At 37.8% G+C, this 115343-nt stretch carries 103 protein-coding genes, 1 tRNA gene and 1 pseudogene (1 of these 105 running past the window's edge); 18 read left to right on the plus strand and 87 right to left on the minus strand.

Annotated features, from left to right (window positions below; translation table 11 throughout):
- The 10 genes from HCB38_RS09400 to abc-f all read right to left on the minus strand — a co-directional run.
- A partial coding sequence (locus tag HCB38_RS09400) for a DUF6531 domain-containing protein (protein WP_260484270.1) occupies window positions 1–6226 on the minus strand: 6226 nt, incomplete at its 3' end.
- The gene (locus HCB38_RS15090) at window positions 6184–7872 is read right to left on the minus strand and encodes a DNRLRE domain-containing protein (RefSeq protein ID WP_260484271.1); all 1689 of its coding nucleotides are present in this window, start codon (window positions 7870–7872) and stop codon (window positions 6184–6186) included. The genes HCB38_RS15090 and HCB38_RS09400, both read right to left, overlap by 43 nt.
- Window positions 7873–7892: 20 nt before the next feature.
- Complete coding sequence (locus HCB38_RS09410) at window positions 7893–8339, minus strand: hypothetical protein (protein ID WP_185638334.1); 447 nt, start codon at window positions 8337–8339, stop codon at window positions 7893–7895.
- A gap of 378 nt (window positions 8340–8717) precedes the next feature.
- Window positions 8718–10055 carry a D-alanyl-D-alanine carboxypeptidase PBPD1 gene (gene pbpD1, locus HCB38_RS09415; RefSeq protein WP_185638336.1) on the minus strand — a complete coding sequence of 446 codons (1338 nt, stop codon included), beginning with the start codon at window positions 10053–10055 and terminating at the stop codon, window positions 8718–8720.
- A gap of 176 nt (window positions 10056–10231) precedes the next feature.
- Window positions 10232–11899 carry a CocE/NonD family hydrolase gene (locus HCB38_RS09420; protein WP_185319692.1) on the minus strand — a complete coding sequence of 556 codons (1668 nt, stop codon included), beginning with the start codon at window positions 11897–11899 and terminating at the stop codon, window positions 10232–10234.
- Between the two features lie 108 nt (window positions 11900–12007).
- On the minus strand, window positions 12008–14161 hold the full coding sequence (locus tag HCB38_RS09425) for a DNA topoisomerase III (RefSeq protein WP_185638338.1): 2154 nt from the start codon (window positions 14159–14161) through the stop codon (window positions 12008–12010).
- A 23-nt stretch (window positions 14162–14184) separates the two neighbouring features.
- Entirely contained in the window at window positions 14185–15957 is a 1773-nt protein-coding gene (recQ, locus tag HCB38_RS09430; RefSeq protein ID WP_185620313.1) for a DNA helicase RecQ, read from the minus strand.
- A gap of 159 nt (window positions 15958–16116) precedes the next feature.
- Entirely contained in the window at window positions 16117–17583 is a 1467-nt protein-coding gene (gene guaB, locus HCB38_RS09435; RefSeq protein ID WP_185620312.1) for an IMP dehydrogenase, read from the minus strand.
- 287 nt (window positions 17584–17870) lie between these two features.
- Complete coding sequence (locus HCB38_RS09440; RefSeq protein WP_185319689.1) at window positions 17871–18401, minus strand: ADP-ribose-binding protein; 531 nt, start codon at window positions 18399–18401, stop codon at window positions 17871–17873.
- Window positions 18402–18458: 57 nt separating this feature from the next.
- A complete protein-coding gene (abc-f, locus tag HCB38_RS09445) occupies window positions 18459–20069 on the minus strand; it encodes a ribosomal protection-like ABC-F family protein (protein WP_185638340.1) in 1611 nt (536 codons plus the stop codon).
- Window positions 20070–20249: 180 nt separating this feature from the next.
- On the opposite strand from abc-f, the gene HCB38_RS09450 reads away from it, so the two are divergent.
- The 6 genes from HCB38_RS09450 to HCB38_RS09475 are packed head-to-tail and all read left to right on the plus strand — an operon-like array spanning window position 20250 to window position 24971.
- On the plus strand, window positions 20250–20558 hold the full coding sequence (locus tag HCB38_RS09450) for a hypothetical protein (protein ID WP_185607938.1): 309 nt from the start codon (window positions 20250–20252) through the stop codon (window positions 20556–20558).
- A 27-nt stretch (window positions 20559–20585) separates the two neighbouring features.
- Window positions 20586–22040: a glycoside hydrolase family 1 protein gene (locus HCB38_RS09455; RefSeq protein WP_185638342.1), complete on the plus strand. Its 1455-nt coding sequence runs from the start codon at window positions 20586–20588 to the stop codon at window positions 22038–22040.
- A gap of 45 nt (window positions 22041–22085) precedes the next feature.
- Entirely contained in the window at window positions 22086–22388 is a 303-nt protein-coding gene (locus HCB38_RS09460; protein WP_003725315.1) for a PTS sugar transporter subunit IIB, read from the plus strand.
- Between the two features lie 33 nt (window positions 22389–22421).
- The gene (locus tag HCB38_RS09465; protein WP_003725316.1) at window positions 22422–23774 is read left to right on the plus strand and encodes a PTS sugar transporter subunit IIC; all 1353 of its coding nucleotides are present in this window, start codon (window positions 22422–22424) and stop codon (window positions 23772–23774) included.
- Window positions 23775–23785: 11 nt separating this feature from the next.
- Window positions 23786–24670, plus strand: a complete 885-nt coding sequence (gene bglK, locus HCB38_RS09470; protein WP_185319684.1) for a beta-glucoside kinase — start codon at window positions 23786–23788, stop codon at window positions 24668–24670.
- On the plus strand, window positions 24663–24971 hold the full coding sequence (locus tag HCB38_RS09475) for a PTS sugar transporter subunit IIA (protein ID WP_185319683.1): 309 nt from the start codon (window positions 24663–24665) through the stop codon (window positions 24969–24971). The genes bglK and HCB38_RS09475 overlap by 8 nt, the downstream gene beginning before the upstream one ends.
- A gap of 39 nt (window positions 24972–25010) precedes the next feature.
- Here HCB38_RS09475 and HCB38_RS09480 read toward each other — a convergent pair whose 3' ends face one another.
- From HCB38_RS09480 to HCB38_RS09495, 4 genes are all read right to left on the minus strand, one after another.
- Complete coding sequence (locus HCB38_RS09480) at window positions 25011–25745, minus strand: MurR/RpiR family transcriptional regulator (protein WP_185319682.1); 735 nt, start codon at window positions 25743–25745, stop codon at window positions 25011–25013.
- 99 nt (window positions 25746–25844) lie between these two features.
- Window positions 25845–26489, minus strand: a complete 645-nt coding sequence (locus HCB38_RS09485; RefSeq protein WP_185319816.1) for a DUF1129 domain-containing protein — start codon at window positions 26487–26489, stop codon at window positions 25845–25847.
- Window positions 26490–26571: 82 nt separating this feature from the next.
- Window positions 26572–27702: a permease gene (locus HCB38_RS09490; protein ID WP_185638344.1), complete on the minus strand. Its 1131-nt coding sequence runs from the start codon at window positions 27700–27702 to the stop codon at window positions 26572–26574.
- A 28-nt stretch (window positions 27703–27730) separates the two neighbouring features.
- Window positions 27731–28618 carry an ATP-binding cassette domain-containing protein gene (locus HCB38_RS09495; protein ID WP_185638346.1) on the minus strand — a complete coding sequence of 296 codons (888 nt, stop codon included), beginning with the start codon at window positions 28616–28618 and terminating at the stop codon, window positions 27731–27733.
- A 163-nt stretch (window positions 28619–28781) separates the two neighbouring features.
- On the opposite strand from HCB38_RS09495, the gene gshAB reads away from it, so the two are divergent.
- The gene (gene gshAB / locus HCB38_RS09500) at window positions 28782–31112 is read left to right on the plus strand and encodes a bifunctional glutamate--cysteine ligase GshA/glutathione synthetase GshB (RefSeq protein ID WP_185638348.1); all 2331 of its coding nucleotides are present in this window, start codon (window positions 28782–28784) and stop codon (window positions 31110–31112) included.
- Between the two features lie 9 nt (window positions 31113–31121).
- On the opposite strand, the gene HCB38_RS09505 is transcribed toward gshAB, so the two are convergent.
- The 4 genes from HCB38_RS09505 to HCB38_RS09520 form a co-directional block, all read right to left on the minus strand.
- Window positions 31122–31742, minus strand: coding sequence for a hypothetical protein (locus HCB38_RS09505; protein WP_221630446.1), 621 nt, complete (start codon window positions 31740–31742; stop codon window positions 31122–31124).
- Between the two features lie 153 nt (window positions 31743–31895).
- The gene (locus HCB38_RS09510; RefSeq protein ID WP_185560804.1) at window positions 31896–32081 is read right to left on the minus strand and encodes a bacteriocin-like WGxF protein; all 186 of its coding nucleotides are present in this window, start codon (window positions 32079–32081) and stop codon (window positions 31896–31898) included.
- On the minus strand, window positions 32078–32701 hold the full coding sequence (locus tag HCB38_RS09515; protein ID WP_185560805.1) for an ATP-binding cassette domain-containing protein: 624 nt from the start codon (window positions 32699–32701) through the stop codon (window positions 32078–32080). The genes HCB38_RS09510 and HCB38_RS09515 overlap by 4 nt, the downstream gene beginning before the upstream one ends.
- Entirely contained in the window at window positions 32694–34862 is a 2169-nt protein-coding gene (locus HCB38_RS09520; RefSeq protein ID WP_185638350.1) for a DUF1430 domain-containing protein, read from the minus strand. The genes HCB38_RS09515 and HCB38_RS09520 overlap by 8 nt, the downstream gene beginning before the upstream one ends.
- A 516-nt stretch (window positions 34863–35378) precedes the next feature.
- Here HCB38_RS09520 and HCB38_RS09525 point away from each other — a divergent pair.
- Window positions 35379–36569 carry a multidrug effflux MFS transporter gene (locus HCB38_RS09525; RefSeq protein ID WP_185560808.1) on the plus strand — a complete coding sequence of 397 codons (1191 nt, stop codon included), beginning with the start codon at window positions 35379–35381 and terminating at the stop codon, window positions 36567–36569.
- A gap of 61 nt (window positions 36570–36630) precedes the next feature.
- Here the strand turns inward: HCB38_RS09525 and HCB38_RS09530 are convergent, their stop codons facing one another.
- From HCB38_RS09530 to mnmE, 31 genes and pseudogenes are all read right to left on the minus strand, one after another.
- Window positions 36631–37062: a hypothetical protein gene (locus HCB38_RS09530; protein WP_185314743.1), complete on the minus strand. Its 432-nt coding sequence runs from the start codon at window positions 37060–37062 to the stop codon at window positions 36631–36633.
- Between the two features lie 91 nt (window positions 37063–37153).
- Window positions 37154–37663 (minus strand): hypothetical protein, encoded by a 510-nt coding sequence (locus HCB38_RS09535; protein ID WP_185314742.1) that lies wholly within the window; start codon window positions 37661–37663, stop codon window positions 37154–37156.
- 293 nt (window positions 37664–37956) lie between these two features.
- A complete protein-coding gene (gene ychF, locus HCB38_RS09540) occupies window positions 37957–39057 on the minus strand; it encodes a redox-regulated ATPase YchF (protein WP_003722138.1) in 1101 nt (366 codons plus the stop codon).
- A gap of 149 nt (window positions 39058–39206) precedes the next feature.
- On the minus strand, window positions 39207–39515 hold the full coding sequence (locus HCB38_RS09545) for a PTS sugar transporter subunit IIA (RefSeq protein ID WP_185319676.1): 309 nt from the start codon (window positions 39513–39515) through the stop codon (window positions 39207–39209).
- A gap of 6 nt (window positions 39516–39521) precedes the next feature.
- A complete protein-coding gene (locus tag HCB38_RS09550; RefSeq protein WP_185638352.1) occupies window positions 39522–41792 on the minus strand; it encodes a glycoside hydrolase family 3 N-terminal domain-containing protein in 2271 nt (756 codons plus the stop codon).
- Between the two features lie 32 nt (window positions 41793–41824).
- The gene (locus HCB38_RS09555) at window positions 41825–42124 is read right to left on the minus strand and encodes a PTS sugar transporter subunit IIB (RefSeq protein ID WP_185319674.1); all 300 of its coding nucleotides are present in this window, start codon (window positions 42122–42124) and stop codon (window positions 41825–41827) included.
- A gap of 14 nt (window positions 42125–42138) precedes the next feature.
- Window positions 42139–43434 carry a PTS sugar transporter subunit IIC gene (locus HCB38_RS09560; RefSeq protein ID WP_003768711.1) on the minus strand — a complete coding sequence of 432 codons (1296 nt, stop codon included), beginning with the start codon at window positions 43432–43434 and terminating at the stop codon, window positions 42139–42141.
- A 146-nt stretch (window positions 43435–43580) separates the two neighbouring features.
- Window positions 43581–45497 carry a BglG family transcription antiterminator gene (locus tag HCB38_RS09565; protein ID WP_185619175.1) on the minus strand — a complete coding sequence of 639 codons (1917 nt, stop codon included), beginning with the start codon at window positions 45495–45497 and terminating at the stop codon, window positions 43581–43583.
- A gap of 178 nt (window positions 45498–45675) precedes the next feature.
- On the minus strand, window positions 45676–47142 hold the full coding sequence (locus HCB38_RS09570) for a catalase (RefSeq protein ID WP_185607941.1): 1467 nt from the start codon (window positions 47140–47142) through the stop codon (window positions 45676–45678).
- A gap of 147 nt (window positions 47143–47289) precedes the next feature.
- On the minus strand, window positions 47290–47493 hold the full coding sequence (locus tag HCB38_RS09575) for a DUF951 domain-containing protein (RefSeq protein ID WP_077904843.1): 204 nt from the start codon (window positions 47491–47493) through the stop codon (window positions 47290–47292).
- Window positions 47494–47499: 6 nt separating this feature from the next.
- The gene (locus HCB38_RS09580) at window positions 47500–48351 is read right to left on the minus strand and encodes a ParB/RepB/Spo0J family partition protein (RefSeq protein ID WP_185319671.1); all 852 of its coding nucleotides are present in this window, start codon (window positions 48349–48351) and stop codon (window positions 47500–47502) included.
- Window positions 48344–49105 carry a ParA family protein gene (locus tag HCB38_RS09585; protein WP_003722150.1) on the minus strand — a complete coding sequence of 254 codons (762 nt, stop codon included), beginning with the start codon at window positions 49103–49105 and terminating at the stop codon, window positions 48344–48346. Before HCB38_RS09585 ends, HCB38_RS09580 begins: the two co-directional genes overlap by 8 nt.
- Before the next feature lie 224 nt (window positions 49106–49329).
- The gene (locus HCB38_RS09590; protein ID WP_185638354.1) at window positions 49330–50088 is read right to left on the minus strand and encodes a helix-turn-helix domain-containing protein; all 759 of its coding nucleotides are present in this window, start codon (window positions 50086–50088) and stop codon (window positions 49330–49332) included.
- A 165-nt stretch (window positions 50089–50253) separates the two neighbouring features.
- Window positions 50254–50553 carry a hypothetical protein gene (locus HCB38_RS09595; RefSeq protein WP_003725338.1) on the minus strand — a complete coding sequence of 100 codons (300 nt, stop codon included), beginning with the start codon at window positions 50551–50553 and terminating at the stop codon, window positions 50254–50256.
- A gap of 11 nt (window positions 50554–50564) precedes the next feature.
- Entirely contained in the window at window positions 50565–51419 is an 855-nt protein-coding gene (noc, locus tag HCB38_RS09600) for a nucleoid occlusion protein (RefSeq protein WP_185319669.1), read from the minus strand.
- 180 nt (window positions 51420–51599) lie between these two features.
- Complete coding sequence (locus tag HCB38_RS09605) at window positions 51600–52406, minus strand: MurR/RpiR family transcriptional regulator (RefSeq protein ID WP_003772775.1); 807 nt, start codon at window positions 52404–52406, stop codon at window positions 51600–51602.
- Window positions 52390–53295: an ROK family protein gene (locus HCB38_RS09610; RefSeq protein WP_185313084.1), complete on the minus strand. Its 906-nt coding sequence runs from the start codon at window positions 53293–53295 to the stop codon at window positions 52390–52392. The genes HCB38_RS09605 and HCB38_RS09610 overlap by 17 nt, the downstream gene beginning before the upstream one ends.
- A 24-nt stretch (window positions 53296–53319) precedes the next feature.
- Window positions 53320–53766 carry a PTS sugar transporter subunit IIA gene (locus HCB38_RS09615; RefSeq protein WP_185638356.1) on the minus strand — a complete coding sequence of 149 codons (447 nt, stop codon included), beginning with the start codon at window positions 53764–53766 and terminating at the stop codon, window positions 53320–53322.
- 12 nt (window positions 53767–53778) lie between these two features.
- Window positions 53779–54435: an HAD family hydrolase gene (locus HCB38_RS09620; RefSeq protein ID WP_185638358.1), complete on the minus strand. Its 657-nt coding sequence runs from the start codon at window positions 54433–54435 to the stop codon at window positions 53779–53781.
- Window positions 54436–54498: 63 nt separating this feature from the next.
- Entirely contained in the window at window positions 54499–55905 is a 1407-nt protein-coding gene (locus HCB38_RS09625; protein ID WP_010991455.1) for a PTS mannitol transporter subunit IIBC, read from the minus strand.
- Window positions 55906–55938: 33 nt separating this feature from the next.
- Window positions 55939–56940, minus strand: coding sequence for a Gfo/Idh/MocA family protein (locus HCB38_RS09630; RefSeq protein WP_185638361.1), 1002 nt, complete (start codon window positions 56938–56940; stop codon window positions 55939–55941).
- A 19-nt stretch (window positions 56941–56959) separates the two neighbouring features.
- A complete protein-coding gene (locus HCB38_RS09635) occupies window positions 56960–57655 on the minus strand; it encodes an N-acetylmannosamine-6-phosphate 2-epimerase (protein WP_070024037.1) in 696 nt (231 codons plus the stop codon).
- A gap of 201 nt (window positions 57656–57856) precedes the next feature.
- Window positions 57857–58573 carry a 16S rRNA (guanine(527)-N(7))-methyltransferase RsmG gene (gene rsmG, locus HCB38_RS09640; protein WP_185638363.1) on the minus strand — a complete coding sequence of 239 codons (717 nt, stop codon included), beginning with the start codon at window positions 58571–58573 and terminating at the stop codon, window positions 57857–57859.
- 152 nt (window positions 58574–58725) lie between these two features.
- Window positions 58726–58992 carry a hypothetical protein gene (locus HCB38_RS09645; protein ID WP_003764445.1) on the minus strand — a complete coding sequence of 89 codons (267 nt, stop codon included), beginning with the start codon at window positions 58990–58992 and terminating at the stop codon, window positions 58726–58728.
- A gap of 1 nt (window position 58993) precedes the next feature.
- Window positions 58994–59359: a hypothetical protein gene (locus tag HCB38_RS09650; protein WP_185638365.1), complete on the minus strand. Its 366-nt coding sequence runs from the start codon at window positions 59357–59359 to the stop codon at window positions 58994–58996.
- Complete coding sequence (locus HCB38_RS09655; protein WP_185638367.1) at window positions 59352–60635, minus strand: Mbeg1-like protein; 1284 nt, start codon at window positions 60633–60635, stop codon at window positions 59352–59354. Before HCB38_RS09655 ends, HCB38_RS09650 begins: the two co-directional genes overlap by 8 nt.
- Complete coding sequence (locus HCB38_RS09660) at window positions 60632–61024, minus strand: DUF1310 family protein (protein WP_185319662.1); 393 nt, start codon at window positions 61022–61024, stop codon at window positions 60632–60634. The genes HCB38_RS09655 and HCB38_RS09660 overlap by 4 nt, the downstream gene beginning before the upstream one ends.
- Before the next feature lie 128 nt (window positions 61025–61152).
- Complete coding sequence (locus HCB38_RS09665) at window positions 61153–61542, minus strand: DUF1310 domain-containing protein (RefSeq protein WP_185319661.1); 390 nt, start codon at window positions 61540–61542, stop codon at window positions 61153–61155.
- Window positions 61543–61566: 24 nt separating this feature from the next.
- Window positions 61567–61946 (minus strand): annotated as a pseudogene (locus tag HCB38_RS09670) (DUF1310 domain-containing protein).
- Window positions 61947–62104: 158 nt separating this feature from the next.
- Complete coding sequence (gene mnmG, locus HCB38_RS09675) at window positions 62105–63994, minus strand: tRNA uridine-5-carboxymethylaminomethyl(34) synthesis enzyme MnmG (protein ID WP_185607943.1); 1890 nt, start codon at window positions 63992–63994, stop codon at window positions 62105–62107.
- 24 nt (window positions 63995–64018) lie between these two features.
- Entirely contained in the window at window positions 64019–65392 is a 1374-nt protein-coding gene (gene mnmE / locus HCB38_RS09680; protein ID WP_185319659.1) for a tRNA uridine-5-carboxymethylaminomethyl(34) synthesis GTPase MnmE, read from the minus strand.
- A 357-nt stretch (window positions 65393–65749) separates the two neighbouring features.
- Here mnmE and HCB38_RS09685 point away from each other — a divergent pair, with 357 nt between their 5' ends.
- Window positions 65750–66568: a D-alanyl-D-alanine carboxypeptidase PBPD2 gene (locus HCB38_RS09685; RefSeq protein WP_185638369.1), complete on the plus strand. Its 819-nt coding sequence runs from the start codon at window positions 65750–65752 to the stop codon at window positions 66566–66568.
- A gap of 55 nt (window positions 66569–66623) precedes the next feature.
- On the opposite strand, the gene HCB38_RS09690 is transcribed toward HCB38_RS09685, so the two are convergent.
- Both HCB38_RS09690 and HCB38_RS09695 read right to left on the minus strand, forming a co-directional pair.
- A complete protein-coding gene (locus HCB38_RS09690; RefSeq protein ID WP_185638371.1) occupies window positions 66624–67331 on the minus strand; it encodes an SMUG2 DNA glycosylase family protein in 708 nt (235 codons plus the stop codon).
- Window positions 67332–67350: 19 nt separating this feature from the next.
- Window positions 67351–67878, minus strand: coding sequence for a TetR/AcrR family transcriptional regulator (locus HCB38_RS09695; protein WP_185638373.1), 528 nt, complete (start codon window positions 67876–67878; stop codon window positions 67351–67353).
- Window positions 67879–68030: 152 nt separating this feature from the next.
- On the opposite strand from HCB38_RS09695, the gene HCB38_RS09700 reads away from it, so the two are divergent.
- Window positions 68031–68762, plus strand: a complete 732-nt coding sequence (locus HCB38_RS09700; RefSeq protein WP_185638375.1) for a 3-oxoacyl-ACP reductase family protein — start codon at window positions 68031–68033, stop codon at window positions 68760–68762.
- A gap of 46 nt (window positions 68763–68808) precedes the next feature.
- Here the strand turns inward: HCB38_RS09700 and HCB38_RS09705 are convergent, their stop codons facing one another.
- The 12 genes from HCB38_RS09705 to HCB38_RS09760 all read right to left on the minus strand — a co-directional run bounded on the left by HCB38_RS09705 (window position 68809) and on the right by HCB38_RS09760 (window position 82970).
- Entirely contained in the window at window positions 68809–70014 is a 1206-nt protein-coding gene (locus tag HCB38_RS09705; RefSeq protein WP_185319654.1) for an MFS transporter, read from the minus strand.
- Between the two features lie 88 nt (window positions 70015–70102).
- Complete coding sequence (locus HCB38_RS09710) at window positions 70103–71293, minus strand: M20 family metallopeptidase (RefSeq protein WP_185638377.1); 1191 nt, start codon at window positions 71291–71293, stop codon at window positions 70103–70105.
- Window positions 71294–71308: 15 nt separating this feature from the next.
- Window positions 71309–72709 carry an MFS transporter gene (locus HCB38_RS09715; protein WP_185638379.1) on the minus strand — a complete coding sequence of 467 codons (1401 nt, stop codon included), beginning with the start codon at window positions 72707–72709 and terminating at the stop codon, window positions 71309–71311.
- Complete coding sequence (locus HCB38_RS09720; RefSeq protein WP_185319651.1) at window positions 72709–73911, minus strand: M20 family metallopeptidase; 1203 nt, start codon at window positions 73909–73911, stop codon at window positions 72709–72711. Before HCB38_RS09720 ends, HCB38_RS09715 begins: the two co-directional genes overlap by 1 nt.
- A 194-nt stretch (window positions 73912–74105) precedes the next feature.
- Window positions 74106–76448, minus strand: a complete 2343-nt coding sequence (locus tag HCB38_RS09725; RefSeq protein ID WP_185638381.1) for a helix-turn-helix domain-containing protein — start codon at window positions 76446–76448, stop codon at window positions 74106–74108.
- 178 nt (window positions 76449–76626) lie between these two features.
- Window positions 76627–76950 carry a hypothetical protein gene (locus HCB38_RS09730; RefSeq protein WP_185638383.1) on the minus strand — a complete coding sequence of 108 codons (324 nt, stop codon included), beginning with the start codon at window positions 76948–76950 and terminating at the stop codon, window positions 76627–76629.
- 7 nt (window positions 76951–76957) lie between these two features.
- On the minus strand, window positions 76958–78199 hold the full coding sequence (locus tag HCB38_RS09735) for a DUF1015 domain-containing protein (RefSeq protein WP_185638386.1): 1242 nt from the start codon (window positions 78197–78199) through the stop codon (window positions 76958–76960).
- Window positions 78200–78287: 88 nt separating this feature from the next.
- Window positions 78288–79475 carry a phosphoglycerate dehydrogenase gene (locus tag HCB38_RS09740; RefSeq protein ID WP_185319647.1) on the minus strand — a complete coding sequence of 396 codons (1188 nt, stop codon included), beginning with the start codon at window positions 79473–79475 and terminating at the stop codon, window positions 78288–78290.
- Window positions 79468–80559: a 3-phosphoserine/phosphohydroxythreonine transaminase gene (gene serC / locus HCB38_RS09745; protein WP_185638389.1), complete on the minus strand. Its 1092-nt coding sequence runs from the start codon at window positions 80557–80559 to the stop codon at window positions 79468–79470. Before serC ends, HCB38_RS09740 begins: the two co-directional genes overlap by 8 nt.
- A gap of 371 nt (window positions 80560–80930) precedes the next feature.
- Window positions 80931–82079, minus strand: a complete 1149-nt coding sequence (locus tag HCB38_RS09750) for a lmo2826 family MFS transporter (RefSeq protein WP_185638391.1) — start codon at window positions 82077–82079, stop codon at window positions 80931–80933.
- 13 nt (window positions 82080–82092) lie between these two features.
- A complete protein-coding gene (locus HCB38_RS09755; protein WP_185638393.1) occupies window positions 82093–82515 on the minus strand; it encodes a MarR family winged helix-turn-helix transcriptional regulator in 423 nt (140 codons plus the stop codon).
- A gap of 101 nt (window positions 82516–82616) precedes the next feature.
- Entirely contained in the window at window positions 82617–82970 is a 354-nt protein-coding gene (locus tag HCB38_RS09760; protein WP_185319643.1) for a hypothetical protein, read from the minus strand.
- A gap of 193 nt (window positions 82971–83163) precedes the next feature.
- On the opposite strand from HCB38_RS09760, the gene HCB38_RS09765 reads away from it, so the two are divergent.
- A complete protein-coding gene (locus HCB38_RS09765; protein WP_185607949.1) occupies window positions 83164–83763 on the plus strand; it encodes a nitroreductase family protein in 600 nt (199 codons plus the stop codon).
- Between the two features lie 57 nt (window positions 83764–83820).
- Here the strand turns inward: HCB38_RS09765 and HCB38_RS09770 are convergent, their stop codons facing one another.
- The 11 genes from HCB38_RS09770 to HCB38_RS09820 form a co-directional block, all read right to left on the minus strand.
- On the minus strand, window positions 83821–84141 hold the full coding sequence (locus HCB38_RS09770; RefSeq protein WP_003727589.1) for a thioredoxin family protein: 321 nt from the start codon (window positions 84139–84141) through the stop codon (window positions 83821–83823).
- A 122-nt stretch (window positions 84142–84263) separates the two neighbouring features.
- A complete protein-coding gene (gene pgmB, locus HCB38_RS09775) occupies window positions 84264–84926 on the minus strand; it encodes a beta-phosphoglucomutase (protein ID WP_185319641.1) in 663 nt (220 codons plus the stop codon).
- Window positions 84923–86044, minus strand: coding sequence for a glycerate kinase (locus HCB38_RS09780; protein ID WP_185619200.1), 1122 nt, complete (start codon window positions 86042–86044; stop codon window positions 84923–84925). The genes pgmB and HCB38_RS09780 overlap by 4 nt, the downstream gene beginning before the upstream one ends.
- Window positions 86041–88218, minus strand: a complete 2178-nt coding sequence (locus HCB38_RS09785) for a glycoside hydrolase family 65 protein (RefSeq protein WP_185619202.1) — start codon at window positions 88216–88218, stop codon at window positions 86041–86043. The genes HCB38_RS09780 and HCB38_RS09785 overlap by 4 nt, the downstream gene beginning before the upstream one ends.
- On the minus strand, window positions 88215–89246 hold the full coding sequence (locus HCB38_RS09790; RefSeq protein WP_185319638.1) for a Gfo/Idh/MocA family protein: 1032 nt from the start codon (window positions 89244–89246) through the stop codon (window positions 88215–88217). Before HCB38_RS09790 ends, HCB38_RS09785 begins: the two co-directional genes overlap by 4 nt.
- A 56-nt stretch (window positions 89247–89302) precedes the next feature.
- Entirely contained in the window at window positions 89303–90097 is a 795-nt protein-coding gene (locus HCB38_RS09795) for a sugar phosphate isomerase/epimerase family protein (RefSeq protein ID WP_185319637.1), read from the minus strand.
- A gap of 12 nt (window positions 90098–90109) precedes the next feature.
- On the minus strand, window positions 90110–91162 hold the full coding sequence (locus HCB38_RS09800; RefSeq protein ID WP_185319636.1) for a zinc-dependent alcohol dehydrogenase: 1053 nt from the start codon (window positions 91160–91162) through the stop codon (window positions 90110–90112).
- 18 nt (window positions 91163–91180) lie between these two features.
- Complete coding sequence (locus HCB38_RS09805) at window positions 91181–92032, minus strand: carbohydrate ABC transporter permease (RefSeq protein WP_185309442.1); 852 nt, start codon at window positions 92030–92032, stop codon at window positions 91181–91183.
- The gene (locus HCB38_RS09810; protein WP_185319635.1) at window positions 92019–92900 is read right to left on the minus strand and encodes a carbohydrate ABC transporter permease; all 882 of its coding nucleotides are present in this window, start codon (window positions 92898–92900) and stop codon (window positions 92019–92021) included. Before HCB38_RS09810 ends, HCB38_RS09805 begins: the two co-directional genes overlap by 14 nt.
- A gap of 77 nt (window positions 92901–92977) precedes the next feature.
- Complete coding sequence (locus HCB38_RS09815) at window positions 92978–94270, minus strand: ABC transporter substrate-binding protein (protein ID WP_185319634.1); 1293 nt, start codon at window positions 94268–94270, stop codon at window positions 92978–92980.
- Window positions 94267–95967, minus strand: a complete 1701-nt coding sequence (locus tag HCB38_RS09820; protein ID WP_185607950.1) for a sugar phosphorylase — start codon at window positions 95965–95967, stop codon at window positions 94267–94269. Before HCB38_RS09820 ends, HCB38_RS09815 begins: the two co-directional genes overlap by 4 nt.
- Window positions 95968–96189: 222 nt before the next feature.
- Between HCB38_RS09820 and HCB38_RS09825 the strand changes: the two genes are divergently transcribed.
- Together HCB38_RS09825 and HCB38_RS09830 are read left to right on the plus strand one after the other, a co-directional pair.
- Window positions 96190–97215 carry a LacI family DNA-binding transcriptional regulator gene (locus HCB38_RS09825; RefSeq protein WP_185638395.1) on the plus strand — a complete coding sequence of 342 codons (1026 nt, stop codon included), beginning with the start codon at window positions 96190–96192 and terminating at the stop codon, window positions 97213–97215.
- Between the two features lie 21 nt (window positions 97216–97236).
- Window positions 97237–97309 (plus strand) — tRNA-Val (locus HCB38_RS09830).
- A 48-nt stretch (window positions 97310–97357) separates the two neighbouring features.
- On the opposite strand, the gene HCB38_RS09835 is transcribed toward HCB38_RS09830, so the two are convergent.
- Window positions 97358–99352, minus strand: coding sequence for a DUF3857 domain-containing protein (locus HCB38_RS09835; protein WP_185619206.1), 1995 nt, complete (start codon window positions 99350–99352; stop codon window positions 97358–97360).
- A gap of 135 nt (window positions 99353–99487) precedes the next feature.
- Complete coding sequence (locus tag HCB38_RS09840) at window positions 99488–100027, minus strand: GNAT family N-acetyltransferase (protein WP_185619208.1); 540 nt, start codon at window positions 100025–100027, stop codon at window positions 99488–99490.
- Window positions 100028–100181: 154 nt separating this feature from the next.
- On the opposite strand from HCB38_RS09840, the gene HCB38_RS09845 reads away from it, so the two are divergent.
- Window positions 100182–101594, plus strand: coding sequence for an MFS transporter (locus tag HCB38_RS09845; RefSeq protein ID WP_185319630.1), 1413 nt, complete (start codon window positions 100182–100184; stop codon window positions 101592–101594).
- Window positions 101595–101633: 39 nt separating this feature from the next.
- Here the strand turns inward: HCB38_RS09845 and rhaM are convergent, their stop codons facing one another.
- From rhaM to HCB38_RS09870, 5 genes are read right to left on the minus strand one after another with little or no spacing between them, the layout of a single operon-like run.
- Window positions 101634–101948, minus strand: coding sequence for an L-rhamnose mutarotase (gene rhaM / locus HCB38_RS09850; RefSeq protein WP_185619210.1), 315 nt, complete (start codon window positions 101946–101948; stop codon window positions 101634–101636).
- 12 nt (window positions 101949–101960) lie between these two features.
- Entirely contained in the window at window positions 101961–102782 is an 822-nt protein-coding gene (gene rhaD / locus HCB38_RS09855; protein ID WP_185319628.1) for a rhamnulose-1-phosphate aldolase, read from the minus strand.
- Window positions 102783–102794: 12 nt separating this feature from the next.
- Window positions 102795–104057, minus strand: coding sequence for an L-rhamnose isomerase (gene rhaA, locus HCB38_RS09860; RefSeq protein ID WP_185619214.1), 1263 nt, complete (start codon window positions 104055–104057; stop codon window positions 102795–102797).
- A gap of 12 nt (window positions 104058–104069) precedes the next feature.
- Window positions 104070–105521 carry a rhamnulokinase gene (rhaB, locus tag HCB38_RS09865; RefSeq protein ID WP_185619216.1) on the minus strand — a complete coding sequence of 484 codons (1452 nt, stop codon included), beginning with the start codon at window positions 105519–105521 and terminating at the stop codon, window positions 104070–104072.
- Window positions 105522–105539: 18 nt separating this feature from the next.
- Window positions 105540–106808: an MFS transporter gene (locus HCB38_RS09870; protein ID WP_185638397.1), complete on the minus strand. Its 1269-nt coding sequence runs from the start codon at window positions 106806–106808 to the stop codon at window positions 105540–105542.
- 122 nt (window positions 106809–106930) lie between these two features.
- On the opposite strand from HCB38_RS09870, the gene HCB38_RS09875 reads away from it, so the two are divergent.
- Entirely contained in the window at window positions 106931–107911 is a 981-nt protein-coding gene (locus tag HCB38_RS09875) for a helix-turn-helix domain-containing protein (protein ID WP_185638399.1), read from the plus strand.
- A 50-nt stretch (window positions 107912–107961) separates the two neighbouring features.
- On the opposite strand, the gene HCB38_RS09880 is transcribed toward HCB38_RS09875, so the two are convergent.
- The 6 genes from HCB38_RS09880 to HCB38_RS09905 all read right to left on the minus strand — a co-directional run bounded on the left by HCB38_RS09880 (window position 107962) and on the right by HCB38_RS09905 (window position 111220).
- Window positions 107962–108423, minus strand: coding sequence for an ASCH domain-containing protein (locus HCB38_RS09880; RefSeq protein WP_185607957.1), 462 nt, complete (start codon window positions 108421–108423; stop codon window positions 107962–107964).
- 54 nt (window positions 108424–108477) lie between these two features.
- On the minus strand, window positions 108478–109098 hold the full coding sequence (gene jag / locus HCB38_RS09885; protein ID WP_185319622.1) for an RNA-binding cell elongation regulator Jag/EloR: 621 nt from the start codon (window positions 109096–109098) through the stop codon (window positions 108478–108480).
- Window positions 109095–109958 carry a membrane protein insertase YidC gene (gene yidC, locus HCB38_RS09890; RefSeq protein ID WP_185319621.1) on the minus strand — a complete coding sequence of 288 codons (864 nt, stop codon included), beginning with the start codon at window positions 109956–109958 and terminating at the stop codon, window positions 109095–109097. The genes jag and yidC overlap by 4 nt, the downstream gene beginning before the upstream one ends.
- A 40-nt stretch (window positions 109959–109998) precedes the next feature.
- Complete coding sequence (gene rnpA / locus HCB38_RS09895; RefSeq protein WP_185607958.1) at window positions 109999–110358, minus strand: ribonuclease P protein component; 360 nt, start codon at window positions 110356–110358, stop codon at window positions 109999–110001.
- An 89-nt stretch (window positions 110359–110447) separates the two neighbouring features.
- Window positions 110448–110582: a 50S ribosomal protein L34 gene (rpmH, locus tag HCB38_RS09900; RefSeq protein WP_003718062.1), complete on the minus strand. Its 135-nt coding sequence runs from the start codon at window positions 110580–110582 to the stop codon at window positions 110448–110450.
- Window positions 110583–110749: 167 nt separating this feature from the next.
- Window positions 110750–111220, minus strand: a complete 471-nt coding sequence (locus HCB38_RS09905; RefSeq protein ID WP_185319619.1) for a hypothetical protein — start codon at window positions 111218–111220, stop codon at window positions 110750–110752.
- A gap of 504 nt (window positions 111221–111724) precedes the next feature.
- On the opposite strand from HCB38_RS09905, the gene dnaA reads away from it, so the two are divergent.
- The 3 genes from dnaA to HCB38_RS09920 all read left to right on the plus strand — a co-directional run.
- Window positions 111725–113080, plus strand: coding sequence for a chromosomal replication initiator protein DnaA (gene dnaA / locus HCB38_RS09910; protein WP_003759425.1), 1356 nt, complete (start codon window positions 111725–111727; stop codon window positions 113078–113080).
- A 193-nt stretch (window positions 113081–113273) separates the two neighbouring features.
- Window positions 113274–114419, plus strand: coding sequence for a DNA polymerase III subunit beta (gene dnaN, locus HCB38_RS09915; RefSeq protein WP_185638401.1), 1146 nt, complete (start codon window positions 113274–113276; stop codon window positions 114417–114419).
- Window positions 114420–114526: 107 nt separating this feature from the next.
- A protein-coding gene (locus HCB38_RS09920; protein ID WP_185319617.1) for an MATE family efflux transporter crosses the window boundary here: on the plus strand, window positions 114527–115343 show its 5' portion. Its footprint extends 527 nt past the window's final position; only the first 817 of its 1344 coding nucleotides appear in the window; it begins with the start codon at window positions 114527–114529; the stop codon falls past the right edge of the window.

Here is a 115343-nt window from a genome sequence, read left to right on the forward strand (position 1 = left end):
AGTCTGTGTAATCATAGTCGGTACTTGTTTCGCCGTCAGTTGTTGTTGTGATGTCGGTTAGGCCGTTTTCGTGATAGCTTTCTTCTTCGGTGCCGATTATTTGATTGTCGTCACCAAAACGGAAAGCGGTCTTGGTAGTGCTTGTTTCGCCGTCGTCTTCTGTCGTCTCGTTAAGCTGAGCGACTTGGGTGTACTCTTGCGTTAAATCGTTGACATAGCGAATGGTATTTACCGTTTGATAGCCAACTGTTTGGGTCATTTTTGTGGTGCGCTGACTGGTTTTGCTTCCGCTGCTATCGCTTGCTTTAAGCTCGGTTTTCCCTCGCATGCCATCTTTAGTCACTTTTTGCGTACTTGCTTCTGCATACGCTGAGCAACCTTTAGACGCATCATTGGCGCGAGTTTCTAATTGTGCCGCTAGAGTTTCTGTTTTGCCTTTTTGACTATCTTTGTCGTATTCTGTAATCCATTCACTTAGCGACCCTTTGAAGGACTTGGTTTTGTCTGTGATGGTTTGTTTGCCTATGCGATTACCAAATGCGTCATATGTGTATGTCGTCTGATTGCCTTCGTTGTCGGCGGATTGAATCAGTTGGTTTTCGCCATTGTACGTGTATGTTTCTACTTTACCACTTCGTAAGGCTTTTTTGGTAATGTTACCGTTTTTGTCGTATGTGTAGGTTGTGTCTTTATCACCATCTGCTTTAATCATCGTGAGCGCGTTGTCATCGTCGTAATGATAGTTTTCCGTGGTTTTCTTACCATTTTTATTACGTAAAAGTTTACTTCGGTTGCCGTTAGCATCATAGATATACGTGATTTTTTCGGTGGTGTTGCCTTTGGTTATTGTTGTTTCCATCAGTTGATCATCAGCATCATAGGTGTGGCTCTTGGTTTGTTTTTCGCCACTTTGATTGATGGTTTCTTTGGCTACGTTACCGTTTTCGTCGTAGTTGTAGTCAAATGAGGCGATGGTTTCTCCGGCTTTATTTTTAGTGATGACTTGCTCGGTTTCGCCAGTTGCTGTGTATTTATAGCTAGTCGTCGTGCCATTGCTGTAATGAATGCTCAGTGGCAGGCCATTCGCATCGTAAGTGTAGCTGGTTTTTTTACCGTCTGATTCGATGACATCGGTTAGCAGATTGGCGTCATTGTAGCGATAAGTTACGCGCGTGTTATCTGGATAAATGAGCGCGGTTTTGCGGCCAATTGTATCATATTCGTATTTCAACGTTTCGCCGTTTGCATCTTTGACTGATAGTACGTCACCGAATTTATTGTAGGTAAACTTGGATGTTCCGTCTTTTGATGTGGCGGTTTTTACGTCGTCATTACTGTCATAAGTGTATTTGTAGCTGCCACCATCAAATTGTTGCTCAACTAAATTGTTTAATTCATCGTATTTGAAAGTTGTTTTTTCACCATCTGGCTTCGTTTTAGACTTTAAAGAACCATCTAATTGGTATTCGTATTTTTCGTTTTTGCCTTCTGGTGTTACTTCTTTGACGAGGTCACTGCGATCGTTGTAGCTATATTTTGTGACAAAACCTTTGGCGTCTTTGATTGCTGTAACGTTATCTACTTTGTCGTAAGTGTAAGTTGATTTTTGTCCTAATCGGTTTTGTGCTGCTGTCATGCGATCTAGTGCGTCGTATTCGAAGCGTTCTTTGTTGCCTTTTGCGTCTGTTGTTTCGCTAAGATTCTCGTTACCATCGTAGGCCATTTTTGTTGTGTGACCTTTGGCATCTGTAATAGAACTTAGCAGGTTACGCGCATCATATTGGTATTTAGTTATTGCGTTTGTTGGGTCTTTGATGCTGATAACTTGGTCGTTTTTATTGTAACGATACTCTGTGCTTGCTGCGAGTGGGTCGATTTCTTTGGTCATGTTGCCTTTTTTGTCGTAGGTGTATTTGTAGACTTGGTTACCTGGATCAATCATGGAGGTAACGTTGCCGACTTTGTCATACTGAATTTTAGTATCATTGCCCCGAACATCTCGCATTGTAGTAACACGGTCTAGTTTATCGTACGTATAGCCAACCGCAAGTTTATTTGGATACGTAATTTGCGTCATGCGCTGGGTATCATCATATGTGTAGCGCGTGATTCGACCTTGAATATCTTTTTTCGACGTTTGCTGACCTAATTTGTCATACGTATAGCTGGCAATCGCCTTTTTCTGCTGATTATCACTTTCTTCGATAAGGTCGCCGTATTTGTTATATTTGTAGCTTTGTTTATAGCCAATCGGGTCCGTTTCAGATAAAAGTTGATCGTCTTTATCGTAGCTATAAGTGGTCGCATTACCATTTGCATCTATTTCTTTGGTCACATTGCCACGTAGGTCGTATTTAAATTTCGATGTGGTACCATAAGGCTCTTTGACTGTCAAAATGTTATCTGCGTTGTCATACGTGTATTTCGTTGTGTTTCCACGCTTATCTGTTTCGGCGATAAGGCGTCCCGCTGCGTCATAGCTGTTCAGGAGTTTGAATCCTGCTGCATCTATTTCGGTTGTTAGGCGCCCTAATTGGTCATAGCCGAATTGTGTTTTATTTCCTTCTGCATCTGTCTGGCTTGTGACTAAACCTGTTGCGTCAAAAGTTTGTTTTGTTATGCCGCCATTTTCATCGGTAACTGCTGTGACATTGCCATTTGCATCGTAAGTTACGCTAGATTTAGCGCCGGCTGGATTCGTTGTCGTAATCAGCTCGTCGTTGCCGTTGTATTGATAGCTTGTTGTTTCGCCTAGCGGGTTTGTTTCTGACAACAAGTTACCTTCTGCATCGTAATTATAAGTATATTTCCCAGTATTTGGTAAAACTTCCGAGGTAATATCGCCACGTTTGTTGTAGGCGATGCTTTGCGCCTTGCCTGTCGGGTTTTGTTGCTTCACTAGGCGGTTCGCTGCATCATATTCGTAGCTTGTTTTATTGCCTCGCATGTCGGTTTTACTGCTGACATTGCCGAATGTGTCATAGGTGTAGGATTCAGTGCGACCTTTACGATCGGCAATACGGGTCACGTCGCCAGTTGCGTTGTATGTGTAGCTCTCTTTTTGACCTGTATTGTCTTGTTGTTCTAGCAGTCTGTCCATTTTGTCATAAGTATACGTTGCTTTTGTGCCATCTGGATTTTTTTGTTCGATGACGCGGTCCGCCTTATCATAACTGTAGGTTGTTTTTCGACCGAGTGGATCAGTACTTGTTGTCAAATTGCCACGCTTATCGTAGTCATATGTTGTTTCGTTACCTAGGGCATCAATGATTTTAGACACTTCGCCTGTTTTTGTGTAACGATAGCTTGTTTCATTACCGTATGGATCTATTTCTTTGATTAAATCACCGTTTTTGTTATAGCGATATTGAGTGATATCGTTTGTTGGTGAAATTTCCGTTTCGACTAAATGGAGCGCATTATAGGTATATTTTGTGGTATTACCTTCTGCGTCCGTTTGGCGAATCACATTACCAGCGTTATCATACGCCATTGTTATAGTATGACCATTGCCGTCCGTAATTTTCGTGACATTGCCGTCTGCGTCGTACACATAGTGGGTTTTCTCACCAAGCTCGTCGGTTTCGATTTCTACTTGATCAACTTTATCAAAACTATAGCGCTTTACGCCGCCAGCTGCATCTTGTTCTGAGGTCACACTACCATTTTCATCGTAGCTATATGTCGAAACACGGCCGGATTCTTTTAATTTTGTTGTGTTTCCGTTCGCATCAAATTCATACGTCTGAACGTTACCAGCTTGATCGACAAAACGTGTAATATTGTCCATTGCATCATAGCTAAATTCTTCTGTTGTCCCGTCTGGATAGGTGATTTTCGTGACATTTCCGTCTGCATCATAGGCATAGCTTGTCTTGTTGCCAAGTGGGTCTGTTTCTTGTGTCTTATAGCCTGATTTTGTATCATATAGATAGCTTGTTTTTTGACCATCTTCGGTTTCCTCGGATAATTTTTGACCAAGTGCATCGTAACGATACGTAATGACCGAGCCATCTGCCGCAATCGCTTCTATCATCCGATTTTGCGAGTCATACTTAAATTCCTCCGTGTTGCCGAGTGGGTCTGTTTCGCTAATTTTATTGCCATTTCCGTCATATTTATACTTTGTAACGCCGCCAAGTGGATTCGTTTCCTCACTCAAACGACCAAAGGCATCATATTCAAAAGTAGTGCTATTCCCGTTCTCATCGGTTTCGCTTGTCTTATTACCATTTGAATCATAGGAATATTTTGTCGCTGCTCCATTTGCATTCCATTCGCGCACTAGTTCACCGCGTGCGTTTCGTTCATATTTTTCCGACTTACCGTTTGCATCTGTAATACTACTCAACATCGACAAATTATCATAGGCGTAGGTTGTCTCATTACCGCGGCCGTCCGTTACTTTTGTCGGATTTCCGTTCGCATCATAAGCGGACTTTGTTACCGCGCCATTTGCATCAGTCTCTGTAACCACCTGACCATCGGCATTATGCGTAAATCTCTTCACACCACCGTTTGGCTCCGTTATTTGTACGACATTCCCATTAGAATCATAAGTATAGCTCGTTACGCCTCCACGGCTATCCGTCACGCGTATCAATTGGTTCTTCGCGTCAAATTCGTTCGTTTCTATTGTCCCATCTGGATATACGGTTTTTGTCAGATTTCCGTTTGCATCATTTTCAAAAGTTGTCGTATTTCCCAATTGGTCTATGGAAGCGACTAATTGATGTTTATCGTCATATTTATTTTCAGTCGTTGTATCGTCGGCATACTCAGTCTTCGTGGTTTGGAAGCGCTCATTAAAATAAACCACCTTCTTATTACCGTTGAAGTCTGTTGTCGTTGTTTTACCTTTCCCATATTTCAGTGTGGCAGTATTGCCTTCTCCGTCCGTTTGTTCCGTCACACGACCTTCTGCATCAAATGTATTTTTAATCAATAATTTTCCGTTATGGTCTTTATACGATGTCATATGGTGTTCCGAATCATACTGATATGTAATTACTTTTCCAGTTTGATCCACCAGTTTTATCAGGTTTCCATCGTCATCATATGAATAAGCCAATTTCCCGCCATCAGGCAACACAATTTCTTTCAAGTGCCCATCTGCATCCCACGTATACTGCAACACCTTCCCGGAGCCAGTGACCATTTTCACCAATTCACCATCAGTATTGTACGTATAGTTCGTTACATTTCCATCCTTACTTGTCACTTTTAAAAGCAGGCCGTTTGCAGCGAAAAGAGAGATTTTGCCTGTTTTTGAATCCACAATCTCAAATTCACGCGCGCCGTTTTTATTCACTTTTTTTGTAAGTGCTAGTGGCTCATCTTCTTCTATTTCAAAAGTTCCATCCGGCTGCTTCTCAAAAAACACACTCCCGCCATCTGAGCGCGTCAACATCACGGTGCCGTCTTCTAAGAAACCTAGCTGATCAGCTAAATTAAAGGTCCAATTTCGTCCGATAGGGCTATCTTTGCCTTGTGCCATCGAATTATAAGTCCGCGTAATCGTCTGTTCCTCATCGAAGTCAAACCATTTCGCATCCTCCATGTTATAAAGCAAGTTCCCACTATCAAAATTAATTGGTTCATATCCGAATGTACAATGCTTGCCACGCCCTATAGCAAGCGCATCAAGCCGCATTTTCTCCGCTGTATCGTAATTTCCCGATTGGTAGGCTTTACCAGCATTTTTTTGTGGATTCCGAATGAACACGACGTTTCCTTGAACGAGCAATTCATCCTTCATATTATTATCTAGCATAAACTGCAACCGTTTATTTGCAATCCCGTAGAATTTCAAAAGGCGAGGCAACGAGTCTAGACCTGTCACCTTATAAATCTGAAACGTATCGTATTTCTTACTTACAGATTCGTTTCCATCTTTAATCTCCGTTTCTACTTGATATAAATGATTTTCTTTCAAAGCACCTTTTAAAAGTAGCGTGTTTGTCTGCCAGTTACTCATTAACTCCCGGTATTCCTGTGTTTCACTACTTAGCTTCGGATAATTCGGGAATAAATAATCTCGACCAATTGAAGGATCCGTTCCGCTAAATGCTACCTTGTTTTTATCCGATGTATCGATAATTTTATAATTAATTTTCGCATCCGGGCGACCAACGCCGTCCATTCCAAGCGCTGTAAAATCCAATTTCCCATCATTATTCGCACTTACAAACGGACGCAAATAAAGCTTTGTGTCTTTAAGCGGCATGTCCGCATCAATCGGCGGGCGCTCACGGTGTTTAAATACACATACGGCGACTCGCTCGTCACCCCAGACTTAGGCGCAGCAAATACATCAGCTTGCGAATATGGTAGTTCAAACCCATTCACTTTTGCTGTTTTCACAATTACACCGTTGTTTTTACCGCCATTCACCCAGTCCTTCGCAACATTTGTAATATCAAAAGAAACTCGGCGATTCGCATCATCAATTTTTCCAATATACGTTTCTTTTCCATCTACATTTGCAGGCGGACCATACGGGAAACCAAGATTTTTAAATTTACCATATGTTAAATCGGCAATATTACCAACGTCTTTCGTAATTCCATGCACTTCAAATAAACGTTTCACAACGCTTCCTTTACTATCTTTTGCCCGGTCTCCCCAAAAGCCTTCCGTGCCACTTCTAAAAAGAGACAACTCTGCCGATTCAATTTCACGGTTTGTACCAATTTTTTTAATCTCGCTATCTGGCACTTTCACAACACCATAGGTAATAAAATGAGCGGCTCCGAGTGTCCCTGAATTATTCCCATCATCGTAACCAATATACATGTATGGTTGGAAAGAATACGCCACATCATCCCGATATTGACGTAAACTTGTAGCTTGAATTCCATTTGTAATTTTTGTGCTCACAAAAGAAACAGCCACCTTGGCCAAATTACCTTTAAGGTTTGTCGTATTAAACTTCGCGACCTGCAACTGATACCCGGTTTCCGTCTTCACCGTTTTCGCAGTTAACGTATCCATAACTGAGCCCGTCTCATCTTCTAAAACAGGGCTTGGAATCGCGCCAATCAAATCTTCACCACGATAAATTAATGTTGCCGCGCGCTTTGCATCGTCTTTCAAAGTCACGTCACTTGGAACCGTCAAATCAAATGTAACCTGTTGTTCCGTATCGTCTCCCGTCTTCACATACTGCCCTAGCTCCATACCAAAGCTATCGGCTTGCAACGTGAGCGGCTCCGTTTTATCATCTTCACTCGCATACATGATTCGGTTATCTTTCGCTACAACCTGAGCCAAATCAGCCTCACCACTAGGACGAACAGCCACATTCGCGCCGTCTAAGCTAAGCGTTGGCATCGTCTCATCCGTCACCACTTTTGGCGTCGTGATCTCTTTCGCTGTCTCACTTGCAGTCCAATTCTTCTCGCCATCTTTCACTAGCGTTGTATCAAAGTCCGTCCACTTGCCCGCTTCATCCTTAAAATGCACTGGCTCTGTAAAATAATACGTCTCTCCCTCGCCCGTATTTTCATTTACAAAAGTTTTCGTGTTTTCCGTACGCTCCGCAACAACCTCCGTCATTCCAGCAGCTGATGCATCTTCCGCTAAAATATCTGTCACATTCGGTGTCTCTTCCTCAAACAAACGAACAGCATCCGAATTCTTATCGCTTAAATCCTCATCAAGCGTTGTATCTTTCGGTGTACTCTTATCCTTTAATTGCTCCTGTGCATCCTCATTTAAGTCCGCCACAGTCACTTTATCTTGCGTAGAAAGTTGCTTTCCATAATAATTTCCAAACTCATTCTCAACATTTACCGCTCCTTGCACAAATTGCCACGGTAGCAGTGGAAATAAAAGTAACGTCACCAGTAAAATTTTTATGCCCTTTTTCATATGTAATCCCCGTCTCCCTTTTATATCTCAGTTTCTTTCTTTACACCTTTCTCTATCTCTAAAATCTTTTTCAGAACTTGCTTGGCTTGATTAAAATCCTCTGCTTCAATCGCATCATTCATAACTTTTAGCTCTGAAGCCACATCGCCATATGCAGTGTAAATGGTCTGATCTTTTTTAGATAAGTCATCCCATATTTTCGGTTTTTTAGCCTCTACATAAATTGTTCCGAAACTCTTTTCCATCTCCCGTAACTCCGCTAAATACAGTGGATTACAAATGTCCCCATTCAACTTTAAATCCGACCATTTTGCGTAATTTCGTTTGAAGTCTAGTTCTACTTTTAACGGTCCTGTTCCTTTTTCATCATGTGCACAATCTTGAAGCACGAATACAAGTATCGCAATCAACACTAAAAGCATTGCCAAGACTATCCATAGCTTCTTCTTTTTCGATAAATTTCTCATCCCATATCCTCCCGTTTTTCACAATCTCAGCAAGTATATCATAAAAACAAGTTGATTTTGTGTGCTTGAAGCAACGTTCGATTTTCTGTCACATTTGCGTTTTATACCGTACATAGCTCCCTCAAAAAAAGCTCGTCAATCTACCAGTTGAAGCAAAGTAAATATGCCTCAAAACCCTTGGCTGGCAGTCTTTTTCAGCACGCACAAAAAAGGTAGCACTCCGTAGAATGCTACCTTTCTCATCCATATCATCATAAAAAATATGGAAACATTTCTATTAGTAAAGCTATTTAAAATCATAAAAAATCATTTCATCACTAGAATTATGTCATTTTGCTTAGCCTTATAATTCACAAAATTACTGCTATCTATAAATTCTCAATTAAACCAGCCTTGCACACCATTAGAAACGTAGCTTCCAATGCCTTTAAAGAAAGAACCTACTGCTTGAGCGGAAAGCATGAACCAGTTCGCTTTTTCGACGTCGCTAGCAGTTAGTACGTCAATTGTTTCTGTTTGTTTTCCATCCAGATAGCCTAACTTGTCGCCATCTTTTAGAGATACTTCCATTTTGCCGACTTCCGTACCTTTTTTAACTGGTGCTTCTATTGTTTTTTCTTTTAGTGTTACATCGGTATTTAACTTAGGAGCGTTTCCGTTCTTCGGTACTACTAGTTTTACTGCGTCTTTTGTAACGAGTCCAACTGTGTCTTCTTTTCCTTTATCTACAGCGATACTAGCTGGCTTTTTCACTTTCGAGCCTGCTTTTTGAACTTCTTTTACTTTGAAATTGTTAAATGCATAATCTAGCATTTTATTTGTTTCGTCAAAACGAGCACTCGTATGTTCACCTTTACCACCGCCGTTAGCATGAAGTACCACGGTAACAACTCGCATGCCGTCTTGTACCGCTGTTGCAGTCAAACACATTCCAGCGTAATCAGTAGTTCCAGTTTTCAAGCCATCAACACCTTGACGACCGTAAATTAATCCTGGTAGTAACCAGTTCCAGTTTGACATGTCAATTTGGTCAGGTGTGCCTTTACGGAATTCTTTTTTCGTTGTACTAGCTGTTTTAAGAACATCAGGGTAATCATCAATTAAGTGTTTTGCAAGCTTTGCCATCCCGCGAGCTGTCATCTTGTTCTCATCTGTTGGACCGCCCACTTGCTGGCCGCCTTTTAAATCTTCATTGTTAAGCCCAGTCGAGTTAACAAATTGGTGTTCGCCTAGTTTTAGTTCTTCTGCTTTTTTATTCATTAAATCAACAAATTCTTTTTCAGAACCCGCTATTTTTTCAGAAATGGCAATTGCAGCCCCATTCGCGGAATAAATTGCCATCGCTTCATATAATTCTTGAACACTATACTCTTCACCTAACCTAAGTGGAACATTCGATAAGGAAGTGTCTTGAGAAACTTTGTAGGCATATTCAGAAATAGTTACTTTATCGTCCCATTTCAATTGTCCTTTATCAATAGCTTCAAGTAATAAGTATTCATCCATCATTTTCGTCATGGATGCGATTCCCATTAGCTTATCAGCATCTTTTGAATATAAAATTTTACCAGTACTCTCTTCAATCGCGATTGCTGCATTTGCATTGACGTTTGGTGCTTCCGCGGCTTGTGCTGCTTTCGGACTTACTAAAAAGCCACTTACTGCAAGGGATGCTGCCATGATTAAGATCCCTGTTTTTTTAATTATATTTTTCACTGCAACTTCTCCTTCATTTTGAGCAAACAGTTAGCTCAGTTTATCTATATTTTAATCAAGAAACCTATTTTAAAATTCCCTTTTTGAATAAGTTTCATTTTTTGACGGATACTTTCATATTTTACCATGATTTAATAGTGTCGTATATAAAACTTTTCGCCCAAAAAGCCAAACTTCTAGCGAATAATTGGTAGAAGAATATGGGACGGGTATTCTGGGCTATGATAAATCGTTTGGCTCGCAATTTGACTTTCGGTTGAATGAATAAAACTACTGCCCGTATTTGGGTTAGGATCAAATCTCGGAAAGTTACTAGAAGATATTTCGACGCGGATTCGATGGCCTTTTTGAAATAAATTACTTGTTGCCCATAAATCAATTGTATATTCATTAATATTATTTTGCACATTATCGCTATGTTGTTTGTTCGCCCGGATGATACCATCTGCTAAGTTAAAAGCAGTTCCATCTGGAAATACATCTACTAATTTCGCTGTAAAATCTGTATTAGGGGCGTTTGTTTTTGCCCAAAGTTTTACTTGAATTGATCCAGTAACTTCGATTGCTTCTTCTAGTGGGTCTGTCGAGTAACAAAGAACGTCTTCGCGAAGTTCGATTGTTTGTTGATCACGAGGTCCATCTGCATGCAGTGCTTTATGTAAGGTGCCACCACCATTTGATGGTACTGGTTTTTCTGGATTATAATTGAATTTTGCTTCAGAAGAGGTAGTCGGCGGTGTGAATTCTGCACTTACTTTTTCCTTTTTAAAATATAGTGGTGTCATATTTGCATTTTGTGGCGGCCAGTTTTCAGCTGTTTTCCAGTCGTTCAAACCCATCACAAAATAATTAACCGGCGCCGATGCTGGTAATGGCTCTTTTTTCAACCAATGATTGAACCATTCTATATGTCTTGCGTGCATATTCGCCTCGCCCCATTTAGTGGCCGCCATTCCAAAATCACGGTCACCAATCATCTGTGTAAAATTAGCATGCGTCCATGGTCCAATGATGAGCTTATCTCCAAGACCGCGCAAGTGACCATTTTGAAAATTAGCGATTGTTTTATCTAAAAAGCAGTCATACCAACCAGCAACATGAAGTCCTGGCACATTAATTTTATTATAATTGCTTTTCGCGTCGATTTTTTGCCAGTGATTATGTTCCGGTTCATAATTTAGCAACTCAGAGAAATAAGGCATTTCATTTTGCCCGATTGCTGGCCAGTCTTTATAAGGTTTAAATTGATAAAGTACATCTAAATGGTCGAGGTTTTTCATTAATGCCTTTGTTGCTGCCTCTAATTCATCCCTTGTTTTATACGTACGCGCTAGCATGTTTGGAAGCATAGACTCTAGATTCCACGTTTCCCACATCCCTAGCTCTAACGCACCGTCATGGTCGTTAAATACATCTGTCATACTATTTTGCGCCATGATTGGTGCGATTACTTTCAAATGTTTATTACCGCTTATCGCAGCTAATATTTGTGTATAACCGTAATACGACAACCCGAACATGCCGACATCCCCATTAGAATAAGGCAAATTAGCTGCCCATTCAATTGTGTCATATCCATCATCTACTTCTGCTATGTAAGGTACAAATTCGCCTTCTGAAGTGTATCTACCGCGAACATCTTGAACTATCACAATATAACCTTGCTCTGCCAAAATATTAGGACGGATAAAATGGAGACCGTATGATTTACTATAAGGTAATCTTGTAAGCAAAACTGGATATTTCCCTTCACCGGCCGGACGATATATATCTGCATAGAGTGTCACTCCATCGCGCATTTTAGCTGGGATATCTGTTTCAATAATTAATTGATTATGTTTCACGTGAAACATCTCCTTTTCAGTGTGGATTGCTCTTTTATTGTTTCGTATACGACAGACTATGTCAAACAAAGTGACCCACTCAATATGAGTGGGTCACTTTGTTCCATCTTATTTATCCAGCTTCAATTTAGCAAGCGCTTCAGCCATTGGATTGTTAAATGGCTCATCTTCTTGCTTGTTTTGTTTTTTCATAAATTTAGCTACATCTGTTTTGGATACATTTTTATTTTTCTCCTTATCGCGACGCTGTTGGAACGCAGATAATTTCTCCCGGTGTCCGCAAACACATATAAAAATTTGCTTATCACCTTCGCCCCGCATTTCCATACGTTTGTGGCAATTAGGACAACGTGCATTAGTCGTTCTCGAAACTGATTCACGATGACCACATTCACGGTCCTGACAAACCAGCATTGTTCCGCGTTTACCTTTGACTTTTAGCATCGGCTTACCACAGTCTGGGCATTTTTGTGAGGTAATATTATCGTGACGGAATTTTTTATCGTTTTGTTTTATTTCAGTTACTGCTTTTTTGGCGTAATCACGCATTTCTGCAGTGAATTTCCGGTAATCTAGCTCACCTTTTGCGATTTTCGATAATTTTTGTTCCCAACGAGCCGTTAGTTCTGGAGATTTTAAATCTTCCGGAACTAATTCTAATAACTGGCGCCCTTTAGAAGTAATTAGAATGTCCTTACCTTGCTTTTCTAAAGAGAAACTATTGAACAATTTTTCAATAATATCAGCGCGTGTTGCCACTGTTCCAAGTCCTCCTGTGTCACCAAGAGTTTTGGCTAAAGCTTTGCTCGTTGATTCCATATATTTAGACGGGTTTTCCATAGCTGAAAGTAAGGTTGCTTCATTAAATCTCGCTGGCGGCTTTGTTTTTCCAGTCTCTAAATTGATTCGTTTAACTGGAATTGTATCGCCTTTTTTCATTTTAGTTAACTGATCTGGTTCGCGCGACTCTCCATAAATACTTTTCCAACCAAGTGATTTAACAACTTTACCTTTTAAAGCGAATTCTTCTTGACCTATTTTGGCTTTAACAGAGGTTTCTTCGTAAATATATGGCTCTGAAAGCACTGCTAAAAAGCGTTTGACAACAAGGTCATAAATTTTCCGTTCTTTATCGCTTAAATCTCCAAGTGATACAGGCTGCTCAGTTGGAATAATTGCGTGATGGTCACTTACTTTGCTATTATCTACAAACGATTTGTTCGCTTTGATCGGTTTTCCGCTGATTTGGCGGGCTGCTTTTGCATTTTCACCCACACCACATGCCACTAAACGTTCTTTAAGTGTTGGAACGATATCTGTCGAAATAAAGCGTGAGTCTGTTCGTGGGTATGTTAGTACTTTGTGTCGCTCGTATAAAGTTTGCATAATATTAAGCGTTTCTTTCGCTGAAAAATCATATCTATTATTAGCATCGCGTTGTAATTCGGTTAAATCATATAAACCTGGTGAGAAAGTTTTCTTTTCTTTCATAGTGACTTCTGTAATTATCGCATTTTCGCCTTGTAAAGATTTTACTAGTTTTTCCGCTAAAGCTTTATCAAAAGTTTGGCCATTGTTCCACGTGAAACTTTCTCGTTCAGTTAACGCGGTAATTCCATAGTATTCACGTGGTTTAAAGTTGCGAATCTCTTCCTCACGATGTTGAATCATTGCAAGGGTTGGCGTTTGCACTCGACCACATGAAAGTTGAGCGTTGTATTTTGTTGTTAACGCACGTGTGGCATTGATCCCTACCACCCAGTCAGCTTCAGAACGAGCGACAGCAGAGTGATACAGATTTTCATAAGCTTTCCCTGGTTTTAAGTGTTCAAATCCTTCACGTATCGCTTTATCCGTTACAGAGGAGATCCATAGTCTTTTTAGAGGCTTCTTGATTTTCGCATAGTCAATAATCCAGCGAGCTACAAGTTCTCCCTCTCTGCCTGCATCTGTTGCAATGACAATGGTTGTTATATCTGGACGATTCATTAATTTCTTAACCGTTTCGTATTGTTTTCTCGTTTGTTTGATTGGTTCTAATTTCATTTTTTCTGGAAGCATTGGTAAGTCTTCCATATTCCAGCTTTTGTACTTTGCATCGTAGCGTTCTGGGTCAGCCAGTGTTACAAGGTGCCCAAGTGCCCAAGTTACTACATATTTCCCACCTTCTAAATAGCCATTCTTACCTTGCTTAGCTCCGAGTACCCGACCAATATCTTTACCGACAGACGGTTTTTCTGCCAGCACTAATGTTTTTGTCATCTGTCAAAACCCTCTCTTCTATCTTATTTTGTTGCCTCTTGTTGCAATACTGCCAAGAATTCAGCACCATATTTATCGCGTTTCATCGCACCAATGCCTTTGACTTCAAGCAGTGCATCTTCCGTTTGTGGCATATATGCACACATGTCACGTAACGTTTCATCTGAAAAAATGATATATGGCGGCACCTTGTGTTTTGCTGCCAGTTCCCGCCGCACTTCCCGCAATTTCTCGAAAAGGTCACTGTTTACATCTATTTTAACTTTTTCAGCACGTTTCGCTTGTTTTCTTTCCACTTTTAGTTCCCCTCGCAACACTGATATTGCTCGTTCTGTAAGTTTGAGTGAGGGAAATTGGCTATCAGTTGGTTGTAAATATTTTTCTGCTGTGAGGTAATCAATTAGTTGCAATACATCTTTTTGAGATGCATCTTTCATTAAGCCATAGGTACTAAGTTCTTCAAAGTGCCAATCCTTCACTTTTTGATCAGCAGATCCGGTCAAAACCTTAGCAATCAATACTTTTCCGAAACGTTCCCCCATTCGTTTTATACAAGAAAAAACTTGTTGCGCTAAAATCGTAATATCTGTGGCTTCTCGTGTATCTAAACAATTACTACATTTTCCGCAGTTTTCTTCGTCGTCACCAAAATATTGGACGATATATTTCTGCAAACAAATTTCTGTATAACCATAACCCGTCATTTGACGTAGCTTGACGAATTCATTTTGTTTACGTTCATCATCCATTTCGGATTGCTCAATTAAAAACTGTTGAATACGACTATCTTGTGGAGAAAAGAGCAGAATACAATCACTTGGAACACCGTCTCGACCAGCTCTCCCTGCTTCTTGATAATATGCCTCAATGTTACGCGGAATATTATAATGAATAACAAAGCGCACATTGGATTTGTTAATGCCCATTCCAAAAGCATTCGTTGCTACAATTACGCGAATATCATCATATAGAAACTTCTCTTGCCAATCTTTTCGGGCTATATCAGTCATTCCGCCGTGATACATACCTGATTCCACACCTTTTTTAAGCAAAAAACTGTGGATTCGCTCCACTTCTTTTCGTGTAGACGCATAAATAATACCTGATTCCGTCGAATTTTTCGTTAAATAATCAATTAAATACTTGTCTTTATCTTGACCTTTTACTACTTGAAATGCTAAATTATCTCTGGAAAATCCAGTTTTGATAACAGAATTTGGTTTTATTTCTAAAAGACGACAAATATCGTCTGAAACAGCTTGGGTTGCTGTAGCAGTAAGCGCGATAACAAGCGGACGCCGGGTCATTTTATTTAAGCTATCGCAAAGGCTCAAATAGCTTGGTCTAAAGTCATGCCCCCACTGCGAAATACAGTGTGCTTCATCAATTGCAAATAGCGCAATAGGTACTTGTTCGATTAAGCGCTGGAATCCGGAAGTTTCAATTCGTTCCGGGGCAATATATAGCAGCTTTATCTCTCCAGAAAACGCAGCTTCAAGGCGAATATCTATTTCTCTATTAGTAAGCGTACTATTAATAAAAGTAGCTGCAATACCTTCTGAGATTAGCGCATCTACTTGATCCTTCATAAGTGAAATTAGCGGAGAAACAACTATGGTTAAACCATTAAAAAGAAGTGCTGGGATTTGGTAGCAAAGTGACTTTCCGCCGCCAGTTGGCATGATTGCTAGCGTATCTTCACCCGCGCAAAGTTTCGAAATGACATCTACTTGCCCATCTCGAAAATCTTGATAACCAAAATTTTGCTGTAAAATAGCTCTGGCTTGTTCTATCATTATCTTTTTTCACGCCTCCTCTATAGAAACAGTATAGCGGTTTTATGCATTTAATTGAAGCTTTTTGAGGAAATTCATTTTTTCTTAGTATTATCTTGTTTTATAAAAGAAATTAAAAAGCAGAAACCTCTTTTGGAAGAGATTCCTGCTTTTTCGACCTTAAGAAATGCTATAATTTGGTGCTTCTTTAGTAATTTGAATATCATGTGGATGGCTCTCGCGTAGTCCGGCACCAGTCATACGAACAAAAGCTGCCTCTTCACGAAGATGTCTTAAATCAGGGGAACCAGTGTAGCCCATACCTGAACGAATACCACCAACTAATTGGAAGATAATATCAGCAACGGAACCTTTATAAGGAACGCGACCTTCAATACCTTCAGGAACGAGTTTTTTCGCGTCTGCTTGGAAGTAACGATCTTTAGAACCGTGCTCCATTGCTGCCAAACTACCCATACCACGATAAGTTTTAAATTGACGGCCTTGGAAAATTTCTGTTTCACCAGGGCTTTCGTCCGTTCCAGCCAGCATACTTCCTAGCATAACTGCATTTCCTCCAGCAGCCAGCGCCTTCACGATATCACCAGAGTATTTAATACCACCGTCCGCGATAATTGTTTTACTAAACTCACGTGCAACAGTCGCACAATCATAAATGGCTGTGATTTGCGGAACTCCGACACCCGCAACAACACGTGTCGTACAGATGGAACCTGGTCCAATACCAACTTTCACGATATCAACACCAACTTCAAAAAGAGCACGTGCTCCTTCAGCTGTCGCAACGTTTCCAGCCACAATCACGACATCTTTGAATGTTTGACGAATTTCAGAAATTTTATTAATAACGCCTGCTGAATGTCCGTGCGCAGTATCAATTACAATCGCATCTACACCCGCTTCGATTAATTTCTCTACGCGTACAAACGTATCATTCGTAATCCCAACAGCTGCTGCAGCAAGTAGTCTACCGTGCTTATCTTTAGCAGAGTTCGGAAATTCAATTACTTTTTCAATATCTTTAATAGTGATAAGACCTTTTAGAATGCCCGCTTCATCCACAAGTGGCAATTTCTCGATGCGGTGTTTTTGCAAAATCTGCTCCGCTTGTTTTAAAGTAGTTCCAACTGGTGCTGTCACTAGGTTTTCTTTGGTCATAACATCTTTAATTACTGTAGAGTAGTCTGAAATAAAACGTAAATCGCGGTTAGTTAAAATCCCAACTAGTTTGCGCTCCTTCTCGTTATTGACGATTGGAACACCTGAGATACGATATTTACCCATCAAATGCTCTGCAGCAAAAACTTGGTGGTCTGGAGTCAGATAAAATGGATCAATAATAACGCCGCTTTCAGAGCGTTTCACTTTTTCGATTTCTTCTGCTTGTTGTTCAATACTCATATTTTTATGAACAACACCGATTCCACCTTGGCGCGCAATCGCTATTGCCATTTTAGCTTCCGTTATTGTGTCCATTCCGGCACTCCAAATTGGTACATTTAATTTGAGTGATGGAGCCATTTCTACACTTAAATCTACATCATTGGGTAATACGTCCGATTTCGCTGGAACAAGTAAAACATCATCAAATGTTAAGCCTTCTTTTGCAAATTTTGTTTCCCACATGGGTCGCAAACACTCCTTTTTTATTGGTACTCGCTTTTTTATATAGAAAAAACGCATCATCTTATCCTTATTTTCATAAAGAAAAAATGGTGGAAAATCTCCACATCATGCGACTTGTCTTCTATAATCATGCTGAAATAGCCAATGTATATTTTTAGTTATTGAATATGATGTTACAAGAAGCTAGGAGCTATGTCAAGAAGGTTTTCCGTTGTTGTTTAATTCAGAAAATATAGTAAAAAATGTTTCACGTGAAACATTTGAAAAAGCCGTCTAAGATTGTTATCTTAAACGACTTCACTGTTTATTAATTTATTGTATAACTTCAAGTTTTCTTCATCGAAACAAACGAAACGTATTTCTTTAATACTTGCATCATACTCTTCTTCCATCCATTTGCGAACGGTATAAAGCGCTACCTCTGCTGCTAGTTTTTTAGGAAAACCATATACACCGGTAGAAATATTAGGAAAGGCAATCGAAGTTAAGTCTTTTCCAGCCGCTAAATCCAAAGCTTTCCAATAACAAGACGCCAGTTTGTTCGCTTCCTGATGCTCTCCGTCCTTCCAAATCGGACCCACAGCATGAATAATGTAATTTGCTTTTAAATCACCTGCAGAAGTGATAACTGCTTCACCTGCTGGACATGAGCCAATACGATTAATAACCTCTTGACATTCTTTTAATAAATCAGGACCAGCTGCTTGATGGATAGCACCATCCACTCCGCCACCACCCAGGAGTCCTGGATTAGCAGCGTTCACAATGACGTCCACATTTTGTTCTGTAATATCACCTTTTACAACTGTTATCTCCATACCATCACCTCTTTTCTTCATTCTAATTTATTTAGAGAATGATTTCCAGCAAGGTGATTATCCTCGTTTACTAATGGCATAGCTGTAGTTACCTTCATACACAGCTAATTGTTTATTTTCAAGCCAAATTACTTTTGAACAGAGCTGATCAATAAAATAACGATCATGTGATACAGTAATGATTGTCCCGGTAAAAGTCCGGATTGCTTCTTCCAATACTTCACGAGACGCAATGTCCAAGTGGTTGGTCGGTTCATCAAGAATAAGTGTATTCACAGGCATATTAATAAATTGAGCTAATCTAAGTCGCATTCGCTCGCCACCGCTAATATTTGCTACTTTCCGGAAAACCATCTCCCCGTAAAACATGAAGCCAGCTAGCATTTGCCTCGCTTCTCCCTCTGTCACAGCAACCTTATCTCGAAACGCTTCAAGTACTGTCATTTTTTCATTCAACTCTTCCATTTGTTGTGACAGCGAGGCGATTTTCACACTTGCTCCGACTTTCACCGTCCCGTTATCCGGCTCCACTTTTCCTTCTATTATTTTTAATAAAGTGGATTTTCCGGTACCATTTTTACCAATAATTGCCACTCGCTCGCCTTGTCTAATTTGTAAAGAAACATCCTGCATAATTTCTTTTTCGCTAAAAGATTTATTTAAATTCTCCATCACAACTACGTCTTGCCCGCTTCTGCTAGCCTCGTCAAATTGTAATTGCATTTGTTTTTGTGTTAATACAGGGCGCTTCACTTTTTCCATACGTTCTAATGCTCGTTCCATATTTTTTGCCCGACGGAACATTGCATCATTTGGCGGATTGGCTTGCATAGCCCACTGGCGCAATCTTTTTATAGCTTGCTGCATCTTTTTGATTTTCTTTTGTTGGTCTTTATAATCTTGAAATTCGCGTAATAGTCGTTCTTCCCGCTCTTTTAAATATCCGGAAAAATTCGTATGATAAATGATTAACTCGCGGTTCTCAAGCTCCACCATTTTCTGGACTACCTCATCTAAAAAGTAGCGATCGTGAGACACAACTAACACGGTTCCAGCGTAATGTTGTAAAAACGAGGTCAACCATTCTACTGCCATCAAGTCTAAGTGATTTGTTGGCTCATCCAAAAGTAACAAGTCCGTTTTCTGCAATAATAAATGGGCTAATGCTGCTTTTGTTTTCTCACCGCCACTTAAATCGCCCCATTTTTGAGGCAGTAATGCTCCAATACCAAGTCCATTGACCACTTTGCTCAAGTTAGCATCCATTTCATATCCACCGAGCTCACCGAATAAAGCCATTTTATCTCCGTAGCGGTTCATTAGCTTTTCGCTTGAGTTTGTTGCCATTTCTTCTTCTAATGCCCGTAATTCTTTTTCTAACTCCTCTAACTCACCAAAACTAGTTCGTAAATATTGTTCAACTATTATATTGGGATTTACTGTAGATAGTTGTTCTAAAAGTCCTATTTTAGCGCCTTTTTTACTGGTTACAATCCCACTATCAACGCCCTCTAACCCTTTTAAAACCTTCAAAATTGTACTTTTCCCTTCACCATTACGACCAATTAAACCGACGCGCTCGCCTTCTTCTAATTGAAGAGATACTTTCTCTAAAATAATATCTCCAGTAAAACTTTTAACTACATCATTCATTGCTACTATTGTCATTTTATCCTCCATTTATCCAAGGAAGCATGGCAAATTGTTTCACGTGAAACATTTTTTTAGACAACAAAAAAGCGTCAGACAAGCGCCCGACGCCAATTATAAGTATAATACTAATTTAGCACTATACAAACCGATTGCGTGACTCCATGCTTCTCTCATTTTTTCTAGTTATACAGTTTTTTGGGCAGACTTCACCAATGTAACTGCAATACCGGAAAAAATTGCACGGACAATATACAAAAATTCAACTATACTATTGCGTGCACTCAAAAGAAACATGTCATCTCACCTCTTTTCATTAATACATATAGAATAAGGGATGCTGCCTCAAATGTCAATTGTTCTCCGTATCACATACACGAAACACAACGTTTCAGTTTAGAAACTTATACCATTGATATGAAACACGAACCCAAAGCAGCAAAAACTATTTACCAATCAGTCGAAACCGTTTACATTAATAAAGCAAGCAAAACTAAAACAGACTAATCGCACATAATTTTTGGAGGTGCCATAATGGAACATAATAAGTTGAAACCTTTCCCAAAAGATTTTCTATGGGGATCAGCTTCTGCAGCGTACCAAGTAGAAGGTGCCTGGGATGAGGATGGCAAAGGACCATCTGTATGGGATGAATTTGTTCGTATTCCTGGAACAACATTCAAAGAAACAAACGGAGATGTAGCGGTGGATAATTATCATCGCTACAAAGAAGATGTCGCGCTAATGGCTGAACAGGGCCTAAAAGCATATCGTTTCTCTGTCGCATGGAGTCGCGTTATCCCGCATGGTAACGGGGAAGTTAACGAAGCTGGACTGAAATTCTATGATAACTTGATTGATGAACTTCTTTCTTATGGAATTGAGCCAATTGTTACACTTTACCACTGGGATATTCCGCAAGGGCTTCAAGACGAATATGGTGGATGGGAGTCACGCAAAGTCGTAGAAGATTTCACTAACTATGCTGCCCTTCTATTCGAACGCTTTAACGGACGAGTTAAATACTGGGTTACACTTAATGAACAAAATGTATTTATCTCACACGGTTACAAATTAGCATATCACCCACCTGGCGTTTCTGACGACAAGCGTATGTTTGCTGCAAATCACAATGCGAACTTGGCGAATGCTTCTGCAATTGCTAAATTCCGCGAGCTAGGTACCTCTGGAAAAATTGGACCAAGTTTCGCTTACGGACCAAGTTATTCCATTGATGCTAATCCAGCGAATGTGCTCGCTTCTGAAAACTCTGAGGAATTCAATGCCCATTTCTGGATGGATGTTTACACATGGGGTGAATATCCGACTGCTACTTGGAATTGGCTGGAAGAGCACGGTCTTGCGCCGGAAATCTTACCAGGCGATACCGAACTTCTGAAAAAAGGAAAACCTGATTTCATGGGAGTTAACTATTACCGCTCAATGACTCATGCCTTTAATGGGAAAGACGGCGTTGGTTCTGGGAAAATGAATACAACTGGCGAAAAAGGCACTTCCGAGGAAACTGGTGTACCGGGGTTATACAAAAACACCAACAATCCTTACTTAGAGAAAACGAATTGGGACTGGGATATTGATCCAACAGGCTTGCGCATTGGCTTACGTAGAATTACTAACCGCTATAAATTACCAATCATGATTACAGAAAATGGTCTTGGTGAGTATGATAGCTTGACGGAAGACCACAAAATCCACGATGAGTACCGAATTGAATATATTCGCGCCCATGCTCTAGCAATCCAAGAAGCAATCACGGATGGTGTAGAGATGCTTGGATACTGCACTTGGAGCTTCACAGATTTACTAAGCTGGCTAAACGGCTACCAAAAACGTTACGGTTTCGTATATGTTGACCGCGACGAAAACGATGAAAAAGAATTGAAACGCTATAAAAAAGACAGTTTTTACTGGTATAAAAAGACAATCGAAGCAAACGGAGCTAATTTAGTAGAGGAACAGGGCAAATAAGCCTTGTTCTCTCTCTGCTTCAACCATTTTGGGAGGGAAATTTTAATGAAAAAAATATTACTTGTATGTGCGGCTGGAATGTCGACAAGCTTACTCGTTACTAAAATGAAAGCGCACGCAACCTCTATTGGGGAAGAAATTGAAATTGAAGCATTGCCAGTATCAGAAGCTAGCAGTGTGGTAGATAAAATGGATATTGTTATGCTTGGACCTCAAGTCCGTTACCAAAAACCGCAAGTAGATGAACTCGTACAGGGACGTATTCCAGTTATTGTTATTGATATGAAAGATTATGGTATGTTAAATGGGAAAGCCGTTCTTGAAAAAGCTTTCGCGGAGATTGGGTAAGGAATTTTCATTTAAAAATAGGGAGGTTTTAAAATGAGTATAATGTCAAAATTCGAACACGGCATGGAACGTGTTTTAGTACCAGTAGCGAATAAATTGAACTCACAGCGCCATATTGCAGCAATTCGTGATGCATTTATTTTAGTTTTCCCATTAATTATGGCCGGTTCAATTATCACTTTGATTAACTTTGCAGTGTTATCTCCGGATGGCTTTATTGCAAAAATCTTATTCCTAGGGAAAATCTTCCCTAATTTAGCAGATGCACAGGCTGTATTTTCGCCGGTAATGCAAGGTTCGACCAATATTATGGCGATTCTGATTGTATTTCTAGTCGCGCGGAACCTCGCCATCTTCTTTAAACAGGATGATTTGCTCTGTGGGCTTACCTCGATAGGTGCATTCTTTATCGTCTATACGCCTTACACAGTTGTTGATAACGCATCTTACATGACAATCAAATTCTTAGGCGCACAAGGTCTTTTCGTTGCTATTATCGTAGCAATTATTACTGGGGAAGTATTTAGCCGTCTAGCTAGATCCCCTCGTTTAATGATTAAAATGCCTGACCAAGTACCACCAGCAGTTGCTCGTTCTTTTAAAGTATTAATTCCAGTTATCATCATCACTATTCTTTTCTCTGTCATTAACTACTTAATCACATTAATCGCTCCAGAAGGTTTAAACGACCTTGTTTACACAGTTATTCAAGCTCCACTTAAAGACATGGGAACTAACGTATTCTCTGTTATCATCATCGGGCTTGTTTCTAATTTACTTTGGGTACTTGGTATTCACGGGCCTAACACTGTTGCGGCTATTCGTGACACCATCTTCACTGAACCAAACTTAGACAACTTATCTTACGTAGCACAGCATGGTTCTGCTTGGGGAGCTCCATACCCAGCAACATGGGCTGGCCTAAATGACGGATTTGCAAACTACGGTGGATCTGGTATGACTCTAGGTTTACTGATTGCTATCTTTATCGCTTCTCGTCGTGCAGACTACCGAGATATCGCGAAACTTTCTCTTGCACCAGGGATTTTCAACATCAATGAACCAGTTATTTTCGGTTTACCAATCGTATTAAACCCAATTATGGTTATTCCTTTTATCATTACACCAGCAATCAATACATTAATTGGTTACTTCTTTATCTCAACAAAACTTATTCCACCTGTCGCCTATCAAGTGCCTTGGACAACTCCAGGACCACTGATTCCATTCCTTGGTACAGGAGGAAACTGGCTCGCGCTTCTGGTCGGCTTGCTCTGTCTAGCCGTCGCGACAGTCATTTATCTACCATTCGTACTTGTATCTAACAAAATTGCCGCGAGTGATGCAGCAATGGACAAAAATGCAACAGCCTCAACAGAACAATAGGATGTGACAAAATGAAAATTGCAGCTTTTGATATCGGTGGAACGGCCCTTAAAATGGGGGTCGTTTTGCCGCATGGTGAAATTATTTTAACAAAATCAGCCGAAATAATCGCGAGTGATGGCGACCATATTTTAGCAGAAATGAAGCTATTTCTTGCTAAAAATACAGACGTGACAGGGATTGCTGTCAGCGCACCAGGCTACGTTAATCCGAAAACCGGGCTTATCACAATGGGCGGCGCTATCCGCAGATTTGATAACTTTAATTTAAAAGAATGGCTCGAAGCGGAAACCAGCCTTCCTGTTGCCATCGAAAATGACGCCAACTGCGCCCTACTTGCTGAAAAATGGCTTGGAAAAGGACAAGATTTGGATGATTTTCTTTGTTTAACTATCGGAACTGGAATTGGTGGCGGTATTTTTTCTAATGGCGCATTGGTTCGCGGCGGCCGTTTCCGAGCTGGCGAGTTTGGTTATATGTTTAGCCAACGCCCAGGTGCATTTCGTCCTGGAAAATATACGCTGAATGAAACTACTACTATGCTCGTTCTTCGCAGACAATACGCAGAGCTAACCGGTCGCCCTTTGAAAGAAATAACTGGTGAAGAGATTTTTGCCAATTATGATGCACATGATCCCATCTCAGAACGACTTATTACTGAGTTTTATACAGGGATTTGTACAGGGCTTTATAATTTGATTTATCTTTTCGATCCAACCCATATTTTTATCGGTGGCGGAATTACAAGTCGCCCTACTTTTATCACGGAACTAAAGCATCACATGGCGAGCTTTGGGCTGCGTGACACGATTATCGAAACAGCCACACATAAAAACCAAGCTGGCCTACTCGGCGCAGTGTATCACTTTTTACAGGAGGAAAATAGACATGAATGAAATGGAAACAGTCATTTTTGGCATGATTAGTCAAGTTGGCTCAGCGAGAAGTAGTTACTTAGAAGGACTTCGCGCAGCTCGTGATGGGAATTTTGAAGAAGCCGAGGCAAAACTAAAAGAAGGTGGCGAAACACTTGCTAATGGTCACCACGAGCATCATAAGCTAATTCAAAAAGAAGCTTCCGGTGAAAAAGTGGAAATTCAGTTACTGCTAATTCATGCAGAGGACTTACTCATCACAACAGAAACATTAAGAGAAGTTGTCACTGAGTTTGTTCACGTATACAAGAAAATAAGTTAATAAAAAAGCGTGTAGACGACAAAATCTACACGCTTTTTATTATTCTAGCTGTTCTTGATTATAATTTTTCTTCGCCATCGCTTCTAACAGAAACAGCACTGGAATCTGGGTCGTAATATTCGTCTTATCCACCATTTCTTGCGTGACGTAATACGGGATATTGACATCAGATAGCTCGGCAAGCGTATTATGGCTCGTATTGGTGATACTAATAATCCGGCTGCCATATTGTTGCATATTTTGCGCTTGTTCAAGCACTTGATCCGTCTCGCCAGACACAGATAATATAATCATTACTGCTTTATTTTTAAATTGTTCTCCCGGATTAGGATAAAATGGATCTTTAATATAAAATGTTCGCTTCTTCATATTGGAGAAAAAACGACTGCCATATTCTGCTAAAATCCCTGAGGTTCCGATTCCGAAAAAAACGACTAAATCTGCTTCATTAATGATCTCTGCCGCTGCATCTAATACTTGATCATAATCACGATTCATTGTCCGTTCAAAGAATTCCTCTAAAACTTCTACAGTATCCGCCGTTTTTTTCTTTACCTTACGTGTTGCTTCTTGTTTTAGCTTCACCTTAAATTCTGAGAAGCCTTCACAACCCAACTTTCTAGTAAAACGAACAATTGATGCTGGTGAAACATGCGTTACCTCCGAAAGTTCGCGCACTCTCATAAACATAACTTTGTCCCGATTGTCCATTATGTAGCGGTATAAATGGTGTTCTGTCTCTGTAAATTGCCTAATCACTTCATACGAAAACATAAATTTATTCACCTCGTCTGTATCAGTATTTCCCGGGAAATAAAAACAGGTGACCACCTCGCAATATGCAATTTAGGTCACCTGTCCGTGTCCATCTTCTTATAAGGATGGAATATTTTTCTTTTTCTTCACATAGAAACGTAGGGCAATAATAATTGCACCACCAACTGTGTTAACAATCGGACTTAACGCTACATTGATATTTGGAGGAATTGTCACTTGCACAATTGTCATTACAAACATCCATACCGCAATGACTCCAACTGCTACTAGTAAGTATTTTATCGTTCCACCTTTTTGTCCTGCACGCATGTTAGATGCGTATTTACGTAAGATAAGCATTGCAAAACCACCGACAACAGCAGTGATTACTAAGACAATAATTCCTAGAGTTTGTGCATTTTTTTGGAAATAAGCACTAATTCCAGAAATCAACATCATCGCTCCAAGTACAAGGAGTCCGCCGTCAAGTACAAGCCACCATTTCTCTGTATTTTGCTCAACTGGTGCAGCTTTCACATCTAAAGAAACAACATATTCTGTTGGTGTTAAATTAAATAATTTTCTTGCTGTGATACCTTTTTTCTGTTCGGCTAAAATCTTTTCACACATTTCGTAAATAATAATTTCTTGTTGCTCTTCAGCGTAATGAGTTCCTCGCAAATGCTTTTCAACTTCCATTACGTATTGCAAATTCCGCTTTGTTAGATTAGCTTTTAAATCAGCTACTGGCGGTTTATTCATTTCTGTGGTCAATGCTAAATCCTCCCTCACTTATTCTATCCTCTATTATACCGGACTTACCTACTATAAAAAAGCTATTTTTTTAATTCGTTTTAGACATTTGGAAAAGTCCGCGCATTTTGTTTAAAATATAAAGTGCTAAAATAAAACTAGCAATCGTCGACCCGATTCCCCAAGAAAGATAACCAATAAAACTTAATTCGGTATCCCCCACTGCTAGATTGGCTATTACCATTCCAATAAACAGTGAAAATAAGATAAGAAAAGGCCATTTCACCCATGAAAAAGCAAATAAATAACCATTACGTTCGATATGTTGCTTTTTGTATAAAACTAAAATAGCAACTACCATACAAGCACTTAATAATGCACTAAAAATAACTGCTCCAAGCGAGGCCGATTCAAAAGAAAATGGGGAAAATACATTTACATAATCCTCAAACTTAAGTAGATTAGTCATTCCATCCTCTCCACCATCTGGCCAAATATATTTATATAAATTATCTAGTGTAGGATTCAATACATTTGGGACTAACATTACACCAAATGCTACCACAGCTGCTGCAATAGGCGATCCAATTAGCAATCCAATCAAAATAGCGACTAAAAAGATGAGAATATAAGTAAATAAACCACCCGCAATATCTGTCCAAAATTTCGCCATTTCTAATTGTATATAATTTGTCGGTATATGTCTGAAGAAGTAAGTCAGTCCAATTCCAATAGATACAAGATAACTCAACGTAATCGTAGCTATACCCATAATCATTTTAACCCCAATAATATGTGTCCGCTTATAAGGAAGCGATGCTGTAAACCGATTTGCTCGTGTGTAACGCTCAAATATAACCGCCAACACTCCTAAAACAAAAACACTTGCTTTAATTAAAGTGAAAAACATCTCTAATTGAAAATAAAACATGAAAGGCATGTACTCTACATATTCTGCCTGAATAAAATTCGTGTACATCGGGATAGCTAAATAAGCTACAGTCAAACTAGTGTTCATTTCTTCATCGGAAGTTTTATATTCTGGGTTTTCTTTTTGCTGTTTTATAAACTCACTTGATTCATAAAAATCCTTTTGACTTTGCCAACGCTCTGCATCTGAAACGAGACCTAAAGTAATTCCTAGAAAAAACAATACCGCTACGCCCAGAAGCATCCATCTCATATTACGCCACTCTCGATACCATAACCCTCGATTAAACATTATTCGCTTCATCCTCACTTTTATGTCTTTAAATCTCGTAATAATCTATCTTGTCATTCGTTAAATGAACCGTAAAAATATCCTCTATAGAAATAGCCATTTCTTCAAATAAAATTGGTTCCTCTAGTCGCAATTGCCTAACAAATTCGTTAGCATTTTCTGTGACTAAAAGCGTGTAAATTCTCCCATTTCGATATAATAATTGAGCATTGTTTTTTACAAAATCAGGTATTTTCTTAGTTTTAAATGCTACCTGGATTTTCACTGCATCATCTCGCATATCATCTAAATAATAATCAAGCTCCAAATGGGCCCCTTTTAAAACAATGACCCGATTAGCAATAGTTTCTAGTTCATCCAGACGATGAGAAGCAATGACAACACTCATTCCACGTTTTTTCACCGTGTCTTTTATAATTGCTAAAATTTGCTTTTTAATAATAACATCTAGCCCATCCATCGGTTCATCTAGCAATAAATAACGAACATCTAAAGAAAAAGCTAAAATAATGAAAAATAATGCTTTTCTTCCTTTTGAAAATGACATTAATTTTGCTTTCATTGGTAATTCAAATTGCTGCATTAAATCATTAAAGAACGTTTCATCAAAAGTAGGATAAATTTTCCTATAAATTTTCACAACCGCCTGTACATTATATGTATTAAAGTGATTCATATTATCTTCCAATAAAAACAACTGCTGTTTGACTTCAGGATGTTCAAAAATACTCTTCCCGTCTATGAAAACATCTCCTTCAACAGGCAAATAAATCCCTGTCATCGTCGAAAAAAGCGTCGTTTTCCCAACACCATTTCTTCCAATAAGTGCCGTTATTTCTCCTGCTTTCAAATCAAATGAAATATCCTTCAAAACCATGTTGTCTTCCATCTTTTTAGTTAAATTCCGAATCTCCATTTTTTCACCTCTTCCACCCATTATATAAGTTCAGTAGTATTTTTTCTACATTTTTTAAAATTTTCTACACTACTGTAAATCACAAACCAATCATTATACTAATTTCACATATTGCGGTAAAATATCTCTATATGAACTTATTTAAAACCCCTGAGGTGAAAACATGATAAAACTTGATATGACGATGCTCGATTCTTTTAAAGAAAACGAAGCTCTCCGGAAACACTTATTTTCTGGTCATTTTGGTTTGGAAAAAGAGAATATACGCGTAACTTCTGATGGAAAGTTGGCTCTTACGCCTCATCCAGCAATTTTTGGTCCAAAAGAAGATAATCCATATATTAAAACCGATTTTTCGGAAAGCCAAATTGAAATGATTACACCTGTAACTGACTCAATTGACGCTGTATATGAATGGCTTGAAAATCTTCATAATATCGTTTCATTACGATCAGAAAACGAACTGCTTTGGCCTTCTAGCAATCCGCCCATTTTGCCCTCGGAAGAAGATATTCCGATTGCAGAATATAAAACGCCAGATAGCCCTGATAGAAAATATCGTGAGCACTTAGCTAAAGGTTACGGTAAAAAAATCCAATTATTATCCGGAATTCATTATAATTTCTCTTTTCCTGAAGCGCTAATTGACGGGCTTCATGCTGAAATCAGCCTTCCTAACGAATCAAAACGTGATTTTAAAAATCGATTATATTTAAAAGTAGCTAAATATTTTATGAAAAATCGTTGGTTGCTTATTTATTTAACTGGTGCGAGTCCAGTCTATCTGGCTGATTTTACAAAAACTGACTATGAAGAGGTACTGCAAGATGGTAGCAAGGCTCTTGATGGTGGAATTTCCCTTCGTAATAGCAACGCTGGCTATAAAAACAAAGAATCACTTTACGTTGATTACAATTCATTTGACGCCTATATTTCGAGTATTTCCAACTACATTGAAGCTGGTAAAATCGAAAGTATGCGCGAGTTTTACAACCCAATCCGCTTAAAAAATGCACATACTGACCAAACTGTCGAAGGTTTAGCAAAACATGGTGTGGAATATTTAGAAATTCGCTCGATTGACTTAAATCCACTTGAACCAAATGGAATTTCCAAGGATGAACTTATTTTTATCCATCTATTTTTAATTAAAGGTTTGCTTTCGGAAGATCGTGAGTTATGCGCGAACAACCAACAACTAGCTGATGAAAATGAAAATAATATCGCTTTAAACGGCCTCGCACAGCCCGCAATTAAAAACTGTGATAACGAGGAAATGTCCCTTGCTGATGCAGGACTTTTAGAATTAAACAAAATGAGCGACTTCATCCAAAGCCTAATTCCTAATGACAACCATTTCCAAACAATTATCGAAAAACAAAAAGAACGCCTGCTACACCCTGAAAAAACGATTGCTGCACAAGTACAAGCACAATCAGCTAAAGAAGGTTACGTCGAATTCCATTTAAACCAAGCTAAAACTTATATGGGAGAAACCGAAGCTTTGGCCTATAAACTTGTTGGCGCAGAAGACATGGAACTTTCCACACAAATCATTTGGAAAGACGCTATCGCACGCGGCATCAAAGTTGACGTATTAGACCGAGCCGAAAACTTCCTTCGTTTCCAAAAAGGCGACCAGGTGGAGTATGTGAAACAAGCTAGCAAAACTTCTAAAGACAACTATGTATCTGTGTTAATGATGGAAAATAAAGTTGTCACCAAGCTTGTACTAGCAGAGCACGGCATTCGCGTTCCATTTGGCGATAGTTTTAGCGACCAAGCTCTTGCACTTGAAGCATTCACTTTATTTGAAGATAAACAAATTGTCGTTAAACCTAAGTCTACCAACTACGGATGGGGAATTAGTATTTTCAAAAACAAATTTACGCTAGAAGATTATCAAGAAGCTTTAAATATCGCATTCAGTTACGATAGCTCTGTTATTATTGAAGAATTTATTCCTGGCGACGAGTTCCGTTTCTTAGTCATTAACGACAAAGTTGAGGCTGTTTTAAAACGCGTACCCGCTAATGTAACAGGAGATGGAATTCACACTATACGAGAACTAGTCGATGAAAAAAACGCTGATCCATTGCGCGGAACGGACCATTTGAAACCACTTGAAAAAATCCGTACTGGTCCTGAAGAAACTCTAATGCTATCCATGCAAAATCTTTCTTGGGATAGTATTCCTAAAGCAGAAGAAATCATCTATCTTCGCGAAAATTCCAACGTCAGCACAGGCGGCGACAGCATTGACTATACCGAAGAAATGGACGATTACTTCAAAGAAATAGCTATTCGTGCCACCCAAGTCCTTGACGCCAAAATTTGCGGCGTAGACATAATTGTTCCACGTGAAACAATGGACCGCGACAAACACGCTATTATCGAGCTAAACTTCAATCCAGCAATGCATATGCACTGCTTCCCTTATCAAGGTGAGAAGAAGAAAATTGGAGATAAGATTTTAGATTTCTTGTTTGAATAAAAAGGACTCCTAGTCAAGGCTAGGAGTCCTTTTTACTTTATTTATATACTTTTTAGCATAAAATCTTTCTGGTGTAGCTTTTTCCTTTTCAGCAAGAACTTTTATTTTTTCATACTGTGATACATCCTTCATTTTTGTAAATGCCGAAATTACTTGAATAGTAACTTCTGAGTCATCTAACAAAACTCCTAACGATGGAGCATATGTCTTTAATCCATATTCTCCAATTAAAATTATTAATGACTGCCGACCTTTACCATATTTAGGTGACAAGCATAATGATAGAAGCCCCTCCATTAGTTTGTTTTCGTCTTTAAATTTTTTTACTTTTAAAATTGGTTCGAAATACTTAAAATTAGCTTTCCATATCATATACTCATATCCACACCAATTTGGCGCCCCATCAACACCTTTTATTGATAAACCTTTTCTTTTCGCTACTAATTCATCACAATATTCTTCATATGCTTCAAGAAAAACAGCTAAAAATTCTTGCTCACTAATTCCCTCTTTATCACATTTATCCTTCTCAAAGAAAGCTATAATATCCTCAAATTCTGTCATGGAACTTAAAGTTATTAAATTCTTTTTTCTTTCTAGTTTTACCTTCAACAACTCTAAAAATGTCATAATAACTCTTCCCATCTTATTTTAGGCATAAATCTTTTAGTAAAATTATAACATCTAATGTAGCTTTATTAGTTGTAGACTTTGTGAACTTTCCAACCTCCAATTACTTTTCTCTATATTAGGCTCTATACCATGAAAAAGAGGGATTGTTGTTCAATATCTAGATAATAGAAGCTTATTTGTAGCTAAATTCAAAATAAAATAAATTAATACAAAGGAGCCCCAGTAGAAAAACAAATTTTCATATCCAAGAAGCAAAACTCTAAATAATATTTTATGAATAAGTACTACTAAGAGTATTAATATGCTGTTTACAAAAGAAATACCAACTATTTTCATCTTATCTCTCCTTTTTCAATATGAATAACACGGTCTGCTTTTCCGGATATTTCCGGGTCATGCGTAACACAAATGATGGTTTTTCCTTGCTTTTTTAACTCTAAAAACAATTCTATGATTTTCTGCTTATTTTTATTATCTAAATTTCCTGTTGGCTCGTCCGCAAGTAATAACTGGAAAGGCTTAAGTAATATTCTCACTATTGCAATCCGTTGTTTTTCTCCACCACTTAATTGATAAACTTTTTTTAACAAATAACTTTCATCTAAGCCCACATAATCAAGATATTTTATCATTAGATTGCGATCTGTTCCTTTTGAAATAGATAAATTATCTTGAACAGTTTCATTTTCCATTAACAAGTAGTTTTGGAATATAAAACCTAATATTTCTTTTTTTAATACCATAATCTCTTTTTTTGAGTGATATTCCGTGTGGTTAATTTTAATTTGCCCACTATCTTTTGCCTCTAAGTGACCTATTATATTTAATAATGTTGTTTTTCCACTTCCACTTTCTCCGACAATTGCAATAAATTCACCAGTTCCAATTGATAGAGAGACTTTTTTCAATATTAATTTATCTTTTATTTTCTTACTAACATTAACTAACTCAATCATATTTTTCACCTTTTAATATGGCTTTAAAATCTTTATTAATTACTTTTTCTTTTAAGAAATAAATAGCAATTAGCTCCATTAAGAGAATAACTACACTAAAATATAAGGCAACCAGTTCTTTACTAATAATAAAAGTGACAACTCCAGAAAAAGCACACACAAACAGATTACTTATAATAAACCATTTACTACTTTGCCAAAACGAATATCCAAACACATGATAAATTAGTTGTTTATATAGATTCTCTCTATAGTAGGACAGTATAAGCAATAACATAAAAGAACATGTGCATATCGCTAGAATTATCGTACCTATCATTTGCTGATATATTTGCCATTTTAAAGCTGTTATTTCACTTGATACTTCTTGGTAAACACTCGTTACATGGGTAATTTCTCTTGCATTTGAATTATTAACAAGTGGCAAAATAGAATTAAACGCATCGCCCTTCGTTTTATCCACAAAATATACAGAAGAAGTTACACGAGCACCAATATTAGATGAATCAATGTTTCCTGTATAGATAATCGCTATTGGATCTGTGATATTCCCCGTTTTCAAATTCCCAGTATTACTGTCATAGGAAAAATAGTCTTGGTTATTTTCCGCATAAATAATATTAACACTTAAGTCTTCCTTACTTAACGCTAAATCAGGCCGATTTAAGGCTTCGTTGTAAATGTTAGCAACCTCTACTTTTTGAAAATAGAAGTAATCAAGAAAAGTATTTTCTATATCTTTCTCGTATTTCCGCTTACTCTTAGGAACAATAATATTCAAAATTTTATCACTGATTATTGCTTCTTTTTCCGCATTCTGACCTTTTACGCTTTTAATTGGATTTAATTTTAAATAATTAAAATCAACCTCTACACTATTCCCATCAGGTGAGTTTATTTCAGTATCTTTTTTCAAATAGGTTTCATAGAAGAAAGTATCATTTTCACTCCGCTGGAAATTATTCGAATACATTAAAAACATCTCTTTTGTAGACGTACCTTCTTCATAAAAAGCACTTAAATTATCGTTTAATTTTCTATCAGCTTTTAAATCATCTTGAATATTCTCTGGCAAAACTCCTACTTTCACTTTAAAAATGTTTTTTGTAGAATCCCATACGTTAATATTAGCTAGCCTAGTATTTAAAGTCTGAAGCGATTGATACGAAGTTATAAAAGTACTAATAAATAAACAGAGCAGCGCAAACTTAATAACCAGATTAATAGTTAATTGCTGTTTTGCTGATTGCACACGCTGGCCTGATTTTGATTGATCAATTTTCTTTATTCTAAGAAATCCAAAAAAACACATCAGAAATAGGATAAAAATAAATAAAAGTACATTAAACAAAAGCAACTTCCACACTATTTCCACTAAGTATATAGATAATCCCTTTGCTAAAACAATACTAACAAAAACTATCAGAATTAATACCATAATAAACAAAGTAAATATAATAGTTTTATTGAATAAAGACTTTAATGTAACTAATTCAGAGTTCCCCCAAACACGATTAACAAACAATCTCTCCTTGGAGTATCTTAAATTGTAGTATATGGCAACAGATAAAATAACGAAACATAAAATCAAAGTCATAAGTAACGGGATATTAATATAATTCCACCAACTTACATTAGCGTTTTTCATAATTATTTCCCCGTACTGCTTGAATTCCTTTAAAAAGGCCTGATAAGTAGCCTTATTATCTAAGCCACTTACATAAAAAGTATTACTTATACCTACATTTTTAATCTGTTCAAAGTCATAAACTTTTATAGACCAATACTTAGAAGGATGATAAATTACACCCGATTGTTTTTTATCACTATTTTCTTCATTAGCCAAAAACTGGTTATTATTGGGATAATCTCCTTTTTTAAGTTTTATATTTGGGGAATATTGACAATTAGAAGCATAAATATTTAAATCGTGTTCACCTAAAAATGTATACTGAGCTATGTTAATATTTTTAGCTTTTGAAAAAGTCTTTATAGAACTATTAAAATCTGAAACCGGATAATTATCGTTATATTTAATTTGAACTTCTGTTTGTTCTTTAAAAAGAAAATCACGCGACAAGATATTAGTAATAAAATTAAAAAACATTACATTACCAACAACAAGCGTGACTAATATGATAATAGAAAGAAATTTTTTCATTAAATCATCCTTAGTTTAATTCTATTCTTTTAATGTAACATGAATGAACAATGTATAACCAAGATTGTAACGAAATGCCCTATTCTCGCCATTAACAACTTAAATAAAAGCTATTTATTATTATTTCTACTCAAATTATGTAAAAAAACAACTTAATTTTTACAGATTCACTTCAAATCAACTCATTATTCACTTTTCTAATCACCATTAAACTAATTAGTCACAAAAATTTCGTTTTAGATACCTTTAAACTAGGATTAAATTTAATTTTTTAACATAATAACTTATATTTTGTTAATTTCCATGTATATTTATCCAAAATATCAATCATCCCTTTATCTTTCTTCCCATCTATACTACAATAACCTTTAAAGGATAAACGGAACTATTCTCCGTTTAAAATAGAAAGGGGTGACTGCATGCTTTTTTATGAGCGTATAAAAATCATGGTCCCACCATTTCCCTGTGAAGGATGTTTTTTTCCCAGATAAATAAATCATACAGGAGAGATTTTTTATGGAAAAAAACATCGAGACAAAGAAAATCAATTTGGCATTACTTGTTTGCCTTGTAGGGTTTCCGCAAATTAGTGAAACTATTTATACACCTTCTTTAACCGAAATTGCTGAGGGCTACGGGGTATCGTTAAATCTGGCTCAGATGACTTTAAGCATTTACTTTCTTGCTTTTGCAGTTGGCGTGTTCTTTTGGGGTGTTAGTTCGGATTATTTAGGGCGACGTAAAGCAATGAATTTTGGGATATTCATCTATATTCTTGGTTGCCTAGTTTGCCTTCTTTCAAATAATATTACTATGCTCTTTATCGGACGATTTGTTCAAGCATTCGGGGCAAGCACGGGTTCCGTTACAACACAGACAATTTTGCGTGACAACTACCACGGCAATGATCGCCACCATTTATTTGCAAAAATATCAGCCGCTTTGGCATTTTCACCGGCAATTGGGCCATTAATTGGTGGATTTATCGGACAATATTACGGCTTTCGTGTGGTATTTTTATTTTTAGTAGTTATGGGAATGGTATTGCTGTTCTGGAGTTTAAAACGACTACCAGAAACAAGAACAGCGAATTCGACCTCCTTTAGCGTGCAGAAAATGGTAGTAATTGGTAAAAAAATGATATTTGATCGCTATACAATTGCTTTTGGGGCGTTAATTGGTATTTTTAATGGAATATTGTTTAGTTACTACTCTGAAGCTCCCACTATTTTTATTGAGAGGTTTCATTTTAATCAGAGTCAGTATGGCTTTATGGGGTGCGCAGTGGCTACGGCAACTATTTTAGGGGCTTGGCTATCTAACTGGCGCTTAAAACATAAGTCGCCACATAAAATTATTAAAGAAGGGATATTGTTAGCTCTTATTAGCACTTTATTTCTTAGCACCGTTGCCCTATTCCCGCTCACTATCCAAGTTATATTCTACATCTTCTTCATTTCTATTATCTTAGTAGGAATTGGCATGGCCTTGCCAAATTGTTTAAGCTTAGCATTAGTAAAATTTCAAGAAGTCGCAGGTACGGCTGGGGCCTTTTTAAGCTTAGGTTATTATGTAATTGTCAGTATTTGTACGTTTTTAATTGGGGTTTTGCATACAGGCTCAATGCTAGTATTTCCAATGTTTTGCACAATACTTCTTCTGATTGCGCTTGTTTGTATAAAATTAGCAACTCGAAAAAATAGCTAACAAAAACAGGAAACTTCTTTTAGCCTCCGTTTTCGCAAATGGCTATAAATAGTTTCCTGTTTTAGATCAAACTTAGACTAGTTGGATTATTTACATCTATTCTCACCTTAAAGTTTGCACTTGATTCTGCGACTACAATATTCTCGTACTCTTCCGTAATACGCACAAACGGATTCGATGCTTCCGAATATAGAACCCAAAGTAAATTCTTATCCGCATCAAGGTAAGCAACAAATCCTTCCGAACCATGGCTTCCCTCTCCTATACAACAATAACAACCACTTGCTAACTCCATTTCATTAAAAATATCTATATGTGTAACATTTGTATAATCCTTTTTATAGACTTCTAAAAAATCAAAATAACTGCCTATCTTGATACTTGGAGTAGGATAATAGTTAATATCAACTTCTAACCCCGTCCCACTTGAAAAATGAATACCGTTTTTAATCAGTAGCTCTTCTCTATCCCATAAATTACTTATCCGTTCCATTAAAATTTCTCCTCTCCTTATATTTCCCGGGTAATAATCTCCTGTAATAACAAAAAAGCATCAAACTCCTGAGAGCTTAATACTTATTTGGTTAAGCTAATTGTTCGTTCATACTTTCCATTTGAGCAAGGAAGGCTTTTTGCCATTTTTTCTCGTTTAGGAATTCAATTGGAAACTGAGGATCGATTGTAGTTAGGATTTTAGCCCATGCATCTGTACGTAATGAAGATGCTTGACGAATCGCGATAACAAACATTACTATTGTCCCAGCAATCAAAAATAAAATTAAAATAATACCTACAATGATTGCAGCTGTGATATTTTGGTTTATTGCAAAGAAGTACGTTAGATAACCTAAAATAAATGCTATTACAAAGAAACTACCGATAAAAATAAAGGTTTTCTTACGGCTACCTCTATAAGTAGAAATACCTAGTGCTGCTTCCAGTAATGCCATTTGACGAACAGGATTATTCTTCTTTGCAACTTGAATACCATATTTATCAATTAGTAAATGCGCTGCTTTTCTTTCCTCTTTGTTATTTTTTGGCATAATTACTAGAAGAACAACAAAAAATGCTATAACCATTAATTGTATCAAAAAAAACACTCCTATAATAAAATTTATAATTAATTATAGCATTATTGCACTCTCTGCAAATTGTATATTTTGTGAATTAATTAGCAAAGGCAATTTAACCAAATTCGTTTATATATTGACAAAACCGCTTCATATGGTACTTGTTTCACTTGAAATGCATTTATTATCATCCTCGATTAATATATTCAAAATATAAATCTCCTCAAATACTAGCTTGATACTTTTTGAATTAACTTAAAAAAACAATCTTTTGACACCCTTGCTCGTCAAAAGATTGTTTCACGTGAAACATATTAAACGTTAAAGCGGAAATGAACGACATCCCCATCTTTCATTTCGTATTCTTTACCTTCTAAGCGTACTTTACCAGCTTCTTTTGCTGCTTGCTCTGAACCATATTCAAGCAATGCGTCATAGGCAACAACTTCAGCGCGAATGAATCCACGTTCAAAATCAGTATGGATAATTCCGGCACATTGTGGTGCTTTCATGCCTTTGATAAAAGTCCAAGCGCGAACTTCTTGAACACCTGCTGTGAAGTAAGTTGCTAAGCCAAGTAATGTATACGCGGAACGAATTAATTGGTCTAAGCCGGATTCTTCAATTCCAAGCGCTTCTAAAAACTCGAGCTTATCTTCATCTTCTAACTCAGCAATTTCTTCTTCGGCACGAGCACAAACAACGATAACTTCGGAGTTTTCACTCGCAGCGAATTCACGCACTTGTTGGACATATTTGTTATCGTCCGGGCTAGAAACGTCTTCTTCACTTACGTTAGCTACATATAAAACAGGCTTTCTTGTAAGCAAGAAAAGATTGCGAACGATTTTTTCTTCTTCTTCGTTAAATTCAATTGCACGAGCTGGCTTGTCATTTTCGAAAGCCTCGCGTAATTTAACTAAAACATTATATTCAGCGACTGCATCTTTATCTTTTTGTTTAGAAAGCTTCTCCACACGCCCAATACGCTTCTCTACGGTTTCCAAATCTGCTAAGATAAGTTCTAAGTTGATTGTAGAAATATCGTCTAGCGGGTCTACTCGGCCTTCTACGTGAGTAATGTTTTCGTCATCAAAACAACGAGTTACATGGCAAATCGCATCTACTTGGCGAATATGGGATAAGAATTTGTTTCCAAGTCCTTCGCCTTTACTAGCACCTTTTACAATTCCAGCGATATCTGTAAATTCAAAAGTTGTTGGAACGGTTTTTTTCGGTTTTACAAGTTCCGTTAGTTTGTTTAATCTGTGGTCAGGAACTTCAACAATTCCTACGTTCGGGTCAATCGTCGCAAACGGATAATTCGCAGCCTCTGCTCCTGCTTTTGTGATTGCATTAAAAAGTGTCGATTTCCCAACATTAGGAAGCCCGACAATACCAGCTGTAAGTGCCATTATATATAAACTCCTTTTCATTAACTTCATTTTGAAACGCCCGTTAAATGGACATTTTTTCACTAACGTATATTATAAAGGTTTTTCAAATAAAAAGCCACCCACCAAAAAACGAAAACCCTTTAATCAGTAAAGGATTTTCGTTTTCATTATTTCATTTCTTTCCAAATAGCAATCATCTCATAAGCTACATCGCGTAATGTATAGGTCGTCATAAATTGATCTTCCGCGTGCATGAAGAGGATGGAAATTTGTACGTCTCCGCCATCTGCCTCTTTTTGAATAAGCTGTACATGGTTTTTGTGACCTTCACTAAGAAATTCATTGGCTTCGTCTATTTTTTTATATGCCTCTGTAAAATTTCTTTGTCTTCCCAATTTCATTGCCTCAATAATACAACTTCTTGCGGCGCCAACAGAACTAATTATTTGAAATGATGCGAGTTCCATTCCTTCCATTTTTGCTTAACCTCCTATGATTGAAACTCGCCCTACTAACTTAGTATCAGAACTTCCACCCACGAAAATTTCTATACCACCGGGCTCCACCTCATATTTGTTGTTAATCGACCATATTTCAAAGGCTGATTTATCCAACTTAAATGTGACTGAAGTTGTTTCATTCTCTCTAATTCGAACCTTTTTAAAAGCTTTTAGTTCTTTTTTCCTTCTAGTAATGCTTGCTTCCATATCATGGATGTAAAGCTGAATTACTTCCTCACCGACCAAATCGGTAGTATTTTTCACATTTACTGTTACCTCGACGTTTTGTCCGCTAAGTAGTTCCGATATTTTTATCGTATTTTGTTTTATTTGTAAGTCTTGATATTCAAAAATGCTATAACTTAAGCCATAACCAAACGGATAAAGTGGCTTACCAGTTAAATCAAAATAATCTTCTTTGTACTCCACTGCCTTTTGATTATAGTAAATTGGTATCTGCCCAGATGACCTTGGTATACTGACAGGCAATTTACCCGAGGGATTGTAGTGACCAAAAAGAACTTCAGCAACTGCCGTCCCGCCCATGCTTCCTGGATACCAAGCAGTAAGAATGGCATCTGCTTGTTGATCAATTTCGGGGATAGCAATTGGTCTTCCTTGAATCATAACAACAATTACTGGTTTTCCAGTGCGTTTCATCGCGGAAAATAAATCTAGTTGGGCTTTCGGGAGAGTAATATCAGAAACATCGACATTTTCACCAGCATCCATGTTAGGCCCTTTAGAGCTAACCGCACCATTATTTAAAAATTCCATATCAAAATTTCGTGCACTTGAACCGCCAAGAACCATAACAATCGCATCAGCATCTTTAGCAATTATCTCTGCTTTTTGAACCCCACCATCAAGTTCTTCGCGAATTTCAGCACCTTTTTCAGAAAGAATTTCCCAATTTTTTGGAAGTAATTTTTTCATTCCTTCTAAGACTGTGACACATGCAGATTCATTTTGCGGAGCTGTATAGTCACCTAATTGGTTATAAAGGGCATCTATGCTAGGCCCGACAACAGCTAATTTTTTTCGTTCACCAACAAGCGGTAAAGTAGCAAAGTCATTTTTCAAAAGACAAATACCTTCTCTAGCTACTTGTAAATTTAGTTGTCTCCAATCAAACTTCGGTTCTTGAATGTCTTCTTCCACAAATGGTTGTTCAAATAGACCTAATTGGAATTTCACTTGGAGCACTCGCCTTACAGCGTCATCAACAATCTTTTCATCAAGGATTCCTTTTTCCACGCTTTCTTCAAGAAATGGAAACACTTCATCCCACAAACTCAAATCCACACCGGCTTCAAGAGCCATTTTTGCGGCTTTTTTTGGATCAGGATTTAGTTTTAATAATCTATCAAGTGCACAGCCATCTGCCATAACAATTCCGGAAAAACCCATTTCTTCTCGCAAAATAGTTGTTAAAAGCTCTTTGTTCGCGTGGCATGGCACCCCGTCAATCTCGTTGTAAGCTGCCATGACGCCAAGAGCGCCACTTCTAATCCCTGCTCGCATTGGATCCAAGAAAATTTCTCTAAGTTCCCGCATGCCAATAGAAACTGGTCCAGAATTATGCCCACCAATAGGCTCTCCTTGTGCTGCAAAATGTTTTAAAATAACAGCAATTTTCCCGCTCGCTTGAAATCCTTCTGTAATTGCCGCTGTTAATTCCGCTGCAAGGTATGGATCTTCACCGTAACACTCTTCAGCGCGTCCCCAACGTGGGTCTCGAAGTATGTCTAATGCTGAAGCGAGCGCTAGATGAACTCCCTTTTCGGAAATTTCTTCAGCAATCGCACAAGCGACCTGTTTTTGCAACTCTGGATTAAAAGAAGCAGCTCGAGCTAAATTTACCGGATAAGACTCGCTATCTAAGGCTTGATGTCCATGTGGAACTTCTTCAGCCAATAAAACCGGAATCCCCAGACGCGTATTTTCCATCACATAACGCTGGATTTTATTGGCTACTTTACCAGCATTTTTCCGACTTACTCCTGTATCTTTATTCATTTTCGACCATGGATCAGCACGAAACAGTCCGTATAGAGCACCTACTCCTTCAAAACGAGCCACTTCATCTTTAAACTTTTCTGTGAGTTGAAATGTTTCACCATCGCGCAAGAAAGCTTCCCAGCCATACATACGCTGGTTTAATTGACCACATTTTTCCGCCAGAGTCATTTTGGAAAGTAAGTCTTCTACCCGCTCTGAAACAGATTTAGTCTTATCCAAATAAATCACCATTTTTTCTCCTCCTTGCTAAAAAACTAGGATTTTTATAGTAAACTAATTGCTAAATCTAATACTTTTTCCCCGTTCATACGACCATAATCGACTATATCAATAACTGCTACTGATACATTATCACCAACTGTGTCTATGACCTTATCTTTCATATAATTCACTTGCGGTCCAAGTAAAATCGCATCTGCTTTCCGCCAATTTTTTTCAAAATCTGTTTCTGAAATGGCCCAAATAGTTAATTCTAAATGACGTTCTTCTACAACGCGTTCCATTTTTCTTACTAAAACGCTTGTAGACATTCCCGCGTTACACATCAGCATAATATTTTTCATGAAAACTCCTCCAATTAGGCTTTAATTCGATCATTGGCTTTTAAGAATGGCAGGTAAAGAAGTACGCAGACGCCAATCAAGAAAATTTGGAATACTGCAGCGCGCCAGTCCCCACCTGTCGCAAGGAATCCCGAAGCAACAACAGGTGTCGTCCATGGAACCATTACGACTACTTCTGAAATCATATGCAGTTTTGTCGCGAAGTAGGCTAAACATAAGCAAAGCGGTGTTGAAATAATGAACGGAATCATTAAACTCAAGTTATATACAATCGGAAGGCCAAATACGACAGGTTCATTGATATTAAACAGACCCGGAGCCGCAGATAAAGTAGCTATTTCGCGATAATCTTTTCGTTTTGACCAAATAAAAATTGCTATTAATAGCGCAATGGTATTTCCGCCCCCTCCCATTACACCAAACACATCACGGAAAGTAGTGTTAATGATATGCGGAATTTCTGTATGATTTGCAAATGCTGTCATATTTTCTTGCATATTTGCCAAAAGAACTGGGTCCATAATTGGTCCTAAAATCCCACTCCCAGCAATACCGATAGAATAAAGCATTTGTGATATCGTCATTAACGTTAGGAACCCTGGAACACTTGTAACAAGGAACGTTAACGGCTTTTGAATAATTGCGCTGATCAAAGAATATAGATTCAAGTTGAATAATGTCACGACTAAGAATGAAATAAACGCAAAAATGAGTATTGTTAACATTGTCGGAATAAGCACATTGAACGATTTAATTACTGCTGGCGGCACGCTATCCCCAGAAATATGAATTTTCATTTTTTCACTCTTAGAAAGACGAATAAATACTTCTGTTGAAAGTAGTGCTGTTACAATCCCAACAAACATCCCCGCCGAACCCATTAAAGCTATTGGCAAGACTCCTGTAACTTCAACAGATTTCTCTGCACCAATAGGAATCACGTCTGTCACTGCCGGAATAAAAATAACAATCAGGGCGATCGTCATTAGAGCTGGGGCAAAAGGATTTTCAAACTTCCGGTTTTGCGCTAAAAAGTAAGCAACCGAAGCTCCAATCAAAATAGTAATAATTCCTAAAGTCCCGTTCACAATACTGTTACCTAGCCCCTGCCAAGTCGTAAGTGTTTCAGAACTAATAATTGCGGACATAAAACCATCCGGCTTGATAATAACGTTATTAATTAAAACCATAAATCCTGCTAACATAATAAAAGGTAAGATAGTAGCAAATGCATCACGCATAGACTTTAAATGAATTTGATTTCCAAGTTTCTGCGATAACCAACTTAATTTCTCGATGAATTTTTTCAATTTATTATACCTCCTTTGATATTACAATAAGTGTAGCGCTTTCTTTTTATTAAATAAATCTAGTCTTTTTCCGCATCTATATATTATATGCGGAAATAAAAAAGACTCGCCAACTTTTTATCAAAAAAGTTTAACGAGCCTCTTTGTCATAACGTTTGTAACACGCGCATAAATTCATCAAATTGAGTTACACGTTTTAGCTCTCCCATCGCTTTTGGACTTTCCACTAAATTACTAATAAGCTCATAGACTGTTGCAAGCTGTTCTTGTTGTTTATTTTTCACCGCCAACATAAAAACAACTTGTGCCTTATCTTCCTCATTCCACTCGACTCCTCCACCATTACAAATGCAAACTGCAATAACTGTTTCTTCTACATTCGCTTCAATGGGATGTGGTGCCGCAAGCCCATTGCCTAAATAAGTCGGCACAATTTCCTCCCGCTCCAAAAGTGATGGTAAATAATCTTCGCCAACTATTTTATTTTCCAACAAAAGATTCGCTAAATCAATCACTACTTGTTCTTTATTCTTCTTATCACTAATTAAAAAAAGCGATTCCTTAAAAACCTTATCCACTTCAAATTGGTCCTTTGCCTCACTTTGTTTCATTAATACAGTAATATTACGAATATCTGCTTTCGTCAAAAATGGTGAAACTTGGATAAAAGGATGTAACTTCTTTCGCAGTGGCACTGTAGAGATAACAAAATCACATGCCACTTTGCTCTGTTCATATTCTTTAAAGGAGTATACACCAACTATTTCAAGCGTATTCTCAAACTCTTTTCGAACTTTAGATTCCAAAAGTTGCGACGTCCCTAAACCAGAAGCGCATACAATTAACACTTTTTGCTTCTCCGTCTCTATTTCTTTATCTAAGCCATATAAAAAATGAATAGCTAAATATCCTACTTCGGCTTCATCCACGTTTGTTTTCAACTCTTGCTCAAGCACTTCCTTTGCAACCAATCCGAGTTCAAAAGCTAACGGATAATTAGCCTTTAGATTCTTCAAATAAGGGTTTTGTATATTCATATTAAATTTAATTCGATTAATAGCCGGTTTTAAATGCAGTGCAATATTTGAAATCATTTTTTGATCTTGCCTGAAATCATAACCATAAAGCTCTTTAATTTTCGCCAAGATTTTATCAACAACGATATATTCTCGGTAATTATTAAAATCACTTTTTCTATTTTTAGAACTAAGATGTAATAGCATATAGGAAATTTCGCTTTCCGGAAAACAAATGCCTTCTGAGCGATCAATTTCTTTTATAATACCTTGAGCCGCTCGTAATTCCGGCATACTAAACTCAACATCTTCCAAATCTGTAGCAGTCACATAACAATTATCTTTCACGCGACATACCGCAATGGCAATGTGTATAATCAAATTTTTAACGGAAATATCCGTCATATGAATATTGTATTTCGCTATATTAGAAAAAACAATTTGTTCAATCATTTCTAAATTAACTTCTTCAAAAAACTTCTTTTCCGTTTCTGTAATAAGTGGACTTGTAGACTCCACTAACAAATATTTGGAAAAACAAAAACGAATAGCAAGCTCCGCGCCAGTGATTCTAATTCCATAGCCAGCTCGTTTTTCTAATTTGAGCTGGTTATCTTTTAGTTTTCGTTTCACTTCTAAAATATCTAGATTTATCGTAGACTTACTAACAAACAATTCGTCTGACAACGTTTCTAGTTTTACATAGTCATTTTTTAATAATAGATATCGAATAATGTAATCTGCTCTATCCTCTGCAAACATCGGCACAATATTCATGTTAGCTCTTCCCACCGACTCATCCAAAAGGGTCTCTCTAAGTGTTTTTTCATCACTAAGAACCAGTCGATACCCAACACCGGGAAGTGATTCAATCTGATTTCCACCTGAAGCTAGTATTTGATTAATTGCTTTAATATCATTTCTAATTGTCCGAGGATTAACAGTTAAAGCTTCTCCTAATTCTCTTCCGCTAATAAATTCCATCTTTAAGTAAAGCATATGAACTATCTGTTTCCACCTTGGTAATGATAACTTTGAAGCACTCACGCAGCTCCACTCCTCACGGCAATTAATTTAAGCTATATAATTCTGATTATAAGCCTATTGCCCAAGAACAACAAGCTTTCCAAAAAAAATACAGATACAATTAAGTTATTAGCTTAAAATGTTTCACGTGAAACACTAAAAAACGAAAACCCTAAAAGGATTTTCGTTTTAATTTTACTTATTTTAAATCTACCACATGTTCTTCAAGATCAATACCCGTTCCAGCAGCCACTCGACTAGCGAATTCTGGCTCTATTTGATAAAAGTTTCGTAAGTTACGAATTTTAATATCATCGCGCACACCAGACCAATCGTCGACAATATTTTTCACAAGAGCTGTACGTTCCGCATCTGAATAGCGATCCCACACTTCTTTTGCATGACCAAAGTTATTTGGTTTTTCAGCAATAAGTCGCCCAGAAATATCACCGCGAATGTCTTGTTCTTGTTCAATAAAAGCTGGATTTTCTTTTGGTTCAGTCTCATAACTATTTGGCTCGTAATTAATTGAACTCGTTTGTTGTTTAAACGGCATATTACCATCCCGTTGGTTGTTTGCAACAGGTGTTTTCGGGCTGTTAATAGGCAGTTGCAAGTAGTTAGGGCCTACGCGGTGTCTTTGGGTGTCGGAATAAGAGAACAATCTTCCTTGCAGTAAACGGTCTTCAGAAGGAAGCATACCGCGAACAAGTACCCCTGGATTAAATCCAACCGATTCAGTCTCTGCAAAAATATTATCTGGATTCCGATTAAGTGTCATTGTCCCTACAAGTTCATACGGGAAAACGTCCTCAAACCAATCTTTTGTTGCATCTAGTGGGTTAAAGTCAAAGCTGTCTAAGTCTTTCGGGTCTAACACTTGCACATATAAATCCCATTCAGGATAGTCTCCATTTTCAATTGCTTCATACAAGTCGCGACTCGCATGGTTAAATTCTTTTGCTTGAATTTGCGCAGCTTGTTCGGTTGAAAGGTTTACAATTCCTGCTTTTGGTACCCAGCGCAATTTTACGTAAACCGTTTTCCCCTCTTCATTAATCCATTTAAACGCATGAACACTTGAACCACGGATTTCACGATACGAAGCCGGAGTTCCTTCATCACTAAATAAATACATAATCATGGTAGTAGCTTCAGGACTTAAACTAAAGAAATCCCAGTAGCGGTTACCATCTTGAATATTCGTGCGTGGATCAGGTTTCAAAGAATGAATAACATCCGGAAACTTAATCGCGTCACGAATAAAGAATACCGGCAAGTTATTCCCAACAAAATCATAATTTCCCTCTTCCGTATAAAACTTAACAGAGAATCCACGCGGGTCACGCAAAGTTTCTGGTGAATGCTGACCATGAATTACCGTTGAAAAGCGAGCAAAAACCTCTGTTTCTGCCCCTTCTTCTTGTAAAAAATTAGCGATAGTATATTTTTTCATACTTTTTTTAGTAACAAATTTCCCATGAGCACCAGCACCTCGAGCATGCACAACTCGCTCTGGTACACGTTCTCTATCAAAATGCGCTAATTTCTCAATTAGCACATAATCTTCTAATAAAGTTGGTCCCTTAAGTCCCGCAGTCATCGAATTTTGGTTATCGCCAACCGGTGTACCTTGGTTTGTTGTTAAATTTTTTCTCTCTGTCATATGTAAATACCTCCATTAGAATACTATATCATTTTATTTATAATTATTATCAAATGATACTATTTATATTCTAAAGAAGAGGACGATAAACTTCAACTAAAAGGCTTAAAAAAAGAACAGACGACTTTATTCATCGTCTGTTCTCTATTACTCTTCAGCCTTAACTAAAATTTTCTTCACTTTTCGTTCAAATTCACGCCGAGGAATCATGACGCTATGGCCGCAACCTTCGCACTTAATCCGAATATCCATCCCCATACGAATAATCTTAAATCGATTGGTACCACAAGGATGAGGCTTTTTCATTTCTACTATATCATTTAAATCGAAATGCTTTTTTTCCATAAACATCACAACCTATTCATCATCAAACTGAATATCTAAAATCTCTAAAATACGATCCAAATCATCATCTGATAAAAATTCAATTTCAATTTTACCTTTTTTATCACGACGTTTAATCGAGACAGCCGTACCAAATTTATCACGTAATTGACTTTCACTTTCACGAATAAAAATAGGAACTCTGGCCGGCTTAATTGTTTCACGTGAAACATTTTCGTTCAAGTTGTTCACAACATCTTCCAGTTGGCGAACTGTTAAACCTTGCGCCACAGCTTTTTTAGCTGTGGGGATAATATTTTTCTTAAGTTTCAAACCTAGCAACACGCGGCCATGTCCGGCTGACAATGAGCCATCGCGTAACATTACTTGAACTTCTTCAGGTAATGTCAAAAGACGAACAAAGTTAGCGATATATGGTCTGCTTTTCCCAACTCGTTCTGCTAATTTGGCTTGCGTTAAGCCCAATTTTTTCATAAGGAACTGATATGATTCAGCTTCTTCAAGTGGAGATAAATCTTCACGTTGTAAGTTTTCAATGACGGAAAGCTCCATCATTTCTTCTTCAGTTAAGTCACGAACAACTGCTGGAATTTCTTTTAATTTAGCTTCTTTTGCTGCACGGAATCTACGTTCACCTACAACAATTTCATATCCTTTTTCAGCATTTCTTAAAATAATTGGCTGTAAAACTCCGTGAATTTTAATGGAATCACGTAATTCATTGATTGCTTTCGTATCAAAAATTTTACGTGGTTGATATGGATTTGGCTTAATTTCTTTGATAGCGATATTTTGTACTGTTTCTTCATTCGTATCGACATTGTTAAATAGCGCATTAATTCCTTTACCTAGACCTTTAGCCATGTGCAACCACTTCCTTTGCTAATTCTAAATAAACTTCTGCCCCTTTTGATTTTGCATCGTACAACAAAATCGGCTTTCCGTGGCTAGGTGCTTCACTTAAACGAACATTACGTGGAATAATTGTATTAAATACTTTGTTTTGGAAGTATTTTTTCACTTCTTCTATTACTTGAATACCTAGATTTGTTCTAGCATCAAGCATTGTTAGTAAAACACCTTCAATTTGTAAATCTTCATTAAGATGCTTTTGGACGATTCTTATTGTATTTAGTAACTGGCTTAAACCTTCTAACGCGTAATACTCACATTGAACAGGAATTAAAACAGAATCTGCGGCTGTTAAAGCATTTAAAGTCAAAAGCCCAAGTGATGGCGGACAATCAATAATTACATAGTCATAATCATCACGAATTGAGTCGATTGCTTTTTTCAATCTAATTTCGCGTGAGATAGCTGGAACTAGCTCTACTTCAGCCCCTGCAAGTTGAATGGTAGCTGGGATAACATTTAGATTATCTAAATCTGTTTTTTGTAACACATCTTGAATCGCCACATCATCAACCAATACATCATAAATGCAGTGTTCGATTTCACCTTTATTTACACCAACACCACTTGACGCATTTCCTTGTGGGTCAATATCTACTAGTAATACTTTTTTACCTAAAAAAGCTAGGCTAGAGCTTAAATTAACGGATGATGTCGTTTTACCAACCCCACCTTTTTGGTTTGCTAGTGCAATCACTTTGCTCAATCTTTTTCACCAACCCTTATTTTGTACCGAGATTTCCGGTTCTTTTATCTTCTATTCTACCAAAAGATTTTCATTTAGTCTTACAAAAAGTAAAAATAAATTAAAATTCATATTTTGAAAGCTTAAAAATGGTGAAAATGATATTCTTAAAACCTAGAAATGTTTCACGTGAAACATTTTGAAATAAAAAAAGCAACCAACCTAAGCTGATTACTTTTCTACCTTCAATCTACAGAGAATGTTGTCTTAACGCCTAGAACCGTGCAGACTTTTTGATACATTCGCAGAGTCAAATCTGGATCCCCTGCTTCTAAACGCCCAATAATAACAGGAGATAAATCTGATTTAAGCGCTAAATCTAGTTGCGACCATTTCTTCTCCATTCGTTTAGAGAAAATATATTTACCAAGGCTTGCTGAAAAACTATCTAAGTAATGAGCAATGCCTTCATTTGCTAAAGCTTGATTTTTTAGTGTTTCGAATTGATAGTCTGCGTGACCAATACTTGTTTCTGCTTCGATACGACGTAAGAATATACGCTTAGCTTCCTCCCGATATGAGCCCATTTGATCTGTGAATGGATTTTTATCTTTAAAATAGCCTTTTACGAAGCAATAATAAGTTTCATCTCCACTAAAAGCAGTGAAGTAAATTAAACGACAATTTTTATCTTTAAAATGCGCTTTCATCTCTTGAATTGGCTGGTCTATAGTTGTTTCGACACGCGTGGTTTGCAATGAATACGCTTGACTTTTACCGATAATTAAATGGACATCGGGCAGAATTTGCTTACCAGTGCTAAGTTTTCTTGTTTCTGCTGTTTCTAGTTGTAACAGGCCTTGAAATACTAAAGTGGCCATTAGTGGTTCTTCCACAATTAAATTTTGTAAGAAATCATACGCTTGGAACTCATTTTGTTCGTCTTTCACAAAAATGATTTTTGCCATTCGTTTCGTGATTCTACCCTGGGTTGAGTGAATCACTCCCTCCTTTACAACTTTACCTAATTCTATTGTACTTTTTTCTGCTCAAAATTGCACTTATTTTCTCTAATTTTTGTAAAACCGTAAGAAAGTTTATATTCCACTCAAATTGAGTTGTTTTGAATTTAAAAAGAAAAACCCTGCTTTAGTAAGCAAGGTTCGCAACTATTTTTTCGCTTCTTTCGCGATTTGGTACCAACTGTAAATCTTCACTATCGCAAAGAAAGTATAGCCAAACGCGATGAGATATGCCCCGTAATTAATTAATAGAATGTTGAAGCCACTTCCCCAACCAGACTCTTCTGCTACGGCTACTGCTCGGGCATAGGGGCTGGTGAAAAAGTAGGTAATATATAGTGGATTAAAACTTAAAATAGCACTTGTAATGGCTATTACGAAAGATGGAAGTACCATCAAACAACTAATGACACCAACTGCATGTCCAATTATCTTCAAAAACCTCACTGCTACACCTCTTATTTCTTTTTAGGAATTTGAATGGTAATTTGATAAAAATCATCTGTCTCTTCTTCGGTGAAATCTAGGTCCATTCCGTTATCTTTAACCATTGTCACCGACTGTTTAATCGTGTTCATAGCGATACGCACGTCACGACTAATAGCTTGGCGTTTTGGTTTGGTTTTTTTAGTAGCTACTGGTTTTTTCACGCCTAAAATTTCTTGAATTCTTGCTTCGGTTTGTTTGACGTTCCAGTGATTTTCTTCTATTTCTTGTAAAAGGTTCACTTGCTGTTCTTCCGTTTCTAATGCGAGTAAAGAACGAGCATGGCGCTCTGAAATTTGTTTGTTAAGAACGGCTTCTTGGACAGTTTCTGGTAGTTTTAGAAGACGCATTTTGTTTGCGATGGCAGACTGGCTTTTCCCGACACGTTGCGCAAGGGCTTCTTGTGTCACGTCCTGCATGTCTAGTAAACTCCGATATGCTTTTGCTTCCTCAATTGGCGTTAATTCCTCGCGTTGTAAGTTTTCAATTAACGCTATCGCAGCTACTTCTTCATCATCTAAATTCTGAATAATTGCTGGGATTTTTTCCAATTTCAAAGAAAGTACAGCACGAAAACGGCGCTCTCCTGCAATAATTTCATAATAATCCGGTTCCATTTCTCTAACCACTATCGGCTGAATAACACCATGAATTCGGATAGTGCGAGCAAGCTCATCAATTTTATCTTGATCAAATACTGTCCGTGGTTGGAATTGGTTCGGGAATATTTTATCCATAGGAAGTTCTAGTACGCGTTGTACTCCTTCTTCTACTATATCATCCATTTGATTCTTATCTTTTTTTCCAAATAAACGTGAAAAAGGCATCTGGGTCCTTCCTTTCCGGAAAATCTTGGGCGCTTCTTTAAATAGGTTACTTATCCGCAAGTCTCTTAAACTATTTTAGCAGAAATGTCAGAGAAAAACACGCTTATTCTACAGTTTAAATGCGAAAAAATAGACAGAGCTGCTAAAATTCCCCAGTTCCATCTATTTTCCTAATTTATCTTAATGAAATTCGTCAGTTACCGTATTGATAGTTTTTTCCATATTTTCTCGGTAAGATTCATTTTGTAGTAGCATCATGGAAATAATGTCCATCACATACATAATCGAAAACTGGCTGTTGGCGAAATATCTTTTACTTACGAATAAAGTATTGTAAACCGGGATAGTGACGTCGCTGATTTCGGTCATTTCACTATTTTCAAAACTTGTAAATGTAGCGACTTTACTTTTGTTTTTCTTAGCGATTTTTAGTGCGGTGACTAGCTCTGGGGTGTTACCTGAATTGGAAATGCCGATAACGAAATCTTCTTTTGTTGTAATCGAGCTGGTGATAATCATCATATGCGGATCGTTGACACTGATGACGTTTAACCCCATTCGAATAAGGCGCTGCGACATTTCAACGGCAGTGAGTCCAGAACTCCCGACGCCGCAAATATAGACTCGTTTGGCTTCTTGAATATACTGTACAACCTCGCGGATTTTGGCCGGCTCAATCAACTTCACCGTGTTATCAATCACTTTATGGTAAAACGAATAAACTTCTTCAAAAAGATCATCGTAGCCAAGTGATGGAACCATAGTTGCTGCCGTATTCACCCGCATTTTCAAATCCACAAAACTATCACAACGCACATGGCGACAAAATCTCGTTATCGTTGAAATGGATGTGCCGGTCTCTTCAGCTAGCTCTTTAATATTAATATTCTTGAGTTCATCACTTTTTTCTAAAATATATTTTGCGATTTGCTTTTCTTTATTCGGTAATCGATTGTAATTTTGCTGAATTTCATTTAAAATCGTCATCTTTTTTGGCCTCTTTCTGGTTTAAGAAATGATAGAGCGCGCCAATCATCCCTGCTTCATTTCCCAGCTTTGCAAAAGTAAGATCTGCTGTATCGAACATTGGTGAGATTAATTTAGCTGAAATAGCTTTTTTTAGGCGAGGTTTGAAGAATGACTCTTCTTCCATTAATCCTCCACCAAGCACAATCACTTCTGGGTTGAAAATATAGATTAAGTTTACTACACCTTCGACTAAATTCTCAATCCATTGCTCTATTTCGATTAGTACATCCGCATCTCCGTTATAGGCCCACTCCATTATTTGACGGCCGTTCAACGCATTTTCCTCGATATTTTTTCGCGAGGCAACTTGTTTAATTAATGCTTTTGTTGAAGCCACATCTTGAAATTTCCCTTTCGAAAGCTGCATATAACCCACTTCACACGCTGTAAAAGAGTAGCCATTTATTAATTCATCATTTAGTAACATTGCTCCACCGATTCCGGTTCCAATTGTCAAACAGAGCACGCTCCCACGTTCCCGTGCTCCACCCAACCAAGACTCGCCAAGACAGGCTGCGTTTACGTCATTTTCAACTGCGCACGGAAGATTAAATCGGTGCTCTAGTTCTGCTTTTATTTCAGTTCCAGTGTATTTAGGAATCGTGTAGCCAGCATAAATAATTTTGCCTTTCACGGAATCTACAACACCTGCAGAGGCCACACAGATGCCCGCTACATCCGTTTTTTCTTGATCGACAATCCGAATAAGCGCGGGCATGATTTGATTCGCTCCGCCAGTTATAGGGGTCGCACAAGACATAAGCTCGCCCACCCGCTTACCTTCTTGATTAAATTTAGCATATTTGATACTCGTTCCACCAATGTCGACACAAAGATAATTTTCCATTTCTTCACCTCTTTAGTGAAATTATTATCCTTCTTTTGTTAACTCATCGTAAAATGCCTGCTCCGAGTTCGCTTCAATCAAACGAGCTACTTTTTCCTCGTCCATGAGCACCTCAGCAAGCTCCGACAACACTTCTAAATGGCTTTCTGAGTCCGTTGCCGCAAGCGTAATAACTAGTTTCACCGGGTCGAACATGTCGCTTCCAAAAGCCACGCCATCAGCCAGCGTTGCAAAAGTTAGGCCACCGCGAATGACGCCGAATTCTGGTCGTGTGTGCGCTAACGCGATATGTTTAGCAATCACTATATATGGTCCATTATTTTCTACACTTTGAATCATTCCGTCAATATAACTTTCTTTGATGGCGCCTCGTTCTAGTAAAAGTTTTGCTGACGTTTGGATGGCTTCACGCCAGTCTTTTGCTTTTAAATTTACCTCAATATCTTCTAAAGTAACTCGGTCTAATAACATGCTCGCGCCCCCTTATTTGTTATATTTAGCTATTATTTCTGTTAAATCAACATCCGCCAGTGACTCTCGTTCCATATAATTCGGTGTTAAATCGCTATGTTTCGTTACTTCATTTGGGATGACAAGAACATTTACACCCGCACTATTCCCCGCCAAAAGGCCATTTCGCGAGTCTTCTACGATAAGAGCCTCCGATGGCTTAACATCCAGTGCTCTCAAAGCTTCTAAAAACAAGTCCGGTTCCGGCTTGATTCGCGTAACATCCTCCGCCGTAATAATCGCATCAAAATATCCGAGCAAGCCAAGTCGTTCCAAATGATAGAGTGGTTTTGGTCGCTGCGATGATGTCGCAAGTGCTAACTTTAAGCCGCGCTCTTTTAACCCACGAATAAAGCTTTCCACGCCTTCTTTGGCTGGTAAACTTTTGCTATTTTCAATGAAAGTTGCTTGTGTTTCTGCTTCAAATGCTTGGCGATTAATATCCATTTGCTGCGTCTCATTTAATTCACGGAATAAATCGTCCACATTAGATCCGACGCACTGTAAAAATTCCTCAATAGAAAGATCATAATGTTGTTTTGTTTTAAACCAATCTTTAAAAATTTCGTACCAAACTACTTCTGTATCAATAACAATTCCATCAAAATCCATCACAACTGCTTTTAACATCCTCTTCCTCCTTACCCACTTTACTATTCAAAGCGCTCCTAAAAAGAAGCGCTTACAAATAAGTTAATTCTTTTGTTCTCGGTCTGCAACTATTTTATCTATTAGTTCTTGATATTCAGGTGCGCCGAGGTAATCCGTTATTTCCACATAATACGCATCTGGTTGTTTTTCTTTGGCTCGGTCGATAAGGGATTTATGCGTCACGACCACATCGCATTCGGTCGGCAATTCGTGGATGGCGATATGGAACACTTTAATATCGTCTAAGCCAGCGTTTTTAATTTTTTTCTGCAGCACAGTCGCGCCCATCGCACTTGATCCAAGCCCAGCATCGCAAGCATAAGCGATTCTTTTAACATTTTTAAAATTAAAATCATCTACTGGAGCTTCAAAAACAGAGGAAATGCTACTTTTTTTACCTTTAAGACCTTCCATTTTCTTCGCCGCGTCTTGTAGTTCTGAATCTTTGTTCCCCATGCGTTTAATAAATGGTATGGCAGTAATGAATGTAACAAGTGCCGCACATAGCACCGCGATTATAATTTTAATGTGGTCGCCGGGTGCTGCCATCATCATAATGGTGATAATACTACCAGGAGAGGCTACACCAACAAGCCCCGCATTTGTCATTGTTAAAATAAATGTTCCTGTCATACCACCAAGAATTAGCGGTAAGATAAGAATTGGGTTCATTAAAACAAACGGGAAGTAGATTTCGTGAATACCACCAAATAAATGAATAACACTTGCCCCGTAGGAAGATGCTTTTGAGTTTCCTTTTCCAAAGAACATATAGCCAAGTAAAATTCCAAGACCTGGTCCAGGATTTGATTCTAGTAAGTAAAGCACCGATTTTCCTGTTTCGGCGAGTTGTAAGGTGGCTAGCGGACTAAGAATACCTTGACCGATTGCATTGTTCAAGAATAGTACTTTAGCTGGCTCAATAATTAAAGCCGTTAGCGGAAGCAAATGATTGTTAATTAACACATCCACGCCACTTGCTAATACCTTTGTTACAGTTTCAACCATTGGAGCAATTGCCACATAAGAAAATAGCGCTAACCCCGCTCCAATAATCCCAATCGAAAAGTTATTAACTAATAGTTCAAATCCAGCTGGAATTTTTCCATCAATACGTTCATCAAATTTTTTAAGTACCCAAGCAGCAAGCGGACCCATTATCATTGCGCCGATAAACATGGTTATATCCGAACTAATAATTGCACCCATTGTTGCAACGGTACCAATAACTCCTCCTCGGTAACCGTGAACCGCTCGACCTCCAGCAAAGGCAATAAGAAGTGGTAACAAGTAATTAAGCATTGGTGCGATAAAGCCTTTTAACATCTCAGAGCCTGTTGCTACCCCAATCGCCGTTAAAATCCCCCAAGCCATAAAAGCTCCCAAATTCGGAATGACCATACCACTTAGCTTACTCCCAAACTTCTGTACATGTACCCGAATAGACATATTTCCCCCTCCAATCATATGTGTGGCGCTATTTTATAGTGATACTTCTTTTCCTTCAGCAATGGAACGTTCAATCGCATCTACTACTCGTAAGGAATCATATGCTTCTTTTGGTGTAATAATTGATTTTGTGTTATTCGCCACGTTATTAATAAATGCCATTACTTCTTCTGCCAAATCTCCGGAAACTTCGCCATTTGTATAATACCAATGCCTTGAATCCGGATAAGATACCCCTTTTTCACTAACAAAGCGAACGCCGTGATCACATGAGTCTACATATGCCACACCTTTCGTTCCGACTAATTCAAGTTTATCGTCAATGATGGTTGGCGAGTTTTCTGGTAGCACCCAGCAAGCTTCAAGACAAGCAATTGCGCCATTTTCGTACGTAACAATGGCATAGATAACATCATTCATGCCGTATTCTTTTAGCAATACACTGCGGCTTTTGGCGATAACTTTGACTGGCTCGCTATTCATGTACCAGTTAATATAATCAATATCGTGAATCATTACGTGCATACTTAAATCAGAGGCACCTATGTAACGCTTTGGCCCGGTAATTGGACTGTTACGACGACAATAAAGATGAATAATATCACCCAATTCGCCGTTATCTAGGCGCTGTTTAATCATATTAAAACGCGGATCAAATCTGAGTAAAAAGCCAACTGTAAATACTTTATCGTAGTCTTTTGTCAGTTCATACATTGCTTTGCCGTCTTCTAATTCTTTTGCGAGTGGTTTTTCGAGTAAAATGTGTTTTTTGTATTTTACGGCTTCTTCCACACAATCACGGTGCATATTATCCGGTAAAACAATGCTCACAGCTTCAATCTCCGTATTTGCTAGAAGTTCGTGGTAGTCTTTGTATGCTTTACACTGAAATTTTTCTGCCATTTCTGTGCGTCTTTCATCGTTAAACTCACAAATTGCCACTAACTCAACTTGCGGAAGTTTTTGATAAATTTCTGCATGATACTGCCCCATTTGTCCAACACCAATTACGCCAACTTTGATTTGCTTTGTCATGTCACTTACCTCTTTCTTCTTAGATTTTTTTAATTTCATTTGTAAAGCGGGTGGTTATTTCCTGTGGCCGAGTTACTGCGCCGCCAACAACGACGGCATAACAACCTAACGTAAGAACTTGTCGTGCTTTACTAGGCGAGTCGATTTTCCCTTCTGCAATTACTGGGCGCTTCGTACTTTTCAATACTTCTTTCATATGGGAGAAATCGTGGTCGCTGATATTTTTATTCACTGTTTCCTCGGTATAGCCGTAAAGTGTCGTGCCAATTAAGTCAAAGCCAAGGGAATCAGCGTAATAAACGTCTTCAATACTGCCTGTGTCTGCCATGAAAAGCGTATCTGGAAACTCTTTTCGAATGGCGTCTAGGATGTCTTTGAGGTCTTCGTTATGTGGCCTTTGTCTTGTTGTCGCATCCATCGCAACAATCTCTGCTCCCGTTTCACATATTTCTCTGACTTCTTTTAAGGTTGGTGTGATAAATACGTCCGAATCATCGTAATCTTTTTTGTAAATACCAATAATGGGGACGTCCACCTCGCTTTGAATTGCTCGAATATCTTTTGCGGTATTTGCTCGGATACCAACAGCACCACCTTGAACTGCGGCCAGAGCCATTTTCGACATAATAAATGCACTATGAAGTGGTTCGTCTTCTAAAGCTTGGCAGGAAACCACTAACCCGCCTTTGATTTTTTCCATAACAGAATTACCCACTGATACTCCTCCTCTATACTGTGTTTCAGTGTAAAGTATGCGTTTTCAAACAGACTATATCACAAGAAAATGATTTTATCAATATCAATTAAACGAAAATTATTTTCATATCCGGGTGTGGTTGCTTATGGAAACTAGCTTTAAAAAATGACATTGCTGTTAAAAATAAAAAATCCTTTCGTTTGAAAGGACTTTGTTAGCTTATTCGATTGGTAATTTGTTGGGTGTTCCGGGTTTGCGCGGATATTTATTGGGTGTTTCTTTTGTTTTCGTGATGACGTAGATATTGCGCTCGCTTTCTTCTACTGGTAGGGAGAAAGAGAAGTGTTCATCGACTTTTCCGCCGAATAGTTTGATAGCTTTTTCAGCTGTTTGCAGCTCTTGTTCGGCTTGGGCTGCTTTCATTACTAGGAACGAACCACCTTTTTTAACAAGTGGCATGCAGAGTTCGGATAATACGCTCATTCTTGCTACAGCACGTGCGGTTACAAGGTCGTATTTTTCGCGCTGTGCTTTGTTTTGGCCAAATGTTTCGGCGCGATCATGGTAGAAATGCACATCGGTTAGGCCTAATTTTTCTGCTAGCGCGTCAAGGAAAGTCATACGTTTTTTCAAGGAGTCTACGATGCTTACTTTTAGATGTGGGAAGCAGATTTTAATTGGGAGACTTGGAAAACCAGCGCCAGCCCCGACATCACAAATAGTATCGAATTTAGTAAAGTCTACATAAAACGCGGCAGAAATAGAATCGTAAAAGTGCTTTAAATACACTTCTTTTTCGTCGGTAATAGCTGTTAAATTCATTTTTTCATTCCATTCTACTAACATTTCGAAGTAATCGTGGAATTGTTTCATTTGGTCGTCACTTAGTTCTATTCCTTTTTCAGCGAGCGCCATTTGGAATTGCTCTGGATTCATATTTTTTCCTCACTTTATTTTCGCGATTTTTGCCGTGTTTAGGATGTTGGAACATCTCGGTTTATACTTTTAAACAGGCTTGTACCGTATATTTTAGCTCATTATTTTCAAGTATAAGTATTTTCGTGCTATTTAGCAAGTTCGTATTACGTTTAACAATTATCAAACTTATTGGCATTCTCTTTAAAACTTTTTTTGGCTTGATTTACCCATTTTCCTTTTGCTGTGGTGGAAAGTCCATCTATGTAACCCTGACAATTGCTTTTGATATCGGCTATTTTGTCCCGCTTGATCATTTTTAACATTCGTTTGCGATTTTCTGATGTTGCATGAGTTTGACTCGCCACAAACATCCCAATAAGATTTTTTTCTAGATTTCTGCGTGACTCTAATAATTCTGCTTTTAGTTTATCTATCATGTTATAAATCACGTTCCTTTTTTAGCTGATGTAGTTCTTCTTCATAAGAATTCGCTTGTTTCTTATAAAGTGCTTGATGCTCTTCGTGTTCATTTTCTAGTTTTGTTAGTGTGTTTTTTACTGTCCAATCGCCTTCTTCTTGGATAGAACTGATTAAATGGTAGGCTTTTTGCAAGTCTTCAGATGTTTCGTAAACTCTTTTTTGATGGATGTACCTGATTTGTTCAGAAAGATTTTCTAGTTCTTGGTGAAACCGCCATTTTTCTTCGGATGCATCGTCCATCGCTTCGTCCAATTGCCGTCTTTTTCTATTATAATCATCATCCAAATTCTCGATTTTTAGCAATAGTTGTCTTTGTTTATCCATACATGCTCCCTATTTGTTTGGCTAATTCTTGATCGGTTTTTAGCTGGCTTTTTATCGCTTCGTTGATTTGTTCTAGTAATTCATCATATTCTTGCTCTATCTTGGTTGCTTCGGCTAAGGAGTTTTCGCAGTCTTGCACTGTGTCTATCACTATTTTCGGCTCAGTCGCCCCGCCCCAAGCAAGTGCGGCGAGTATTTCTGACTCAGATAGATTGGAGCCGATATCCCTTGCATCTGAAAGCGTATCGCGCCACAACTCTTCAGCATTCTCGATTTCTTTATCAAAAACATCTTTTAAAGCTCTAATTTCGCCTTGAATCGTTTGTTTCATCCCTTGCGTAATTGTTAGTGCTTCCGCTGCATCCAAGAATATTTCTTCGGATGAGGATAGGCCACCACCGCTTTTTGTAAAACTGGTTCGCATGATGTTGATTGCTGCTAATTGTTGCGCTGTTGCGTATTTAGCTAATTGAAGGCTGCCTTCTTTATTTGTTAGGATGTTTCCTTCTTTGTCAAACTGATAACCACCCCACATATGCTGCTCAACCAAACCAGCTTTTTTCGACTCAACCTCTATTAAATGACCAATTATCGGGTCTCCAATACCATAACCAATTGCCACATAATCCTTCCTATCAATAAAATTAAATAATCTATCTAAAGCGTTTATTGCTTTTACTGTATCTTGTTGTTTTGGCGTTAGGTTGGAGTAGATATTCGGACCTTGGTAGAAGAAACCGCCGCTGATGCGGTTGATGTCTTTTTTATCTAAGTCTGCGATAGCGTACTGGGCGTTCATGGAGCCTAGAGAATGACCGTATACGTAAATTTGAGCGTTTGGGTAGAATTTCATGATTTGTTTTAAGGTTTCTGCGGAGGTTTTTAGTTGAGGTGTTACTGTGGAGCCTCCGCCATGTGTAATTTGGATTGCGGTTGGAATATCATTATCCAGCCAATCTTCCCTTACATCTCGATAATCCGGGTGTTTTGGAACATTAAAGTTTCCATTAGCCGGTGCCGTAGAGCCTTTGTAAAGGATTGTTAGTTCTTTTACTTTGTTTCTTTCGCTGATGGAAGCCGTGGGTGGTGTGTATTTGTCTGTGATGATGTAGGTTTGTTCTCCGGTTGGTTTGTTGTTGATTTTTTGGGATACGATTCCGATGGTTTTAATCCCTCCATTAGTTGCGGGAATATTTACTGCTTCACCCGATTTCATTTTATGATATTCTTTTTCTGCTAACTCAACTCTTTCTTGATCTGTATGAAATTGACTCATTTGTATCCCTCCAAAAGCCCTAATCTTCTTGTAAGCTCTTTAGAAATACTAGCGCCACCACCTTTTAGACTTCCGTTACGTTTGTTCAAAGTGTATGTTAACTTCAAAGCAGGATCCTTGTTAATAACTAATGTAACTATAATTCCGCCCATTGGATTAGACTCTATACTTTCCTCCTCAACTTCATATGACTGAATTATCCCTTCTTTTGTGAATGCTTTTGTATCAATAAGTTTTATATCATCATTGAATACTTCTTTTGCTTCATCACTATAAACCACTTTCTTCATTTCTTTATTTAATTTCTCTTCATCCATATAGAATTTCACTCCTAAACCCAAAATGGTTATTACTGTAATTCCTAGTATTATTATCCATCTCTTTTTCAACTCTACACCTCAGTATGTATGACTTTTTATTTGTAGGTCTATTTTATCACATGTTAGAAATTTTCACTTTCTTTTTTTTCAGTCTTTTAACGTTTGTTTAATTTCTTAGTTAGTATTGGCTTGACTCATTAATATTCCTCCCAACGACCTAGTAATTTAGACAGCTTTTCTGATATACTTGCTCCTCCGCACTCTAATTTTCCAGAATAATTATCCATCGTATATTCTATATCCATTTCTGAGTCTTTATTTATTACTAACGTAACATTGATTCCACCCATTGGATTTCGCTTTATACTTCCCTCATCAATTTTGTACGATTGAATTATGCCTTCTTTCGTAAATGCTTTTGCATCCAGATTTGTTAATCTTTTTTCGAATACTTCTTTTGCTTCATCACTATAGATTACTTTCATCATTTCTTTATTTAATTTCTCTTCATCCATATAAAATTTTATCCCTAGACCGAAAATAAGCATTATTGCAATTCCAAATAGTACTATCCATCTCTTTTTCAAACCTTCACCTCTGTTTTTATTTTCTTAGTTGTCTAATAATTTTTCTAATTTTGCAGAATTTCCGCCGCCATCATCAATCAGTTTTTTGTCATCAGCTTTATTCAATGTAAAAAAAACATATAACTCAGAATCTCCATTAACATGCAAAGTAACATTTATTCCTCCATAGGATTTTGTTTGATACTTTTCTTATCAATTTCATATGTGTTAATTACACCCTTCCCAGTCAATGCTTTAGCATCCAGACTTTTCAACCCATTTTCAAAAACGCTTTTCGCTTCATCACTATAAATCACATTCATCATTTCTTCGTTTAATTTCTCTTCATCCATATAAAATTTTATCCCTAAACCAAAAATAATCATTATTACAATTCCAAATAGTATTATCCATCTCTTTTTCACACATTCACCTCTGCAGTATGTCTTCTTCTATGTAATCCCATTCTACCCTAATTAAAAACAAGAAAAAACCACATTATTCAGCGGAAACTTTCAACTTAGATGGTAAGTTTGAAGTTTCCGTGAACATGTGGTTTCAGTTATTATAGTAATCTGTGTTCTTATTTACTTATTTTCGCGATTTTCCCTTGCTCAATATAAACTAGCAAAATAGATATATCGGCTGGGTTTACTCCGCTGATACGGCTCGCTTGGGCGATGGAAAGGGGTTCGATTTTCTTTAATTTTTCTAGGGCTTCTGTTGCGAGGCCGCTGATTGCATCATAATTGATGTTTTCTGGGATTTTTTTGTCTTCCATGCGCTTCATTTTTTCTACTTGAAGGTTTGATTTTTGGATGTAGCCTTCGTATTTAATTTGAATTTCTACTTGTTCAGCGATTTCGTCAGTCACAAATGTTTCACGTGAAACAATTTGGGCGATTTTGTCGTAAGTTATTTCGGGACGGCGAAGTAAATCTGCTGCTAGAATTCCGTCTTTTAGCTCTCCAGAACCGATTTTTTTTAGCATTGCTTGGACTTCAGCAGTTGGTTTAATTCGTGTTTTTTGTAGTCTTTCTTTTTCTGCTTCAATGGCTCTTTGTTTTGCTAAAAAGCGTTCATATCGTTCGTCGCTAATTAAGCCGATTTCATGACCGATTTCTGTTAAACGTAAATCTGCATTATCATGGCGTAATAGTAAACGGTATTCGGCACGAGATGTAAGTAAACGATATGGTTCTTCAGTTCCTTTTGTTACTAAATCGTCAATTAAAACGCCAATATAAGCTTGATCGCGACCGAGGATAACTGGTTCTTTTTCAAAAACTTTGCGTGCTGCGTTGATTCCTGCCATTAAACCTTGTCCAGCTGCTTCTTCGTAACCACTTGTACCATTAATTTGGCCGGCTGTGAAAAGACCTTCAACTAATTTAGTTTCAAGTGATGGCCACAGTTGGTCTGGCATTACTGCATCATATTCGATAGCGTAGCCAACACGCATCATTTCTACATTTTCAAGTCCAGGAATAGTTCTTAACATTTCACGTTGCACTTCTTCTGGTAAACTGGTGGAAAGACCTTGGACATATACTTCTTCGGTATTTTTGCCTTCTGGTTCCAGGAAGATTTGGTGTCTTGGTTTGTCGCTGAAACGAACAATTTTATCTTCAATGGATGGACAATATCTTGCACCAGTGCCTTTTTTCGTCGCTGTAAACATTGGTGAACGGTGTAAGTTCGCTTGGATTATTTCATGGGTTGTTTCGTTTGTATAAGTTAACCAACACGGTAATTGTTCTAGCATCATTTCTACTGTATCAAAACTAAATGCTCGCGGAAGATCGTCACCTGGTTGTTCTTCTGTTTTTGAGTAGTCAATCGTACTTGATTTTACGCGCGGTGGTGTTCCTGTTTTAAAGCGGCGCAGTTCGAAACCTAGTTCTTCCAGATGCTCTGAAAGTTTCACAGAAGGTTGTTGGTTGTTTGGACCGCTGGAATAGCGCAGTTCACCGACAATAATTTCGCCACGTGAGAAAGTTCCGGTAGTAATAACGACTGTTTTCGCATAATAAATTGCGCCACTGTTTGTAATAACGCCTTTACACACGCCATCTTCAATCACTAAACGGTCAACAAGTCCTTGGCGCAAAGTGATATTTTCTTCTTTTTCAATTGTGTGTTTCATTTCGTGTTGGTAATCCCATTTGTCTGCTTGAGCACGTAATGCGCGAACAGCCGGGCCTTTACCTGTATTTAGCATCCGCATTTGGATGTACGTTTTATCCGTGTTGCGACCCATTTCGCCACCAAGAGCATCGATTTCGCGCACAACTACGCCTTTTGCTGGCCCTCCAACAGAAGGATTACATGGCATAAAAGCGACCATATCTAAATTTATCGTTAACATCAGCGTTTTGGCGCCCATCCGGCCACTGGCAAGACCTGCTTCTACTCCCGCATGGCCTGCACCAACAACGATGACGTCAAAAGTTCCTGCATCATAGGTTTGCATTTTATAAAAACATCTCCTAAAAAATCATTTTCCAAGGCAAAATTGATTGAATAACTGATCGAGTAATTCATCCTGGACAGAATCACCAGTAATTTCACCTAGTAAATCCCATGCACGAGTCATATCAATCTGGACAATATCCACTGGCATACCGAGCTGAATTCCTGTTGTAACGGCATTTAAAGCTTCAAGTGCTTGGTGAAGTAAGGCAATATGCCGAACGTTTGAAACATAAGTGGCGTCACCTGCATCAATGTCCCCAGCAAAAAACAGTGCTTTAATTGCTTCTTCCAAAGCCTCTAAACCTTCATCGTTAACTAGCGAAGTAGCGACGATTGGATTTTCTCCCGCAAGTTCACGCACTCTATCTATATCAAGCTTTGTTTCCAAATCTGTTTTATTTAAAACGACCACATAATTATGACCCGCAGCTGCTTCAAATAACGCTTCATCTTCCACTGTCAGCTCTTCGTTTTGATTTAATACTAGCAGGATAAAATCGGCATCCGCCAAGGCTTTTCTTGAACGTTCTACACCAATTTTTTCAACAATGTCTTCTGTTTCGCGAATTCCGGCCGTATCAATTAAACGCAGCGGAACACCGCGAACATTCACGTATTCTTCTATAATATCTCGCGTCGTCCCAGCAATATCAGTGACAATCGCTTTTTCTTCTTGAATTAATTGGTTAAGCAAGGACGATTTCCCAACATTTGGTCGACCGATAATAGCCGTTGCCAATCCTTCGCGGAGAATTTTCCCTTGGTTTGCTGTTTGTAAAAGTTGCTCGACGGAAGCGCGAACTAGCTCTGTTTTCTCCAGTAGCATTCGCTGGGTCATTTCCTCCACATCATCGTACTCCGGATAGTCGATATTTACTTCGACTTGCGCTAAAGCATCCAAAATTTCTTGACGCAAATTGCGAATCAACCGCGAAAGATTCCCGTCCATTTGCCGAATTGCAACGCCCATCGCCCGGTCTGTTTTAGCGCGAATTAAATCCATCACAGCCTCCGCTTGCGACAAATCAATTCTTCCATTTAAAAATGCTCGCTTTGTGAATTCACCTGGTTCAGCTAAATTGGCCCCATTTCGTAGTAATAGTTGCAAGACGCGATTGACCGAAACGATTCCGCCATGTGCATTTATTTCCACCACATCTTCCCGTGTAAAAGTACGCGGGGCACGCATAACCGTGACCATTACTTCCTCAATTACTTCGCCGTCTTCTTTTATATGACCGTAGTGAATTGTGTGACTGTCTGCTTCACTTAAGCTATTTTTGGCATAAAAAATACGATCCGCTATCTGAATCGCCTCTGGACCGCTTAATCTAATAATAGCAATGGCCCCTTCTCCCGGCGGTGTTGAGATTGCAGCAATAGTATCAAATTCCATTCTTTACTCATCCTTTCTCATTAGAAGTTAAGCTCAAATAAGCCTTATCCTATTTTGAATAAATTTTGGCACGTGATTTTGTGCATTTTCAACAACTTACGCTCCGCTTTGACCAAAGCAATTAAATTGTTAGTATTTGGAAGGTTATCCATAGATTTATTAACATATCCACAGAAAAACCATTAATAAAAATTCATCCCTACTATTTTAACTTATCCACATGTGAATAACAATAGTTTTATCTCTACTAGTTAAGAAAACTTAAATTTTCTCGTTAAAGCTTTAACATATCCTTCCACTTCCTTGGATTTAACTCAACTCTTTTACTCTATACTAAAGTCAAAAGGAGGAAAAATAATGAAATTACATAAGCTAACATGGATACTACTAACGGGGCTATTACTACTCTCAGCGTGTTCCGCGAAGCAACCAACTGTATCTTTATCATCAAATGCTTCCGCGGTTTATTCAGTCGAAAATGGCATAGCGGTTTACGAAAAAAATGCCGATAAAGTCATGCCAATCGCGAGTTTAACAAAATTAATGACTGCTTTTCTAGTTTTAGAGGCTGTGGATAACAATGAATTATCGTGGGATGAAGAGCTCGACCTTGTTCGGCTAGATGATCCTTCCGCGGTTTCGCTTTACGCAATTACACAAAAAAGAACATGGTCAGTCCGGGACTTATATAACGCTATGCTCGTTATGTCAGCAAATGATGCCGCCGAGACACTAGGTAACCGTTTAGACGATGCTAATTTCCCCCAAAAAATGAATAATGAGGCTAAAAAATTAGGATTATCGAATAAAACCAAATTTGTCAGTGCCAGCGGACTCGATGTTGACGGTAAAATGGCTGTTTCTACCACAAAGGACTTATTTTTGCTATCATCTAAATTAATTTCCACTCATCCTGAAGTGTTAGAGACAACTTCCAAATCTAGCATCATAACCGACAAAGGGGCAAAACTTGAATCTACCAATGACTCACTCGGTTCAATACAAGGGTTAGATGGACTGAAAACTGGTTTTACGGATGAAGCTGGTTATTGCTTCATCGGAACAGCTGAACGCGGAGGAAAACGTGTGATTTCAATTGTTTTGGATGCGGGTACTGCGGAGAAACGATTGAAAGATACAGAGAAATTGATGGAGATTGGATTTAAGGAAAATTAGCGGAAAGAAAAAGAACTTCTTTATCAAAGAGAAGTTCTTTTTATATAGTTCACCTTCACCTCTTTAAAGCCGAAAGATACTTTTTCATGTAAATATCTTTATTTTTAGAATTATACTGCATAATAAAACGTGGATGTTCTAAAGGTATAATTGTCTCAAAAAAATGATGTTCTTCATTTATTCGAGATAAAAAATTAAAATTCTCTCCGCTACCAATGCAGTAACAAACCGAAATATCCATTCCAAAGTCTATTTGATTACGAATCGATTCTAAAATAAACGGCATTAGCGCCTCTCGTAATTGCTTATTCTCGTAATAGTTACAATTGACTTCATTACCTTTTGCGTTTATACGAACAATCCCCAGCGGACAGACAAAATTCATATAAAAGTCACTATAAAATTGCTCACAACCCCCGTATTCATTCATAACATCATATAAAAAATCTGATGAAGACTGGTTTATATAAAATGTATCCATAAAAATGCCTGTTTCACTTTGGAGATGTTTGGCATCTTCAAAAGGAACGCCTGTCACAGCAGATCCTCGGCGAGCAGGTGAACTTCCGAATATTATTCGGCGTGGTTTCATATCATTGTAGTATTTCTGATAAAACCTAGTCGTTATATTTCGCACTAGTTCTTTTTGATCGCCCTCATATGGATTAATTACGCGATACCCGGCCAGCAAAGCCATTGAGTTACTCGAAAGTGTTTCGTTAAAATGTAATATTTGTTTAGCCAAAGTTGTTTTTTCTGTCATGTAGCACTGTCCTCTCTTCCTATCTCACAACCTGCCAAACACGCTCAAATAGTTCCGCGTATCCAGCTTGCTCCCAGCGGCTCGCAAAATAAGGGTTGTGAAAATAAATAAATGCCGTTATAATCGCGTCGCCTTGGTTCACCCGGCCGCTAACTTCCTCTGCTTTTTGCACTAAATGTGCTACGTGATTCTTCACTAACTCTTCCTTTTGTTCAATATAATCTGTGTAAAGTAAAAACATTTTCCGATCAGTTTTATATAGTTTTTTCTTGGTATCCGCTAAAAGCCAAAGCCAGTCGTGAAGCGCATCATCTAGTGTTTGCTCCGCATTCGGAGCCCAGGCAAAAATCTCGCGCGAAGTTTCCTCTAGCCACCGTAACGCTAGTTTTTGAAATAAATCTTCCTTGTTTCGATAATGCTTATAAAGTGCCGCATGCGTGACGTTCAAATTTCCCGCAATATCATAAAGTGTCGTTTTTTCCATCCCTTTTTCATAAATAATTTGTTCTGCCATATCTAAAATAATTTCTTGGGATAATCTCGCCATTGTAATACCTCGATTCCACTCATTCTTTGTTTCTAATTATACAGGAAAATAAAAAAGTTACAAATCCTTGACAAAGTAACCAAAAGGAGTATACTTCCAACTATAAAGTTACTTTTAACAAAAAAAGTAACTAATGAAGGAGCGAATAGATTATGACTAATAAACGTGTCGCATTTATTTTAGGGGGATCTGGCGGTATTGGGAAAGCCATTGCCGAAAAGTTAGTCGAACAAAACTTTACGGTTGCTGTTCATTATTCAGGTAATAAAGTAAAAGCAGAAACACTTGTCGAAAAAATAGTAAAAGCTGGTGGGGAAGCGATTAGCGTTGGTGGTGATGTGGCTGACGAAGCGCAAATGATTGACGCATTCGAATTAATTACAGCCCGTTTCGGTGGGGTAGATGTTGTAATAAATACGGCAGGCATTATGAAATTAAGTCCTATTGCCACTTTAGATATGGAAGATTTTGATCTGGTTCAACGTACCAATGTGCGAGGAACTTTCGTTGTTTCCAAACAAGCAGCCCTAAGAGTTCGAAAAGGGGGCGCGATTATTAATTTCTCCACTTCGGTAACGCGCACCAGTTTTCCGGCATACGGGGCTTATGTTGCTAGCAAAGCCGCTGTCGAGTCGCTCACTTTAATTTTAGCGCGCGAACTTCGCGGAAAAGATATTACTGTTAACACCGTCGCTCCCGGACCAACCGCTACCCCGCTATTTTTAACGGGGAAAGATGAAAAAACAATTGAAAACTTAGCAAAAGCAACTCCGCTAGAACGTTTAGGACAACCTGATGATATTGCAGAAACAGTAGCTTTTTTAGCTGGACCGGCACGCTGGGTAAATGGTCAAACAGTTTTCACCAATGGCGGATTAGCTTAATTAAAAAAGGAGGAAAACCTAGTCTACCTGGTTTTCCTCCCATTTTTTATTCGCTGATTACCGAACGTTTTTTAATTGCTAGAACAATAATTCCTGATATTAAGAAAGTGAGCGCTAAGAAGAGAAAAGCGGATTGATAAGAGTTTGTCGCATTTACTAAATCCCCAATAATCATCGGTGCGAAAAAGCCACCTAAAACCCCACCCGAGTTAATAGCTGCATATTTTGTCGCAATGTGGCTCTGTTTAAATAATTTGTGCGGCAACCCCATTAAGGTGGTAAAGGCCATAATTAGAAAAATATTACATAAACACAAACAAACAATTGAAAGCATTAACTGATCAAACAAGTATACCCCGTACACCGTAAACGCTCCGAGTACACTAAATGTAAAAATGACAATTGGCTCTTTCCCTTTGAAGAATCGACTAATAAAATAGCCCCCAACAACACCCGCAATTAAAATACAAAGCCCTGCTAAAGAACTAATGTAACTCACTTCGCTAATAGAGATTCCTCTCGCCTCATTCAAATAAGAAGCCAGCCAACTTGTTAAACCGTAGTTCGCTGCATTTATAAAGAGTGCCGATAATAAAAGAATCCACAGCTGTTTATCCTTTAAAAGTTCAGAGAGCGGAACTTTGATTTTTTCTTTTTGCATGCTTTTATCGATTTTTGGCGCTTTTGGAACTACTAATAAAATTAACAACCCGATGAAAATCACCACAATACCAATCCAATAATAAGTATTACGCCAACCGACTGATAGCAATAGTTGCGCAATTAAAAGTGGACCAATAAATGCCGCAAAACCAGAGGAAGCGAGCATTGCTGACTGCGCAAAACCTCGCTTGTTTAATGGAATATGAAGAGAAATATAATTGCTGACAGATGGTGGATAACCCGCATGTCCGAGCGCTCCAGACAAGAAACGAATCACAACCAAAAACAGCAAGGAATAGCCAAAACCAAAAATAATAAGAAACAACCCAACGATAATGATTGATATAGCAAGAACAGGTCGAGCACCAATCCGGTTATTTAAATACCCCATGGGAATTTGAAAAAGCGTGTAACCTAGAAAGAAGGCACTTAAAATCAATCCCTTTTGACTTGGATCAAATCCTAAATCCTGAGAAACAGTCACAAGTGAAATTCCAATAGTGTATTTATCCACGTATACACTGGTATAGCCTATAAATAAAACAAGTAATACCATTAACGATTGCTTTTCTCCTTTTACCTGACTCATTTGACTTCACTCCACTCTTCTATAGTCCCACCACTTAAGAAAAGAGCATACCCAGAGTTTTTTTCTGACTATGCTCTTTTCAAAGCTATTACCCATTCAATTTAAAATAATCTAAAACGACGTCGGCAACTGATTTAGCAGCAACTAATAACGCATCTTCGTCAATATCGAATTTCGGATGATGGTTAAAATAAGCATGCGCGGTATTTTTTGGTTTTGCACCAATATAGAAAAATACACCCGGAATTTTTTGTAAATAATAAGCAAAATCCTCTGATCCGGAAAGCATATCATACGGAGAAATGTCCGTTAAGTACTCTCCTAGACCTTTTTGTAGACTAGCTACCACTTGTTCCGTCACTGCTGGATCATTGTATAGCGGCGGGTAATCGTTCGTATAAGTGAGTTCCACGCTCACGCCAAACATCGCTTCAATACCAGCCACAATCCGGTGAATTTCTGCGTCTATTTTATCACGATTTTCCGTGTTCATATAGCGCACATCACCTTCTAATTCCACCGCATCCTTAATAACATTAAAACTACCTTTACCATCAAATGAACCAATCGTTATAACGCCAGTATCAAATGGATTTAAGCGGCGGCTCACCACTGTTTGAATGGCTGTCACAAAATAAGCACCTGCGACAATCGCATCATTCGCCATGTGCGGAGACGAACCATGCCCGCCAACACCTTGAATTTTAAGTTTAAAATAAGTGCGACCAGCCATCGCGTAGCCACTATGATAATAAACTTGCCCGCTTTCACCAAATGGAAATACATGAATACCAAAAATTTGATCAACATCATCTAAAATACCAGATTCGACAACGCTTTTCGCTCCGCCGGGTGGTGTTTCTTCGGCATGCTGATGCACAATTTTAATCGTCCCTGGAATGTTGTCTTTTAATTGGATTAAACAATCTGCCAAAACGAGTAAATAAGCTGTATGTCCATCATGGCCACAAGCATGCATCACGCCTGGATTTTTGGATTTAAATGGCAATTCAGTTTGCTCTTCAATTGGAAGAGCATCAAAATCAGCACGTAATGCAATGGTTTTTCCTGGTTTACCACCTTTAATCGTTACTACAACTGCATGGCCATTTCCCACTTCTGTTGCCACTTCCACGTCTTTTCCTTTGTAAAAATCTTGGATGAATTTTGCTGTTTTTGCTTCATGAAACGATAATTCAGGATGTTCATGTAAATGCCGTCTAATCTGAGTGATTTCATCTTTTCGTTCTTGGAGCATGTTCATTAACTGAGTACGCATAATTAATACAACCCCCTATTCTTTTGCAGCTTTTAATTCAAGTGCTTTTTTTGCTGATGGTGTTGTTACAACCACAGAAATAAGTGAAACAACACAAAAACCAACATTTGTTAAAAGCCCTACCATTGCTGCTAAATCAATATTTCCTGAAAGTGCAATCACCCCATAAATTGTAGCAGAAATCGCGACACCAAATGAACCACCTAGCGAACTTGCCATTTTGTAAATACCAGAAGCTACTCCGACTTTATCTTCAGGAGCATTAGAAATAGCTGTGTCAGTTGAAGGAGTTGCATACATACCAAGTCCGATGCCAAATAAAGCAAATCCAATAAATACAAGCACAGTGTACAATGTTCCTGGAATAAAAGTGAGCGCCATTAATGCGATACCAACAGCCGTAATCCCAGAACCCAAAATCATCGGTTTACGCGCCCCAACACGTTGAAGTATTTTTTCACCAATACGAATCATGCCAAGGACACAGACAAGATAGCCAATAGATAGTAGACCTGATTGAAATGCGGTAAAACCACGACCGATTTGTACATAAGTATTTGCTACAACCAGCGTTCCAGCAGCAGCATTTAACAAGAAGTTTGAAAGTGTCGCACCTGTATAAGCTTTATTTTTAAATAACGAAAAATCAATAAATCCATTTGCTTGTCGAAGCTCCACCCGGAAAAATAATCCCGCCGAAATAAGAAATACAACGAGCATAGTAATAGTAATCGGGCTTGTCCACCCAAATGTAGAGCCACGAGTAATAATAAGGTTTAAGCAAACCATCGCAATAACAAAAAGGACCAGTCCAAATGAGTCAAATTTTGCTTTTGTATTTTGAACAACTTTACTTTCTGGAGTACCTTTAATAAGTAGCATTCCAAGCAGTGCGAATACGATGGAAATAATGAAAATCCAGCGCCAACCCATGTATGTTGCAATAGCGCCACCTGCGAACGAACAAATACCTGATCCGCCCCATGAGCCAATCGACCAGTAACTAAGTGCTCTTTGTCTATCTGCCCCGTCAAAATAAGTTTTCATTAAGGCAAGGGTTGCTGGCATAATACAAGCAGCTGAAAGACCTTGAATAATCCGACCGATAATAAGTAGCGTCGACCCTTGAGTGATAACAAGTAGCAGTGAACCGATAATACTAAGAACAAGTCCGATATAAGTTAATTTCACGCGACCAAATTTGTCAGCCATACCACCCGCTACAACAATAAAAATACCTGAAAATAGCGCGGTTAAGCTGATGGCAATACTAAGTAAATCAGAGGAAATACCAAGGTCGGCTTGTACTGCTGGAACAATATTCACCATTGATTGAGCAAATAGCCAAAACGTGATAACACCAAAAACAATTCCAACGATTAGTTTATTTGTGCCTTTATACGCTGTTGAAGTCATTAGTTTTTCTCTCCTTTTAAGTAATCTACCACACAAGCTCCCATTGCTTTTGAGGCAATTAATAATGAATCTTCATTGATGTCGAATTTTGGATGATGGTGCGGATAAAAATGCCCATCTGCTGGCATTGCGCCCACATAGAAAAATGTACTTGGTCGCTCTTGTGCATAATAAGCAAAGTCTTCTGATGGTGGTTGCGGTTCGCAGCGCACAACATCCGTAATTTCTGGAATTTTCGCCCCTTTAATAGATTTAACAACAAAGTTAGTCAAAGCTTCGTCATTATTTAAAACAGGATAATCATTTTTGTAATCAAGTTCACAAGTAACGCCAAACATTGCTTCTATGCCGCCAACAATACGCGTAATTTCTTTTTGAATAATGTGACGTGTTTCTTCAGACATCGAACGCACATCACCTTCAAGCTCAACAGCATCTTTAATGACATTGAAACTACCTTTCCCATCAAAAGAACCAATCGTAATCGAACCAACATCAAATGGGTTTAAACGGCGACTAATTACTGTTTGCACAGCTACTACAAATTCACTCGCAGCAACAATTGCATCATTTGCTAAATGCGGAGATGAGCCGTGTCCACCTTGACCTTGTACTTTGAGTTTAAAATACGAGCGTCCCGTTTGAATCGCACCCTCACGATAGAAAACTTCGCCCGTTTTCATTGTAGACATCACATGAATTCCAAGCACATTATCCACACCATCCAGCGCCCCGTCTTGAATCATTTGAATCGCGCCACCAGGAGGAGTTTCTTCCGCATGTTGATGTAAAATAACAAGTTTCCCTGTTAATTCTTGTTTCATTTCAATAAGAGTTTCGCCCAAAATAAGCATATAAGCAGTATGACCGTCGTGACCACAAGCATGCATTACACCAGGGTTTTTAGAAGCAAAAGCTAGACCTGTTTCTTCCGTGATTGGAAGAGCATCAAAGTCAGCGCGAATAGCAAGCGTCTTACCCGGCTTGCCTGTATCAATTGTTACAACAACGCCATTTCCACCCACGTGTGTCCGCACATCGCAGTCCATTTCTTTATAAAAATCCGCAATATACTTTGCCGTATTCTCCTCATGAAAAGAAAGTTCAGGGTGTTCGTGTAAATAACGGCGAATTTCTATCATTCGATCTCGTTTTTCGTTTAGTTTTTGAAATAATTTCTCTTTCATTGTCCAAACCTCCATTTTTAATACTTCTGCTGGCCAGAACATCCGTATCTTTAACTACACCTTTATTATAAAAAAAAACAAACAAAAAGAAGTTTGCTTTTTTGCTTAGTTTTAGCTTGAAATTTTCTTCTTTTCTAAACCGAGTTAGCCAATGTCAAAAATTCGGTGTTAAGGGCATGAAAAAAGTTCAACCAAAAGGGTTGAACTTGTTAAATCGTACTTCTAAACTCATAAAAGTGAATCGCATTAATATCTAAATAAGCATAAAACGACCAATCTTCCGTAATCGTTTCATCACTCACAGTAAGCGTCGGCTGAGAGGCATCAACAATATAATCCAAAATCTCTTTATCCAGACCATATTTACTATTAAGCTGCCAATACTTCGAATAAAGCGCCCCATTATCGCGGTCGAATTGCCATTTGCACACTTGGTACTCACCAGCTTGAAGTCCCATTATTCGAATATGAAGTTCTTTCTGTTCTTCTTTAGTAAATCTTTCCTCTACAGAATATCTCGGGTTAATATTCACACAGTTCATCAAAATAAGTTGATATCCGTCTGCATGCTTCGTCATAATAAAATCCGCACCTTCAGCGACCACAACACCTTTGAGCCTTCTCAAAAACTTCACCGCATAAAACGCCGGTCTTTTTCCGTTAAAAAAGTGGAACATTTCAATCCCATCTAAGCTAATATTCAGCTGGCTATCGTCACCTTCATGTAGTTCCGTATTAATCCAGAACCCTAACGCATCTACTTCAGGTGCTAAATCTAGCATTGTTTTTAAAACTAAAGCACCGCGGAAAAATGTACCATTCGTATACCGCGTATTTCCTGTGAGCGTATTCCAATTCACTAGCATAAGTGGTTTATTAATATGATGATGTTTCAAAAAAGCCTTCAATTTCAGTGTTTTTGACAAACAATAATCTTCTGAAATCATAAACGACTTCATATCTTCCTTCGAAAAATCCACTGCTTCATTTTGATTCGCATTGTAGGCAATAAAGTCCATTTCATCAGCCACATCTAAAAACCAAGTGTGTCGCTTTGAAACTTCATTTTTCGACAATGAAAATGGGACAAAATTTCCGACTTGGATAGAGAGAAAGCGTGATTTTATTAAATGATGCACTCTCAAAAAAATCCTTTTTAATTCCTCTTTGTCTGCATAAGTATTTTTTGGTTCAAAAAACATAAAATGCCATTTAGAAACAAATTCTCGACCAAAAACTTGCATCGAATGCCTTAAAAAATGATCCAATCGTTCTAAAACGACATCTTCATCTCCCAAAATATCTTGGTATTCCAAGCGAATAAACAATTGCAAGTTCTGCTCTTTTAAAAAGGTAAGCGCCAAATCTGCATTCGCATAAGGGGAAGATGTTGGCACTAGCTCATCTGTCTCTGTTTCAGGCAAAAATGTTGTTCCTCTAAACAAATGACGTATACCAATATAATTAATCCCAATTTCATCCCGTGTCGTAATAATCTGCTTTTGCACGTTATCTTGGAGTACTTCTTTCAATTCGCCAATCGTTAAAATATTCATATTTTTACTAAGGGAACGAGTGGTTTTCTCCATAATATCAATTTTCTTTTTTTCAAAAGGAGCCTTATTTAGTTCCTTACCTGACTCTACGTCATGATACAGGCGTGCTAGTTTCACTAAAATTTCTGGTGATGGCGTAATTTGTTCTATACTATTAGCAAGTTGCGACGCCTTCTTCTCTACTAGCAAATTAGTTTCCGAATGATGCTCCACTCGATATTCAGTAGGTGTTAACTCAAAATGAAATTTAAACACTTCCGAAAAATGCTTTTGACTCGAAAAACCGTTTTTTAGCGCTATTTCCGTGATACTTTCTGCAGAATGGAGCAAATCTTGAGTCGCATGCTTCAAGCGGACCTCTGTTAAATACTGCAAAAAACCGAGCCCAGTGGTCTTTTTAAAATAACGCGATAAATACGCCTCACTTAAAAACTCTTTTTGCGCAAACTCACGAAGCGACAAAGCTTCATCAAATCGTTCTTCCACTTCTCGAATAATTCGTGAAATACGTTTGTCATTAACCTCTTTTCTACCAGAAGATGGAATTCCTCTTTTTAAAAAGCGTGTAAGTAACAACAAAACCTGGAATAAAGCTGACTGCGCCTCTAATTTATTCACTCGTTTTTTTGTAGCCGAAGCAATCAATAGTTCACTAACAGACTTCCTCAAAGATGCAACAACCCGCTCTCTCCCAGGGTCACTTTCCTTTGAGAAAAATTTAAAAGAATGCTGAAAATAATCCTCATAATAATGCGCAAAAAAAGTATCCGAAATGGTTAAATCAATTATTAAATTATCTTCATTTCCTTCGATTGTATAAAAAGTATTACGATCAAGAACTAAAATATCACCTTCTTGCAAGTAAAATTTTTGTTCTGAGATTTTGATAGTTAATTGACCAGAAATGGCGAATACTAACTTTGTACCAAGTGAAATTTCCGACGTTAGCTGTTTTATATGTTGAATACCAATCGTATAGTCTTTCAAATGAGGCATTTTATTCACTCCTTCGTTTAACTTAATCGGACACTTTTATATTATCATAAATAGCAAAAATTAATTGCTTTGTTTTGAAATTGATTCTTTCTTCTATGTTAAAAATTTTTCATTTGTTTTTTAAGAATAATGAAATTAAAAAAGCCAGTCGGAATTACTCCCGACCGACTTTTTGATCTCAATCTTCTTCCACTTGAATAGAAAGACCCACATCCAGTAATTCCTCAACCGTATCAATCACAGAAAACTCCCCATAATTGTATACTGCCTCATTTACAACTAAAATTGGCAAAACTTCCATCCCATTCTTATCAATTAGCGCTTGAACCGGCTCTGGCAAGTCCACTTTCCCGACTTCTCCTAGCTGAATATCAAACACGATACCTGTATAATCAAAATGGATTTTTCGCTCAGCTTCACTTTGATTCATAAACACTTTCCATATCTCTAGGTTAATCTCAGACTCAATTTCCGCAGAATAAAAATAACTAATTCGCTTCATCTTAAAACTACTTACTTTCTAAATCATGGACAAACAGCCCGCTTAATAATTTCGGTTCAAACCAAGTCGATTTTGGCGGCATGATTTCTGCGGCATCTGCTACATTAAGTAAATCATCCATTGTCGGCGGGTACATCGCAAATGCCACCGAATGACTGCCATTATCCACTAAACGAGTTAACTCTTCTAAGCCACGTATTCCCCCAACAAAATCAATGCGGTTGTCGCGACGAATATCTTCAATTCCAAAAATCGGCGTTAAAATTTGCGATTGTAATATCGAAACATCCAGCTGACCGATAACATCACTTGGAATCACATCGCTTTTCGCCGTAAGTTTGTACCAATTTCCGTCTAAATACATCCCTACTTGTTTTGGCTTCTCTGGTTTAAAGGCTTCTTTTCCAACCTTCTCCACATCAAAACTAGCCTCTACTTTGCTAAGGAAATCTGCTTCCATTGGCACATTCACAACCCGATTATAATCAAGAATTTCTAATTGATCTTCTGGAAAAACAACTGATAAGAAGAAATTAAATTCTGCTTCTGGTCCGGCGTCTAGAAATTCCTCACGCCGTTTCAAGCCGACTTTTACAGCAGATTCCGTTCTATGGTGACCGTCTGCGATATATAGCGCTGAGACTTCCGAGAACGCCGCTGACAGATCTTCTAAAATATGAGCATCCGTAATTGCCCAAGCCTTATGCGTAACCCCGTGGAAGCTCTCAAAGTCGTATTCAGGCTCATTTTCATTCACCCAAGACTCAATAAGTGTATTAATCGCTTCTTTCCCACGATAAGTAAGGAAAATGGGACTTGTATTTGCATCACAAACATCTACATGACGAATCCGGTCTAACTCTTTTTCCTCACGAGTCAGCTCATGTTTCTTAATCTTTCCGTTCAAATAATCATCAATCGACGTACAAACAACCAGTCCCGTTTGCGGACGGCCATCCATCGTCAGTTGATAAATATAAAATGCCGGGTTCGCTTCTCTTCCAAGCCATCCGTCCAACTCAAATTGCTCCAAATTATCAGCCGCCTTTTGATAAACAGCTGGGTCATACGGGGAAATTGCCGGATCTAAATCAATTTCCGCTTTATCAATATGTAAAAAAGAATACTTATTAGCATCACCAAGTTCACGCGCCTCTTCCGAATTAAGTACATCATATGGCAACGAAGCTACCTTTTCCGCTAGATTTTTAATTGGACGTAATGCTTTAAATGGACGTATATTTACCATTGTTATCCTCCTTTTTAGTAAAAGAGCATGAACCCGTCTGGCAATAACCATAAAGTTTCATGCTCTCATTATTTCCCGGGTAATAATTTTAAACTGTCACACCTAATGGTTCAATAACTCGAACACGCAAAACCCCTTGGACAGCCAATAAATCACTTTTCAGTTGTTCCAAATTAGCTTGCGTTTCCTTATCAATATCAATTAAGGTATAGGCATATTCGTTTTTACTACGGTTGATCATGTCTAAAATATTTAGGGAATACTTCCCAAGCTCCGTCGTGATTTGCCCGACCATGTTCGGAATGTTTTTGTGGCAAATACCAATTCGCGGATGCCCGTTATAAGGCATTTCCACATTTGGATAGTTAACAGCGTTTTTAATGCTACCAGTTTCAAGATAATATTGTAATTCTTTTGCAGCCATTTTAGCACAGTTAGTTTCGGCTTCTTCTGTTGAAGCGCCTAAATGAGGAAATACATGCACTTTTTTATGATTTAATAATTCTTTTGTCGCGAAATCTGTAATATATAAACGTAAAAGTCCATCGTCTAAAGCTTCCTTCACAGAGGCAGAATCCACTAACTCACCACGTGAAAAGTTTAGTAAGACCGCATTATCCTTCACTAATTGTAACGTTTCTGCATTGAACATGCCACGAGTTTTATCCGTTAATGGCACATGAACCGTCAAATAATCACACGTTGCTAAAACTTCTTCAATCGTCATCGCACGTTCCACTTCTTTAGAAATTCTCCAAGCAGTGTCCACCGAAACGAATGGATCATAACCGACCACATCCATCCCAAGCGATAAAGCGTCATTTGCTACCAATGCACCAATTGCACCTAAGCCAATAATCCCAAGTTTTTTGCCCGCAAGTTCTGTTCCCGCAAAAGCTTTCTTTCCAGCTTCGACTTTCTGTTCGACATCATCTTCGGCCGGCAGTTCTTTCACCCATTCCGTACCTTCCAAAATTGGACGCGCCGAAACGAATAAACTTGCAAGAACTAGTTCCTTTACAGCATTGGCATTAGCACCAGGTGTATTGAATACAACAATCCCTTTTTCAGAACAATTTTCTACTGGGATATTATTAACTCCTGCACCAGCTCTAGCCACTGCCTTCACTGTTTCTGGAAAGTCAAAATCGTGTAAGTTATAACTCCGTAGTAAAATCCCGTCTGCTGGCTGGTTCGCATCGATTACATATTTCTCAAGATCAAATGTCTTTAAGCCTTCTTTAGCGATAGCATTAAACGTTTGGATATTAAACACGTACTTCTCCCCCTTTTCTTGCATTTGCAAATTTTTCCATAAAGGCGATTAGTGCTTCTACACCTTCAATTGGAAATGCGTTATAAAGACTTGCTCGCATCCCACCCACAGAGCGATGTCCTTTCAAGTTTTCAAAACCATTTGCTTCAGCTTCTTTAACAAAAGCTTTATCAAACTCCGCAGATTTCGTCACAAAAGGAATATTCGTGAGTGATCTTGCAGAAGGTTCGACCGGTGAAGAAAAGAAATCCGATTGATCAATATAATCATATAATAATGCCGCTTTTTTGCGATTTAGCGCTTCAATTCCAGCAACACCACCTTGTTCTTTAATCCATTCGAATACTAATTTTGCTACGTAAACAGCAAAAGTTGGTGGTGTGTTGTACATAGAACCATTTTCGGCTTGTACTTTAAAATCTAACATAGAAGGAAGCCCCTCTACTTTCCCGATTAAATCTTCACGGATGATAACAAGCGTTAAGCCAGCAGGACCAATGTTCTTTTGCGCTCCTGCATAAATCAAACCGAATTTTTTCACATCATAAACGCTTGATAAAATATTAGAGGACATATCTGCAACGACCGGGACAGCTGAGTCTGGCACATCAAACATTGCCGTTCCTTCGATGGTATTATTTGTGGTTACATGTAAGTAAGCCGTGTCACTAGAAACTGTAGGAATTTCAGGAATATAGCTGAAATTGCGGTCTTCCGATGAGGCAATTACTTCCACCTCAACACCTTGAATTTTTTTAGCTTCAGAAATTGCCTTCTTCGCCCAAGATCCAGTGTTTACATAGACTGCTTTTTTACCATTTGCAAGATTCATCGGCACCATATCAAATTGCAAACTTGCGCCACCTTGCAAAAATAGTACTTTGTAATTTTCTGGAATCCCCATCAATTCTCGAATTAAACTCTCCGCATCGTCTATGATGTTTTGAAATAATTCTGACCTGTGACTCAGCTCCATTACTGACATTCCTGAACCATTATAAGAGAGTAGCTCCCTTTGAACCTTTTCAAGTACCGGTACTGGTAAAACTGCCGGACCTGCCGAAAAATTATAAACACGTTCCACTCAACATCTCTCCTGTCATCAAATTTCCCCGATTACTTACAAAAATTTTCACCAATAATAGAATAACTTATTGGTCAGATATGAGCCTTCCTCGTTACACTTATGCTTTTCGAAGTTCTGTTCTTAAGAAATAAAAAAGCCGAACCTGTGATATTCTACACAATATTCGGATTTTTCAGCGCTTAAAAGTAAACACTGCCTTTTGTACTTTTGTATATTATAGCAGAAACAAAGCTGTTTTTCAGAAAATTTATACTAAATCTCCAAATAAATGTGATGTTTAAACATTCTGACATTAAAAAAGCACGAGAATCCGCTATTTGAAGCAATTCTCGCGCATATAAAATTTGAAAACAGCTTCACAAAAGATGTTAGCTATTTTTCACTTTTCGCCCTAAAGTTAACCAATACACCACAAAGAATACAACAAGCGCAATAATTGCTGTGCGGTACATAATGGCATAATTGTAGTAAGTCGCAACAATACTTAAACCAAAACTACCAACAGCCATTCCAATGTCCATCCCCGAAAGAAAAGTACCATTCGCTGTCCCTTTATTATGAGGTGCAGCCCTGTCAACGGCAAGTGCTTGGAGTGCAGGTTGCGACATACCGTAACCTAGCCCAAAAAACAGTGATGCGATAAATAAGCTGATTGCTCCAGTTGCAAAAGAAAGGATAAGTATCCCAATGATCATGGCAAATGCTCCCGGAATAATAACAAATCGATGTCCTTTTGTATCATAAAGCTGTCCAGCAAACAAACGGCTAACAAGCACCATAATAGCTTGCCCTATAAAGTAAATCCAAGTTGTTGAAATCCCAATTTCTGTCCCGTAGACCATCATAAACGTCTGGATTCCACCAAGCGGAATAGCCATTAATAAACATAGTCCAGCTGGAAGTAGCGCCGTTTTCTCAAATAATTTCATTTTTTGATGTACGATTTTTTCTGACTTTGGAATTTTCACTTGTGTCATTAAAAGTAAAATAAACACCATCAAAACAAGCGAAAAAGTCACTAAAACATCGAAAGAAAAATAATTCATAATTAAAATAGCAATAATCGGCGCTAGTGACATTCCAAGCGCAGTCGTAAGCCCATAAAAGCCAATTCCTTCTCCCGTTCTGTTCGGCGGTACTAATTTAGATACCCCTGTCGCAATTGACGTTGTGCCGATACCCCAGCCAGCTCCGTGAAAAAGCCGTAAAATAAGAAGGGCAGCAACCGCTGTCGACCAATAAAAATTCACTGTTGTTAAAATTAAAATCAAAAAACCTGCAATAATTAATACTTTAGGTCCTAATTTATCATTCCAACTTCCCGCAATCGCCCGCATAAGTAAGGCGACAATTGAAAATAGCCCAACCGCTAAACTAGCTTCCATTTGAGTCCCGCCAAGTTCAATAATACGGGCTGGTAAAGTTGGCATAAACACCATAAACCCAATATATAAAAGCACGCTACCTAACAATAAAAATACGTAGTCCTTCGTCCAAAGTCTTGTCTTCTTTTCCAAAATTTATCCCTCTTTACTCTATATTAGTAGAAATGTTCTTTAAAATAGCCGTGAATTGCTCCAAATCCGCGTGAGTAATCCCAGCAAACATTTTTTCACAACTTGCCTCCACAATATCTCGAAGTTCATTCGTTTCTTTTTTTCCTTTATCTGTTAATGACAAAAGCGAAATCCGTCTATCTTCTGTGCTAACTTCCCTTAAAATAAGCCCTTTTCTCAGTAAAACATCGACAATCCGATTCACTGTTGGCGTGTCCTTTTTCGTCCAAAGTGCAATCTCTTTTTGTGAAATCGGCTCGTTCGCTTCAATACCCTCTAAAACAGACCATTGTTCAGGTGTCACATCATAGCTTGCAATCGAACGCAGCAAAAATAAATGCATTTTCTTCGCTGTCGTATTTACATCAAATGAGATTTCATCATAATATCCGCGCATATTTATCTCCTTTTCATTGTCTTAACAATAATTGTCATAACAACCATTATACATATTGATTGTCTATTTGACAAGAAAAACAGCCGAATAAACGACTGTCTCTACAATAATTCCACATCTATAATATCTCTAAATTCAATTACATATTCATACCCAACAATGTCTTTAAAAACAACTTCTTCTGTTAACATATCTATTTCAAGCGGCACCAAATCTTGCGTTTCAACCTCTCCAAATCCAAGGAAGGCAGCAGGATATTCAAATCGAGTTAGACGTAAAGAAGAAGTATCTACTTCTTGAAAATATTTTAAACGAACGAGCCATTCTCGCTTCGTGGCATCTTTTAATGTAATGAAAAAGCTCTCGCGTTCTAAAAAATCCACTTCTGGCCGACTCGTCAAAAAAGCAGCATTCTTCTCTGGTTGCACTTGCTCTTTCCGGATTGCCGTAACCATAACTATCACCTCTTAAATTCATTATACGAACAAACGTTCTCAAAATCAAGTATTTAGCTAAAAAAGTTTTTTTATAAGAGCCCGAAACGGTTTAGCGCTTACATAATCTTTTTCCGACAAAAACGCTTGCAAATTAATAAATAGTTGCTATACTTATGTAAGTAAATAATATTAACAAAGGAGTTTTATTATTATGACTAATACATTTTTAGATTCTATTAAAGTTCGTCGTTCCATTTATGCACTAGACAAAAACGTTTCCGTAGAGGATTCCAAAATTGAAGAAATTATTAAAGACGCAGTTAAATACAGCCCATCTTCTTTCAACTCTCAAAGTTCTCGCGCTGTTATTCTTTTAGGAGAAAACCATGAGAAACTTTGGAATATTGTAGAAGATACATTACGTGCTATCGTACCTGCTGAAAACTTTGCAGCTACTGAAGAAAAAGTTGGTTCTTTCCGTGCTGGATACGGAACAGTTCTTTTCTTTGAAGATACAGCTGTTATTGAAGGTCTACAAGAAAACTTTGCGTTATATGCAGATAATTTCCCTGTATGGTCTGAACAATCTTCAGGTATTGCACAACATTCAGTATGGGTTGCTCTTGCAAACGCTGGAATTGGCGCATCTCTACAACATTACAACCCACTAATTGACGATGCCGTTAAAGCTGAATGGAATATTCCTGCAAGCTGGAACTTACGCGCGCAAATGCCGTTTGGTAACATCGTTCAAGAAGCTGGCGAAAAAGAATTCATCGATGACGCTGATCGTTTCCGCGTTTTCAAATAATAAATGTTTCACGTGAAACAAAAAATTCCGCGACCATTAACTGGTATCGCGGAATTTTTATTTTGCCAAACTTTTAAATCTGCTTCTAAGTTCATCACAACTGACAATACCAGCAATCCCGCCTTTAATTTCTCCATCAACAAGAACAAGCGAATTTGGTATTCCTTTTACATCAAATTTCTGAGCTAATGCGCGTTGTTTATCTACATTAATTTTCACAACTTGGACATTACCTTCTTCCATCTCAGCGAATTGCTCAAGTGTTGGCCAAAAGCAGCGACACGGTGCGCACCACTCTGCCCAAAAGTTAAGTAATATTTTAGGATGGCTACTAATAATCTCTTCCAAGTCATCTTCTTTTGCAAAAATAATCGCCATACATATCCACCTCACATTCAGAATATTCCAAAGTTGTATCTTGGTCAAGTAAAGGGTTTTAGAATAGCAATATATCTTGCTTTTTGTTCATTTTTTGACACTTTTGTTTCACGTGAAACATTTTATTTGCTATGTAAGATTTCTAAAATGCGTAAATCTAGCAAACCTGTACTCTTCACTGTCATATCCGCATCACGAAGTCCAGAACCAACACCCACGCTTACAATTCCAGCTGCGTTAATTGCTTCAATTCCAGCTTGGGCATCTTCAATCCCAACTACTTCTGATGTTTCCAAGGCTAAACCGCGACATGCTTCTACAAAAATTTCTGGATCAGGTTTTGATTTAGTGATTTTAGCAGCATCAACAATATAATCAAATTCTTGTTCCATTTCAAGCGCACTCAATACTGTACGAGCATTTTTTGAAACAGAAGCAATCGCGCATTTAAGATTTTGCTTTTTAAGAGCTACTATAAGTTCTTTAATTCCTGGCAAAACATCCGCTGGCGTAATTTCTTTTAGCAAGCTCACATAGAAGTCGTTTTTATCTGCCGCAAGAGCCTCAATCTGCTCTTCTGTAAAATCATTTTCTCGCCCATCTTTCTTTAAAATAAGAAGTAGGGAGTCAATTCTGCTTACTCCTTTTAAATTCTCATTAAATGCTTCATCAAATTCGATTCCAATACTCTCAGCTGTTTTTTTCCAAGCTAAGTAATGATAATGCGCTGTATCTGTGATGACTCCATCCAAATCAAATACTACTCCTTTTAATGCTATTGTCATTCTACTCGTCCTTTCCAAACTGCCGCAACATTTCGTGCGGTTCTTCTTAAATTATTTGGTGTTTCTTTAAGGATACTTTCTAAAGATGCTGGTTTGGCAATGGATGGAAATACTGCGCTGATTCCGACTTCATATACTGCTTCAAGACCCTCACCAACACTTCCACAAATTGCAAAAACTGGTGTTTCTTTCGGCACTACTTTCGCAACGCCAACAGGAGCTTTCCCTTGTGCGGTTTGCCCGTCCATTTTCCCTTCGCCAACAATGACCAAATCAGCATCTTCGCAAACGGTTTTGATTTGAAGAGCTTCAATGACAAAATCAATTCCCGATAAAAGGTTAGCTTTTGCAAACGTCATAAGTCCAGCACCAATACCGCCCCCAGCACCAGCGCGCGGCATTGTAATCATCGCTTGGTTTGCTAATTGATAAAAATGGCGCATTGCTTTATCTGCTGTGGCTAAATCTGCTGCTGCCAGCCCTTTTTGCGGACCAAACACATACGATGCCCCCGACTCTCCACAAAGCGGATTTTCGACATCCGTCACAATATTTACTGTGATGTTTTCTAGTTCAGCTGGAACCTTTTCAGAACGAATGGTTGCTATATCAGCTAAATTTGCGCCAATCGGGTTGACGATATTATTTTCCGCATCTAAAAATTCATAACCAAGTGCACTGGCCATACCAATCCCGCCATCGTTTGAAGCGCTTCCACCAATTCCAATGATAATTTCGGTCGCACCTTGTTTTATCGCATGCAAAATTAGCTCTCCCACTCCTTTAGTACTTACTTGAAGTGGGTCGCGCTTATTCGTTGGAACCAAGTGTAAACCACAAACCTCTGCCATTTCTATTAAAGCTTTTTTGTTTCCATCCGTAAAAGCAACTTGCGCTGAAACCGGGTCACCAAAAGGGCCAGATACATCGATTTTCATTTTTTTCGCGCCTAAAGCATTACTCAAAATCTCTAGTGTGCCTTCCCCGCCATCACTGACAGGGAGTAAATGGTAATCAGCGTCTGGGTAAATTTCTTGAAAGCCCTCTTTAATATACTCTGCCACCTCATGTGCCGTCAAACTTTCTTTAAATGAATCTGGTGCAATAACAATTTTCATAAAGACACATCCTTCTGATCCAGCTCAATGATTAATGTATCCGTTAAATGCTGTTTTTTTCCGTAGATAACTAATTCTAGCACGCTTTTTGTATTTTTTGAAAGTTGTAAAGTGTTTGGTGCGATTTTCACTGAGATTTTTTCGCCTTTCCAGAAGAATTTAAATGCAACAGATTGCCACGCGTCTGGTAAGTTTGGTGCCATTTCAAGTAATTCCTCACTAGTATCCATACCAGCAAAGCCGAAAACTACCGCCAGCCAAATTGCGCCGAGTGATGCAGCATGAAGCCCATCATCTGATGAATGTGGCTCACTTCCAAGGTCAATTAAGCAAGCTTCTTGGAAAAATTGATAAGCTTGCGCACGATTTCCAGTTCGATTTTCTACAATTGCATGGATTGCTTTACTTAAAGAAGAATCATGAATTGTTCGTTTTTCATAGTAATCTAGGTTTTTCTTCACAGCATCTGGCGCAAACATCTTCGGAAACAGGTAAAATAACATCACTAAATCCGCTTGTTTTAAGATCTGTAATTCGTTCACTTCTTGACGAGAATAATCTAGTAAAATTCCTTGTGTTCCTTGTGCAGCCTTATATTTATCTAAGTTTATCCAGTCTTTCTCTAAGAAAGTATCATCTTGCGGGATTAAGCCGGACTTACTAGCGACAGGTAAATAGATTTTTTCAAGAAAATCTTCTGCACGAGCCACAAAATCTGTTTTGTCTTTATTCCATTCCAGCGCTTTTTTCACATTATAGTGGGCCATATAATTCGTATAAGTATTATTATCGATATGCTCCGTGTACTCATCTGGTCCAATCACATCAAGGATTTCCAAGCGTCCATTACGATTAGTTACGCGACTGAGCCAAAATTCTGCTGTTTCAAGGAGTAATTCCGCACCACATTCTGCCATAAACTGCGCATCGCCCGTTGCAGCCTCATATTCACAAACTGCATAAGCAATGTCTGCCACTAAATGATGCTCCGAAATCGCCGAAGCTACCTTTTGGCGTGTTCCAGTCCGAATATTAATTGCTGCAAATTCCGGTGTCTCTTCTTCGCCAGAGAATGCACTTTCCCATGGGTAAAGTGCACCGTTATAGCCGTTTTTCAACGCTTTTTCTTTTGCCTCTTTCAAATGAAGATAACGATATTGCAGTAGTTGTTTGGCAATTCCCGGCTGGTTATAAAGAAAAAATGGCATAATGAAAATTTCTGTATCCCAAAAAACATGCCCTTTGTAACCTTCCCCAGTTAATCCTTTAGCACCAACACTACAGCGAAAATCATCTTTTGGCGTCATAATTTCTAAATGATAGCACGCAAAATCTAGCGCAAACTGGTCAAAATCATTCCTGCTCTCAACTCGAACTCCTGCATCTTTCCAAAAATCCGCCCATAGTTCCTCCGAAGCAGATTTCAGTTCTGCGTAGGTCGCCTTTGGAAGTTCCGCATCCGCTTGATCAAGCGACGTTTGAACCAAACTTATTTTCTCCAAAGTAAATAGTTGATTTTCCGCAATTTCTTGCTCTACTTCCGTCATCAATTGCCGATTTTTCGCAGTGAAAATCCCTTTTTCGTTTACTTTTGTGGCTATTGTAATTCGTTGTTTACTCTCAATAGTCTCATATTCACCAACCATTAGTGCTTCATCAAAAATCCGCAAACTCGACTCCGCTAGCTGCTGTGTTCCAAAATTGGTTTGCTGCGCATCAATCCCCGTCTTTACTTTGACTAGCGCGGCCCCGCTCAAAGGCATTATCTCCACTTTAGCCGCAATAACGTGCTTTACTGCTTTGGAAACAAATCTGTAAAAATTTAGTTGGTATTTTTGGCCCGCGCTACTTTCCCAAGTGATTTTTCGCACTAATTCTCCTGTACTCATATCTAAATAACGTTCGTACACATGCACTTTCCCTGCTTGCATCGAAAAAGTTTCTCCATCGAGCATCACTTGGAAACGCGTCACATCTGGCAAATTCACAAGTTCCGAACTCATCGAACCGCTCGGACGATTGTAAATCCCCGCCACGTACATACCTCGCACTTGCTCAGGATACTCTTCTTCAAGAGCACCGCGAACGCCCAAAAAGCCATTGCCAACAGTCATCTGGCTACCATATTTATTTAGATAATTTAATGCAAATTCCTTCTCGATTATTTTCCTCATAAAGAAACACTCTCACCTTTTTCTGCCGATTCGTATAAACTTTCAACAATTTTTTGTATTATATAACCTTGTTCCGCTCCAGCAAGCTCTATTTTTCCAACACCAAGAACACTATCCACAAAAGCTTTCATACTGTTTTCATGTTTATTCTCGTCCAATTGTTCTAACTTCTCTAACAACTGAAATTCACCTGCATTATCTGTATAAATTTCAGCCGGATATAAACTGCCTCCTGCTAAATCTCCAAAAAAAGCAACATTTAGCATATTTTCCGGTTTAATATGGAGTGCAAAAGAAGTATCAATCTCAATCAATCCGCCATTTTCCAGTTCAATAAAGCCGAATAAAGAATCCTCCACTGTATATTTTTCCGGATCCCACGAACCAAATGTCCCCGCACTTTTCTTGGTTCCGATTTTTTGAAAACTTTTTGCCGTTACTTTCTTCACTTTTGGGAAACCAAGGACAAACATCGCTGCGTCAAGCATGTGAATTCCCATATCAATCAGCGGACCCCCGCCTTGCATTTCTTTATTCGTAAAAGTTCCCCAACCTGGCACGCCAGAACGACGAAGCGCAGTTGCTTTCACACAATAAATTTCCCCTAAAAGCGCTGAATTTCTCTTCAAAAACTGCGCTTCACTGGAAAAACGATGATGAAAATCATATGCCAAAATCGCATCCTTCTCTTTCGCCAGATCCCACATTGCTTTCGCTTCCGCTGCACTCATTGCAGGTGGCTTTTCACACATAACAGCTGCACCATGCGACAGTGACAACATCACATTGTCAAAATGGAAGCGATTGGGTGTACAAATACTAACAATATCGATTTTCTCAACCGCAAACATCTCTTCTGCGGTAGCATAATGTTTCTCGAAGCCATTGTTCACACGGAATGCTTCGCCCCGTTCCATACTTGGATCACAAACAGCTACAAGCTCCAGCTCATTTCTTGTCTTATAATACGCAGCGTGGACTTTCTCGGCGACTTGTCCAGCTCCTATGATTGCAACTCTTTTCTTCATATCCGAAACTCCTTTTAGAAAAATCCGTCCGCTTTAATTGGGACGGATTTTCTATTTTAAATTAAACAGCTTTTTAAGTGTTCTAAAGCATCTTTATAAGCTTGTTCTGGATTTTCACTGCGAACACGACATTCAAAAGTTAAAAATCCGTTGTAACCATTCTTTTTCAGTTGATCAAAACTTGTTTTAAAATCAAGGCTACCGCTTCCTGGTTGATAGCGATGATTATCAGCAACATGAATATGACCAATCGAATCTTTATACCTCTCAAGTGCAGCAGGAATGCTATCTTCTTCAATATTCATATGATAGAAGTCAGCGATAATTTCTACATTTTCAAGATTATTTTCATCAATATATTTCTGCGCATCACTTAGCAAATTAATCATATGGTCTTGGTATCTGTTAAGTGGCTCAAGATAAACTTTCGTGTCAGTTTCTCCAGCAATTTTATCCAAATAAATTAATGATTCACTTACTGCTTTGAAATCACCAGCTTGACTTCGCGGTGAAACCATTGGCGGAAGACGATAAGTGAACATCCCCCACGCCGCTGGAACGACAATCCCTTGCCCACCAACTTCTGCTAAAGCTTCTAAAATCGCCTTAATTTCTTCTAAACCGTTCAATCTGCGCTCTTCAATGAAGTCACCAATCCAGCCGTCATAGCCACCACATGCAGTACTAACAGGTAGCCCCGTTTTTTCGATAGCTTTCTTCACTTCGTCCAAATTTTCAACAAGTAATTTACCATCAATTTCAAAACCTTCAAAGCCCATTTCTTTTACATAAGCAAATTTTTCTTCTATATTTTCCGGGAAAAATGCTTGGTTTTGTGTGCCTAATTTCATTATTATCGCTCCTTAAAGGGTAATTCCCATTTTAATACTCAAATCAGGTTGTTGGTCGACATATTTCATGTAACTCTCCGCCGAATCAGCGAATGGAACAACTGGATCAATAATATCCGAGCAATCTAAGTAGCCATTCATCAGTAGTTCCCAACAAGTTTCCTCGATACGTTTGCGGTCCCAGCGCGGATAATCCGGGTTTGGCTCACTAGCCGCACGTGAAAAGACGATTTTTGCATTGTTAAAATGTGCTTCTCGTCCAAGATTAAATCCTTCTGGGAAAGGTTTCGCGAATGCTACATAAGAAATCGTTCCACCATAAGCAATACCGCGAAGTGCTGCTTGAAGTGCCGCTGCGTTTCCGCTTGTTTCAATGATAGAATCAGCGCCAAGCTTACCAGTAAGGCGTTTCACTTCTAAGCCAACATCTGTCGTAATCGGATCAAACGTAGCATCTGCTCCATGTTTTTCAGCGATTTCACGACGATGACTAAGAGGATCGACCCCGATAACAACACTTGCGCCCGCTTTTTTCGCTAGTTGAATTGCAATTTGACCAATCGCGCCAAGTCCAACAACGACAACGTAATCCCCAGCACGAACATGTGCATCTCTCACGCCACTCATCGCAAATTGAGCCGGATCATAGCACACTGCATTTTTCCAATTAGCTCCTTTTGGCAATTTACGTAATTTATAATTATCGACAGCTTTCACAATAACGGTTTCCATAATCGGTCCATACGAACAAACCGTGTCCCCAAGCGCATATTCCGTCACTTTGCTCCCACATTCAACTACTTCACCAACGACCATGTTGCCTAGCTGAAACTCGCCAAACACAATGCCTCGCGCACTATTTGTTTCACGTGAAACAAATAAGTTCCATTCAGGCGAAAATTCTTCATCAATAAAAGGACTAATTCCTCTAAAATCAACCACTTCTGTACCATGTTTTGGCGAAGCGAACTCCACTTTAATTTTTACTTCATCTTCTAAAACTTCACGATCATGATATTCTACTAATTCCGCCACACGAGGGGCAGTCGCTACTAATTTTTTCATGTTAAATTACTTCCTTTCTTATCCTTTAACTCCACCATCAGTTAAGTTTCCTTTGATAAATCGTTCTGAAATTGCGTACATAATAACAACTGGTAGCGCCGTTACAAGCGATGCCGCCATCATTCTACCCCAAATATAATCTGGTGTACTAAATAGTGTGTTTAAGCCAATTGGTAACGTGAATTTCTCTGAGCTAGATAGGAAAATCGAAGCAAACAGATAATCATTCCAAGCTACCATGAAGCAATATACAAATACAGAAACAATACCTGAAATCGCAAGCGGAACGATAATCCGTAAAATAATCTGGAAGCGATTCAACCCATCCATCATTGCTGCTTCTTCAATATCAGAAGGGATTGTGTCAAAATAACTTTTTAGCATGAATACCGCGGTAGGTAGTGTTTGTACAACCATCGTGATAATTAAAGCTGTTTCTGTATCATACAATCCCAAACTCGAAATTATTTTGAACAATGGAACGATTAACAAGATTCCAGAGAACATGTAAACCGTATAAAAACTTGCATTAATCGTCATCCGCCCTTTAAAGCGTAATTTCGACAACGCATAAGCGCCTAAAATTCCCAAAACGACCGCAATTCCCGCCGCAAAAACCGAAACCACCAAGCTATTTTTAAAATACGTTAAAAACGGAAAAATATCTGGATTAAAAATATCAATATAATGCTGGAATGTAAAATCTTTCGGGAAAAATGTTGGATGCGTAGAAATGGCTTCTTTGCTGCTCTTAAATGAAGTCATTAACATAATCGCAAAAGGGAACAACGTGATACATAAAAATGCAACCATCGTCACATAAAACGCGATTTTCTTCGTTCTTTTTGACTTTTTACTACTTACCGCCATTCAAATCCACCCGCTTTCTTGCAAAAATAATCACAACAAAAATAATGACAAATAATATGACAGAAATCGCTGCTGCTTTTCCTAAATCATTGAATGCAAATGCTGTTTTATATAAATAAACTCCAAGGATATTTACTTTATTCGTGAGTAAGTATACATCGGTGAACATATAGAACATCCAAATCGCACGAAGCGTAATAACTGTTGCAAGTACCGGCATAATCGCTGGCAAAGTAACGATTTTGAATTTATCCCAAATGTTCGCTCCGTCCATATCAGCCGCCTCATAAAGCGACTTATCAACCGTTTGCAAAATCGCCAAAAACGAAATAAATGCATACGGGAAATAACGCCATATCGCAAAAAAGGTTACTAAAAAGAAACTAGAAACTGGATTATCAAACCATAACGGCGCTTCTTTGAACATATGAAGCACATCTACAGTCATAAAGTTTATCACACCATAACCATTATTAAACATATACTTCCATGCAAAAATAAGAGAAATAGATGGTGTTACATAAGACAAGATAATAAGCGACCTAGCCGTTCTTCTAAAGCGGAATTCGCGGTTAAAAAATATCGCCACAAGTAGTCCCATCCCGGTGCTTCCAACTACTACAAGTGCCGTATAAGCCACTGTAAGACCTAGTGATTTATAAAACTCTGGATCTTTTAAAATATCTATATAGTTTTGTAAACCAACAAAGACCGATTTAATGTTGGGGTTAAGCGGCATATCTAAAAAACTAATCTGGATATTTGAAATCATCGGATATAAAACAAGTGCTGCCAGTAAAACAAAACTTGGCGCAAGTAAAATCATAGCTAACTTAAAGTCGGATCTTTTATATACTTTTGTTTTCATAATGCCTCCTTAAATCAAAAAGCGACGTGCTAAACTGTTAAAAAAGACGGGGAGACTCAACTCTCCCCGCTATTTGATTATTTACCTTCTTCAGCTTTCTTCTGCGCTGCTTTTAAGTCCGCCGAAACATCACCGCCACCAACAGTTACGTTATTAACCATTTGTGCGATAATTCCTGAGCTAGTAATATCTCCCATTTTTGTAAGATTTTTACCGTCAACAAGCCCGAAAACTTGGATGTCATTGAATGATGCTGCAATTTCATTTGGAAGTTCACCAAATGATTTGATTACTTCATTTTCTTTATATGCTTTTTGTTCTACTACTTCTTTATTTACTGGTTGCGCACCACCTGGGGACATTAATACCCACGTTGCCATATTTTCTGGCTGCGATAAATATTCAACAAATTTCTTCGTTGCTTTCTTTTGCTCATCATCAAGCCCTGCTGAAATAGTTAAACCAGAAACTGTACCATAAACCGCTTTTTCTTTTTCTTCCGGAATTGCGAATCCAATGTTAGACGGATCGCCTTCTTCATAAACAGAAGGAAGAATATACGTAGAATACATTGCCATTGGAACAGTTCCATTCATAAATGCATCTTTAATTTCAGTTACATCATTTGAACCAGGCATTGTATATGCTGAAAGATCTTTATAATATTGAAGCGCTTGTTTCATTTCTGGTGTATCAATCGTTACATTACCTTTTGCATCTAAAACATTCGCTTTGTTAGAAAGTGCGAATTGAGAAAATGCTTGCTCACTCATTGTGCTTTCTGCTGTTGGAATAGCAATCCCATATTTTTTATCTGCTTTATTTGTGAATTTTTTCGCTACTTTTTCAATATCCGCCCAGTTTTTTGGTTCTTCAAAACCAGCATCGGCTAAAGCTTTTTTGTTATACCAAATACCTTGAACCCAACCGCTTAGTGGTGCAGCGATATAGCTTTTACCATCTTCAGAACGTACTAAGTTTGTTGCTCCTTCGTAGTAGTTATCCGCTCCAATAGAGTCAATAACTTCTTTCACTGCATCTTGATCAATTAACTCATCTTTATCCATTACTTTGGCAAAATCTTGGCTGACTTCCATGATTGCTGGCAATTTACCAGAACGAGCAAGTGTAACTACTTTTGTATTAAAAGCATCTTCTTCAACTGGAATTTGTTTAATCTTGATTGTTGGATTTTTTTTCTCAAAATCAGCAATTAATTTTTTAATAACATCTAAACGCTCTTTTTCAACGGATGAATGCATAAATTCCACTGTTACTTCCTTACTACTAGACCCTTTTCCCCCACATGCAGCTAGAACCGCACTTAGAACCAACACAACAACAAGTAATACAAGACTCTTTTTCTTCATTTTTGTTCCTCCCTGTAATTTTTGGTTTTTAGCCAGCAGAATTCATAGCCACTAAGCTTTATGGAATCGCTCCCAGTTACCGTGGAGCCCGTATAAAGATTTGTATAAACACCGCTGTCTAGTGAATACTTCACTTCTTTTTCTGATAAATTATGAATCAATATAATCGATTCCGCGCCAGATGATCGCTTAATAACAAACAATTCCGCCGTGGATTCTAAAACTTCCATCGGTATTTCTGGATGGAAAAGTGATTCCGCTTTTCGGGTGCTAATTAATTTTGTTAACGCATCATAAGTTTCTTTTCGTAAGGAGCCAGCTTTTTCTAACTCAACTGCAATTTCCTCCAAATCATATTTCTTTCTATTAATGGAGCGATTGTGGCCAGTTATTTCTACGCCTGAATAATCATTGCGGCTTCCTAAAATACTTTGAATGTAAACTGCTGGGACGCCTGGGATAGACATTAATACCGCATGAGCCACAAGGAATCTCGCCAGTCTTAAATCATCTGTGTCCGCCTGTTTACTTAATGCATCCATGTAAGTCACATTAATCTCATAAGGACTCTTAGAACCATCTGGATTTTGCTTATATGAAACGAGCGCGCCTTCTTCCTCCAAATCATTCACTAACGCCAAAATTTCTGCTTCTGGGATAATGCCACGTACTGGATTTAATCCAATTCCATCATGTGAGGCAAGGAAATTAAAGAATGTCCGCTTGCCTTCTGGTAACTCTAAATTCTTCGCCCAATTACTTAAAAACTCCGCATTGCCATGGTGTATCGCATGGAGCACAAGTGGCGGAAGTGGGAATTGATAAACCATATGCGCTTCTTTTTCACCATTTCCAAAATAACTGATATTATCAGCATGTGGCACATTAGTTTCCGTTATAATAATTGTCCCCGGTGCTGCAATGTCTACTAGGTCTCTAAATAATTTCACGATTTCATGCGTCTCTTCCAAGTGAATCGAGCTTGTTCCCGGCACCTTCCACATAAATCCAACCGCATCAAGTCGCACATATTCTGCTCCTTCTTCTAGATAGAACATTAAAACATCAATCATCTTATAAAGCACTTCCGGACAAGCAAAGTTCAAATCAATCTGATCCTCACTAAACGTCGTCCAAATATAACCCTCTTTACCAGAAGTAAATTGAAATGGCGTAAGCACTGGTGTCGCGCGTGGTCTTGTAACCGAACTAAGGTCAGCATCCGGATCCATCTCCACAAAGAAGTTCTGAAACTCTTCGTCACCCGCCAAATACCGCTTAAACCAATCACTTTTTGCAGACATATGATTACAAACAAAATCAAACATCAAGCGCGCCGATTGTTCCATTTCCTTAATATCTGTCCAATCACCAAGCTCCGGATTTACTGCCTTATAATCAATAACCGAAAACCCATCGTCCGATGAATAAGGATAGAAAGGTAGGAAATGCACTACTTCAAAAGTCGATTTTAAATAACGATCATACATTTTCTTAAATGTTGGTAACGTTTTTTTGGATTCCTCTTTAAACTGATCTCCATATGTAATTAAAACAATATCCTTCTCGTCCCATTTATCTTTTCGTACTAACTTTCTTTGTTTCGTTTGGTTTACCCGTTCTTCAATTCTCGTTGCTAAATTCTCAACCACATCTTCAGAATATAACCGCGAAAGTCGTTTTCTTAAATTCGTCATCATTTACCTCCTAACCGGGAGCGCTCCCACAAAAAGAATTATAGTATGGAAAGCGCTTTCTGTCAAACAGAATTTTAAATGAGTTTTCTAATGTGTTGATAGTATTGGGTTTTTATCTCTCCATTACATCTAGTTGGACATTTCGCGTAAAATTGAGTAATATAAACATGGATGATATTGACCGGAACCGATACCGGAAACAATAGAGAAAGGAAGATTACCTTGGCAGCTACCATTTATGACATAGCAAAACGCGCGGGAGTTTCAAAATCAACGGTATCTAGAGTACTTAACAATCAAGCTAATATTTCCAAAGAATCTAGGCAAAAAGTATTAGAAGCGATTGATGAACTCAACTACCAACCAAGCAAACTAGCTCGCGCACTTACTTCTTCTGGCTTTGATGCTATCATGGTTATCTCAAATCGCTCAACAACAACTACAGCAGGGAACCCATTTTTTTCCGAAATAATTCAATCCATATCCACTCAAGCTGAGTTGGAAAATTTTGACCTCATTCTTCAGACTGCCAAAAACAGTGAAGACGAACTCAAAAAATGTCTCTCGAAAATCCAAGAAAAAATGATTAAAGGCATAATTATGTTAAGTTCCCCAGCTGATGAAGATTTTTTTCATCAATTAGATCCTTATAATATACCTATTGTTGTTACTGGAAAAGTAGAAGGCCATTACAAAAATATTTATTCTGTTGATACAGATAATTTTGGTGATAGTTATGCTCTAACTAAACATTTAATCACACAAGGTCATAAAAAAATTGCTTGTATTCACGCACCACTTGATTATCATGTTTCGATTGATCGGCTCGCTGGATTTCGAAGTTGTCTATTTGATCACAAATTAGATCTTCGTAACGACTGGATTATTGATAGCGGCTATAACATTGAAGACAGCTACAAAGCCGCACTACGCCTAATGGAAGGTTCGGATAAACCAACCGCCGTTTTCGCAACTGATGATTTAAAAGTCCTTAGTATCTATAAAATGGCCGCGGACAAAAATTTGCAAATTCCTGCAGATTTTTCCGTTATCGGCTATAATGATAAAGTAGCATCGTCTTTCCTATCACCACCGCTTACTTCTATTGACATTCCTATTAACAAATTAGGAAAAAAAGCGACTAACTTATTATTCCGCTTAATCCACCAAGATAAAAATGTCCCAAAAACAACCATTATCCAAACCGAAATGATTGAACGTGAATCCATTCAGAAAATAAACTCCTAAGCTTATTTTCTGAATTTACTTGGTCCTGTAGCTCAGTTGGGAGAGTATCACCTTGACATGGTGGGGGTCGCTGGTTCGAGACCAGTCGGGACCATTTAACAAAAAAAGCATTCCTTTGACGAAAAGGAATGCTTTTTTGATTTTATTTAAATAACTTACCTAACTTCTTAAACAACCCATCCTCAATGATATCAATACCGATACCCCAGTTACTTTTGAGGATTTCTTTATTAGCTTTAATATATTCTTCCAAGTCTTTACCTTTAATAGCAAGGTTATGATATGGACGATACTCTAAATAACAAGATGCACCATTTTTGTGGATTTTCTTCGTCATACGATGTTTCAAATACTTAGATTTAATGTCACATTCTTGACATGTGTAGCTCTCTTGTTGGTCAATTGACTTATCTGTCGTCAAATGTATCTCTGTTTTAATTTTATTCCGATCAATCCAATACGGGAAATCTTTATGGAAATGTTTTTCAGCAGTATCATCGATAAAGTTGCCATAGTTCCAGTAGTGTAAATAACGTTTTTTCTTTTCAACTTCATATGGATCCGTAATAGTCGCTTTATACACTATAGAAAGTTCATTTAAATCCTTATTATCTTCAACTATTTGAACAGAAGTATTACTAAAATGCTGTTCAATTTCATTTTCTTCAAAGTTTTTATACAGCGTCATACACTTATATGTTGTAAAATTGTAACGGCTGATAATCTCTTTATTAGACTCATTTTTAAACATATCACGCGATCCGTTCGCCATTCCTCCACGTAACTTTCTTTCAAAGACAACCTCAGCCACATTCCCTTTCACATCACAACGGAAAATTTCTTCCACAGCTGGCTCTTCATCTTCAAATGGTTCTTGTTTTTGTAATTCCGTACCAGCTTTAATTTCCAAATAATACATAAAACTATTTTTTTGACGATTAGCTAAAAATCCTTGGTCATTACTCATCGTCGCATCAACAAAGTAAACTTGACCTTCATGTGTTATTTTTAAAATCGCATGGTTAAAGTTGAATGGTGATGGCGTATAAACTGACAAGAATACATCACTATCATAGTTAACTAGAATAAGCTCCGAGTTCACGCCTAAATAGTCTAAAATCACTTTCAAAAGAACTGTTTTCGCTTTGCAGTCCCCTTGTTTTGTATTATAAGTTACTTCAGCAGCTTGCGGCTCGTGCCCATCCATCTCTGCTTCATTGTACAAATAGTACACTTCTTTTTGAACAAAATCGATGGCATGCTTGATTTTATGGTCTAAAGACGGAAGCGCATCTAACTCAGTCACTAAATCAGCCGCAAAATCAGCAAGATTTACTTGATAGAATTTTTGATAAATGTCACTGATTGTTTTGGTGATTTCCGGATACGTCTGCTCTGTAACAAAATCAATGAAAGGTACAATCTCAAGCTCTTTCGGGTCTTCTCCAATATAATTTTCTTTTTCAATTGTATAAGATTCATTATGCGGAACCATCACTTTATCTTTTTCTAAAATAGTGCCCGCTTCATCTCGGAAATAATGGAAATTCGCTTCTAATTTTTTCTCCGTTTCATTTTTCAATTCAAAACGGTATTTCCCGTATGCCCAGTAGGAATTTGGTGCCGAATAAATCCAGCGGAAAAAGTCATTTCGAATGCTGCTTTCTTCATATTTACGCTCGATTGTTGTCTCCATAATAAAAATATCGTTTAAATGTAAGTCGCGAATAAGCACCGTTACTTTTTTCTCATCATTAAAACTTGCTTGATTTTCATCACGCACATAGTCCAGTACTTTTACATTAATGTCATCCAACTTATCAATTACTTTACCCTCACGAACCACAGATAAAGTGTGAATATTTAATACTTCTTCTTCTGATAAAACAAAGCTTGTTTTAGCGGTCGAATTGAGCATATTTGGTTCATTTAATGTATATGCCATCGAAGTATAACTCGTACGCGAATTTGGTTTAGCCGTTTCTACAATATTACACCAGAAACAGTAATCACGTTCTTGCGCAATTTGTGCATCATAAAAAGTTTTATCTTGTGTCTTTAACCAAGAATCAATGTTTTCTTGTTTTGTTTCTGGAGAACTTAACTCTGGTTTGATAAAGTAATATTCTTTTGTCATTGTGTAATCTCCTTAACTATTTTAGATAACTTCATTCTAGCAATAACTAAATAGAACAAACAAGAGCAAATCTTTTGGATATAACAATTTTTGGTTTATCTACACTATTTAGTAAAAAATTCGACACATTTACTGCTAATTTCCATTTATCCATGAAAACAATTGCACATCTTGGTATACCTCACCAATTTTTTCATAATCTCGCAGTAAACCTTCCTTCGAAAAACCAAGCTTTTCTAACAATACTATAGAAGCTGTATTTCTTGGGTCTACTTTTGCTTCAATACGATGTAATTCAAAAGATTCTTTTCCCCATTCCATCAACGCTTTCACTGCTTCCGTCGCATAACCTCTTTTCCAAAAACGTGTCCCTAAATCATAGGCAATTTCTGCCCGATGGTTTTCATGATCAATGTAATTAAAGCCACATGTACCAATAATTTCCCCTGTTGCTTGCAAAATAATCACACAGCGAAGTGCTTTTCCTTCAATTTCTAATTGTCTCAGCATTCGAATCATTTCTTCTACAGGCTGCAAACTTTGAAAAGGTTCAATGTTCATATATCTAGTAACCGAATCATCCGACCAATAACCGAACAAAATTTCTGTATCAGCCAATGTCATTTCGCTTAAAAAAAGTCGTTCTGTTTTTATCATTTGCTTCCGATTTTCCATATGTTAACCCCCGCCTTTTTAATAAAAAAAGCTTATCAAATCTCCCTCTCAAAGTAAAATGTTTCACGTGAAACATATGCTCTTTCTTTATCATCAGAGTTATTAGGTTTATAATGAAAAATATCTCAAAAAGCTTCAAAAAGGAGAATGATTCATGGAACAGACGGATAAACGTAAAACTTTAGCACTTATTTCAATTATGCTTGGAGCTTTTATTTCATTATTAGATACAACCATTGTCAACGTTGCCCTACCCGATATTACGACTGCTCTACATGCTACAAGTGAAACAATTGAATGGGTTATTTCAGGTTATGCACTCGCTTTTGGCCTCGTTCTTATTTTAGCTGGTCGGCTTGGCGATAAATTTGGGCGAAAAAATATCTACATTATCGGGATTACGCTCTTTCTAATTATGAGTGTGACTGCAGGTTTCGCTAGTTCGGAAAATAGTCTCATTATTTCCCGGGTAATACAAGGACTTGCTGCCGGGTTATTTTTCCCACAAATCAATGCCACAATTATGGATATGTATTCTGGAAAAAGTCTTGGGAAAATTTTCGGAATTCTTGGCTCTGTTATTGGTGTAGGAACTGCTATCGGACCTCTTACAGGAGGACTTTTAATTGAACTTTTTGGAGCTACAAACGGTTGGCGCGCAGTTTTCTTCGTTAACGTACCTTTTGTGTTAGTAACACTTGTCTTAGCAATGCTTTATCTCCCTAAAAGAACTGTCTCCACGAAAAAAATCAGCTTCGATTTGCCTGGAGTTGGGCTACTGACAATCGCACTTTTACTATTACTTTTCCCACTTATTTCCAATGGTGCAAATGATTTTAAACCAATCGACTATCTTTTAATGGCGCTTTCTATCCCACTCTTCATCATTCTTTACAAATGGAGTGTTTATCAAGAAAAGAAAGGCAACCAACCATTAATTGCGCCAAACTTACTTAAAAACAATCAATTTGTCTCAGGAATGCTCTTATCTCTCGTATACTTTGCTGCATTTACTAGTATTTTCTTCGTTCTATCACTAACTTGGCAAACTGGTTTCAATCGTTCAGCTATTTTATCTGGACTTGCAATTAGTCCCTTTGCATTAGGTAGCGTACTGGCAGCGTCCAATAGTTACCGATTTATCCCGCTACTAGGAAGAAAACTGTTAATGCTAGGGGTCTCGCTTGTTATTGTCGGTCTTGGCACCGTCTCTATAGTTTTTCATCTCAATGACGGCGCTTTTTCTGCTTGGCTCTTATTCCTACCACTTTTCATTTCTGGGCTTGGTAGTGGTTTGACTATTGCACCATTGAATAGTTTTACCCTTTCCACAGTGACCGGTGTAGATCGCGGCGGAGCTAGTGGTATGTTTAATACAGCACAGCGAATTGGTTCATCCTTTGGGATTGCTGTGGTCGGTTCGGTCTTTTTCCGCACATTAGGAAATACAACAGCCACCTCAAAAGCAAGCGCCTTTTCAGACAGTTTGCAAATGAGTATGTACGTTAATATTTTTCTACTCATAGTTTGTTTCCTACTCATATTCCGCTTACCAAAAAATATCTAAAAAGAGACATGACTTTGCATTAAAGTCATGTCTCTTTTCTTATGCTAAATAGAAAACTTCTTTTAAATCTACCGCGACCGGGCTATGATTAGGATTTGATTTCATGATTGGAGCCATATATTCCCACCACTTTTGACAAATTTCCGTTTCTGCTATTTTGTCATAAACAGCTTTATTCTCAACTTCCACATAAGCAAATAACGTGTCCGTTTTTTCTTCTAAAAATATCGAATAGTTAGATGCTCCATGTGCTTTTAAGGCCTCTTTCATTTCTGGCCAAAGTTCATCATGTCTTTTTTTATATTCTTCTTGATTACCAGGATATAAATACATAATAGATGCCACTCGTTCCATTATTCTTACCTCCTAATTATTTAAATAACCGGCTTTTGCTTCAACGCCAAATCTTTCACCTAGTGCTTTCAATTGTTCATCTGTAATCGCTTGTTTAATACCGCCTTGTGACATCACAATAGTATAAACTTCTGCTGCTTTCTCGGCGGTTTCAATTAATCCAAATGTTTCATCCATTGATTGCCCCGCACCATAAATCCCGTGATGTGGCCAAACAATTAAACGATTTTCCTTCATTTTTTCAGATGTAGCTTCTCCAATTTCATTCGTACCAGGAACCAGCCAAGGAATAATCCCAACACCTTCTGGAAAAACGACTAAACATTCCGTACACATTTGCCACAAAGTTCTTGTAAATGCTCGTTCCGTTAGCTCGTGTGTAAATGTCATCGCGAGCAAATGCGTAGCGTGACAATGCATAATAACACGGTTTTCCGGATCAACAGAAAGTCTTGCAATATGACTCATAAAATGCGCTGGAAGTTCACTCGTTGGTAGTCCACCGTCTGTGTAGCCCCACAGCAAATGAACTGCTTTTCCATCTTCACTTACTTGAATTACACCTAAATTCACAGCTGGAGCTTCTTCAACATTTTTAAAATATTTGCCCGAACCAGTTACTAAGAAAAATTTACCAGCGAGCTTTTCACCATCAAAGTCCATTGGAATTGTGCGGATAATTTGCTTTACATCTAAGTATTCTGCAACTTCTTTTTCATCAAGCAAATAAGTGATATTGCCACCGTTTCTTTCGTCCCAGCCTAACCGATATAAATTTGAAGTAGTTTTTGCCATTTCCTTAATAAAAACAGCATCAAGTATATCCTTTGTCATCGTCACTATCTCCTATCTTTTTAGTAATACATCTTCTTCATAAGCTTTTACTTCTTTTAACCAGTCAAGGCCAACTGGGACACCATTAATTTCACAGAAGTAGTTCCATACATCGCCAAATGGAAAGTCTTTTAATTCTTCGGTAATTGCCATACGAGATGTAAAATCATTTTCCAGTTCCATTTCTTTCAAATCGGCTGTAGGTTCTAAAAGAGCTTTAAGCAATGATTTTTGGGTATTTCTAGTCCCAACAACCCATGCAGCAATCCGGTTGATTGTTGCGTCAAAGAAATCAAGACCAATATTTGTAATTCCAAGTAAATCATTGCGCACCAATTCCCGACCAATTTCAATTAATTCATCATCCATAATCACCACATGGTCACTATCCCAGCGGACCGGACGGCTCACATGCAACATTACACCTTTACTGAAAAGCGCCAAAGAAGACAATTTATTAGAAATAACTTCTGTTGGATGGAAATGTCCCGCATCTAAGCAAATCAGTTTATCTCGCGTAATTCCATAACCCATATAAAATTCATGCGAACCAACTGTATAAGCCTCTGCACCCAAACCAAACAATTTACTTTCTACAGCTTCTTGTGTATATTTTTCATCTAGTTTTTCTGCAAAAACTTCATCTAAAGCCTCCATCAAACGTTTTCTCGGGGTGTAGCGATCAATCGGACAATCTTTTATACCATCAGGCACCCAGAAATTATTAATACTTGTTTGGCCAAGTTCTTTTCCAAAATACTCGGAAATTTTCCGTGAACGTTTCCCGTGCTCTATCCAAAAATCACGCACTTCTTTATCGGGTGAAGCTAATGTGTAATTATCTTTAAACATTGGATGTGAAAAGAAAGTTGGATTGAAATCCAGACCCAAACCTTGCTCTTTCGCCCATTCTACCCATGGAGTAAAATGCTTAGGTTCAATTTCATTTAAATCTACTTTTTCATCTGTATCTACATAAATCGCGTGCAAATTAAGTTTATGTTTTCCAGGAATAAGTGAATAAGCTTTTTCCAAATCTTGGCGTAATTGTTTAGGAGTATGAGCAGCACCCGGATAATTCCCGGTCGCCATGATTCCACCAGTAAGTTCACCGTCCGGATTTAAGAAACCTTTAACATCATCACCTTGCCAACAATGCATCGAAATTTTAATGTCTTTAAGTGTTTCCAAGGCTTTTTCCGTATCAACGCCAATTGCTTGATAACGTTCTTTCGCCACTTGATATCGTTTACTAACTTCTGTTTCTTGTCCCATTCTAAAAGCCTCCTAATTAAATTCAAGTACCTTAGTAAATCTTTCTTTTATTTCCTCAAACCTCACATCGCCACAAGAAAATTCGCCAATTTCAAATGAATTTCGAATAATTTTTCTTCCCGCACGCATAGATTTGATTTCACCCTGATTAATCATTTGTACAACTAAATTTCCAATTGCTGTTGCTTCTGAAGGCCCCGCAAACACTTCTATCCCTGCAAGTTTAGCTGTTAATTGATTTAGCATAGCCACATTACTTCCACCACCGACAATATAAAGTTTTTCAATTTTCTTACCAGTAATTTCAGCCATTTTTTCTAATTCTAGCGCATAATAAAGCGCTAGGCTTCCATACACACAATTTGTCAGCTCACCAATCGTCTCTGGTACAGTTTGTCCAGTTTCTTGACAATACAATTTAATCTCATCCACCATGTTTTCCGGATTATTAAATCTCGCATCATTGACATTAATAATTTGCTTGAAATAAGGATAATTACTCGCTTCCTCAGCCATCTCAGCAAAACTATGCTGATAGTCGTCCATGCGCGCAATTTCTTGCACAATCCAAAGTCCCATAATGTTTTTTAAAAAGCGATAAGTTCCATATGCGCCCCATTCGTTCGTGTAATTTTCTTTAAAAGCTGCTTCGTTATTAATTGGCGCATTTAGTTCCATCCCTATTAGCGACCATGTTCCACTACTCAAGAATGCCCAATTTTCTCCTTCTGCCGGAGTTCCCACCACTGCCGAAGCTGTATCATGTGTTGCCACTGTTACTACATCACAATTAGGGATATCGTACATCTTGAGCCAATCTTCTTTTACTTCACCTAAATATGTCCCTGCATCCGTCAGTGGCGCAAATTTTTCCACATCAATGTTCAAATGCGAAAGTAAATCCTTATCAAATAATTGTTCTCGCAAGTTAAGCATTTGGGTAGTCGATGAATTTGTTGTTTCTGCCACCTTAACCCCCGTGAGCACATAACCAATATAATCAGGAATCAACAAAATTTTCTCCGCTCGTTCTAGCAAATCTCGCTCTTCCACATACAGCTGATATAGAGTATTTAATTCCATAAACTGAATACCTGTTTTTTTATAAATATATTCTCGTGGATACTCACTCGTTAAGTTCTGCACCGCATTTAACGTTCGTTTATCGCGGTAACTAATTGGGTCTGCCAACTTTTCTCCAGAATCCCCTATCAAAACATAGTCAACGCCCCACGTGTCAATACCAAGCACACATTCCGAAATTCCCAGTTGCTTAACTTTTTCCAAGCCAATAAAAATTTCCTGTATCAATTGATCAATTTCCCAGCGTTCATGCCCATCTCGGTACGTAAAGCCATTTTTAAAACGGTGAATTTCTTCTAATTGTAATTTTTCATTCACCAGTTTCCCTAGAATTAATCGACCACTTGATGCACCAATATCTACTGCAACATAATGTTTCACTGGTCTAGCTCCTTTTCTTTAATCAATTGTATTTCCGTAACGTTCCTTCGTAATATCATCAAGTGATCTGCCACGTGTTTTCGGCGCCCAGATTACACCGATTAAAAGCGACACTGTAAGTAAACCAATCATAATTGTCCCCGCCACAGTAAAGCCAAGATTTGCCAAGATTACTGGGAACACAATCGACCAGACACCTGTACTACCACGAACTAAGAAAAACATCACGCCTTGAACCCCACCACGATATTTTGTTGGAAAAAGTTCTGTTGACCAAAGTGCGTAAAAAGCTTGTGCACCAATCCCTGCTGAAATACCCCATAAAATAACAAATGTCCATAAACCAACCCAAGACATTCCAACAAAAGTAAGTACAACCCAAGAAGCAACTGCCATTAAAGCCCCTACAAAAAACAACCCACGATGACTTACTCGATCACCAAATTTAGCAAAGCCAAAGTATGTAGAAGCTGCTGTGAGTATCCATAATACAGCTTGCAATAAATTCGCTTGTGTATTAGAAAGACCACCGACCGTTTCATATACAAACGGCATAAAGAATCCCATTGCACCCGCTACTAAATTCCAAAACAAGTACACACCCACTAAGAAAAGTACTGATTTTACATTTACTATACTAGAAAATGCTGTTTTAAAAGGATGTTCCAAACGATTACCACTTTCTTTCAATTTCACTTGCTCCGCTTCCCAGTCCTTCGACTCCTCTAGTTTGCGCTGCAACTGCCAAGCAACAAACGCTACAATCAATAAAGATAAGAAAAGTAAGCGGTTACCTAAAAGTCCAAGTGGAGATACAATAATTCCTAAAGTAAAGATAATTGCTGGTCCACATGACCAAGCAAATTGAGATATACCAATATTTCTAGCTCTTATACTAGGATCCGCCATTTCAGAAATATATGTCCACGAAGCCGGCACCCCAGCCCCAACTGAAAGGCCTGTAACTAAAAATCCAATTAATAACATTGGGAAGTTCATTGCAAACATAATGATTGTAACCCCAAGCATATACACTAACATGTTATACGTATAAATAAATTTCCGTCCATATTTATCTGCTAAATGACCACCAATAAGCGCGCCAATTGCAGAACCAAACGCATTTGCACTCACCGCCCCAAGTAATCCCACTGCAAAACTGTTAAGTCCGAATTGTGTTGCCCATAAAGTTAGTCCACTTGCTCCCGCTACAATACATCCAGAATCTAAATAGTTCGTCAAAGATACTGCTATCGTTCCTTTTTTATTTGTACTCGATCCAGCCATTCTTTTAACCCTCCTACTCATTTTAGTTAAGCGCTTACTTTATATTAAACAATTAATGATTGCGCTTTACAATATCCTGTGTTTATAATTAAAGTATCAAATTTACAGAAGGAGATTGTGAAATGGAAGCGCTTAATAAAAAATTGTTCCGTCTAAATTCAAAAGAAAAAATTCAAAAAAGCACTGGTACTTTTGTCCCCGATTTACCCAATGGCTCCTTTTTAAAAGAGAACGGCAGCATGGAGTTATTAAACGATTATTTCTTCAAAAATAAAGACATTTATATAAGCAAACACAACCGATTTGCAGACTATCCGTACCATACACATCAATTTCTTGAACTAAATTATATGTATTCAGGAAGCTCTGAACAGATCATTGAAGGAAATAAAGAAACTTTACATGAAGGAGAACTTTTACTTTTAGATAGCGGCTGCCATCATTCCATCAAAGCAACAGGCGAAAATGACATTCTCATCAACATCCTTTTTCGTGACCAACAAATCAGCCTAGAATGGCTAACTAGTATTAAGAAAAAAAATAGCCTTCTATTCGACTTTCTTCTTCATTCCAGCGTAAGCGAGCAATCTTTAAAGAAATATATTATTTTTCAAAGTGCGCAAATTCCGCATATCCAACAAATTTTAAACCAAATTATCACAGAATATTTTCTAGAAGAAGAATTTTCATCACGAATTATCACTCTTTATTTACCAATTCTATTCACTGAACTGGTACGTAAATGCGATACATATTTAGCTGATGATCTTACTAACACACAATCAAGCACTACTTCCACCATGCTCGAAGTTATCAAGCTGATAGAATCCAACTATCGGACAATCACATTAACAAGTGCCGCCGATACATTAGGTTACAATAAAAATTATCTCAGTAACTTTATTAAAAAAAATACCAATTTTACTTTTACAGAACTAGTCAATAAACAAAAAATGCTCGCAGCAAATCTTTTAATCGAAACCACTTCCACTCCAATCGAGTTGATTATTGAAAAAGTTGGCTTTAGTAATAAGACTTACTTTTACTCCTTATACAAAAAAACATTTAATCTCTTACCCAATGAAGTGCGCAATAAAAAATAAGAGTACTGCATGAGTCGCAGTACTCTTTCTATTGTTTCACGTGAAACATTCTACTTATAAACAACCTCAAACTCTTCACAAACAACCAGAGCATCTTCTTCAAAAGGAATTCCAAGCTCCAGACATTCATTAGTAAAAAAGGAAGTATGTACTTTACGCCAATATTCCAGCGTCCGGTCTCCCTCTCCTTCTAAGTAAGCAAACGTTTCCGGCACTTCATTAAAAGGCATAATCGTTACACCTATTAACTTGATAATTCCCATCGCTTCTTCATTACCATCTAAAAGCACTACATGTGAACCAACAGATGGCATTGTTTCCCCGCCTTGATCATACCAATAGAACAAGCTACTCGTGCCGGTTTTTATTCCGTCAATAACAAGCCCACCAAGCTCATTCGCCATCTGAGCTGAGTTACCAAAAGCCCATGCCTCAAACTTATTGGAAATCATCGGATGCTCAGTTCGATATTTTTGCCACATTTCATGAACCGAATCTTTATAAACTACCACTTGATTCTCCTCCTAAAAAAAGACTGAGGTTCGTTAAAACCTCAGTCTAATAATTTATTTTCGAACTGGCTTAATCACAATATAGCGATAAGGGTCGCGTCCTTCAGAATGCGTTTCAATTTGTTCATTCTCGCTTAAAATAGCATGAATAATTTTTCTTTCAAATGAAGGCATTGGTTCTAAATGAACTGCACGTTTCGTTTTAAGCGCTTTATCTGCCATTTTATTTGCTAAAATTACTAACGTTTCATGACGTCTTTCACGATAATCCCCTACATTAACAATAATGTTTTTGTATTGGCTCGTTGTTTTATTCGCAATTAATTGTGTTAAGTATTGAAGAGCATTAAGGGTTTGACCATGTTTGCCGATTAACATACCTAGGCTATCACCTTTAATTTGCAACTTCACATCTTTACCAACTTCTTCAACATCAATCGTGATTACTGCACCCATCTTGGTAGCAACATCTAAAAGATAATCAATCGCTACTTGGATACCATCTTCTTTTTCAATTACTTTTACCATAGCTAGTCTTGAACCAATTCCGAAAATACCTTTTTTACCTTCATCTAAAACTTCAACTTCGACCTTGTCGCGTGTTGTTTCTAAAGTGGCTAATGCATTTTCGATTGCTTCTTCCACATTTGAGCCTTGCGCAGTTATATCTCTCACTTTCTTTTCTTACCTCCTTTTTTGGAAGCTTTCATGTTAGCTGCTTTTTTCTTCAAGCGTTCTTCTTCAAGTTGAGCAGCCGCCAGCGCCTCCTGTTCACGTTTGTTTTTAAAAGGATTATTTATTAAAAGTGTTTGGAATACGGTGAAAATGTTACCGATAATCCAGTATAGAGCAAGTGCAGAAGGTAAAGTAATACCCATAAATAGAATCATTACTGGCATGATATAAACAATCATCGCCATTGATTTATTTTGCTGTGTTTGCCCCATCATAGAAATTTTTGATGATAAGAATGTTGTTAATGCCGCAACAACCGGTAAGATGTAATATGGATCTGGATTTCCCAGTTGCATCCATAAGAATGAATCTGTTTTGATTTCTGCTGTTCTACTAATCGCTTGGTAAAATCCTAGTAGAATAGGCATTTGGATTAATAATGGTAAACAACCCATCATTGGATTTACGCTATTTTCTTGATATAGACGCATTGTTTCTTGTTGTAGTTTTTGTTTTGTTTCATTATCTTTAGACGAGTATTTTTCTTGTAGTTCTTTGATTTTCGGTTGTAAGTTTGTCATGGCCTTTTGGCTTTTCAGCTGTTTGATCATTAAAGGCATGATAAGTAGACGGATTAAAATTGTAACAACGATAATTCCGACTGCATAACTTCCACCGAATAAATCGGAAAACCAAGTAATAGTCCAGGACAATGGAAATACAATGTAGTGACTCCAAAATCCAGTTGATTCTGATGTAATTGGATCAGTTGAATAGCCACAACCCGAAAGCACAGCCATTAATCCGATTACAAGACTTGCGATGAGCAACTTCTGTTTGAATCGCTTTTTCTTCTTCAAATTGATGTAACCTCCAATTTCGCCTTTTTCAAATTTCCACTCATTTTGAATTGTTTGGTTTTTGCTTTAAAACACGCCCTACTTTTAAAACATGAATCAAACTTTTCTTCACTTCATGAAAATCCATATTGGCCGCCGGTTTTCTGGCGATGATAATATATTCATTTTCAGGATTGATTTGGCTTTCTAGTTCATGGAATGATTGTCTTATGTATCGTTTAATTCTATTCCGACAGACAGCGTTTCCAATTTTTTTACTAACCGATAAACCAATTCGAAAATGATTTGATCCTTCTTGCCTTAAAGTATATACAACAAATTGACGGTTAGCAAAAGATTTTCCTCTTCGGAATACTTTTTGGAAATCGTCATTTTTTTTAATTCTATATTTTTTTTTCATACATTCTCCATCTTCTTACATATCTTAGTATAAGGCCGTTTGACTCAGTGATTTTTCAAAAAAAAAACCACTGAGTCGTTTTCAGTGGTCTACGCAGATAAAACTTTTCTTCCTTTACGACGACGACTTGCTAAAACTCTACGTCCGTTTTTAGTACTCATACGCGTACGGAAACCATGTACTTTTTTTCTTTTACGTTTACTTGGTTGATATGTTCTTTTCATTAATTACACCTCCCATGAAAGGGTCCAATCGAATTTATCTATTAGACAGTCTTAGATATTGTACGTGAACTGGTCATTTTTGTCAATACTATTTAGACGAATTTCTATTTAGACTCCGTTCACTATCATATCATATTTTTATAGAGAGAAAAACCATTTTTCAAAATTTATTGAGTCAAATAGATATATTTTTCTCTAGTAGTATCTGGAATAATTATTTTACGTCCAGAAACCTCTACTAAATATCGTGCGAATTCACCAATTTTCTCAAATTCAGCCGGATATTCAAAAACTAGTTTCTCCTTTATTAAATAGTTATCAACGTAATGACTCGTTTCAGGCTGAAAAGATAGAAGTCCTTCAATAAAACGAATTACTTTGGTAAACTTTGGAATTTCCTGCTCTTCTTCTAAATCGGTAAAATGAAAAAACATCGTGTACACATGATTTTTTTTTATATTTACTGAAAAAGCTTCTTTATTTATATTACTTTTAGCAAATACTGTAAAATCATCAATTTCTGCTGGTTCCCGTTTGTCGTGAATAAGTAAATAACCAAACACATCATCAATATTCCCGTTTTGTATAACTCGATAAAACTCTGTATCTCTTGTTTTCAAAAGCCGTTGAAATATCATTTTTCACAACCTCATCTTTTGTCTTTTTTCGTATTCTGCTAAATAGTTTAACACATTGGCACAATGAATTCCTTTCCCAGAAAATGTGGATAAGTAGTTAATATAAGCTTTTTATTGTGGATAACCTTTTAATTAAGTTCAAACTTATACACAATTAGTGGTTACTTACACACATTGACTTGTGGATAATTAATTCTAACAATTTCGTTACAGATTTCTTTACACACAAGTTATACACAAGTTAACTAGCTGTGGACAACCGTTTTTCACATCTGGACAGTTTTGTGGATAGATTTTGTAAGTCCTTGCTATCAGAGTGATTTTCTGATATTATAATTCCTGTCGAATAGAAATATAGCTGGGGAAAAATAAAGTTATCCACAAAACAATTTCACTTTGTGGATAATTTTTTAACAGTGTTTGGATAACCTTATCCATGGCTTTTTCTATCTGTGGATAACTTTAGATCATCCATTTACTTTACATAAAAAAGGGGGGTTACTAGTGCAATCAATTGAAGACATCTGGCAGGAAACACTGCAAATCGTTAAAAAAAATATGAGTAAACCTAGTTATGACACATGGATGAAATCAACAACCGCTCATTCACTTGAAGGTAACACGTTTATTATTTCAGCGCCTAATAATTTTGTTCGCGATTGGTTAGAGAAGAGCTACACTCAATTTATCGCTAACATTTTACAAGAAATAACTGGTCGCTTATTTGATGTCCGCTTTATTGATGGCGAGCAGGAAGAAAACTTTGAATACACTGTTATCAAGCCAAATCCAGCATTAGATGAAGATGGCATTGAAATTGGAAAGCATATGCTTAATCCAAGATATGTTTTTGATACATTTGTCATTGGTTCAGGGAACAGATTTGCTCATGCAGCATCACTTGCAGTAGCCGAAGCACCAGCAAAAGCATATAACCCGCTTTTCATTTACGGCGGAGTTGGCCTCGGTAAAACACATTTAATGCATGCAGTTGGTCATTACGTTCAACAACATAAAGATAATGCCAAAGTAATGTATCTTTCCAGCGAAAAATTCACTAATGAGTTTATTAGCTCCATCCGAGATAATAAAACCGAAGAATTCCGTACAAAATACCGGAATGTCGACGTCTTACTTATTGATGATATTCAATTTTTAGCTGGTAAAGAAGGAACGCAAGAGGAATTTTTCCATACATTTAATACGCTTTATGACGAACAAAAACAAATTATTATTTCTAGTGACAGACCACCAAAAGAAATTCCTACACTGGAAGATCGGCTTAGATCCCGCTTTGAATGGGGCTTAATTACTGATATTACGCCACCAGACTTAGAGACACGGATCGCCATTTTACGTAAAAAAGCAAAAGCAGACGGACTTGATATTCCAAATGAAGTCATGCTTTACATTGCAAACCAAATTGATTCGAATATTCGCGAGTTAGAAGGCGCACTCATTCGAGTAGTTGCTTATTCTTCCCTCGTTAATAAAGATATAACAGCTGGACTTGCGGCTGAAGCTCTAAAAGATATTATCCCCTCTTCAAAATCACAAGTCATTACGATTAGTGGGATTCAAGAAACAGTCGGCGAATATTTCCATGTTCGCTTGGAAGATTTTAAAGCAAAAAAACGGACGAAAAGTATTGCTTTTCCCCGCCAAATCGCTATGTATCTTTCAAGAGAGCTTACAGATGCCTCATTACCAAAAATCGGTGATGAATTTGGTGGACGCGATCACACAACCGTCATCCATGCACACGAAAAAATATCGCAGCTACTAAAAACCGATCAAGTGTTGAAAAACGACCTTGCTGAAATTGAAAAAAATTTAAGAAAGTCACAAAATATGTTTTAATAGATCTGTGTATAATGTGGATAACTGGAACATACTTACCCACAAGTTATCAACATGTGGAAAACTCTATGTCGCATGGCTTACAACCTACTTATCCACAAATCCACAGCGCCTATTACTATTACTACGATTTTTTATTAATTAATTAAAGGTTTTTGAGATTTTACAAAATATAAAAAAATGGGGGATACTCATGAAATTTGTTATTGAGCGTAATCGTCTTGTCCAAGCAGTCAATGAAGTTACTCGTGCCATCTCTGCAAGAACAACGATTCCAATTCTAACGGGGATAAAAATAGTCGTAAATGATGAAGGTGTAACCCTTACTGGTAGTGATTCTGATATTTCTATCGAAGCATTTATTCCATTAATTGAAAATGATGAAGTAATTGTAGAAGTCGAAAGTTTTGGTGGTATTGTTCTTCAATCCAAGTACTTCGGAGATATCGTGCGTCGTTTACCTGAAGAAAATGTAGAAATTGAAGTTACAACAAATTATCAAACGAATATTAGTTCTGGCCAAGCATCCTTTACGTTAAACGGCTTAGATCCAATGGAATACCCAAAATTACCAGAAGTTACAGATGGTAAAAATATTAAAATTCCTATTAATGTCCTTAAAAACATTATTAGACAAACTGTTTTTGCTGTTTCTGCTATCGAAGTTCGCCCAGTACTTACTGGGGTAAACTGGATTATTAAAGATAACAAACTTAGCGCAGTTGCAACCGATAGTCATCGTTTAGCATTACGTGAAATTCCACTTGAAACAAACATTGATGAAGAATACAACATTGTTATTCCAGGAAAAAGCTTAGCTGAACTAAATAAAATTTTAGACGATGCAAGTGAATCCATTGAAATGACCCTTGCAAACAACCAAATTCTTTTTAAATTAAAAGATTTATTATTCTACTCTCGTTTACTTGAAGGTAGTTACCCAGATACATCACGCTTAATTCCAACTGATACTAAATCAGAACTTGTCATTAATTCCAAAGCATTTTTACAAGCGATTGATCGTGCTTCCCTACTTGCTCGCGAAAATCGTAATAACGTTATTAAATTAATGACACTCGAAAATGGTCAAGTAGAAGTATCCTCCAATTCTCCGGAAGTTGGGAATGTTTCTGAAAATGTCTTCAGCCAAAGCTTTACTGGCGAAGAAATTAAAATATCTTTTAACGGTAAATACATGATGGATGCCCTTCGTGCTTTCGAAGGTGATGATATTCAAATTTCCTTCTCTGGTACAATGAGACCTTTTGTACTTCGACCAAAAGATGCAGCCAATCCAAATGAAATTTTACAATTAATCACGCCGGTTAGGACTTACTAATCTCGCAAAAAAGCACATCCGTCTTGGTTTCAAGGCGGATTCTTTTTTGTTATAGTACAGTTTTTGGATAGAAATGTATATTTATGCAAATGGAGGTAATTCTTAGCATGATGAAAGATATGACAACAGGTAATCCGACAAAATTAATTTTTTTATTCGCAATGCCAATGTTGATTGGAAACTTATTTCAACAATTTTATACGATGATTGATGCAGTTATTGTTGGAAAATTTGTTAGTGTGGATGCGCTGGCTGCTGTTGGTGCGACAAATTCGGTCAATTTTTTTATGATTTCTTTGATTATTGGACTTATGAGCGGGATTTCCGTTGTAGTTGCGCAGTATTTTGGATTTAAAGATTATGATCGTTTGAAAGATGTTATTGCTACGGCGACTTATGCAGTGGTTTTTTCAGCGATTATTTTAACCGTTGCAGGAGTTTTACTTGCAAAGCCACTACTAATTTTACTTAGAACACCAGCTAATATTTTAGATGATTCTACTATTTTTTTAACCACCCTATTTATTGGGATTTTACCGATGAGTTTGTATAATGGGATGGCGGCGATACTTCGAGCACTAGGAAATTCGATTACACCACTGATTTTTTTAATTTTATCGTCTTTAATGAATATTGCATTAGATTTTTTATTTGTTGTTTATATGGATATGGGTGTGCGTGGTGCTGCTATTGCGACGGTGCTTTCTCAAACCGCAGCAGCAATCGCAGTTATTTACTATGCTTATCGTCATGTTCCATTCATGCGAATAGAGCGTGCAAAATTCAAGTTGTCCACCCCACTACTTAAAGAAATGGTGCGAATTGGTCTTCCTTCTGGGTTACAAGGATCCTTTATTTCTATCGGAAATATGGCCCTTCAAAGTTTAATTAATGGTTTTGGTTCATCGGTTGTGGCGGCTTACA

The organism is Listeria farberi (genome assembly GCF_014229295.1).
Classification (GTDB): Bacteria; Bacillota; Bacilli; order Lactobacillales; family Listeriaceae; genus Listeria; species Listeria farberi.

What these genes read in the sequence shown, in the direction of transcription:
- HCB38_RS09735 (WP_185638386.1), bottom strand. Translation starts at nt 78,199, where the DNA reads ATGGTAAATATACGTCCATTTAAAGCATTACGTCCAATTAAAAATCTA.
- HCB38_RS09515 (WP_185560805.1), bottom strand. Translation starts at nt 32,701, where the DNA reads ATGATTGAGTTAGTTAATGTTAGTAAGAAAATAAAAGATAAATTAATA.
- HCB38_RS09690 (WP_185638371.1), bottom strand. Translation starts at nt 67,331, where the DNA reads ATGACAGAAAAAACAACTTTGGCTAAACAAATATTACATTTTAACGAA.
- HCB38_RS09455 (WP_185638342.1), top strand. Translation starts at nt 20,586, where the DNA reads ATGGAACATAATAAGTTGAAACCTTTCCCAAAAGATTTTCTATGGGGA.
- HCB38_RS09465 (WP_003725316.1), top strand. Translation starts at nt 22,422, where the DNA reads ATGAGTATAATGTCAAAATTCGAACACGGCATGGAACGTGTTTTAGTA.
- gshAB (WP_185638348.1), top strand. Translation starts at nt 28,782, where the DNA reads ATGATAAAACTTGATATGACGATGCTCGATTCTTTTAAAGAAAACGAA.
- rnpA (WP_185607958.1), bottom strand. Translation starts at nt 110,358, where the DNA reads ATGAAAAAAAAATATAGAATTAAAAAAAATGACGATTTCCAAAAAGTA.
- HCB38_RS09700 (WP_185638375.1), top strand. Translation starts at nt 68,031, where the DNA reads ATGACTAATAAACGTGTCGCATTTATTTTAGGGGGATCTGGCGGTATT.
- HCB38_RS09505 (WP_221630446.1), bottom strand. Translation starts at nt 31,742, where the DNA reads ATGACATTTTTAGAGTTGTTGAAGGTAAAACTAGAAAGAAAAAAGAAT.
- HCB38_RS09610 (WP_185313084.1), bottom strand. Translation starts at nt 53,295, where the DNA reads ATGGAAAATTATCTTTGTGTCGACATTGGTGGAACGAGTATCAAATAT.
- HCB38_RS09840 (WP_185619208.1), bottom strand. Translation starts at nt 100,027, where the DNA reads ATGGAAAATCGGAAGCAAATGATAAAAACAGAACGACTTTTTTTAAGC.
- HCB38_RS09755 (WP_185638393.1), bottom strand. Translation starts at nt 82,515, where the DNA reads ATGCGCGGATATTATGATGAAATCTCATTTGATGTAAATACGACAGCG.
- HCB38_RS09575 (WP_077904843.1), bottom strand. Translation starts at nt 47,493, where the DNA reads ATGTTTATGGAAAAAAAGCATTTCGATTTAAATGATATAGTAGAAATG.
- pgmB (WP_185319641.1), bottom strand. Translation starts at nt 84,926, where the DNA reads ATGACAATAGCATTAAAAGGAGTAGTATTTGATTTGGATGGAGTCATC.
- HCB38_RS09645 (WP_003764445.1), bottom strand. Translation starts at nt 58,992, where the DNA reads ATGATAGATAAACTAAAAGCAGAATTATTAGAGTCACGCAGAAATCTA.
- HCB38_RS09705 (WP_185319654.1), bottom strand. Translation starts at nt 70,014, where the DNA reads ATGAGTCAGGTAAAAGGAGAAAAGCAATCGTTAATGGTATTACTTGTT.
- dnaN (WP_185638401.1), top strand. Translation starts at nt 113,274, where the DNA reads ATGAAATTTGTTATTGAGCGTAATCGTCTTGTCCAAGCAGTCAATGAA.
- rpmH (WP_003718062.1), bottom strand. Translation starts at nt 110,582, where the DNA reads ATGAAAAGAACATATCAACCAAGTAAACGTAAAAGAAAAAAAGTACAT.
- rsmG (WP_185638363.1), bottom strand. Translation starts at nt 58,573, where the DNA reads ATGAATCCAGAGCAATTCCAAATGGCGCTCGCTGAAAAAGGAATAGAA.
- HCB38_RS09460 (WP_003725315.1), top strand. Translation starts at nt 22,086, where the DNA reads ATGAAAAAAATATTACTTGTATGTGCGGCTGGAATGTCGACAAGCTTA.
- HCB38_RS09655 (WP_185638367.1), bottom strand. Translation starts at nt 60,635, where the DNA reads ATGAGTCAATTTCATACAGATCAAGAAAGAGTTGAGTTAGCAGAAAAA.
- rhaD (WP_185319628.1), bottom strand. Translation starts at nt 102,782, where the DNA reads ATGACAAAGGATATACTTGATGCTGTTTTTATTAAGGAAATGGCAAAA.
- HCB38_RS09530 (WP_185314743.1), bottom strand. Translation starts at nt 37,062, where the DNA reads ATGGAACGGATAAGTAATTTATGGGATAGAGAAGAGCTACTGATTAAA.
- HCB38_RS09765 (WP_185607949.1), top strand. Translation starts at nt 83,164, where the DNA reads ATGACTAATACATTTTTAGATTCTATTAAAGTTCGTCGTTCCATTTAT.
- ychF (WP_003722138.1), bottom strand. Translation starts at nt 39,057, where the DNA reads ATGGCACTTACAGCTGGTATTGTCGGGCTTCCTAATGTTGGGAAATCG.
- HCB38_RS09615 (WP_185638356.1), bottom strand. Translation starts at nt 53,766, where the DNA reads ATGTTATTAGACCGAGTTACTTTAGAAGATATTGAGGTAAATTTAAAA.
- HCB38_RS09770 (WP_003727589.1), bottom strand. Translation starts at nt 84,141, where the DNA reads ATGGCGATTATTTTTGCAAAAGAAGATGACTTGGAAGAGATTATTAGT.
- HCB38_RS09495 (WP_185638346.1), bottom strand. Translation starts at nt 28,618, where the DNA reads ATGGAGATTCGGAATTTAACTAAAAAGATGGAAGACAACATGGTTTTG.
- HCB38_RS09570 (WP_185607941.1), bottom strand. Translation starts at nt 47,142, where the DNA reads ATGACAGAGAGAAAAAATTTAACAACAAACCAAGGTACACCGGTTGGC.
- HCB38_RS09760 (WP_185319643.1), bottom strand. Translation starts at nt 82,970, where the DNA reads ATGGTTACGGCAATCCGGAAAGAGCAAGTGCAACCAGAGAAGAATGCT.
- noc (WP_185319669.1), bottom strand. Translation starts at nt 51,419, where the DNA reads ATGCCTTTTTCACGTTTATTTGGAAAAAAAGATAAGAATCAAATGGAT.
- guaB (WP_185620312.1), bottom strand. Translation starts at nt 17,583, where the DNA reads ATGTGGGAAACAAAATTTGCAAAAGAAGGCTTAACATTTGATGATGTT.
- HCB38_RS09625 (WP_010991455.1), bottom strand. Translation starts at nt 55,905, where the DNA reads ATGTCTATTCGGGTACATGTACAGAAGTTTGGGAGTAAGCTAAGTGGT.
- HCB38_RS09605 (WP_003772775.1), bottom strand. Translation starts at nt 52,406, where the DNA reads ATGACGATTTTAAATGAAATTCAGCAAAATTACAATCGATTACCGAAT.
- HCB38_RS09725 (WP_185638381.1), bottom strand. Translation starts at nt 76,448, where the DNA reads ATGCCTCATTTGAAAGACTATACGATTGGTATTCAACATATAAAACAG.
- HCB38_RS09520 (WP_185638350.1), bottom strand. Translation starts at nt 34,862, where the DNA reads ATGAAAAAATTTCTTTCTATTATCATATTAGTCACGCTTGTTGTTGGT.
- HCB38_RS09525 (WP_185560808.1), top strand. Translation starts at nt 35,379, where the DNA reads ATGGAAAAAAACATCGAGACAAAGAAAATCAATTTGGCATTACTTGTT.
- HCB38_RS09490 (WP_185638344.1), bottom strand. Translation starts at nt 27,702, where the DNA reads ATGTTTAATCGAGGGTTATGGTATCGAGAGTGGCGTAATATGAGATGG.
- HCB38_RS09410 (WP_185638334.1), bottom strand. Translation starts at nt 8,339, where the DNA reads ATGAGAAATTTATCGAAAAAGAAGAAGCTATGGATAGTCTTGGCAATG.
- HCB38_RS09785 (WP_185619202.1), bottom strand. Translation starts at nt 88,218, where the DNA reads ATGAGGAAAATAATCGAGAAGGAATTTGCATTAAATTATCTAAATAAA.
- HCB38_RS09480 (WP_185319682.1), bottom strand. Translation starts at nt 25,745, where the DNA reads ATGTTTTCGTATGAAGTGATTAGGCAATTTACAGAGACAGAACACCAT.
- mnmE (WP_185319659.1), bottom strand. Translation starts at nt 65,392, where the DNA reads ATGGAATTTGATACTATTGCTGCAATCTCAACACCGCCGGGAGAAGGG.
- HCB38_RS09905 (WP_185319619.1), bottom strand. Translation starts at nt 111,220, where the DNA reads ATGATATTTCAACGGCTTTTGAAAACAAGAGATACAGAGTTTTATCGA.
- HCB38_RS09425 (WP_185638338.1), bottom strand. Translation starts at nt 14,161, where the DNA reads ATGACAAAAACATTAGTGCTGGCAGAAAAACCGTCTGTCGGTAAAGAT.
- HCB38_RS09550 (WP_185638352.1), bottom strand. Translation starts at nt 41,792, where the DNA reads ATGGTGATTTATTTGGATAAGACTAAATCTGTTTCAGAGCGGGTAGAA.
- HCB38_RS09810 (WP_185319635.1), bottom strand. Translation starts at nt 92,900, where the DNA reads ATGAAAACAAAAGTATATAAAAGATCCGACTTTAAGTTAGCTATGATT.
- HCB38_RS09485 (WP_185319816.1), bottom strand. Translation starts at nt 26,489, where the DNA reads ATGAATAAACCGCCAGTAGCTGATTTAAAAGCTAATCTAACAAAGCGG.
- HCB38_RS09475 (WP_185319683.1), top strand. Translation starts at nt 24,663, where the DNA reads ATGAATGAAATGGAAACAGTCATTTTTGGCATGATTAGTCAAGTTGGC.
- abc-f (WP_185638340.1), bottom strand. Translation starts at nt 20,069, where the DNA reads ATGACAATAGTAGCAATGAATGATGTAGTTAAAAGTTTTACTGGAGAT.
- HCB38_RS09780 (WP_185619200.1), bottom strand. Translation starts at nt 86,044, where the DNA reads ATGAAAATTGTTATTGCACCAGATTCATTTAAAGAAAGTTTGACGGCA.
- HCB38_RS09870 (WP_185638397.1), bottom strand. Translation starts at nt 106,808, where the DNA reads ATGGCTGGATCGAGTACAAATAAAAAAGGAACGATAGCAGTATCTTTG.
- HCB38_RS09510 (WP_185560804.1), bottom strand. Translation starts at nt 32,081, where the DNA reads ATGAAAATAGTTGGTATTTCTTTTGTAAACAGCATATTAATACTCTTA.
- HCB38_RS09815 (WP_185319634.1), bottom strand. Translation starts at nt 94,270, where the DNA reads ATGAAGAAAAAGAGTCTTGTATTACTTGTTGTTGTGTTGGTTCTAAGT.
- HCB38_RS09695 (WP_185638373.1), bottom strand. Translation starts at nt 67,878, where the DNA reads ATGGCGAGATTATCCCAAGAAATTATTTTAGATATGGCAGAACAAATT.
- HCB38_RS15090 (WP_260484271.1), bottom strand. Translation starts at nt 7,872, where the DNA reads ATGAAAAAGGGCATAAAAATTTTACTGGTGACGTTACTTTTATTTCCA.
- HCB38_RS09800 (WP_185319636.1), bottom strand. Translation starts at nt 91,162, where the DNA reads ATGAAAAAATTAGTAGCGACTGCCCCTCGTGTGGCGGAATTAGTAGAA.
- HCB38_RS09730 (WP_185638383.1), bottom strand. Translation starts at nt 76,950, where the DNA reads ATGAAGCGAATTAGTTATTTTTATTCTGCGGAAATTGAGTCTGAGATT.
- HCB38_RS09820 (WP_185607950.1), bottom strand. Translation starts at nt 95,967, where the DNA reads ATGACGAATTTAAGAAAACGACTTTCGCGGTTATATTCTGAAGATGTG.
- rhaA (WP_185619214.1), bottom strand. Translation starts at nt 104,057, where the DNA reads ATGGGACAAGAAACAGAAGTTAGTAAACGATATCAAGTGGCGAAAGAA.
- rhaM (WP_185619210.1), bottom strand. Translation starts at nt 101,948, where the DNA reads ATGGAACGAGTGGCATCTATTATGTATTTATATCCTGGTAATCAAGAA.
- HCB38_RS09805 (WP_185309442.1), bottom strand. Translation starts at nt 92,032, where the DNA reads ATGGCGGTAAGTAGTAAAAAGTCAAAAAGAACGAAGAAAATCGCGTTT.
- HCB38_RS09545 (WP_185319676.1), bottom strand. Translation starts at nt 39,515, where the DNA reads ATGGAAGGAATGGAACTCGCATCATTTCAAATAATTAGTTCTGTTGGC.
- HCB38_RS09835 (WP_185619206.1), bottom strand. Translation starts at nt 99,352, where the DNA reads ATGACAAAAGAATATTACTTTATCAAACCAGAGTTAAGTTCTCCAGAA.
- HCB38_RS09720 (WP_185319651.1), bottom strand. Translation starts at nt 73,911, where the DNA reads ATGGAGGTTTGGACAATGAAAGAGAAATTATTTCAAAAACTAAACGAA.
- HCB38_RS09630 (WP_185638361.1), bottom strand. Translation starts at nt 56,940, where the DNA reads ATGACAAAGCAAATCAAAGTTGGCGTAATTGGTGTTGGACAAATGGGG.
- HCB38_RS09715 (WP_185638379.1), bottom strand. Translation starts at nt 72,709, where the DNA reads ATGACTTCAACAGCGTATAAAGGCACAAATAAACTAATCGTTGGAATT.
- HCB38_RS09650 (WP_185638365.1), bottom strand. Translation starts at nt 59,359, where the DNA reads ATGGATAAACAAAGACAACTATTGCTAAAAATCGAGAATTTGGATGAT.
- recQ (WP_185620313.1), bottom strand. Translation starts at nt 15,957, where the DNA reads ATGATAGAACAAGCCAGAGCTATTTTACAGCAAAATTTTGGTTATCAA.
- HCB38_RS09440 (WP_185319689.1), bottom strand. Translation starts at nt 18,401, where the DNA reads ATGGAGATAACAGTTGTAAAAGGTGATATTACAGAACAAAATGTGGAC.
- HCB38_RS09790 (WP_185319638.1), bottom strand. Translation starts at nt 89,246, where the DNA reads ATGAAGAAAAGAGTTGCAATCATAGGAGCTGGACAAGTCGCCGAGAAA.
- HCB38_RS09580 (WP_185319671.1), bottom strand. Translation starts at nt 48,351, where the DNA reads ATGGCTAAAGGTCTAGGTAAAGGAATTAATGCGCTATTTAACAATGTC.
- HCB38_RS09685 (WP_185638369.1), top strand. Translation starts at nt 65,750, where the DNA reads ATGAAATTACATAAGCTAACATGGATACTACTAACGGGGCTATTACTA.
- HCB38_RS09555 (WP_185319674.1), bottom strand. Translation starts at nt 42,124, where the DNA reads ATGAAAAATATTATGCTGATGTGTAACGCGGGAATGTCTACAAGCGTT.
- HCB38_RS09795 (WP_185319637.1), bottom strand. Translation starts at nt 90,097, where the DNA reads ATGAAATTAGGCACACAAAACCAAGCATTTTTCCCGGAAAATATAGAA.
- HCB38_RS09710 (WP_185638377.1), bottom strand. Translation starts at nt 71,293, where the DNA reads ATGCGTACTCAGTTAATGAACATGCTCCAAGAACGAAAAGATGAAATC.
- HCB38_RS09620 (WP_185638358.1), bottom strand. Translation starts at nt 54,435, where the DNA reads ATGTTAAAAGCAGTTGTGATGGATTTTGATGGAATTGTTATTGATACA.
- mnmG (WP_185607943.1), bottom strand. Translation starts at nt 63,994, where the DNA reads ATGCAAACCTATGATGCAGGAACTTTTGACGTCATCGTTGTTGGTGCA.
- HCB38_RS09845 (WP_185319630.1), top strand. Translation starts at nt 100,182, where the DNA reads ATGGAACAGACGGATAAACGTAAAACTTTAGCACTTATTTCAATTATG.
- bglK (WP_185319684.1), top strand. Translation starts at nt 23,786, where the DNA reads ATGAAAATTGCAGCTTTTGATATCGGTGGAACGGCCCTTAAAATGGGG.
- HCB38_RS09875 (WP_185638399.1), top strand. Translation starts at nt 106,931, where the DNA reads ATGGAAGCGCTTAATAAAAAATTGTTCCGTCTAAATTCAAAAGAAAAA.